The following is a 115343-nucleotide window of genomic DNA, read 5'->3' on the forward strand; positions in this document are numbered from 1 at the left end:
ATTCGACGGCCCGGGCGGGACCGAAATACATCTTGAGACTGACACCGACGAGGGGCGGACGCGGGCCACCGCTCACTGCAGGCGCGGGATCAGCCGCGCGCGTGCAGCGAACCGTCTCATGCCCGTTCCTCGGGGTGAGCGGTGCTGCTCTCGTAGCGGTCGAGCACGGCGACCTTCTCGGCCGAGGACGAGGCGTCGTCGAACTCGTAGGTCAACCACTCGCGCGCCAGCCGCCGCGCCAGCTCCAGACCGACGACCCGCTGGCCGAAGGTCAGCACCTGTGCGTTGTTGCTGAGCACGGAGCGCTCGACGGACAGGCTGTCGTGGGCGGTGACGGCGCGGACGCCTGGCACCTTGTTGGCCGAGATCGCGACCCCGAGGCCGGTGCCGCAGACCAGCAGAGCGCGGTCGGCCTGCCCTGTGCGGATCAGCTCCGCAGCGGCGATCGCGACGGTCGGGTACGGCGTGTGGCTCTCGGCGTCGACGCCCACGTCCTGCACCGACGCCACATCCGAGCTGGCCTCGAAGTCGGCCTTGAGGGCCTCCTTGTACTGGAACCCCGCGTCGTCGGAGCCGACGACGATCCGCAGCTTGGGACTCATGGTGTCTCGGCTTTCGTGGAGGTGAGCGTGTCAGCGATCGCTGTCACTGCGAGGGCGAGCGAGAACGCGCCCGGGTCCGGTGTCCCCACGCTCTTCTCTGCGTGCGGTCGGGCCCGGCCGATCTTCGGCACCAGGTCTGCGGTGGCGGCCGCCGCGTCCGTGCACACCGCGGCCGCGGCCGACCAGCTCTCGGGCAACGACCGGCCGGCATCGGCGTTTCTGCGCAACGCCTCGGCGAAGGGGAAGAGGGAGTCCAGCATCGTCTTGTCGCCGCGCTCGGCCTTGCCGAAGCGCCCGAGTGCATCGGCGGCGTCCTGCACTCCGGAGGCGATGACGTCGGCGTCCGGTCGCTCCTGGTTGCCGAGCCGTGCCGCGAGCGTGCGCAGCGCCACCCCCCACAACGCGCCGGAGGTGCCGCCCGCCTTGTCGGCCCACGCATCGCCGGCCGCTTCCAGCGCGGACTGCGCGCCGGCTCCGAAGCCGAGAGTCGCGTCGATCGCATCGACGGCGGCCCGCGCACCCCTTTGCATGCCGATCCCGTGGTCGCCGTCGCCGGCGACCGCGTCGAGCCTGCCCAGCTCTTCGACATGCTCCTCGACCGTGGCCCGGACGGCGTGCAGTGCAGCCGCGGCCCGGCGCGCCACGCGCCGGGACTCCTCGCTGGCCGCCGGGTAGCCGCGTTCGCTCGCACCCGTCTCGTCGGGCAGTCGGGCCGCCTGCCCGGCGGCGTCCACGCTTCCGCGCCGGTACGCGGGCGCCGCGGCGGGCGAGGTCCAGGCCGCCTCGATGTCGTCGGTGAGCCACGTGACGGTCAGGGACACTCCCGCCATCTCGAAGCTGGTGACCATCTCACCCACCTCGGGCGCGACGATCGTGAGACCGGCGCCCTCCAGGTCCGCGGCCACGGTGCGGTAGGTGACGAAGAGCTCCTCGGTCTTGACCGAGCCCAGGCCGTTGAGGATGACTGCTACCCGGGTCTCGTCGTGGCGCCCGGCGGCCTCGAGAACCCGGCTGACCAGCAGGTGGGCCAGTTCGTCGGCTGTCGGCAGGGCGGCCTCATCGATCCCGGGCTCGCCGTGAATGCCCATCCCCACGGCCATCCGACCCTGCGGGACGGAGAAGAGGGGCGCATCTGCTCCGGGCAGGGTGCACCCGGAGAACGCGACTCCGAGGGTGCGGGTGCGGTCGTTGGTCTCACGGGCCAGGTCGTGCACCTCGTCCAGGGTGCGGCCCTGCTCGGCGGCCCACGCCGCGGCGCGGAACACCACCAGGTCTCCCGCGACCCCCCGGCGCTTGTCCCGCTCGGCGTCCGAGGCGCTGGAGATGTCGTCGGTGACCACCACCGTTCGGCACGGGATCCCCTCGGCGATCAGCCGTTCCTGTGCCTGGTCGAAGTTGAGGACGTCGCCTGCGTAGTTGCCGTAGGTAAAGAGCACTCCGGCCCCGGTGGCGACGGACTTGGCCACCGAACAGGCCTGCTGCGCCGACGGTGAGGCGAACACGTTGCCCAGTGCGGCCGCGTGCGCCAGGCCCGGGCCGACCAGCCCCGCGAATGCCGGGTAGTGCCCGGATCCGCCGCCGATGACGACCGCCACCTGGCCCTGCGGGGTGGCCGTGGCGCGCGCGACCCCGCCGTCGACGCGGCGTACCAACTCGTGGTTGGCGAGCACGAAGCCGTCGACCATCTCATCGGCGAACGAGCTGGGGTCGTTCAGGAGATAACTCATACCTGGTCCTTTCTGCTCAGCAGGTGCCGGAACCGCGAGACCGTCGGTCCCGGCACCTGACGACCATCGTCACGGGGTATAAGTGAATGGCCCGGTCATCTTGCTGACATTCGCCTTCGTGATCAGAATGCAGTTGAACGACTGCTTCTCGACGGCAGAACCGGTTTTGCCGGTCTTCAGGTATTCGTCCGCTTCCTCGACAGCCTTCTGAGCGAAGGTCGCCACCGGCTGCAAGACGGTGTACTGCAATTCCCCGCTCTTGATCGCAGCGACGGCATCGGGTGAACCGTCGAATCCACCCACCTTGATGGAGTTGAGCTTGCCTGCTTCCTTGAGCGCCGCGATCGCGCCGAGGGCCATCTCATCGTTACCAGAGATGACGCCGATGATGTTCGGGTGCGCCTGCAGCATCGATTGCATCTTGTCGTGACCCTGGGTGCGGATCCAGTTCGCCGTCTGCTGGGCCACCTTCTTGAGCCCCGGGTACTGACCGAGCACAGCCGCGTACCCATCGGACCGGATAGCCGCGTTGTTGTCGGTGGGCAGACCGTACAACTCGACATAATTGCCCTTCTGCCCCACGTCCTTCACCCATTGTTGTGCGCCGAGCGCCGCACCTTGGGCGTTGTTGGAGATCAACTGCGCTTTGGCAACGCCGGGCGTGTCGATCTCGGCGTTCACCAGGAAGACCGGGATCCCTGCCGCCTCGGCCTTCTTGACATTGCCGACCGAACCGGTCGCGTTCGCAGGATCGAGGATCAGGGCCCTGGACTTGTTGGCGATCGCCGTGTCGACCAGATTGCTCTCGGTGTTCAGGTCCCCCTTCGACGCCGACACGTTCGCGGTGTAGCCGAGCTTGACGGCCTCAGCTTTCGCCACGTTCCCCTCAGTCAGCCAGAACGGGTTCGACGGGTCGTTCACGATGATGGATATCAGGCCGCCCTTCTTGGTCGAACCCGTCGCCGACGACGAGGACCCCGAAGAGGCCGAGCTTGCTGACCCCTTGCCGCTCGACGTGGCGGCAGAACTGCTGGAGCCGCAACCTGCGATCGTCAATGCGACGATCGCTCCGGTCGCAAGAACCCCGATCTTCTTCTGGGACATGCGAGATTTCCTTTCATCGGTTACATCAGAGGGCACATCAGGACTTTCAGGTGAGCACTACGTCTGCGGTGAGCCGACGGTGCCGCCCAGGGACTCGGTGCCCGAGAGCCCTGCACCCGTCGGGGCCTTGGGTTCGCGTGGTGACTGCGTCTTCCTCGGTCGCCGAGAGCGGTACTCGATTCCGTTCAGGAGAACCGCCAGGACGATGACCGCGCCTGTGAAGACCGTCTGCCAGTAGGCGGATACGCCGACGATCGTCAATCCGTCGGACAGGAAGCCGATGACGAATGCGCCCAGGAGCGTGCCCCTGATGTTGCCGCGGCCGCCCATCAGGGACGCCCCGCCGATGACAACGGCAGCAATGGCCGTCAATTCATACGATGTGCCGTTCACGGGGCTCGCTGCCGTCAACTCCGACGACAGAACGAGTCCGGAGATGGCCGCGCAGACACCGGAGATGACGTACACCGACGTCTTCACCCGGCGCACCGGCACTCCCGACAGCTCCGCGGCCCGCTCGTTGCCGCCGGATGCGTACAGCCATCGACCGAAGACTGCTCGACTGAGGGTGAGAGAGATGACGAGGGCCACGACCACCATCACCCAGACTCCGACCGGGATGCCGAGGATGTCGTTGAACCCCAACCAGTTGAACCCCGTGTTGCCGAGTGACGGGTCGCCCGACAGGTTGTTGTACGGCTGGCCGTTCGTCATCAGCTCGGCGAATCCGCGGACGACGTACAACGTCCCCAAGGTGGCGACGAAGGCCGCGACCTTCAGTCGGCCGACCAGCACGCCATTGATGAGGCCGACCAGAGCGCCCACCAGGCAGCACACGATCACGACCACCCAGACCGATGGGAATGCCGTCGTCGATGTGCCCGGTATCTTCACCCCCTGCATCATGTATCCGGCCACCATTCCGGACAGACCGAGCGTCGACCCGACGGATAAGTCGATTCCACCGTTGAGGACAACGAGCAACTGGCCGATCGCAAGGAGCGCATAGATCGCGACGTGCGATGACATGGTGATGAGGTTGCCGGTGGTGAAGTAATTCCCTGACAACGACGCGAAAACCACGATGATCACGATCAATGCGAGGAACGCACGCCCCTCGAGGAGGACCTTGCCGACGCTGAGGTCTTTCGGCATGAACGATGGAGCCTTCCTGTCCGACCCGATCTTGTCGGTCGTGGGAGCACTCATGAGATTCTTCCCATTCCCTGTGATATCAGGCGACCACGGTCTCGCCGGCGGCGGCCATGATCGCTTCTTTGTTGATGTCAGGTCCGAATTCACTGACTATCCTGCCCCTGCGCATCACGATGATCCGATGCGGAATACTCAGGCATTCATTGACCTCGGAGGTCGAATAGATCACTCCCAGGCCGGATCGAGCACGCTCCGCGAGCAGCTTGAAGACTTCTGCCTTCGCACCGATGTCGATTCCGCGGCTGGGCTCATCGAGCAGGATCACCTCAGGCTCGGTCGCCAGCATCTTTCCGATGACGACTTTCTGCTGATTCCCGCCGGAGAGCGATCCGATCATCGCCCCTCCCCCCGAGGTCTTGACATGTACCGCACGAATACCGGCGGACACCAGGCTGGCCTCACCGGATCGGGACATGAGCAGGTTCTTCGCGAACGACCTGAGGCTGGCGAGGGAGAGATTTCGACCGACGGTCATCGTCTGCACCAGACCATCGCGTTGGCGATCCTCCGGTACGAGACCGAGGCCGGCCGATATTCGCTCGGCGATCGACAGATCCGCGATATCGCGGCCCTTCAACACGACCCGCCCGTCGACGATGGGCTCCTTGCCTGCCACCGCTTCCAGGAGCTCGGTCCTGCCGGCCCCCATGAGGCCGTAGATGCACACGATCTCGCCCTCGTGGATCGTCAGCGACAGGTTGTCCACCAAGGCGCGACCCGGATTCTGCGGATCGTCGACCGTGACGTTCTCGATGGCAAGAGCGACGGCTCCGAACGTGTAGCCCTCCGGCGGCGACCCGAGGTCGAAGTGCTCCCCCACCATGTTGCGCACGATCCATCTCAGGTCGATCTCCGCGGCCGATCCGGTGGCTGTGATCGACCCATCGCGGAGCACGACCGCGAAATCGGTGATCTGGAGCGCTTCTTCCAGATGATGGGAGATGTAGACGATGGACACCCCGCGGGCGGTCAGGTCATGAATGACCTTGAAGAGCACTTCGACCTCGGTTGCGCTGAGCGCTGACGTCGGCTCGTCCATGATCAGGATCCGCGCATCGACCGAGAGCGCTCGGGCGATCTCGACGATCTGCTGCTGACCCAGTCGCAGGGACGACACGAGGACGGACGGGTCGATGTCCTCTTCCAGTTCTCGCAACAGCGCTGCGGCCTGGCGCGTCTCTTCCGCGTAATCGATTCCGGTCGCGGATCGGATCTCACGACCCATGAAGATGTTGTCGCGCACGCTCAGGTTCGGCGCCAGGCTCAATTCCTGGTGGATGATCGAGATCCCCAGATCCCGAGCCTCGACCGTCGAGGAGAACGCGACGTCTCTCCCGTACAACTCGATGGTGCCGGACGTCGGTTTCTCCACGCCCGACAAGATCTTCATCAGTGTCGACTTCCCGGCGCCGTTCTCGCCGAACAGTGTCGTGACGGTGCCACGATGAATGTCGAAATTGACACCTTTGAGAGCCTGCGTACCGCCGTAGCTCTTGACGATGTCCCGTGCTCGCACGACGACGCTGTCCTGACCGGCAGGCTTGTCCGGCTGTTCACTGGCGCCCGGGTTGTCGCTCACGACACCGTCAGCTTCGAGGGGGTGATGGTCCACAGGGCCGGGTTGATCAATCCGAAGGCACCCTCGACCGTCACGGTCTTACCCGTGAGGTCGGAGACGCCGGCCTTGGCGAGAACCTGTGCCTTCATCACGTTGTTCAACGCCAGCGCGGCGTTCAGGAAATCGGTCTGGTTGTTGATTCCCGGCGTGTTCTGGGTGTACTGGCCAGACACATCGCGCAGATCCGTGCTCAAGATCGCGGGTCCTGTGACGAGATGGATGACCTGTGTCGTCGGTACGCCCGAAACCGCGATGTTGTAAATGCCGCCACCGGTGTTGCTCTTGACGACGCCGGTGAACTTCACGGGGATCTCCGGACCGATCGCTCCGTTGGGAGTGATGCCGACCTTCGCGCCGGTCGGGTCCTTCTTCAGATCGGCCACCAGAGTCGACGCCGCGATGGCATGCGTCGAGATGTACTTCTGCACGGCTGGGAAGTTCTTCTGGGCCCACTCCGCAGGACTGAAGGCGACCACTCCGCCGTTGGCGCCCGCGCTCGCGGTCTTACCGCCCGCGTAGGTGGTGCCGACGGTGAGCATCAGCACCAGGACCACGACGAGCACGGCCGGCGGCGCGAAACGCCTGAGCGCCAGCGCACCCGGCCCTCGCCGCACGCCGCGACCACCGCCCTGCGTGGGCGCGACGCCGGTGGCGGTGCTCATCAGAGGAGCACCTTCGACTCGCTGTCGTTGGGCCGGATCTGCAGCTTGCGGCCGGTGCCGGCGCGGAACATCGTGAGCGCGTCGGAGTAGTCGTCGAGGCTGAAGGAGTGGCTGACCATCGGCGCGGCCTTGATGGCGCCGGCCTCGAACATCTCCACCGCGCGACCGAAGGAGTTCAGGACCGCCATCGATCCGCCGATCGACAGTTCGTCGCGGTAGACCCGGAACGGCGCGTACTGGGCGACCGCGTCGGTCGCGGCCACGCCGAAGTGCTGGAACGACGCGCCGGGCTTCAGCCGCTTGAGACCGTCCTCGATGGCCTTGACGTTGCCGGTGCAGTCGATCACCACGTCCCACAGGTCGCGATCCGCGTCGTCGGCGTTGGTGTGCCGGTGCTGGATGCCGACGTCCGCAGCGACCTGCAGGCGCCCTTCGTTGACGTCGACCACGGTGACCGAAGCGGCACCGGCGTAGGGCGCGAGCTGCGCCATGAGCAGGCCCATGGTGCCGGCGCCGTAGACCAGCACGTGGTCGCCCATCCGACGCGGCAGCTGGTCCCACCCGCGGATCGAGCACGCCAACGGCTCGATCAGAGCGGCAAGATGCAGGTCGGTGTCGGGCTTGAGCTTGAAGACGTTGGCGAGCGGCGCCACGAACCGCTCCTGCGACGCGCCGTCCGAGGCCACCACGCCGAGGCCGTTCCAGGACCGGCACAGGTTGTTCTTGCCGTTGAGACAGAACTCGCACTCGCCGCAGACCGTGCTCGGGTTGATAGCGACGTGGTCGCCGACCGCGAGCTTGTTGATGCTGGTGTCGCATCCCTCGCCGAGCGCCACCACGGTTCCGGTGGCCTCGTGGCCCGGGACCAGCGGGAAGACGGTCCCCTCGAACTCGCCGTCGAAGACGTGGGCGTCGGTACCGCAGATACCCACCGCGGCGGTCTCGATGAGCACCTCCTTGAAGCCGGGCTTGGGCTCGGGCCGATCTTCGAGGACCAACGTGCCCTCACTGGCGAAAACGACTGCACGCATGCCTGGCTCTCCTTGTATCGACGTCCGGCCCGCCGTCCGCGTCCGACGGGTCGCTACCCACGTTCGTGTGAGAATTGTGTGATCTTGTGCTGCTTTCGGGTGATGTTTAAAGTAATCTGGGTCACAGCAGCCTGTCAACAGATCCCGCCACCACGATGGTCACGGTCGCGTAACGCCGCGCTGGAGCTCACGTGTGCCGCCGGGTAAACCCTGCCATCATTGGCGATAGAGCGATCTGACCCGGCTGGCCGACCTGGTGCGACCCGTCATTCGGGGCACCGTCACCGGGGCGGCGGACGCGCTCTCACGGCCTCATTCTTCACACAGCTAGCACACAGCAAGCGGGCGCGACACTGCTTCATTCGGCAGGGAAGATGTCCACGATGTCGAGGGATGCGCGAAACCCCCACCGAGCCGCGGCTCGATGGGGGTCCGACGTGATTCCTTGTGGCGGAGGCGGAGGGATTTGAACCCTCGATGGGGTTGTAGCCCCAAACCCGCTTAGCAGGCGGGCGCCATAGACCTGACTAGGCGACGCCTCCAATGCAAGCGACGGCAAGGTTACCGGCGCGACAGCGAAGGGCCAAACCGATGCTGATCTGCTATTCCGGCACCTGCGATGTGCACAGGTGATGGATGATGTGGTGGGCTTGGTTGATTTTCGACACAACTTACGAGAGCAGACATGACTGAACGCGGCGAACCCGGTGCGCCTCACCGCCGGGCGCAGCTTCCGCGCGCGTCGCGTCCGTCGACGACCGACGATGCGGTGGGCTCCTCCGAGGCCGAGGACGACGCCGGTTCGCGGCGCGGCCGCCTGGCCGGGGCCACCGCCACGGGCCCACGCGCGCATCTGAGGTCGCGCTCCGCGGTTCGTGAGACGCGCGCGCACGAGCTGCGCCGCGCGCTGCTACTGACCACGATGAGCGCGATCGTGCCGGGGCTGGGCCTGACCCTCACCCGCAGGCGCAAGCTCGGCGCCATACTGCTCGGCTTCTCCGTGATCCTCTTCGTGGTGCTCGCCTGGCTGCTGACCCGCGGCGGCATCATGCACGGCGCGGCGCGGCTGCTGTCCACCCGTGGCTTGCTCTTCATGCTGTTCGTGTGCGTCGTCGGCGGGTTGATCTGGCTGGGGGGCATCCTCGCGACGTACGCCGAGACCTCCGGCCGTCGGTGGCCGAACCAGACCAAGTGGATGCACCGGCTCTTCACCGCCGTGCTCTGCATGGTGATCGCTGTGCCCGCTGCCGTCGCCACCAACTACGTGTGGGTCACCAAGGGCACCCTCGGCCATGTCTTCGTCCCCCGGTACAAGGGACGCGACGCCGTACAGCACGCCCCGGTGGCGGGCTCGGACCCGTGGAAGTCGGTCCCCCGCGTCAACATGCTGTTCCTGGGCTCGGACGCGGGCGCGGACCGCACGGGCGTCCGCACCGACTCGATCATGGTGGCGAGCATCGACACCCACACCGGCGATACGACGCTGGTCAGCATCCCGCGCAACCTGGAGCACGTACCGATCCCGACCAGCAACCCGTTGCACAAGATCTACCCCAACGGCTTCTACTGCCCCAACCGCGGCACCGGCCACGAATGCCTGATGGACGCACTGTGGACCGAGGCTGGCACCAACTATCCGACCCTGTTCCCCAAGGACGAGAAGAACCCCGGCCTGGACACCACTCGCGAGGTGGTCAGCGACATCGTCGGCATGCCGATCGACTACACCGTTGTGATCGACCTGGCCGGTTTCCAGAAGCTGGTCGACGCGATGGGGGGCGTCTACGTCAACGTGCCGGCCGGCGGCATCGCCATCGGCGGACGCATCGTCAACGGCGAGATCGTGCCGGGCAGCATCACCGGTCGAGTGCCCGGCGGCTATCGCAAGCTGAACGGCTACCAGGCGCTGTGGTACTCCCGCAGCCGCGTGGAGAACAGCGACGACGACCGCACGCGCCGCCAGCGGTGCATGGTCAACAGCCTGATCAACCAGGCGAACCCGTTCACCATGATCACCAAGTTCACCGACGTGATGAGCGTTGCTCGTCAGAGCATCACGATGGACATCCCCCAGGACCACCTGGACGCGTTCGCGACGCTGGTCAACCGCATGAAGAAGGGCGACATGCGCAGCGTCAACCTGAGCTACCCGACCATCGCGAGCGGCAACCCCGACTTCGCGAAGATCCGGGCGCTGATCAAGGCCGCCATCGACCGTCCGCACACCACCAAGAAGCCGAAGTCGGCGACGACCTCCACCTCGCCCACGGCGCCCGGCACGTCGACTCCGTCGTCGACCGCGCCGGCCAACCCCATCTCGGACACCGCGAGCTCCTGCTGACGCAGGCTCGGCCCGGCACTCCGAAGGTTTCGGGCCGAGCGGGCCACCCTGCACCGGCTGACATGACAAAACACCCCGCCACCGTTCGGTAGCGGGGTGCTTGGCAGGAGTTAATGCGGCGAGCCGCGGACTCCTTAAGTCTGTCGAAAGATCAGACCGCGACGACGTTGGTCGCCTGCGGGCCCTTGTCGCCCTGGGTGATCTCGAACTCGACGCGCTGCGCCTCGTCGAGGCTCTTGTATCCATTGGTCTGGATGGCGGAGTAGTGGACGAAAACGTCCGGGCCCCCACCGTCCTGCGCAATGAAGCCGAAGCCCTTTTCAGCGTTGAACCACTTGACGGTGCCCTGTGCCATTCGGGGTAACTCTCTATCTATTTCCGGCGTGGAGCTTCGCGGATGCAAAGCTCCGGCTGCCTCGGCCGAACCCACAAGTCATGAACCGTGGCCCACATGCAAAATGCCCGCCTACCTGCTGCGGGCACTCCATCGTCCTGCGAGAAACTCCAACTGCAACCACGACTGACGCTAGCACGGATCGGGGTGCCTGTCCCACCCCTCTTCGGTGGGATCCTGTAGCGCGATCACCCGCGTCAACTCAGGGAGATGAACCATGCGCCTGTCCACCCGTAATCAGCTTGCCGGCACGGTCACCGAGGTCACCGTCGGCGCCGTGATGGCGACCGTCAAACTTCGGCTCGACGGCGGCGGTCAGCAGGTCACCGCCAGCATCACCAAGGAGGCCGTGGAGGAGCTCGGACTGACGGTCGGGAGCAAGGCCATCGCCCTAGTGAAGTCCACCGAGGTGATGATCGGCGTCGAATGAGCGACGCCGATCATCCGGCGGTGGCGGGACGGTCACCGGGGCCGGGCGAGCCCGGACTCGTAGGCGTAGATGACGACCTGCACGCGATCCCGCAGACCGAGTTTGCGCAGGATCCGCGCGACGTGCGTCTTCACGGTCGCCTCGGACAGGGTGAGACGGGTGGATATCTCCCCGTTGGACAGGCCCGCGGCGACCTGGTCGAACACGTCACGCTCGCGTGCCGTCAGTTCGGCGATGGCGTCGTCCTGCACCCGCGAGGGCCGCAACGCGGTGAACGCGCCGGCATAGCTCTGCAGCAGGCGGCGCGTCGTACTGGGCGCGATCACGGCATCGCCCCTGGACACCGCGCGCACGGCGCGCACGAACTCGTCGGTCTGTGCGTTCTTGAGCAGGAATCCGCTCGCACCGGCCCGCAGCCCCTCGAAGGCGTACTCGTCCAGGTCGAACGTGGTCAGGATGATGACCCGCACGTCCGGCCAGTTCGTCGCGATCGCCCGGGTGGCGTCGATGCCGTTCATCCCGGGCATGCGCACGTCCATCAGGACCACATCGGGCGCGGCCCGTCCGATGTCCACCAGCGCCTGGGCACCGTCGCTCGCCTCCCCCACGACCTCCATGTCGTCCTGCGCCCCGAGGATCATCGAGAACCCCTGCCGCAGCAACGGCTGGTCGTCGACGAGGAACACCCGGATCGTCACTGCGGGTCCGCCATCGGGTCGGTGTGCAGTACGGCGCGCACCGTCCAGCCTCGCGGGGCGCTCGGGCCTGCCACCGCCGTACCGCCGAAGAGCGCCGCCCGCTCCGACATCCCCTGCAGCCCGTGGCCCATCCGCCCGCGGCCGTGTTCATCGATACGGGCCCCGTCGTCCTCGATCTGCACGCGCAGTTCGTCCTCCCCCACGGTGAGTGCCACGTCGACATGCTGCACCGACCGGGCGTGCTTGAGCACGTTCGTCAGACTCTCCTGCACGATGCGGTACGCCGCCAGCTGGGCGGTCGCAGGCAGCACGCGGACGTCGCCGGTGATGCTGAGCCGCACGTCGAGGCCGGCGTCGCGCACCATCGCGACCAGATCCCCCAGCTGCGCCAGGCCGGGTTGGGGAAAGAGATCGGCCTGGGCATCCTCGCGCAGGACGCGCAGCATGCGGTGCATCTCGCTGAGCGCCTGACGGCCGACGTCGGATGCCTGCACGACCGTCGTGCGCATCGCCTCCGGCGACGCGACGGCCGCGGCGGCGTCGTTGAGGGTGATCATCACCGACAGGCTGTGCGCGATGACGTCGTGCATCTCGCGCGCCATCTGTGCGCGGTCCGCTGCGATGGCGATCTGGGCCTGCCGGTCCCGGTCGCGCTCGGCGGTCTCCGCCCGCTCGAGGGTGGCGCGAAGGTAGGCCCGCCGGGTTCGTGCGTAGACACCTGCGATCCAGGCCGCGGCGACCACCGCGGTGAACATCAGGGTGTGCAGCGGGCGCTGGCTCGAGGGCGCCCAACGGATCATGACCAAGGCGACGCCCAGCCCGGCGACGACCACGGCGGCGGCCATCGTCGCGCGGCGTACCTCGCTGCTGCTGAAGGTGTAGAGCGCGATGAGGAACGCCAGCGGCCCCGAGGCGCGTACGTCCTGCAGCCACTGTCCGAAACACAGCACCGAGACCAGCGCCAGGCACACCGTCGGGTAGCGACGGCGGACGATCAGTGGCGCGGCGAGGGCGAGGTCCCACCACACCGCCGCGGACACCCGGGCATCCGGCCCCTGGGTGTCCATCAGCACCGTGGCGGCACCGACCGCGACCGCGATGCCCACGTCCATCACCTGGGGTGTACGCAGCGCCTGCGGTAGACGTCCGAACCCGGACCGCCGGGCGTCCGGGGTCCGCGTCGGCCGCGCCACCGGGGCTGCCGGTGGCACCGTCGCGGACGCCGGAGTCATGGCACCGAGTGTGGCATCACGCGTCGCGGCGCCTCAGCTGCGCGGCCGCTACGGCTACGGCGACCACGGCCCAGACACCCAGCACGACGAGGCCGACCCAGGGCGTGAGCGTCTGGGGCTCCCGCAGACTGGAGACGAAGCTCGCACCGGCCGTGCTCGGGAGGTACTTGCCCACGTCCTTCCCCCAGGTGCCGAGGACCGAGTTGAAGAGCACCGGCACCACCAGGACGGTCGCGAAGTAGGCGACGAGCGCGCCCGGGGTGCTGCGCACGATCCACCCGAGGGCACCGCCGATCACGCCGACCAGGGTGAGGTAGACACCCGTGCCGAGTGCCACCCGCAGCGCGGTCGGATCGCCGAGTCCGTACGACGCTCGGAAATGACCGATCACGCCCTCCCCGAGCAGGAAGGCGATCACCGAGGCGGTCGTCATTGACACCAGGACGATCGAGGTGAAGACCAGCAGCTTGGCCCACAGGACCGGCAGGCGCTTGGGTACGGCGGCCATCGTCGAGGCGATCATGCCGGTGGAGAACTCCCCGGAGACGAAGAGCACGCCGAGGGCGCCGATGAGCAACTGGCCGAGGTAGTACCCCTGCAGCGGCGAGGAGGCCACGACATCGTCCGGTTGCAGGTTCTTCGTGAGGTGGCGGGTGTTGTATCCGACGATGAGGGCCACCACCAGCATACCGAGCACGGCGCCGCCGAGGACCGCCCAGGACGACCGCAGCGACCGGAACTTGATGAACTCCGACCTCACGACCCGTGGCAACGAGACCGGTTCACTGCGGATCGATGTGGTCTCGTCGGATGCGGGGCGGTCTGTGTCGATCGCGGGGCTGCTCATGCTGCGTCCACCGTTTCGTCGTCGTGCTGAGGGGAGGTGCGCGAGCGGAAGGCGACCGAGTCCTCGGTGAGCGCCATGTATGCGTCCTCCAGCGACGCGTCCCGACTCGCCAGCTCGAACAGGGTCAGGGACGCCTCCGCGGCGATGGTGCCGATCCGGTCGGTGGACAGGCCCTCGACCTCGAGGGTGTCCCGCGCGACGTCGCGCACGGTGACGCCGTCCGAAGCCAACAGGCCTGCCAGCACTGTCGATTGGGGGCTGCGCACCCGCACCGATGCGACGGAGGCGTCGGCGATGAAGTCGGCCATCGACTGGTCGCGCAACAGCCTGCCTCGACCCACGACGATCACATGGTCCGCCGTCAGGGCCATCTCGCTCATCAGGTGGGAGGACAGGAAGACGGTGCGGCCTTCGGCGGCGAGCTGTTTGAGCAGGGTGCGGATCCACCGCACCCCGTCCGGATCCAGACCGTTGACCGGTTCGTCCAGGATCAGAGTGCGTGGATCGGCCAGCAGGGCCGTGGCGACTCCGAGGCGCTGACCCATCCCCAGTGAGAACGATCCCGCCCGGCGGGTCGCCACGTCGCTCAGCCCGACCAGATCGAGGACCTCGTCGACGCGGGACCGACCGATGCCCGCGGTGGCGCCGATCGCCAGCAGGTGGTTGCGCGCGGACCGGCCCGGGTGGATCGAGCGGGCCTCCAGCAGCGCGCCCACCTCGTGCAGGGGCCGGGCGTGCTGCGCGAACGGCTTGCCGTTGACCCGCACCGAACCCGTCGTCGGCGCGTCCAGTCCGATGATCATCCGCATGGTCGTGGACTTGCCCGCACCGTTCGGGCCGAGGAAACCGGTCACGATGCCGGGGCGCACGGTGAAGGTCAGGTCGTCGACCGCCGTCTTGTCGCCGTACTGCTTGCTCAGGTTCCGTACCTCGATCACTGCACGCCACTCATCCGCTTCATGGGTATGACGCTAGGTGGGCCAGCGTCGGCGCGCGTCGCCCGTCAGGACGGTCTTTCGAGGGGGCGACTCATCCCTCGGGTGGATGCCGCCGGGCTGCGGAGGGCGTGGGATTCGAACCCACGATGCCGTTGCCGACATAGCGGTTTTCAAGACCGCCGCACTAGGCCACTATGCGAGCCCTCCAGGCCGGCGTACGCCGAGCTGCCGCCATCGTAGTGGCGCTCGCCGGTCGTCGATGGATGGCCCGCGTGACCGACCAGGTGGTCGGTTTGCGTCGGTGGCCAGTGCTGCAGCCCTGGCCATGGACGCAGAACCTCCACGTGGTGGGCACGCCGACGTACGTCGCGCGCGCCACTCAGCCCCCCGCGCGACCAGTCACTCCGACGGGCGGGCACCCGCTTCTATGCTGGCGAGGTGACCCTCACGCTCCGGCTGCTCGACGCGGTCGCCTGGGGTGGGCAGGACATCGCGGGCGACCGGGTCCGCACCCTGCTGGCCGCCCTGGTCGCGGCCGGCAGTGAGGGCGTCGGCACGCACCGGCTCGCTGAGCTCATCTGGCCGGAGGATCCGCCGGCCGATCCGCGAAAGGCGTTGCAGGTCATCGTCTCCCGCACCCGTAAGCAGACCGCGCCCGAGGTGGTCGAGCTCCTCGGCACGCGCTATCGCTGCGGCCTGGAGGTCGACCGGGTCGATGCGTGGCGCCTGCAGCACTCGGTCCGCTCCGCGCGCCGCGCTGCCGCCGCCCAGGACTGGACGGCGGCCCGCAGCACTGCCGAGGAGGTCCTCGCCACGCCCGTCGGCGGCGCCGAACCCGGCGCGCTGGGAGATCTGCGTCAGGGCGCCCGCGACGACATCGACTCGACCCGCGCGGTGCTCGGTGAGGCGGCCAGCCGGCTGGGTGATCACGCACGCGCCGTACCGATCCTCCGGCCGCTGATCGCCGGCCCGACTCCCGCCGAACCCTTGCTGGAGGCCTATCTGCGCAGTGTGTCCGAGACGGCAGGCACCGCCGAGGCGCTGGCCGGGTACGACGCGTACCGGCGAACGCTGGCCGACCAGCTCGGCACCACGCCGGGCGAGCGCCTGCGGGCGCTGCACGCCGAGCTGCTCGCCCTGGAGGATCCCGAGCGCACGGGAGTGCGCTACGACGAGACCGATCTCATCGGTCGCGCCGCCGACGTGACCGCGGTGCGCGAACTGACCCGCACCACCCGGGTCGTGACCATCCTCGGGCCGGGTGGCCTCGGCAAGACCCGGTTGGCACATGTCATCGGGCGGGGGGCCGCACAGCCCGCGGTGCACTTCGTCGAACTCGCCGGAGTCGTCTCCGGTGACGGCGTTCTGCCCACCCTGGCCAGCGCTATCGGGGTCCGGGAGAGTACGACGAACAGGCCGGCGCGCTCGCGACCTGCGGACCTGCGGACGCGGTTGGTGGACCGCCTCGGGTCGGCGCCGACCCTGCTCATCCTGGACAACTGCGAGCAGGTGGTGGACGCCGTCGCCGACCTCGTAGCGGCGCTGATCACCCAGGTGCAGGCGCTGACCGTCCTCACCACCTCGCGGACGGCGCTCGGCATCCGCGCGGAGCGGGTCTACGCACTCCCCCAGCTGAGCCACGACGACGCCGCGACGCTGTTCCGCGACCGGGCGCAGGCGGCCCGACCCGGCGTCGAGCTGCGTGACGAGGACGTGGGGCCGCTCGTCGACCGGCTCGACGGGCTGCCGCTCGCGATCGAGCTTGCCGCGGCCCGGGTGCGTGCGATGTCGGTCTCCGCCATCGCGCAGCGCCTCGACCAGCGCTTCGCGCTCCTGCGAGGCGCCACTCGTGGTGTGCCCGAGCGCCATCAGACCCTGCAGGCCGTCATCGACTGGTCCTGGAATTTGCTCGACGCCGACGACCGCGACGCCCTGACCGCATTGTCGGCGTTCCACGACGGGTTCGACCTCGAAGGCGCCGAATGGGTCGTGGGTGCAACGGCATTCATCCACGTCGAGAGCCTGGTCTCGCAGTCGTTGCTCACGGTGGTCGAGGACGAGACTGTGCGCTACCGGATGTTGGAGACGGTGCGCGAGTTCGGCCGCGACGCGCTTGCCCGCACCGACCGTAGCGAGCAGGTGCGGCAGGCCCTGCGCGGATGGGCCCTGCACGTCAGCGGGACCGCTGCCGCCCGGTTCTTCGGCCCGGATCAGATCGAGACCATCGACGCGCTGAGCCGCGATGAGGGGAATCTGGCCGTCGAGCTGGACAGGGCCATCGCGGCCGAGGACGCCGAGGCGACCGCCGTGATCGGCGCGACCCTGGTCACCCTCTGGCAGGTGAGCGGCAACTTCCTGCGGGCCATCGATGCGTGCGACAGTGCCGCACAGGTGATCATGCAACACCCGATCAGGCCACAGGAGGCCGATGCCGCGCGCGGCATCCTCGCGTGGGCCGCCATGTTCCACAGCCTGTTCCGGGGCGCCGCCGAAGAGAATCTGCGCGACGCGCTGGACCTGCTCGGCCACGGCTCGGACCCGCGCACCTCCGCGCTGGTGCAGACCTCGGCCGTGCTCGCCCAGATCGCCGACCGCGACTCCACCGTCGCCGTGGACCGGCTCATCGCGATGTCGACGTCGCCGGACCGGCACGTGGCGGGGCTCGCGGCACGGTGGTGGATGCACATCGCGGAGAATGCCGGTGACCTGGACTCGGCACTGCATGCCGTGGACCTGGCCCTGGCCAACAGCGCCGACGAGGACGGGCCCTGGCAGTCGCACGCGCTGCGCGCCGAGCGGGCCGGGCTGCTGGTACAGGGCGGCCGCCGGATCGAAGCGGCGCGCGAGGCGGAGAAAGCGGTCGACGTCCTCGCACGGTTGCACGCGATCGAGGACGCCGCGCAGCAGCGGATGATCATCGCCTTCGGCGACATCGATGCCGGCGATCTGCCCGCAGCCCGGGCGCAGCTGCGGTACCTCGAGGAGGACGACACCAACAGCGCGCTGCCCGGGTGGAGTTCACTCGACCCGTTGCGAGCCGAACTGGCGCTGGCGGAGGGTGACTCGCAGCGGGGCGCAGGCCTGCACGCGGATGGGTGGACCCTCATGCAGCGGGTGACGATGCCGTTGATCGCGTCCTTCGACCGAACGGCACCATGGCTGCTCTTCGGCCGTGCGGCGTACCTGCACAGCATCATGCTGGCCGACGGACCCGGCAGAGCCGGTGTCCTCAGCTGCACGGCGTACGCCGAGGCGCTCGCAGCGCTGCACGACGCCCTCGCCGGGACGCTGGCCGACCTGGACCACCCCTCAGCCGGAGCCCTGGCGTTCGCGGTCGGTCGCTGGGCCGTGACGTACGAGCCGGACGCCGCGAACGGCGGCGCCCGGCTGATGGTGCTCGCGCATGCCTCCGGTTACAACCAGGTCTATCCCTCGATGGACTGGGACCGCGCGGTTCACGACGTGCAGCAGGTCGCGCCCGGTCTCATCGACCGGGCACGACCTGGCATCGGCGCCGACCCCGCCGCACGGTTCGAGCAACTGCGGGAGACGGTGCGGGATCTGCGGGATTCTCAGAGCTTGCGGCGGTAGGACCGCACCGACAACGGCGCGAAGATCGCGATGACGGCGGCGCAGCCGAGCAGGGCCCAGCCGACCTCGGGGGTGACGCTGCCGTCGTTCATCAGATCGCGCGCCGCGGTGACCACGTGCGAGACCGGGTTGACGTCGACGAACGCGCGCAGCCACCCGGGCATGGACCCGGCCGGCACGAAGGCGTTGGACAGGAACGTCAGCGGGAACATGATCATCATCGAGGTGCCCTGCACGCTCTGTGCGGACTTCATCACGGTGCCGACCCAGGTGAAGACCCAGGCCATCGACCATCCCGTGATGACCAGCAGCAGGACCGCGGCGAGCACCCCGAAGACGCCGCCGCCGGGCCGGTAGCCCATGACCAGACCGACCAGCACGGTGAGCGTGGAGGCGATCAGGTAGCGCACCAGGTCGGCCACCATCGGGCCGGCGAGCGGTGCGATTCGCGCGATCGGCAAGGACCGGAAGCGGTCGAAGACTCCCTTGTCCATGTCCTCGCGCAGCTGGGTGCCGGTCGCCACGCAGGCGGTGAGGACGGTCTGCGCCAGGATGCCGGGGATGATCAGCGGCAGATAGCGCCCGACGCTGCCGGAGACGGCGCCGCCGAACACGTAGGTGAACATCACCGTGAAGACGATCGGCAGCACCATCACGTCGACGAGTTGCTCGGGGTTGCGGCGCATCTTCATCAGGGCTCGCCACGCCATGCTGAAGGTCTGCTCAACCGTCGCGCGGGTGCCGACGTGCGGACGCGGCTGCACGACTTTCGTTGCGAGTGGTGTTGCCGTCGTTGAGGTTTCGAGCTGTGCGGTGGTCATCAGGCAACTCCCTGGTCGGTGGAACGGGATGAGTCGTGCTGGGTGTCCTCGCCGGTGAGCGCGAGGAAGACCTCGTCGAGGGTCGGCTTCTGCACCGAGAGCGACTCGACGGCGATGCCGGCCTCGCGCAGCGCGATCAGCACCCCACCGGCGCGGTCGGCGTCGGCGAGCGGGATCGTGAAGCCGGCGCGGTCAGGGGTGCGTACGGCGGTGTCGCCGATGAGGCGCTCGGCGATCCGGGCCGCCTCGGCGACCTGGCCGACGTCGCGGACGCCGAGCTGCAGGCTGGATCCGCCGACCTTCGCCTTGAGCTGGTCCGGGGTGCCTTCGGCGACCATCCGACCGTGGTCGATGACGGCGATGCGGTCGGCCAGCTGGTCGGCCTCGTCCAGGTACTGGGTGGTGAGCAGGACGGTGCACCCGTCGGCCACCAGGCCACGGATCGTCTCCCACATCTGGCCGCGGGTGCGCGGATCCAGACCGGTGGTCGGTTCGTCGAGGAAGATGACCGGCGGGCTGGTGATGAGGCTCGCCGCCAGGTCGAGCCGACGGCGCATGCCGCCGGAGAACTGCGCGATCTGCCGGTCGGCCGCCTCCGACAACCCGAACTGCTCGAGCAGTCGGGCGGCCCGCGCCCGTGCGTCCCGCAGCGAGAGTCCCTGCAGCCGGCCGAACAGCCGCAGATTCTCTGCAGCCGTGAGGTTCTCGTCCACCGAGGCGTACTGCCCGGTGACGCCGATCAGCTGCCGGATGATGTGCGGTGAGGCCTGCACGTCGTGCCCGAGGATGCGCGCCGTACCGGCATCGATGGGCAGCAGCGTGGCGAGCATCTTCAGCATGGTCGTCTTGCCGGCACCGTTGGGTCCGAGTACGCCGTAGATCTCACCCGGCCGCACCTGCAGGTCGATGCCGTCGACCGCGCGAGCCGCGCCGAACTGTTTGACCAGACCGGTCGCTTCGACGGCGAGCGGGCCGGTCGGCGCGGTGGAAAGGTGGGTGATCTGTGTGGTCATGGGGACACCGTGCGGCCATCCGGTTTCACGCCGGTGTCACGGCGCTTTCACCCGGTGTCACGAACGAGCGCAAGCTGACCGGTACGCCGCCGGTAGGGTCGAGCGCGACAACACACGCTAGGAGACCAGACATGGGCAAGCTGTCGTTTCTCGTCGGATTCGGCGCCGGGTACGTCTTCGGCGCCAAGGCGGGCGAGCGCCGCTACGAGCAGATCAAACTGCAGGCGGCCAAGGCCTGGGAGCACCCGGCGGTGCAGGAGCAGGTGACCAAGGCGAGCGAGCAGATCCGCGAGCGCGGTCCCGAGGTGGCCGCCGCGGCCGGCCAGGCAGCCGCCGCGGGTGCGGGGCAGGCCGTCAAGAACGCCGCCACCGCCGCGCTGCACGCAGCCACCGGCAAGAAGGAGGGGCCCGTCGTGCAGGGGACCATCGCCGAAGGCGCCTCGGCCGACGCTCCGGGCGGCGTACCGGTCGACGCGGACACGGTCGACGCACCGCCGGTGTCGTCGGAGCCCAATGCCGCGCGCGCCGCGGCCGAGACCGCCGAGGCGCACCCGGTCGACGCCGACACCGACAGCGGCGAGTCGAAACTGGACTGAGGACGCGTTTTCCGACGCGCCCGGCGGTGTGGGCTTTTGACACCGGGCCGCAGGCGTCTACGGTGAAGAACGATCGCGTGCCGCGGAATACCGCTGAATTGTGGGTATGCCGTGCACCATCAGTACCGTCAGCTCCGCCGGTCACGCGCCGGCGGGCGGATCCGGCCAGCGCCGGATCCGATCCCTCTTCAAGCGAACGAACAGAACAGGACTTCCATGAACCGCACTGACCTTGCGAGCACCATTGCGCAGCGCACCGGCGTCAGCGTCAAGGACGCCACCTCGGTGATCACCGGCCTGAACGACGTCATCCTCGAGGCCATCGGCCGCGGCGAGAAGGTGCAGCTGCCCGGTCTGCTGACCGTCGAGCGCGTCGAGCGTGCGGCTCGCACCGGACGTAACCCGCAGACCGGCGCCGAGATCCAGATCCCCGCGTCGCACGCGGCGAAGGTCACCGCCGGCAGCAAGCTGAAGGCCGCCGCGAAGGGCTGACCGCTCCACACACCTGCAAAAGGCCCCTCACCAGTGATGGTGAGGGGCCTTTCGTTGCCTCCCCCGGATGGCAGGCACGTGTCCTGGTGTCAGGCACGAACCGAGCTGCGGCGGTTGCCGACGCGAGTCCAGATCAGGAGCGCGATGACGGCGCCGATGATCGATCCGATGATGCCGGACGGCTGCAGGAAGCCGCCTCCGGCGTCCTTGTGGAAGATCACGTAGCCGAGGAATCCGCCGATGAACGAGCCGACGATGCCGAGCACGATGGTCATGAGGATGGAGATGTCCTGCTTGCCCGGGACGATGAGGCGGGCGATCGCGCCCGCGATCAGTCCGACGACGACGATGGTGATGATGAGACCCAACATGGCGAGCCTTCCGATAGAGGAACTGTGTACTGCTAGAGATTTTCACCCCTAGGGCTGCTGCAACACACCCCTAGGGAGGTTTAACGTGGAGGAGTGCCCCAAGCCCCCATCACCGTCGCCCTGGTGGACGACTACGACGTCGTCCTGCTCGGCGTCGCGAAGATCATCGACCAGTACCGCGACCGGGTGATCATCGCCGAGATCGATACCAACCAACCACTGAAGGACACCGTCGATGTCGTGCTCTACGACGCGTTCGCTCAGCCGGAGTCCGACCGCGAGGAGATCGGGGTTCTCATCCGCAGCCCCTGCGCGCGCAAGGTGATCGTCTACACCTGGAACTTCCACCCCGAGCTGGTCGAGAGCGCGCAGCGGCAGGGTGTGCACGGCTACCTGTCCAAGGCGCTTCCCGCCCGGGAGTTCATCGCGGCCATCGAGGCGGTGCACGCGGGCGAGATCGTCGTCAGCAATCCGCCGGGCCGCGCCCGCCCGGTGACCGGGCTGGACTGGCCCGGCCGCGAAGAGGGGCTCACCGAGCGCGAGTCGGAGATCCTGGCCCTGATCACCCAGGGCCACAGCAACGCGGAGGTGTCCTCACGCACCTTCCTCAGCCCCAACACCGTCAAGTCCTACATCCGCGCGATCTATCGCAAGATCGATGTGTCCAGCCGCACCCAGGCCGTGCTGTGGGGCGTCGACAACGGCTTCTCACCCGACCATCGACGGATCGATCACTGGCGTGGAGGTCCGTGACCGGTAGGTCTCCCGCGATCCGGTGCGGGTTCGATACCGTCCGAAGATGACGCAGGACGGCGCTCCACCCAAGGTCGTGATCGTGGTCGGTGTCGACGGGTCGGAGTCGGCGACGCATGCGGGCGCGTACGCCGTCGGCATGGCCCGCCGGATGAACGCCACCCTCGTCGCCGTCTACGTGCACACCCTCGGCGTGTACGCCGCCGCCGCACCCGCCGCCATCCCGCTGCTGCGGGAGACCCAGGCCGGAGTGGTCGCCGACATGCGCCGCCAGATCGCCCAGTCCGGGGTCGTCGACGACCTCGACTTCGAGATGGTCGAGCGGCACGGCAATCCCTACAAGGAGATCGTGGCGGTCGCCATCGAGCGCCGCGCCGATGCAGTGGTGGTCGGTGCCTCCAGCCAGGCCGGCCACCGTCTCGTGGGCTCGCTCGCGGTCCACCTGGTGCGCGACGCCAAGTGGCCGGTCACCGTCGTCCCCTAGCTCACCCTCGTCAGCCGCCCGTCGACACTGCGTCGCGACGGTCGTGCGTATTCGTGTCTCGATGATCCCCCAGAGATCTGTCCTCAGTGACGCTGCACGTAGGAGATCTGCGCTCGGTCGTGATCAGCCGACGTCCTGCGACCGAAGTCCGGCGAGCAGCAGCCGCACCATCCGCTCCGCGCGTCCGCCACCTCGGCTCGGGGTCGGGCCGCCGTCGTGGCACAGGTTCGCCACGGCGCCCAGGAACTCCCCCGCGACCACACGCTGGCTGATGTCCCCGGACTCGGTCGCTGCGTCGAGCAGACGCTCGAGAGTCGGAGCCAGGCGCGTCGAGAAGTACTCCGCGAGCGGCTCGTATGCGGGATCCCCCGAGTGCAGAGCTCCCGCGAGTCCACGCTTGGTGGCGACGAACTGGGTGTAGCGCATGACCCAACGGTCCAACGCTTCGCCGGGAGGGTACGCGGCCTCGAGGTCGGTGGCCGCCGCGACGCAGGCGTCCATCTCGCGTCGGAAGACCGCCGAGATGAGGTCGGAACGCAGCGGGAAGTGGCGATAGAGCGTTCCCACACCCACGCCGGCCCGCTCGGCGATGGACCGCACCGGCGCGTCGACACCCGACTCGGCGAAGACCGCCTTGGCCGCCTCCACCAGCGCGTCGACGTTCAACCGGGCGTCCGCGCGCTGGCGGCGCGGCTCCCCGCCGTCCCCGTCCGTGGTGCGAGGCACGCGATATCTCCTCGGTAAAAGGAACATGATTCCGGATAGGCTGCTATCTTAGAGGAACGACGTTCCGCTAAGCCGCAGCATTCGTGAGAACTGCAGTGTCCACGATGCGCGACGGCCAGTACATGCCCGCCCACGCCTGACGACTCACCTCCAGGAGCACTCGGATGAAGTACCGCACACTCGGCCGCACCGGCATCAAGGTCACTCCCTACGCCCTCGGCGCGATGATGCTCGGCTCGCTCGGAAACCCCGACCGCCAGGACGGGATCCGCATCATCCACCGAGCGCTGGACGCCGGCATCAACTTCGTCGACACCGCCGACCGCTACGGGGACTCCGAGGAAGTGGTCGGCGAGGCACTGAAGGGCCGGCGCGACGAGGTCGTTCTCGCCACGAAGTTCTGGGGACCCGTCGACGACGACGTCAACCATCGGGGCGCCTCCCGTCGGTGGATCATGCAGGCCGTCGAGCGTTCGCTGCGCCGCCTGCAGACCGACCACATCGACCTCTACCAGCTGCACCGGCCCGACCCGGACACGGACATCGACGAGACCCTCTCAGCGCTCACCGACCTCGTGCGTCAGGGAAAGGTCCGCGCGATCGGCACGTCGTCGATGCGTGGGTCGGAGATCGTCGAGGCCCAATGGATGTCCGAGCGGCGGGGATTCGAACGGTTCCGCACCGAGCAGCCGAACTACTCGATCCTGGACCGCGAGATCGAGAGGGAGATCCTCCCGGTTGCCGAACGCTACGGAATGGGCACGCTCGTCTACAGCCCGCTCGCCGGCGGCACCCTCACCGGCCGCTACCGGGCGAACCAGGACAACGACAACTTCCGCTCGGCGCGTACCAGCATGCGCCACTTCCGGGACGAACGGCGCCTCGCTGCCGTCGAGCAGCTCATCGCGCTGTCCGACGACCTCGGCGTGAAGATCACGCACCTCGCGATGGCGTTCGCCATCGCCCACCCGGGCGTCACGTCCGCCATCGCCGGGCCACGCACGATGGAGCAGCTCGAGGACACCCTCGCCGGGGTGGACCTGGAGCTCTTGGACGACGTGCTCGACCGTATCGACGCGATCGTCCCGCCCGGGGAGAGCATCGGCGCGATGGACATGGTCTACCGCGGGCCTGCGGTCGGCGACCAGACCATGCGCCGACGCCCCGCCGCAGAGCGCTCAGCCGCCTGATCGTGACGTTCCCGACGCGACGGCGGTCGATGCCGACAGCTGATCGGCGCGACTCTGCTCCGCAGCTGCTCGGATCTGGGTCAGATATGGATGGCCGGATCCGCCCACACGTCGTACGGGTCGTCGCCCGCGTGCACGAACCGCACCTTGGCCGGTATGCCGGTCGCGACCGCCCGCGGCGGAACGTCCTTGACCACCACGGCGTTCGCGCCGATCTGCGCCTCCGGACCGACCCGGATCGGGCCGAGCACCCGGGCGCCCGCACCGATGGTGACGCGGTCCCCGACGGTCGGGTGGCGCTTGACACGATTCAGCGAACGACCGCCCAGCGTCACGCCGTGGTAGAGCAGCACGTCATCGCCCACCTCGGCGGTCTCCCCGATGACCACACCCATCCCGTGGTCGATGAAGAGACGCTTGCCGATCGTCGCGCCCGGGTGGATCTCCACCCCGGTCGCCGCCCGGGCAGCCTGCGAGACCAACCGGGCCGGCAGCCGCCAGCGACCGCCGCGGGACCACATCCGGTGGGCCGCGCGGTGCATCCAGACCGCCTGCAGGCCCGGCGACGTCAGCACCATCTCTACCCGGGAGGTGGCGGCCGGGTCCCGGGCGATCGCCGCGTCCACGTCCTGCAGGAACGCGGCGTACGTGCCGCGCAGCCCGCGGGACAGCTGGCCGTCGGTGAGGGTGGGCACCGTCAGTCGACCAGACCCTCGAAGAGGATGGTGGACAGGTAGCGCTCGCCGAAGCTCGGGATGATGACCACGATGGTCTTGCCGGCGTTCTCCGGCCGGGCGGCCACCTGGGCGGCGGCGGCCAGCGCCGTGCCGGAGGACAGCCCGACGAGCAGGCCCTCCTCGCGGGCGGCCTTGCGAGCCCACTCCACGGAGGTCTGCGCGTTGATGTCGATGACCTCGTCGTAGATCTCGCGGTCGAGGATCTCCGGCACGAAGTTGGCACCGAGGCCCTGGATCTTGTGGGGGCCGGGCTGGCCGCCGTTCAGGATCGGGGACTCCTCGGGCTCCACGGCGATCATCTGCACGCTCGGCTTACGCTCCTTCAGCACCTGACCGACGCCGGTGATGGTGCCACCGGTGCCGATGCCGGCGACGACGATGTCGACCTTGCCGTCGGTGTCGCGCCAGATCTCCTCGGCGGTCGTACGACGGTGCACCTCGGGGTTGGCCTTGTTGGCGAACTGGCGGGCCAGGACCCCGCCGCGCTCCTGGGCGATCTGCTCGGCGCGGGCGACGGCGCCCTTCATGCCCTCGGCCGCGGGGGTGAGAATCAGCTCCGCGCCGAAGCCGCGCAGCAGCGCGCGGCGCTCCTTGCTCATGCTCTCCGGCATGGCCAGGACCACGTCGTACCCCTTGGCGGCGCCGACCATGGCGAGCGCGATGCCGGTGTTGCCGGAGGTGGCCTCGACGATCGTGCCGCCCGGCTTCAGCTCGCCGCTGTCCTCGGCCGCCTTGATGATGGCCGCGCCGATACGGTCCTTCACGGAGGCACCGGGGTTCTGGAACTCCAGCTTCGCCGCGACGACGGTGCCGCTGTCGGCCGTGTCGATGATCCGGTTGATCCGGACCAGCGGCGTGTTGCCGATCGCCTGGGTGACGTCGTCGAGAATGGGCATGCGATCCGCCTTCGGGTCGTGGCCCCGTCACGGGGCGTTTGAGGCCTGCATCTGCGGCAACCGCCGCGTGGTTATGCCTATTCCAACAGGCCGTTATCACCCTCGCAAGCTGGGGGCTCGCGGGGGCGGGTTACTGCCGGGTCCATCTGCCCACCAGCCCGGTGCCCGGCGTACCGCTCAGTAGCTCGTCAGTAGGATCGCGACCATGTCAGCACTGCAGATCGTGGCCGGCGTGATCGTGACCGCCATCTCGCTGGCGGGCCTGGTGCTGCTGGTGCGCGCCGTACGCCGGATGCTCACGACGTTCCGCGTCGGACGGCCCGTCACCCGCACCGACCGGCCGGGCGCGCGCACGGTCACGCTGCTGCGGGAGTTCCTCGGGCACACCCGGATGTCGCGGCTGCCCGTGGTCGCCGCGGCCCACTGGTTCACGATGATCTCCTTCGGGCTGCTCTTCTTCACGCTGCTCACCGCGTACGGCCAGATCTTCGACCCGACCTGGACGATCCCGGTGCTCGGCCACTTCTTCCTCTACGAGTGGTTCGCGGAGTTCTTCTCCTGGGGCGGCCTGATCGGCATCTGCTACCTCATCTACAACCGCCGCAAGCTGCACCCGGCGCGCGCCACCGGCCGCGACGGGCGCTGGTCGCGCTTCTTCGGGTCGACGTTCTGGCAGGCCTATTACGTCGAGCTCACGATCCTCGGCGTCGTGCTCTGCGTGCTCGCGCTGCGCGGCCTGGAGTACAAGGTCGACGCGGGTGCCAGCGCGTTCCACTACCCGTTGACGTTCTTCATCGGCGACGCGTTCGGCGGTCTGCCGCACCACACCATCAAGGCGCTGATCGTGGTCATCGCGACCATCAAGATCGTGATCTCGATGGCCTGGATGATCACCATCTCGCTCAACACGACGATGGGTGTCGCCTGGCACCGCTTCCTGGCGTTCCCGAACATCTGGTTCAAGCGCGAGGCCACCGGCCGCACCGCGCTGGGCGGGCTGCAGCCGATGGTGGTCGACGGTGAGCCGGTCACGATGGAGTCCCTCGAGGACCTCGACGAGGACGCCGTGCTCGGCGTCGGCAAGGTCGAGGACTTCACCTGGAAGGGCCTGCTCGACTTCTCCACCTGCACCGAGTGCGGCCGCTGCCAGAGCCAGTGCCCGGCCTGGAACACCGAGAAGCCGCTGTCGCCCAAACTGCTGATGATGACGCTGCGCGACCACTCGGCCGCCAAGGCGCCGTACCTGCTGGCGGCGGAGTCGGCGCGCGCCGACCTCCCCGCGGCGACCGCTGCGCTGGCCGACCTGCCGCTCATCGGCGAGACCGGGTACGACGTGGCGAACCCGCTGACGGCGTACAACCCGCACGGACCGGATGCCGTCATTGACCAGGACGTGCTCTGGTCGTGCACCACCTGCGGCGCCTGCGTAGAGCAGTGCCCCGTCGACATCGAGCACGTCGACCACATCGTCGACATGCGGCGCAACCAGGTGCTCATCGAGTCGGCGTTCCCGAACGAGCTGTCCGGCCTCTTCAAGAACCTGGAGAACAAGGCCAACCCGTGGGGTATGTCGGCCCGCGCGCGGCTGGACTGGGCCAAAGGTCTGCCGTTCGAGGTCAAGGTCTTCGGCCAGGACGTCGAGTCGCTGTCCGAGGTCGACTACCTCTTCTGGGTGGGGTGCGCAGGCGCGTACGAGGACCGCGCCAAGAAGACGACGCGCGCGGTCGCGGAGCTGCTCGACACGGCGGGCGTGTCCTTCGCCGTCCTCGGTGACGGCGAGTCCTGCACCGGTGACCCCGCACGCCGCGCGGGCAACGAGATGCTCTTCCAGGCCCTCGCCAGTCAGAACGTCGAGGTGCTGAACGAGGCGGGCGCGACCAAGATCGTGGTCACCTGCGCGCACTGCTTCAACACCCTCAAGAACGAGTACCCGCAGATGGGCGGCAACTACGAGGTCGTACACCACACCCAGCTGCTGAACCGGCTGGTGCGCGACAAGCAGCTGGTGCCGGTGGCCCGCCCGGACCAGGCCGACACCTCGGGTGTGGCCTCGACGGCGTCGACCGTCACCTACCACGACCCGTGCTACCTCGGTCGGCACAACAACGTGTACGCCGCGCCGCGCGAGCTGATCGGCGCGCTGCCCGGTGTCGAGCTCAAGGAGATGGAGCGCTCCGGTATCACCTCCTTCTGCTGCGGCGCCGGCGGCGCACGCATGTGGATGGAGGAGAAGCTCGGCACTCGCATCAACCTCAACCGCACCAAGGAGGCCGTCGCGACGGGGGCGGACCGCATCGCGATCGGCTGCCCGTTCTGCCGGGTGATGATGACCGACGGTCTGACCGCGGAACAAGCCAACGGCGACGCCCGCGAAGAGGTCGAGGTGGTGGACGTGGCGAACATGCTGCTGGCGGCTGTGCGCCGCGGGGGCGACGGTCAGCAGGAGCGCCCGGAGCGCAGCGAGGATGCACCGCAACCCGCTTGAGCGGTCCCTGAGGGGCGAAGGTTCGTGCACATCCCCGGCACGGCAGATCGGTCGTCCACACCCGCGGAGTTGGTGACTGCGCGGGCCGGGCACCCGGGGCGAGGCTCTCGGCCATGTCAACGGATCCGGAGCAGATCAGGGCCGCGGCCCGCATCGTGAGCGGCCTGGCCGCCCGTGCCCGGGCGGCATCGGTCGCCGTGACCGGAGCCGGGCACGCGCGGTGGGAGAGCCTGGGCGCGCAGCGCTTCCGGACCCAGCTGGGGGTGCAGCACGGCGCGTTCCTGCGGTGTGCCGGCGCACTCGAGGACCTCGGCACCCTGCTGCTCAACCACGCCCTCCACGTCGAGTCGCATGAAGCGGCACTGGCCAGAGCCGCTCTCGCGGTGACGAACACGGCCGTGACCGTCGTGGACGACGCGCGTAGGACGGTGCACGATGCCGCAACGGTGGCCAGCGACGCGAGACACGTGTGGGACGACACGGGTGGCTGGGTGCTGCATGCGGTGAGCCCGCCGTGGTGAGTGTCGAGGCCGTCGAACTGCCGGCAGCCGGCGACGAGGCCGCCCGGGTGATCGCGTTCCTGGGGTCCGCGGTCCCGCAGGTGCGTGCTATCGCGGCGACGCAGACCCGGGTGATCACGATGAACGCGGCGTACGACGGCGACGACTTCGTGATGGCCGGCGGCGTGATCGGCGGTGACACGGTCACCGCCATGATCGGGCCGGCACACGAACTACCGGAGGAACTGTCCGCGATACTGGCAGCGCTCGGCCGGGCGACCTCGGTGCCGCCCACACCGCGCTTCGTGGGCCGCCCGGTACCGGTGCCGGACGCCCTCGTGCTCGTCGACGACATCCGGGCGGGTGGCGTCGACGGCGTGCTCGATGCCCTGCAGGTGGCGCGGCTCGATCGCGTACCCCCGTGGCTGGGGGACCTGGCCCACGGGGTGTCCGCCGCATTCCTGGTGCTGGTCAGCGACGAGGACCGGACCCGGTTGGGCGTCCACCTGGTCGGCCTGACGTGCGGCTGGGGTCACCTGGAAGAGACCCACGACGGACTGTCGATGCGACCGGCCGGGCTGATCGAGGTCGGGACGCACCTGCGGGACGTCTGTCTGGCGGCAGCCGCGCTGGCGAACTCGACACGGTGATGTCGGCATCCGGGGACGGGGCATACCGCTCCGGCGGCGGTGCGGCGTCCACCCATGCCCACTACGACGACATGCTCACCAGCGCCCGACTGCTCGACACCGCCGGCGACCACGCCCGGGCGCTGTCGACCGATCTGACGATGACGATCGCCCGCCTGCCGGTCACCGGGACGCTGATGTCGCCGGGCACCGCCGTCCAAATCGGCGAGCGCACGGTGGCCCTGACGATCGGCCCGCACGGGCTCGTCGTGCTCTGCGCCGATCTGGAGCTGATGGCGCGAGGGGTGCGCCTGTCGGTCGACTACTACCGGACGCGGGACGCCGCGGTCGCCGATGCCCTCACCGCCTACCACTTCGGGGTCGCCCTACCGCACGTTGTGTCCGCCGTCGGGAGCGCGGCAGGTGCGGCGGCGGCGTTGACCTACCGCGACTACAGCCTCGCAACGCTGCGGGACCCGGCACATCCGCGCATCGACCCGGTGACGGCGTACGAGCGCTGCTTCACCTCCGCGATCTCCCGTGCCGCCTATGACGATCCGTCCCTGACCGATGACGCGGTGCGGTCGGCACGCCTCGTGGCCTACGTGCTGGGCGACCGGGGCGACTTCGACCACCAGGTCGCCGCGATCCTGGGCATCGCGACCGCTCACGGATACCTGCTCGATTCCACGAAGCTGACGGTGACGGCGGCGGGCACCCACACGAGTGCCGGTCCCCGCACCAAGGGCAGCATCGGCACGCTGGTCGCCGACGATGCATGGGCGGAGCGAGCCGGAAACGCGCGCCGGTCTCTCCTCAGCGTGCACTGTCGGATCGACGCGCAGGGCAGGGGCCACTGGGTGGTCGACCTCCCCGGCACTCAGAACTGGGGCGTCAAGATGCCGCGCGACCCGTCGGACGCCACGGCGAACGTACGCAGCCTGGCCGATGTGCCGAGCAGCCTCTATCCGGCGATCAGCGCTGCCCTCGCGGCCGCGATGAGAGCCCAAGGCGTCACGCCCGGCTCGGAACCGGTCATGCTGGTGGGCCACAGCCAGGGCGGCATCGTGGCCGCGCGCCTCGCACAGAATTCGCAGTTCCGGACCAGGTTCCGGGTCACCCGACTGATCACCGTCGCGGCGCCGACGTCCCGGATCGCCGTGCCGGGATCGGTCCGGGCGCTGTCCATCGAGCACACCTCCGACCTGGTCCCCCGCCTCGATGCGGCGGGGGAACCGGACGCCGTCAACCGCACGTACATCCGGATCGACCCCAGGTCGCGGATGCGTCCGGGCGACCACGACCCCATCGTCCAGCACGACCCGGACCTCTACGCCGACAGCGCCCGCCGCGATCTGGGCCGCGACAGCACCGATCCCCTGGTGAAGCGGTGGTACGCCGAGACCGAGGGATTCATGGACGGCACCGATGTCCGCTACGACTACAAACTGCACCGATGACGCGGGAAGATCGATGCGGACCGCAGGTCTCACACGCCGGCCGGCTCGCTCTCCTGCTCGATGACCGCGCCCTCGAACTGCGACATGTAGAGCCGGTAGTAGGCGCCCCGCGCCTTCATCAGCTCATCGTGGCTGCCCTGCTCCACGATCGAGCCGTGCTCCATCACCAGGATGGTGTCAGCGTCCCGGATGGTCGAGAGACGGTGGGCGATCACGAAACTCGTGCGCTCGGAGCGGAGCGCCGCCATGGCCTGCTGCAGCATCACCTCGGTGCGGGTGTCGACAGAGGAGGTCGCTTCGTCGAGGATCAGCAACGCCGGATCGGCCAGGAATGCCCGTGCGATGGTGATCAGCTGCCGCTCGCCGGAGGACAGGTTCGAAGCCTCCTCGTCGATGACCGTGTCGTAGCCGTCCGGCAGCGCGCGGGCGAAACGGTCCACGAACGTCGCCTGCGCCGCCGCCAGGATCTCCTCATCGCTCGCACCGAGCCGGCCGTACGCGATGTTGTCCCAGATGGTGCCGTGAAAGAGCCAGGTGTCCTGCAGCACCATGCCGATCCGGGAACGCAGCTCCGCTCGCGGGACCGTCGCGATGTCGACGTCGTCCAGCAGGATGCGCCCGGAGGTCAACTCGTAGAACCGCATGACCAGGTTGACGAGGGTGGTCTTGCCCGCACCGGTCGGGCCGACGATCGCGACCGTGCTGCCCGGGGTGACCTGCAGCGACAGGTGCTCGATGAGCGGCCGCGCGGGCTCGTACCCGAACGACACGTCGTCGAACTCGACTCGGCCCTGGGTGGTGCCCAGCGAAGCCGACCCGTCGTCGGTCTCCTCGGGTGCGTCCAGCACCTCGAAGACCCGCTCCGCACTGGCCACCCCCGACTGCATCAGGTTGACCATCGACGCCAACTGGGTGAGCGGTTGGGTGAACTGGCGGGTGTACTGCACGAACGCCGTGACCTCACCGAGCGTCATCGTCCCGGACGCGACGCGCAGTCCGCCGAGGACGCACACCACGACGTACTGCAGGTTGCCCACGAACATCATGATCGGCATGACCAGGCTGCTCACGAACTGAGCCCGCTGGCTCACCCGCATCAGTTCGCCGTTCTTCTCATCGAAACGCGCGCGCACCTGCGGGGTCCGCCCGAAGACCTTGACCAACTCGTGCCCGCTGTAGGTCTCCTCGATCTGCCCGTTCAGCTCGCCCGTGTGCTTCCACTGCGCCACGAAGAAGCGTTGCGAGCGCTTCATCACCTGGCGGGTCACGAGCAGCACCAACGGGATCGCGATCATCGCGATGAGCGTGAGCCACCACGAGATGGTCAGCATCATCACGATCACGCCGATGATGGTGAGCCCGTTGACCAGCAGTTGGCTGAGCGTCTGCTGCATCGACTGGCCGATGTTGTCGATGTCGTTGGTGACCCGTGAGAGCAGCTCCCCGCGCGGCTGACCGTCCAGGTGCCGCAACGGCACCCGGCCGACCTTGTCCTCGACGTCGTGGCGCAGCCGGTTCATCGTGAGCTGGATGGCCCGGTTCAGCATCCGCGCCTGGATCAGCTGGGTGCCCGCCGACACCACGTAGCACGCGAGGACCAGCAGCAGGATGCGTGCCACGTGTCCGAAGTCGATGCCCACGCCCGGCACCAGGTGCAGTCGCTCGATCATGTCGGCGTACGTCGACTGGCCCCTCGCCCGCAGGCCCGCGACCACGGCCGCCTTGCTCGACCCCGCCGGCAGGTGCCGCGCGATGGCGCCGGAGTTGATCGCGTCCACGGCCTTCCCGAGGATCCGCGGTCCGATCACGCTGAGGGTGACGGTGCAGACGGTGAGCACCAGGACGAGATACATGGTGCGGCGCTCGGGTCTGAGGAGTCCGAGCAGGCGGCGACCCGACCCGGTGAAGTCCTGCGTCTTCTCCCCGGCGCCCACTCCCATGGACGGTCCCCGCGGCCGACGCATCGGTGCGTCCTTCGGCTGTGCGCTCACGCGACGCTCCCCACTTCCTCGGCTCGCTGCGACTCGACGATCTCCTGGTAGGTCGGGCAGTTCCGCGCCAGCTCCTCGTGGGTGCCGATCCCCACCATTCGTCCACCGTCCAGCACCACGATCTGATCGGCATCGGCGATCGTGGAGATCCGCTGTGCCACGACGAAGACCGTGGCGTCCCGCACGTGCGGCGCGAGCGCGGTGCGCAGCCGGCGGTCCGTGGCCAGATCGAGCGCGGAGAACGCGTCGTCGAACAGGTAGATCCGCGGATGCGCGACCAGCGCCCGCGCGATGCACAGTCGTTGGCGCTGACCACCGGACAGGTTGGTGCCGCCCTGGTTCACCGACGCCTCGAGCTGCCCGTCGAGCCCACGGACGAAGCCGGTGGCCTGGGCGATGGCGAGCGCGTCCCAGATCTGCTCGTCGGTGGCGTCGGGGTTGCCGTAGCGCATGTTGGAGGCCACGGTCCCGCTGAAGAGGTAGGGCCGCTGCGGCACGATGCCGAGGTGTCCCCACAGCTTGTCGGGTCCATGTCGCGCACGTCGACGCCGTCGATGCTCACCGTGCCGTGGGTGGTGTCGAACAACCGCGCCACCAGGGAGATCAGAGTGGACTTGCCCGAGCCGGTCGAGCCGATGATCGCGACGGTCTGACCCGGGCGGGCCACGAGATCGACGCCGCAGAGCACCGGCTTGTCGGCGCCCGGATACTGCATCTCGACGTCCTCGAAGCGCACCACCCCACGGATCTGCTCCGGCTCCACCACGTGAACGGGCGGGTGCACGGACGGTTCCGTCTGCAGCACCCCCTCGATCCGCTCCGCGGCGACCGCCGCCCGCGGCACCATCATGACCATGAAGGTCGCCATCATCACCGACATCAGGATCTGGATCAGATAGGTCATGTACGCGGTGAGCGAGCCGATCTGGATCGTGCCCGCGTCGACCTGGTGCCCGCCGAACCACCACACGCCGACCGTCGACACGTTCATCACCATGAACACGGTCGGGAACAGTGCGGCCATCAGCCGGCCGACGCGGATGGAGGCCTGCGTCAGCTCATCGTTCGCGACAGCGAAGCGCTCCTTCTCGTACGGCTCCCGCACGAAGGCCCGGATGACCCGAACTCCCGAGAGGTGTTCTCGGATCACGCGGTTGACCCCGTCGACGCGCTTCTGCATCAGCCGGAACCCGGGGATCATCCGGCGCACGATCAGCCCGACCGCGATGCCGAGGACCACCATGGCGGCCACCATCAGGGGCGCCAGCGGAGCATCCTCGCGCAACGCCATGAAGATGCCGCCGACCATCATGATGGGCGCCGACACCATCAGCGTGCACGCCATCAACACCACCAGCTGCACCTGCTGCACGTCGTTGGTGTTGCGGGTGATCAGGGTGGGAGCACCGAACTGGTTGACCTCGCGCGCGGAGAACCGTGAGACCTGGGCGAAGATCGCGCCTCGTACGTCGCGGCCGAACGACATGGCGATCGTGGACCCGAAGAACGCGGCGGTGATCGCCGCGCCCACCTGGACCACGGTGATCGCCAGCATCCATCCACCGAGATGCCAGATGTAGGTGGTGTCGCCGCGGGCGACGCCCTTGTCCAGGATGTCGGCGTTCAGGCTCGGCAGGTACAGCTGGCAGACGACACTCGCCAGCTGTGCGGCGGCGAGGGCACCCAGCAGGCCGAGGAACGGCCGCAGATGGCGACGGACGAGACCGAGCAGCATGGATCAGGTCCCCTTCCTGGGGCGTGCGTGCGGTGAGCTCATGCCGGGGGCGGGGCACTGGGGACGCCGCAGCGCCCCGTACAGGAGCACGTCCACCGTCTCCTCGGCCGTCAGCATCCGGCCGTGCGTGATGTCGCGGTGGCTTCCCGCGAACGCGAGCATGCGCAGGATGTGCCCGAAATGCTCGGCGGACATGGTGAGTTCGGCCTGATGGGGCTCGAGTAGACGACGGAGCAGCTGCGCGGTGTCGGCACGGACCTTCTCGGCCGAGGTGCCGATCGCCTCCGCGGGTGGTGCGCTCAGGCCGAGCGCTCGCATGACCGTGAACGTGCTGGTCAGACGTTCGTGCAGCAGCTCGACGATGTCGATGAGGATCGGGCGCAACGACCGTGCGGCGTCGATCTCCCCCAGCCTCTCGAAGAGCGGAGTCGGGTCGAACGTGCGCTGCAGGACCGCCGTGCGCAGGTCGTCCTTGGTGTCGAACACCCGGAAGATGGTGCCCTCCGCCACCCCGGCGGCGTGGGCGATCTGTCGGGTCGTCGGCATCGTCTCGCACTCACGGATCGCTGCCACCGTCGCGACGACGATGGCGTCTCGGCGTTCCTGCGGGCTCATCGCCGGTGCGCGGCGCGCTCGCACGGTGTCGGTCATCTCGAGCACGCTAGCATGAGTGAGCACTCACTCACACCCGGTTTTCAGCCGCCCTCAGCGTCGTGGACAAGAAGGTGCGGGCCATCGAGTGGATCCGTCCAGACCTCCACAGCAGCGGGTGCGATCCGGGCACCGACTCGAACCGCGCGTCGCCCCCCAGACTTCGGATGCGACGTACGAGGTCCTGCGACGCATCGGCGTTGGTCATCGTGTCGATCTTGCCGTGCACGATCAGCGTGGGCGTACCGAGGAAGTCGTGCGCGTCGTACGCGTCGGACATCCAGGGAGCAAGTGCGACCAGGCTGCGGACCTCGGGACGGTGCACCAGGGCGAACGCGGTCCGCCCGCCGAGCGAATGTCCGAGCAGCCCGATCGGGAGGCCGGGGTAGGTCGCCGCCAGCCGGTCCAGAGCCCAGTCGGCGTCGAGCACCGGTGATCCCATGGCGCCGTTCCAGCCTCGAACCGCGTTGCGCAACAACACAACTGCGAGCCGCCCTCGACTACGGGCGGTGATGGACCGGGCAGCGAGCACCAACCGCAGGTAGCCCGGGTCCAACGACGGCGTGGCGACCGTGCTGCGTGGTGCACCACCGTGCAGCGCGAGCACCACACCCTGCGCACGACGCCCGGCGGGCAGGACCAGGTGCGGCTGCGCACCCTCGTGCTCGGGTCCGACCTCGGTGCGCGCCACCTAGACCTGCGTGCGGTGGAAGTTGCTGAAGGAGCGGCTGGCGGTAGGGCCTCGCTGGCCCTGGTAGTGCGACCCGTACTTCGCGCTGCCGTAAGGATTCTCGGCCGGCGAGGACAGCTGGAAGAAGCAGAGCTGGCCGATCTTCATGCCCGGCCACAGCTTGATCGGAAGCGTGGCGACGTTCGACAACTCCAGGGTGACGTGGCCGTTGAAGCCGGGGTCGACGAAACCGGCCGTGGCGTGGGTCAGCAGGCCGAGCCGTCCGAGGCTGGACTTGCCCTCCACCCGTGCGGCGATGTCGTCGGGCAGGGTGACCCGCTCGTACGTCGACCCGAGCACGAACTCGCCCGGGTGGAGCACGAAGGGCTCACCGGACTCCACCTCCACCAGCCGCGTCAAGTCCTCCTGGTCGGCGGCCGGGTCGATGAAGGGGTACTTGTGGTTGTCGAAGAGCCGGAAGAAGCGATCCATCCGGATGTCGATGCTGGACGGCTGGATCATCGCGGCGTCGTAGGGGTCGAGCTGGACCCGTCCCGCGTCGATCTGGGCGCGGATGTCGCGGTCTGAAAGGAGCACGGGGTGAGGCTACCCGTGCCCGGCGCCGACGAGCCGGCCCACGGTCATCGGGCCGCGGCGAGCGTCGCCAGGACGGCGACGCCCACCCTGTTGCGCACCCCCAACTTGAGTTGGGCGCTGGACAGGTGGCTCTTGACGGTGGCATCGCTGAGGTAGAGCTCCCGGGCGATCTCGGCGTTGCTGAGCTCGCGCGCCACCAGCCGGGCGACGGCGGCCTCACGTTCGGTCAGCTGCGCGAACGCGGCCCGGGCGACCTCCCGGTCGTGGGCCGCCGGCGCCGACAGCTCGCCGAACACCGCACGCACGCTGGCCGCCGACAGGGCTCCGCGGCCGGCGTCCACGTCGCGCACCGCGGTGACGATCTGGGTCGGCGAGGCCGTCTTCAGGAGGAACCCCGCCGCACCCGCACGCACCGACCGCACCACCACGTCGTCCAGATCGAAGGTGGTCAGCATGATGACCGGCGGCGGGGAGGGCAGCTGCTGAATCGCCGCGCAGGCACCGATCCCGTCCAGTCGGGGCATCCGGACGTCGAGCATCACCAGGTCCGGGGTCGACCGCTGGATCGCGGCGACGGCCTGGTCGCCGTCGTGCACGACACCGATCACGTCGATGTCCCCTGACACCTCCAGGATCATCTGCAACCCCTGACAGACGAGGGGGTCGTCGTCGACGAGCAGCACGCGTACGTGCCGGCCGTCGGGTGTCGGCGGCACGTAGGTCACAGCCCGGTCACTCGCGGTCATGCGCGTCGCTCCGAGGTGGGAGCACGGGTCGCCGACAGGGCGTCCGTTCGCTCGCCGGACCACGTCCAGGGCAGCAGCAGGGCCACCCGGAAGGCACCCTGCGGATCGATGAACGCCCGGAACTGACCGCCGTACTGCTCGACGCGTTCGCGGATACCGGTCAAGCCGTTGCCGACGACCAGAGCCCGTGGCGGGTGCTGGCGGCACCAGTTGGTGGTCACGACCTCGACGCCGGTCTGCGGACCACCGCGGACCTCCAGCCGGACGGGTGTGCCCGGCGCGTGCCGACGCGCGTTGGTGAGCAGCTCCTGCACGATGCGGTAGGCGCTGTGGCTGATGTGCGGATCGAGGGTGGCCGCCTGGTCCACGAAGATCGAGGAGAGCACCGGGTTGCCGGCATCCAGGGACTCGGTGACCAGCGTCGGCAGGTCGGCGACCGTGCGCACCTGCCGGGTGACGTCCGGAGCGTCGGGTGTCCGCAGCACGTTGAGCAGCGAGCGCAGATCGGCCATCGACTGCTGGGCGCCCTCGCGCACGAGTGCCGCGCTCTGCGCCATCCGCGGGTCGCTGCCCGCCGACACCTCGAGGGCACCTGCGTGCAGGGAGAGCAGGGAGAGGCGGTGGCCGAGCACGTCGTGCACCTCTCGTGCGATGCGCTCGCGTTCGGCCTGCCGGGCGACCTCGGTGCCGAGGATGTCCAGCTTGAGCTGAGAGGCGTTGCCGGTCTCGGCGGCCGCGTCGAGCTGCCGCCGCGCGGTGATACCGACGGCGGTCGCGACGGAGACGGACACCAGCACCACCACGATGAGAAGCACCAGCCACCAGGGGAATCCGCGGTTCGGGCCATAGGTGAAGATGCTCCGCCAGAACGACTGCACCGGGTACCGACCACGGGTGTCCCGGGCGACCCACACCACCGTGGCAGCACCCACCGCGAGTGCGGTCACCGGCACCCGCCAGTCGCGGACCAGCACGAGCACCGAGACCAGACCGACCAGCGGCAGAAACCCGTCGAGCGGCAGCGCGATGGTCGCCGCGCAGGCGGCGAGGGTCACCGGCACGGGCCACCGTCGGCGCCATACGAAGAGCACCAGCAGTGCGAGGTCGACGACGAAGGACATGCCCTCGACCGCGTTCGTGGGCACCGTGGCGCCCTGTTGGGTGATGCCGGTCCGTCGGGCACCGGTCGCCGACAGCGAGAGCACACCGGTGATGAGGGCGGTGAAGAGCACGAGGGTGGTGCGCAGCACGCTCCAGCGCAGCCGGGCGCGCCACCACGACATGGACTCCCCCGATGCGATCACGCGCTCAATCTAGGTGGCGCCGCCGACACCTGTGGCCAACCGATCGGATGGTCTTCGCGCGGACGAGTCACCCGATCGGCTGGTGGGTCGTGCCCGGTCGGGCGATGTGCGGTGCCCCCTGCCGGCAGTGGACTGGCGTCATCCAGTCACCGACTCCACAGGGGAGACCACCATGTCGCAGAACTACCCACCGCCGCACGACGACCGTTCGGGCGCAGGCCGATCGGGCTACCCCGGCCAGGGAGGGCAGGGAGGCCAGGGCGGACCGCCCGGAAGCTGGAACCCGCCCGCGCCGCCACCGCCCCCGAACGCGAAACGCAACTGGTTCGTGCGCCACAAGGTGATCACCGTCATCGGCGCGGTGGTCGTGATCGGGACCATCGCCGGTGTCGCGAACGGAGGCGGGTCGAGCTCGGCGTCGGATCCCTCGGCGACCGGCACCGCCGCGTCGTCCGCCGCCACCAGTGCGCAGTCGTCGGCCTCCGCATCGAGTTCGAGTTCGTCCAGCTCCCCGAAGTCCTCGGCGAGGAAGAGCACCTCGACCAAGAAGTCACCGGGCCTCAACACCCCCGTGAAGGACGGCAAGCTGCAGTTCGTCGTGACCAGGGTCCGCACCGGCGTGTCCAGCGTGGGTAACCAGTACCTGGGTCAGAAGGCGCAGGGCCAGTACGTGCTCGTATCCGTCACGGTCACCAACCTGGGCAAGGACTCCCAGACGCTGTCCGACTCCGACCAGGAGGTGAAGGACTCCCAGGGCCGCACGTTCAAGGCCGACAGCACCGCCGACCTCCACATCACCGGCAACCAGGTGCTCTTCTCCCAGATCAACCCGGGCAACAGCACGCACGGTGTCTTCGCCTTCGACATGCCCATCGGAGCGACACCGGTGTCGATCGAGTTGCACGACACGTCGTTCTTCTCCGACGGTGCGACGGTCTCGCTGCGGTGAGAGTCGCGCGAAGGTCACGAGCGGGGCGCCGCGAGGCGCCCCAGGGGGTGTTCGTGGGAGGGCCCTGAACGGGCCGGTGGCCGCCGACGTGTATCGTCTGGGGCCGCGCGAGTGTAGTTCAATGGTAGAACATCAGCTTCCCAAGCTGAATACGCGAGTTCGATTCTCGTCACTCGCTCCAGACGTGGAAAAGGCCCGCCCGAGAATGCATTTCGGGCGGGCCTTTCGTCGTGTTCAAGCCTGGTGGGTGCCCATCACGATCGCGCGCGCCAGGGTCTTGAAGGCGAGGTTGAAGGACACCACGGCGGGCGACACGGAGTCGTCCACGCCGAGGCTGTCCTCGCCGACGGCGTGCACCACGAAGTAGTAGCGGTGCGGCATGTCGCCCTCGGGCGGCGCGGCGCCGGTGAACGCGAGCGTTCCGCCGTCGTTGCGCACGTGGAACGACGATCCGGGCGTCGATCCGCCCTCGGCGCCCGCACCGGCGTCCAGGGACGTCACGGACGCAGGGAGGTCCACGAGCACCCAGTGCCAGAAGCCGGACGGGGTGGGCGCGTCCGGGTCGAAGCAGGTGACCACGAAGGACTTGGTGCCCTCGGGGGCACCGGACCAGGACAGCTGGGGTGAGTTGTCGCCCGAGGCCGCGACCTGGTCGGCCTTCAGCGGTTGCCCTTCGGTGACGTCGTCGCTCGTGACGGTGAACGACGGCACCGACGGGAGCAGTTCGTACGGATTGGGGGACGCGGGACGTTCGAGACTAGACATACCCGCGACACTAGCGAGTCAGTGCGCGGGTGCGCCGCCGTCTGCCGCGACCCCGGACTGCCGACAGCTCGCGCACACGCCGAGCAGCGCGGCATGATCCGGCGCGATCTCGAAACCCATTGCGTCGAGGGTCTTCTCGCGCACCTGATCGAGCCAGGCGGCGGGCATGTCGAAGAACCGCAGGCACCTGGTGCACTGCAGATGCGCGTGGCCGTGACGGCCGGGCTGGCCGTGCTCTCCCTGCTCGCCGTCGGTGCGGGTCGACGCCGTCAGGTGATAGATCGTCGGGCCGCCCGGTACGTGGGTGTGCGCCACGACCCCGAGCGTCACCAGCGACTGCAGCGAGCGGTAGACGGTCGCGCGGTGCACCCCCGGCTCCCGGGCGTCGACACGGGCCGCCACCGTCTCCGCGTCGAGATGGTCGCGACTCTCGTCGAGCACCTCCAGCACCGCGCGACGAGCCGGCGTGACCCGCTCCCCGGACTCCCGCAGTCGCTTCACCGCACCATTGACCGCCGCCGATTCGCGCATCACGAGGACGTCCGGTCCATCAGGTCGCCCATCGCCGCTCGCAGTTTGGACGCGATGCTCGCCTGGTGCACGCCGTGCGCCTCCAGGTAGGCCGTGACGTCCTCGAGGAAATCGGTGTCGCCCTGCACGAGCTCCACCTCCATCTCGTGCCACTCACGGTCCAGACCGGCGTCGATGAGGTTGTGGGTGGTCACGTAGTCGTCGCAGGTGGTCGCGAGGTGGAGGCCGCCGGCCCGCAGGTCCCATTCGGTACGCCGGGTCTCGACCACGCAGACCGGCTGCGCCACCCGCTCCCCCAGCACCTCGGTCAGTTGTGACGTGAACACGGAGGGCACCGTCGTGTCGTCCTTCGTGGCGTCCAGCGGCAGCCAGATCTCCTCGCGGGCGTCCTCGCTGCGTGGCAGCTTCAGGTGCCACCCCGCGTCGGTGCCACCGACCCGGCGGCGCATGGTGATCCCGCGCGAGGCGAGGGCCACGTCGACGGTGTCGAAATATGTTGCCACCAGATGGAACCGGCGCTCGCCCGCGACGGTGCCGACGCCCGGCCAGTCGGCCGGATCCGGCGGGAGCGTCGCGTTCGCCAAGGAGAACTTGCGCTCGATCTCCAGGTGCGACGTCGGCCGGTCGTCGACCGCGGCGCGCAACCACTCGGCGTAGTCCGGGTCGACCTTCTCCAGCGGCAGGGCCACGATCTGCGGGACGTCGTAGGAGTGCAGCGCGCGCACCCGCGCCGCCAGCGTCTCGAACGCCGCAGCGGTGGTCTTGATGATGAGCAGCACCTCGGTCGCGTGCTGCACCCGCCCGTCCCACAGGTAGGTGGAGCCGATGCCCGGGATCTGCTGCACGCACGCGGCGAGTCGCTCTCCCACCACGGCATCGGCGATCAGGGTCGCCTCGGTCTCATCGGCGACCGTCGTCTGCACCTGCACGAACGGCGATGTCACCCCGTCATCCTTGCGCATCCTCCTGGGTCGCACGGCAGTGCACATCGCGATAGGACCGCATGCCGGCCGTGGTGTCCGCGGCCAGCACTGCGTGGCCGACCGCCCGCGTCACGCAGTCGGCAGCCCCCTCCATCAGCTGGTGGTACGCCACCGCGTCGGGCGCCGCGCGCTGACCGGTCGCGAGCGCGAAGATCGAGTCGCCGTCGAGCATCGTGTGGACCGGACGAACCGCTCGGGCCAGGCCGTCGTGTCCGATGCCGGCGGTCTTCTGGCACTGGGCCTTGGTCAGCGAGAGGTCGGTCGCGATGACGACGAGGGTGGTGGCCCTCCCGGGGCGGACGTCGTCCGCGCCGGGCCATCTGGGCGCGTTGCCGGACTCGGCGTCGCTCGGTGCGGGGCGGGGGTCCAGCCCGTCGAACTCACCGGGCAGACCGAAGCGAGCGGCGTACAGCTCCCCGGTGGCCTGGTCGACGGCGGAGCCGAACGCGTTGGCCACCACCAGTGCCGCGACGACACCCCCGCCGGGCAGGAGCTGGCTGGCCGAGCCGATGCCGCCCTTGAGGCCGCCGATGCGCGCTCCGGTACCGGCGCCGACACACCCCGAAAAGGCGGTCGCGCGTCCGGCCAGGGCATCGGCGTACGCCGCCCGCCCGAACCCGGCGTCCGGACGTGCCCGGTAGTCGCCGCCGCGCAGCAGGTCGAAGACGACGGCCGCCGGCACGATGGGCACGACCTGGTCGGGCTCGCCGATCCGGAAACCGACGCCGTCCTCCGCGAGGGCGTCCATCACGCCGGTCGCCGCCGCCAGCCCGAACGCCGATCCGCCCGAGAGGACGACGGCGTGCACCTGCTCGATGACGTTGCGCGGGTCGAGCAGGTCGGTCTCCCGGGTGCCGGGCGCACCGCCGCGGATGTCCACGCCACCCGTGGCGCCGTCCGGTGGGGCGAGGACGCACGTCGTACCGGTCAGCCATCCGTCACCGACGCGTTGGTGATGGCCCACCCGGACGCCGGCGACATCGCCGATCGAGTTCGTCGGGCCGGGCGCGAGCGTCATCGCGGCATCGTCGCATGCGGCCGGGAACGCGCTCTGACCTGCTGCGACACCAAGGAGCTTGCATAGCGCTACTCGTCGGTAGCACAATATGTTACCGACGAGTAAACCCCCGAGCACCATCATGCGAGGAGCCGGCCGATGAGCCACTACAAGAGCAACGTGCGAGACCTGGAGTTCAACCTCTTCGAGGTGTTCGGCCGGGGTGAGGTGCTCGGCTCGGGCCCCTACCAGGACGTCGACACCGACACCGCCAAGGCGATGCTGGCGGAGATGGCGACGCTCGCCGAGGGCGACCTCGCAGCGTCGCTGGTCGACAGCGACCGCAACCCGCCGGTCTTCGACCCCGCGACCAACTCGGTGAAGATCCCCGAGAGCTTCAAGAAGAGCTACGCCGCCTACCAGGCGTCCGGCTTCTGGGGCGTCGACGTGCCGGCCGAGCTGGGCGGCACCGTCGTACCCCCGTCCCTCAAGTGGGCGCTCGGCGAGCTGGTGCTCGGCGCCAACCCGGCGATCTTCATGTACGCCGCGGGCTACTCCTTCGCCAAGATCCTGTACATGCTCGGCACCGACGAGCAGAAGAAGCTGGCCGAGTACCTGGTCGAGAACCACTGGGGCGGCACGATGGTGCTGACCGAGCCGGACGCCGGCTCCGACGTGGGCGCGGGCCGCGCCAAGGCGGTCCAGCAGCCCGACGGCACCTGGCACATCACCGGCGTGAAGCGCTTCATCACCTCCGCCGAGCACGACATGTCCTCGAACATCCTGCACTTCGTGCTCGCCCGTCCCGAGGGAGCGGGCGCCGGCACCAAGGGTCTGTCGCTCTTCGTGGTGCCGAAGTACCACGTCGACCTCGCCACGGGCGAGCTCGGCGAGCGCAACGGCGCGTACGTCACCAACGTCGAGCACAAGATGGGCATCAAGGTGTCCACGACCTGCGAGGTCACCTTCGGGGACAGGGAGCCGGCCGTCGGCACTCTGCTCGGCGACGTGCACAACGGCATCGCGCAGATGTTCCGCGTCATCGAGCACGCACGGATGCTGGTCGGCACCAAGGCGATCGCCACCCTGTCGACGGGTTACCTGAACGCGCTGGAGTACGCCAAGGCGCGCGTGCAGGGCGCCGACATGACCGACGGCGCCAAGGACGCGCCGCGCGTCACCATCACCCACCACCCCGACGTACGCCGCTCGCTGATGCTGCAGAAGTCCTACGCCGAGGGCCTGCGCGCGCTGGTGATCTTCGCGGCGACCCAGCAGGACATCGTCGACCAGGAGGTGCTGCGCACCGGATCCGAGGAGTTCGACGAGAGCTCCCCCGCGATCATGGCCAGCAAGCTCAACGACCTGCTGCTGCCGATCGTCAAGGGTGTCGGCTCCGAGCGCGCGTGGACGCTGCTCGGCACCGAGTCGCTGCAGACGTTCGGCGGGTCCGGCTTCCTGCAGGACTACCCGGTCGAGCAGTACGTGCGCGACGCGAAGATCGACACGCTGTACGAGGGCACCACCGCGATCCAGGGCCTGGACTTCTTCTTCCGCAAGATCGTCAAGGACCAGTTCGCCGCGCTCGGTGCGCTGGCCGAGCAGATCCTGCAGACCGTGAAGGGCGGGGCCGGCGACGACACACTCGGCCGTGAGCGCGAGCTCCTCGGCCAGGCGGTCGACAACGTGCAGGGCATGGTCGAGCACATGGGCATGACCGCGATGAAGGCGATCCAGGGAGAGCCGCAGGCGGCGTACACCGTGGGTCAGAACACCACCCGCCTGCTGCTCGCTGCCGGCGACCTGACGATCGGCTGGCTGCTCGTGCGGCAGGCCGAGGTCGCGCAGGCCCGACTCGACGCGGGGGATGCCGGCAAGGACCAGGCGTTCTACCAGGGCAAGGTCGCGGCCGCGCACTTCTTCACCACGACGGTGCTGCCCCGGCTCGCCGCCGACCGCGCCGTCGTCGAGGCCACCGACAACGCGCTCATGGAGTTGCCCGAAGCCGCGTTTTGATCGACCCGTCGAGCGGAGGGGTCCGGCGTCGGACGGAGGGGACATGCCCCTCCGATCGGTGTCGGACCCCTCCGTTCGTCGCTGGGGGTACGTTCGGTGACGGGACCGGTCGGACCGTCAGCAGGAGGAACCCGTGCGCATCGCCTTGTTCGCCACCTGCCTGGTCGACGGGCTCTTCCCCGAGGTGGGCAAGGCGACGGTGACCGTCCTGCGCAGGCTCGGCCACGAGGTGGTCTTCCCGATGGAGCAGACCTGCTGCGGGCAGATGCACGTCAACACCGGCTACCCGCGCGAGGCCCTGCCGCTCGTTCGGCGGTACGCCGGCACCTTCGAGCCGTACGACGCGATCGTCACCCCCAGCGGGAGTTGCGCGGGCGCCATACGTCACCAACACGCACAGGTGGCAAGGCAATTCGGTGACGACGCTTTGGTGGAGCGGGTCGAGGCCGTCGCCGCCCGCAGCTACGAGCTGTCCGAGCTGCTCGTCGACGTCCTGGGGGTGACCGATGTCGGCGCGAGCTACCCGCACCGGGTGACCTACCACCCGACGTGCCACTCGCTGCGGATACTGCGCGTCGGCGACCGGCCGCTGCGCCTGCTGCGCGCCGTCGACGGGATCGACCTGGTGGAGCTGCCCCAGGCACAGACGTGCTGCGGCTTCGGTGGCACCTTCGCGCTGAAGAACTCCGAGACGTCGACCGCGATGCTCGCCGACAAGATGCGCGCGATCCAGTCCACCGGCGCGCAGATGTGCGCCGCCACCGACGCGTCCTGTCTCATGCACATCGGGGGCGGCATGTCGCGCCTCGACGTCGGCACCGAGACCGTCCACCTGGCGCAGATCCTCGCCTCGACCAAGGATGCGCGATGACGACGTTCCTCGGTATGCCGACCGCATCGCCGACCGCGCACCTGCGCACCGGGGAGTCCTTCCCCGACGCGGCGCGTACCGGCCTGACGGACAGCCAGCAGCGGCACAACCTGCGGGTCGCGACCACGACCATCCGCGAGAAGCGCGCCGGTGTCGTGGCCGAGCTCGACGACTGGGAGCAGCTGCGCGCGGCCGGGGCCGCCATCAAGGACGCGACCCTCGCCGAGCTCCCCGACCACCTCGAGCGTTTCGAGGCCGCGGTCACCGAGCGCGGCGGCACGGTGCACTGGGCGCGGGACGGCGACGAGGCCAACGCCATCGTGACCCGGCTGATCCAGGCCACCGGCGAGACCGACGTGGTCAAGGTGAAGTCGATGGCGACCGAGGAGATCGGCCTCAACGAGGCGCTGGCGACGGCGGGCATCACCGCCACCGAGACCGACCTCGCCGAGCTCATCGTGCAGCTCGGCGACGACCGGCCCAGCCACATCCTGGTGCCCGCGATCCATCGCAACCGCAGCGAGATCCGCGATATCTTCCGCGACCACATGGACGACGTCGACCCGGGTCTGACGAACGACCCGGAGGCGCTGGCGGGGGCTGCCCGGCTGTACCTGCGACGCAGGTTCCTGTCCGCGAAGGTGGCGATCAGCGGAGCGAATTTCGGCGTCGCCGAGACCGGCACGCTGTGTGTCGTGGAGTCCGAGGGCAATGGACGGATGTGCCTGACGCTGCCGCGCACCCTCATCACCGTGATGGGCATCGAGAAGCTGGTGCCGACGTGGCGCGACCTCGAGGTCTTCCTGCAACTGCTGCCCCGGTCCTCGACCGGTGAGCGGATGAATCCCTACACCTCGATGTGGACCGGCGCGACCGAGGGCCAGGACTTCCACGTCGTCCTGCTCGACAACGGACGCACCGCGACCCTGGCCGATCCGCACGGCCGGTCGGCACTGCGCTGCATCCGCTGCTCCGCCTGCCTCAACGTCTGCCCGGTCTACGAGCGCGCCGGCGGGCACGCGTACGGATCGGTCTATCCCGGCCCGATCGGGGCGGTGCTTTCGCCCCAGCTGACCGGGGTGAAGGACAACCCGTCGCTGCCGTTCGCGTCGTCGCTGTGCGGAGCGTGCTACGACGTGTGCCCGGTGGCCATCGACATCCCCACGATGCTGGTGCACCTGCGCGCCGAGGTCGTCGCGGCCAAGCGCGAGGAGCACCGGGTGCCCACCGCCGAGGCTGCCTCGATGACCGCTGCGGCGTGGACGATGACTTCACGGCGTCGGTGGACCGCGGCACTGCGCAGCCTGTCGCTGGGCCGGGTCGCCCGGCGGATGCCGGCGCTTCCCCCACCGCTGTCGTCCTGGGCGCGCTCACGCGACCTGCCGCAGATGCCCCGCGAGACGTTGCGCGACTGGTGGGTGAGGGAAGGCGGCGACGTCCCGCCCGCAGCGCCGGAGGAGAACGCGTGATGGACGCGCGCGAGACGATCCTGCAGAGAGTGCGGACGGCGCTGGCGGACCGCCCCGCCGCGCCACCCGTCGTTCGCGACTATCACCAGGCCGGCTCGCGGCTGGCGGACGTCGACGTCTTCGTCGAGCGGGTCGCCGATTACCGCGCGACAGTGCACCGGTGTGGCGCGTCCGTCGTGCAGGAGCGCCTGTCCGACATCCTGCGGGCCCGCTCGATCATGGAAATCGCCGTACCGCGAGGGTTTCCGACGGAGTGGGTGCCGACGGTGCGGACCGCAGACGAACCCGTGAGCGTCGAAGAGCTGGATCGGATCTCGGCGGTGCTCACCACCTGTTGCCTCGGCATCGAGCAGACGGGCACCATCGTGCTGGATGCCGGCCCCGGGCAGGGTCCGCGCGTGCTGACCCTGGTGCCCGACTACCACCTGGTCGTCGTGCGCGAGGACCAGGTGGTCGCGGCTGTCCCGGATGCCGTCGCGGCATTGGACGCGACCCGTCCGCAGACCTGGATCAGCGGGCCGAGCGCCACCAGCGACATCGAGCTGCAGCGTGTCGAAGGGGTGCACGGTCCGCGCACCCTCGACGTGCTGCTCGTCGCGTCCGCCTGACCCTTCTCATCGAGCGGCGGGTGATCTCAGACGCCGCGCAGGTCGAGGTGCAGCTCGGTCGGCCCACCCGACTCGAGCACCACGGGGATGCCCCAATCCTGTTGGTAGAGATGACAGGCGGCGTACTCCGGCACTTCGCCGGTATCCGGGTCGCCGTCGCACGCTGCCGCGCGCACCGAGATGTGCAGGGTGCCGTCGCCGACCGCCGGGTCGAGCTGCAGAGTGCGGGTCAGCCCGGTCGAGGTGCCGTCGCCGTCCCGGATCAAGGCACCGGGGGTGGCCATCACCATGAGCTGGGTGGGGTCGCCGTAGCGGTGGTCGAGTTTCTGACCGGTCGGCGGTTCGAACGCGATGCGCAGCTCCACCGCCCCCGGCGCCAACGGTGTCACCGGTCGCTGAGTCTGGTGCGCGATGCCCGCGACACGCTGCGCCCGCGCCGGCACGGCGACGCGGGTGACCTGGTGTGCTGCCGACTCGACCACGAGCAATCGCACCGTGTCGCCGTCGGATTCGACGAGTACGTCACTCGGTTCGGCCAGGTCGGCGGCGAGGGTCGAGACCTCGTCGACCACGGGGTCGTACCGGCGGATCGCGCCGTTGTAGGTGTCGGCGATCGCCACGCTGCCGTCCGGCAGCTCCGCGACGCCCAGCGGGTGCTGCAGCAGCGCGTCCGCGGCCGGGCCGTCGATATGGCCGAATTCGAAGAGGCCCTGCCCGATGTGGGTCTGCACCTCGAAGCCACTGTCCTGCAACGTGATCGAACGAAGTGCAGACGACTCAGAATCAGCGACCCAGACCCGCGAGCCGTCGGCCGACGTGCTGAGGCCGGACGGTTGCGCGAACCATGCGTCGTGCGCAGCCCCGTCGCGGATGCCCTCGGAGCTCGTGCCGGCGTGCACCGCGATCGTGTTGTCAGCGGGATCGGTCGCCAGGTGCAGGACCCACAGCTGGTGGACCCCGGCCATCGCGATCACCGCGCGGTCGATCCACCAGGTGATGTCCCACGGGGTCGACAGATCCTGCCTCAGCGCGAGCCCGCTCCCCGACCGCTCGCGCAGCTGGTCACCAGTTCCCGCGACAACACGGATCTGCCCGTCCGACAATCGGATCGAGGCGATCTGATGGTGCACGCTGTCGGCGACCAGCACGTCGTACCCCACCCGCGCGGCGACGTCGGGGGGCAGCACGCACAGACCCTGCGGCTCCTCGAAGACACCCGGACCGCCGTACCTCGCGCGCTCGGTGGTCAGATCCGGGTCCAGGTGCACGACCTGGTGGTGGGCGGTGTCCGACAGCAGGTAGCTGCCGTCGGGGGCCGCTGCAAGCTTGTCGGGGAATCGCAACGCAGTCTGCGGCGGAGGTGGCGCGACGTACGGCGAATCCCCCCGCCGCAGGGTACCTTTCGCCTCGTGTTCGGCGACGAGCTCACGGACGAGGACGCCGAGACCGTGCGCGTGGCCCTCCCCCGACAGCTGAGCCACGATGTAGCCCTCGGGATCGATCACCACGAGCGTCGGCCACGCCCGCGCGGCGTACGCCTGCCATGTGGTCAGCTCCGGGTCGTCCAGGACCGGGTGGCCCACGGCGTAACGCTCGACCGCCGCCTCGACCGCGGCGGGCTCGCCCTCGTGCTCGAACTTGGGCGAGTGCACGCCGAGCAGCACCAGCTCGTCGGCGAACTCCTGCTCCAGCGGCCGCAACTCGTCCAGCACATGCAGGCAGTTGACGCAGCAGAGGGTCCAGAAATCCAGGACCACGATCTTGCCGCGCAGGCCCTTCAGGGTGACGTCGGCGCCGCCGGTGTTGAGCCACCGCCGTCCTGCCAACTCCGGCGCGCGTACCCGCACCTTCGCCCTCACTGACCCGTTCACCGTCTCGCTCACGCAGAGGCCAACGACACCACCCGTGCGGTCATTCCACGAGCGCGGCCCCGACAGCCCGGTGGGGGTTTTGCGTTCGTGGCCAGGGCTGCAGCACTGGCCACGAACGCAAAACCCCCACCTCCACTCGACTGTCCACATCCCCTACCCGCTCTCCACACACCTCCCGCGGCGACCAGACACCCGTCGGCGCAGCCGCCACGATCACCCGATGGACGTCGCCACCACCCCGTATCAGGCCTTTCCCGCCGCCATGAGCTACCCGCTGCGGATCCGGGTCCGCCAGCAGGGATACGCGTTCACCCGCCGCGACGCCCTGGAGTTCGGCGCCTCGGACGAGCAGCTCCGGGCGTGGTGCCGGGCAGAGGACGTTCTGAGCGGCGCGCAGGGCAGCTACTTCCTGCCGCCCGGCGACCTCGACACGATCACCAGCGCCGCCGAGACCCAGAGACGACGGATCCGCGCTCTGCTGCTCGTTCTGGGCGAGGGGTACCTCGTCACCCACCAGTCGGCGCTCCTCGCCTGGGACCTGCCCACAGACCCTTCCTGCGACACCACGGAGATCCACCTGGGCCATCGGGAGGGGCATCGATGGTCGCGCCGGCCAGGTGTCCGGCTGCACCGGGTGCCGGAACCGATCCCGATCGCGACCGCGTCCGGTATGCCGACCGTCTCCACGGCGTACGCGATCGTCCAGGTGGGCGCCGGCATCGGAGTGGAAGCCGCGGTCATTCCCGCCGACGCCGCGCTGCGCAACTACCTCGCCTCACCCACCGATCTGGCGGAGGCGATCCGACAGTCACGGAGAACGCCCGGCTGCACACGACTGGCCACCCTGCTCGACCTCGTCGATCCCCGGTCGGAGTCACCGGGCGAGAGCCGACTGCGTCTGCTCCTGCGTGCCGCCGGTGTGGCGGTCACTCCGCAGGTCGTCATCCGCGACGGGGACGGCCACTTCGTCGCCCGGGTCGACCTGCTCGTCGACGGCACGCACACGATCGTGGAGTTCGACGGGCTCCTGAAGTACCGCGGCGCAGGTAACAGCGAAGCCCTCGTCAACGAGAAACGGCGCGAACTGGCGCTCCAGCGGCTCGGCTACCGGGTGGTGCGCGTCGTGTGGGACGACCTGGCCGACCCCGGCCGCGTCCTGTCGCTGCTCGCCCCGCCCGCACTGCAGACCGGGGCGTGACGGCCTCCCCACGACACCGCTGGTTTGCGTTCGCGGTCAGTGCTGCAGCCCTGGCCGCAAACGCAAACCGGCAGCGTCGTCCGGTCGTGCCGGCCTTTGCAGGTTTGCGCCGGTCAGAGGCGGCGGTCAGCGAGGACCGGGAACGCCTCGCGGACGTCCCGGACGGCCGACGGGTCGATCTCCACCGACAGCACCTGCTGCTCTTCGCCCGCCTCGGCGAGCACCCCACCACCCGGCGCGATGACGGCTGAGTGGCCGCCCATCTGCGTCTTCGCGTGGGTGCCGGCGGTGTTGCAGGCCAGCACGAAGCACTGGTCCTCGACGGCCCGTGCCCGCAGCAGCAGCCGCCACGCGTCCACCCGCGCCATCGGCCACGCGGCCGGGACGACGAACGCCTCAGCTCCCCGGTCCAGCAGCGCGCGGTACATCTCCGGGAAGCGGATGTCATAACAAGTCGACAGGCCGACGGCGAGAGAAGACGATCCGGCCGGCACGTCGACCCGCACCAGCTCCGTCCCCGCGTCCATCAGCTTCGGCTCGCCGCCGGCGAAACCGAACCGGTGGATCTTGCGGTACGTCGCCACGAGGGTCCCGCTCGCGTCGTAGACGACCGAGGTGTTCCACAGGTCGTGGCCCTCCTCGCCGGTCTCACCGGACGCCGGTCGCTCCACGATCGACCCGCCGTGCAGGAAGACCCCCGCGTCACGCGCCGCGGCCGACAGTGCCGTGCCGATCGACCCGGTCACGTCCTGGGCGCGTGAGCTCCACTCCCGGTAGGAGAATCCGCCGGCACCCCACAGCTCCGGCAGCACCACCAGGTCGTGCCCGGCCTGCTCCCGGACCAGCGCGACCACCCGCTCGACGCGTGTATCGAGGGTCTCGGCGTCGTCGTACGCCAGCTGGATCAGCGCGACCCGCATCAGGCCTGCTTCCCGCGGCCGGATCGCGCCGCCAGATAGTCGTTGTACGCGCGCAGCTCGGCATCGTCGTCGCGGTCGGCCTGCCGCGCCTGCCGCTCGCCCTCGGCGGTGTCCTTGCGGTACCACTCACCCGCGATCAGCATGGCCAGCATGAACGTCGGCACCTCGCCCGAGCCCCACGCGATGGTGCCGCCGCGTTGCTGGTCGGTGATGGGACTGGGCACGTAGGACAGGTGCAGCAGCTGGAAGAAGTCGCCGCCCAGCAGGTCGTTGCCGGTCATCAGCGCCACTCCGAAGAACGCGTGGAACGCGATGGCGATCAGCAGGATGCCCAGTCGGATCGGCGGCGCCCAGCGTCGCGGGCCGGGGTCGATCCCGACGAGAGCCCACGCGTAGAGATACCCCGACGCCATGAAGTGCACCATCATCAGCAGGTGCCCGGTGTGGGTGGTGAGCGCCAGGTGGAAGAGCGGCGAGTAGTAGAAGACGATCAGCGACACGAAGACGAAGATGGCCGCGATGGCCGGATTCGCGACCACGGCGACCACGCGGGAGTGCACGACGGAGAGGATGACCTCGCGCGGCCCGAGCGTCAGGTCGTGCCTCTTGGGTAGCGCCCGCAGCGCGAGGGTGACCACGCCGCCGCGGACCAGCAGGATCGGCACCAGCATCGAGACCGTCATGTGCTCGAGCATGTGCACGGAGAACATCACCCGGCCGTAGACCGCCGGGGCGCCGTCGACCATGTAGAGGAAGATCAACCAGCCGAGGCACCAGGAGATGGTGCGCAGCACCGGCCAGCGGTCGCCGCGTCGGGCCAGTCGCACGACCCAGCTCAGGTAGACGGCGATGGCGATCACCGAGACCGCGCTCAGCAGCCATTCGACGCGCCACACGGTGAACCACGTCGCGACGTGCGGCGCCGCGGGCGCGAGATAGCCGGTGAGGCTGTACGCCGTGTCGACTCGCCCGTGCACCTCGGCGACGGGCGGGGCCGATCGCGCGAGCGCCACCCCGACGGCGACGGCTGCGCCCATCACGAGCGACTCGACGCCGGCCAGCCGCGCGAAGAGCGCGCGCCCGGGCGCATCGGCGCCGTCCAGGTGACCGAGGACCCGCTGCCGGTGCAGCGCACCGAACGTGCCGAGCGCGAGCAGCAGCACGACCTTGATCAGCACGAGCACGCCGTAGCGGGACGCCAGACCCGAGAAGGAGCCGACCCGGATGACGGCGTTGAGCACGCCGGACACGGCGACCGCGCCGAAGCACCACAACGCGACCGTGGAGTAGCGGCGCACGACGTCGGCGGTGCCCTTGCCGAGCCGCCCCCACATCACCAGCAGCGCGAGCAGGCCGCCGACCCAGACCGTCACCGCCAGCAGGTGCACGAGCAGGGAGTCGACCGATGCCTCGTGGTCGTCCGATCCGGCGGCATGGCCGATCAGGGCCAGGGGGTACAGAGCGACCAGCGCCATCCCGAAGAGCCACGCCATCCCGCGAGCGCCCGGCCCGGTGAACGCGAGCAGCGCGACGGCCGCCGCGATCAGCGCCGTGATCGCCGGCGCGCGCAGGATCTCCAGCTGCCAGATCGACGCCCACGCCTCGGATGCGAAGCCGGTGGCGCCGAGCCGGGTGCCGGAGACGTCGGCGAAGTTGAGGACGACGCTCGCCGCGCCGACGACCGCCCAGCCGGTCGCGGCCCACGCGGCATAGCGGGCCAGGGACTCCCGCCGGCGGGTGGTCGCGCCCTCCGGCACCAGGAACCCGCCGAGCAGGAGCGCCCCCACCGTGAGCGCGGCGGTCAGATCGCGTACGACGTTGAGCAGCGGGATGCCCCAGCGCACGACCGCGCCGGGGTCGCCGAGCTCCAACGGGGACGCGGCGTGCGAGAAGAGCACGGCGAGCACGACGACCACGAGGGCGAAGGGCACGACGGCCCGGATCCACGTCGACCGGCGCGCACGCACGGGTGCCGCTGCGGTCGCAGGACTCGTGCCGGTGTCGCTCGCCATGCACCCAGGGTAGGCAGACATCATGGGCAGCGCCCCCGCGCACCGTCCGCGCTCCAAGTAGGTTGGTCGCCATGCAGACCCATCCCCAGCCTCCGGTAGAGCTTCCCGAGTTGGTCGATGCGTTCGCCGCCACCGGTCAGTCGATCCTCGACCTGGGGCTGACGTGTCACCCCGAGGACTTCGACAAGCCGACCGCTCTCCCGGGGTGGACCGTCAAGGACGTCTTCGCCCACGTCGCCGGCACCGAGCACCTGATGAACGGCGGTCAGGACCGCGAAATCGAGGTGCCCGACTACGAGTGGATCCGCAACGACGCCGGCCGGTTCATGGAGCGGGCCGTCGAGGTGCGCCGCGGTCGCTCCGGCGGGGAGATCGTCAACGAGTGGCGCGACCTGCTGCCCAAGCGGATCGCGTCCTACCGCGACCCGACGCTGAACCCCGAGACCGTCATCCAGGGCCCGTTCGGGCCCATGGAGCTGACCGCCATGCTCCACCTGCGGCTGATCGACCTCTGGTGCCACGAGCAGGACCTGCGCGACGCGTTGCACTCGATGGGCAACCTGGACTCCGCGGGCGCCGCCGCCTTCACCAGCGACGTCCTCGCCGCCTTCCCCGCGCGGGCCGCTCGCCGAGCCGATCTCGAGGTCGGCAGCGTGGTCATCATCGAGTGCACCGGCCCGGTCATGGCGCGTCAGGGCATCCGCATCGTGGAGGGGTCCGACGGTCGGCCGTACGCCGAGTCGCTCTTCTCCGGCACCGCGCACGTGGACAAGGTCGATGACGAGACCGGCGAGATCATCCCCCTGCCGCTGGGCAAGATCACCACGATCCGGCTCAGCACCGAGTCACTGACCCGGCGCGGTGCCGGACGCATCTCGACCGCGGATCTGCGCTACAGCGTCGAGGGCGACGAGGCCGCTGCGGCCCGCGTCCTCGACGTACTCACCATCACGCCCTGACAGGACGTCCCCGCCGATTTGATAGATCGCGTGGCTATCCATATAGTTGTATGAGTCAAGCAACTATGGAGGGGATATGGCCGTCAGTCTCGAGGTGGCATCGCGGGTCGGTGAGGACCTGGTGCACCTGATGAAGGCGATGAGCGCACTGCGACACCACGTGCCGCGTCTGCATCCCGACGTCGAGACCTCCGCCTACCCGGTGATCTTCGCCGTGTCGACGGGGCCCCTGCGGGTGTCGTCGATCGCCGAACGGGTGCACTCCGATGTATCGACCGTCAGTCGCCAGGTCAGTCACCTGGTGCAGGCGGGGATCCTGGAGAAGGTGACCGACCCCGGCGACGGGCGTGCCTTCAACATCGCCCTCGCACCCGACGGCAAGCAGCTCCTGGAGGACATCCACGAGAGCAGGGGGCAGATGTTCGCCACCTTGATGGCCGACTGGTCCAGCCGTGAGGCCAAGGACTTCGACCTCGCGCTGCGCCGCCTGCACGACGACCTCACCCGCACCTTCGTTAGCTCGAGCACCTGCACCACGACAGCCCCGTCACACCCGTCAACCACCGGAAAGGAGTCGATGTGACTGCCCAGACCAGCGCGGCCAACGCGCCCGCAGCATCCGGCGGCCAGTATTCGCACGCACAGATCCTGCGGATCCTCGGCGGCCTGATGCTCGGCATGTTCCTGGCCGCACTCGACCAGACCATCGTCAGCACCGCCATCCGTACCATCGGCGACGACCTGCACGGCCTGTCCGTACAGGCCTGGGTCACCACCGCCTACCTGATCACCTCGACGATCACCACGCCGATCTACGGCAAGCTCGGCGACATGTACGGCCGTAAGAAGCTGTTCATGTTCGCGATCACCGTCTTCGTGATCGGTTCCGCCGCCTGTTCGTTCGCGACGTCGATGTACATGCTCGCCGCGTTCCGCGCGTTCCAGGGCCTGGGCGCCGGTGGCCTCTTCACCCTGGTGCTCGCGATCATCGGTGACCTCGTGCCGCCGCGTGAGCGCGCGAAGTACACCGGTTACTTCATGGCGACCTTCGCCACCTCCAGCGTCCTCGGCCCGGTCATCGGCGGTCTGTTCGCCGAGACCAGCTCGATCCTGTTCATCTCCGGCTGGCGCTGGGTCTTCCTGGTCAACGTGCCGATCGGCATCATCGCCCTCTTCGTCGTATGGCGCACGCTGCACCTGGACCACGTCCAGCGCAAGGCGCGCATCGACTGGTGGGGCGCGGTGGCGCTGGTCATCGGTCTGGTGCCCACGCTGACCGTCGCCGAGCAGGGCCGCACCTGGGGCTGGACCTCGGGGCGCTCCATCGCGGCATACGTCATCGCGGTCCTCGGCCTGGCGATGTTCATCCTCGTCGAGCGCGCGATGGCCGACGACGCGCTGATCCCGCTGCGCATCTTCAAGCTGCGCGCGGCCTCGGTCACGATCGTCGCCAGCATCATCGTCGGTATGGGCATGTTCGGCGGCATCACCGTGCTGCCGCTCTACTTCCAGATCGTGCACGGCGCATCGCCGATGACGTCCGGCTTCCTCATGCTGCCGATGGTGGCGGGCCTGATGATCGCCGCCATCATCTCCGGTCAGATCACTGCACGCACCGGGCGCATCCGGGAGTTCCCGATCTTCGGTACGGCGATCGCCACCGTGGGCCTGCTCCTGCTGTTCCTGTTCGTCGACGCGGACACCCCGGTCTGGCAGGTCATGGCCTTCATGTTCGTCTTCGGCTACGGCCTCGGTAACTGCATGCAGCCGCTGACGATCATCGTGCAGAACGCCGTGCCGGCGAAGGAGATCGGCGTCGCGACGTCCTCGGCGACGTTCTTCCGCCAGATGGGCGGCACGCTCGGAGTCGCGATCTTCCTGTCGATCCTCTTCAGCACGGTCGGCGACAAGATCACCTCGGCCATCTCGGCGGCACCTGCAGGCGTCCAGGCGCAGATCGCCCAGAACCGCAGTGTCGTGTCGCAGATCCAGAACGACTCCTCGGTCATCAACAAGCTGCCCGTGGACGCGCGGCACCCGTTCAAGGTCGGCTTCGCGGACTCCATCCACATCATCTTCATCGTGGCTGCTGCGGTGATGGTGCTGGGCTTCCTGGTCCTGCTGCTGATGCCGAAGGTGGAGTTGCGCGGTCAGTCGGCCGCCGATGCCGCCAAGGCCGAGGCGAGCGGCGCACAGCCGGCGCAGAAGCCGGAGCCGTCGGTGGCCGACCTGGTCGGCCCGCCGGCCCACGGGGCCACCGAGGACGAGCCGCCGCGTCACCGCGCGCCGGACGAGGCGCTGGCGACCGTGCCGGCTCACCCGGGCGACGAGCTACCCAAGCACGCGTCCGTCGACGCGGACTACCACCCGAGGCACGTGCACGACTGATCCGCCTCGTACGTCACCTTCCGAGTGCGCGTTCCGCAGAGCTTCGGCTCCGCGGAACGCGCACTCGGCGTTTGTGGGCGAGGTGCGGTGAGGGACGATGTGCCCGTGGACGAACTGGTGAGGCGACTGACGGCGGGCGGCATCGAGGCGCACGCGGACCCGCTCACCCGCTCGCTCTACACCACCGACGCGTCGCTCTACCGGATCGCACCGACCGCCGTCGCGTTCCCCCGGTCGACCGAACAGGTCGAGCAGGCGTACGCCGTCGCGCGCGACCTCGGCGTACCCCTCACCACCCGTGGCGCCGGCACGTCGATCGCCGGCAACTCGATCGGCGCGGGGCTGGTGCTCGACTTCTCCCGGCACCTCGACCAGGTGCTGCACCTCGACCCCGAGGCTCGCACGGCTGTCGTCCAACCCGGGGTCGTGCAGGCCCGTCTGCAGGCCGCAGCGGCGACGCACGGATTGCGATTCGGACCCGACCCGTCGACGTCCACGCGGTGCACGATCGGCGGCATGCTCGGCAACAACGCCTGCGGCTCGCGAACCTTGGGCTACGGCCGCACGGTCGACAATGTCGTTGCTCTGAAAGGCTTCTGGGGCACCGGTGACCGTTTCGACCTCGCCTCGGGCACCCGCGCTTCGGGGCCGGTGGCGAAGCAGCTGACCGGGCTGGGGGCGGACAACCTCGAGCTGATCCGCACGTCGTTCGCGCGCTTCGGCCGTCAGGTGTCCGGCTACTCCATGGAGCACCTTCTGCCCGAGCGGGACGTCGACCTCGCGCGCTTCCTGGTGGGCTCCGAGGGCACCCTCGCGGTGCTGACCGAGGCCACCCTGCGGCTGGTGCGCGACCCGGCTGTGCGCGTGATGATCGTGCTCGGCTACCCCGACATCACGGTCGCCGGCGATGCCACCCCGTCCGTGCTCCTTCACCGGCCGACGGCCTGCGAGGGCTTCGATCAACGACTGCTCGACGTGCTGCACAGCCGGGGCGGCACCTCACCGCCGCTGCCGCCCGGGCCCGCATGGCTCTTCACCGAGGTGTCCGGGGAGGATCGCGGCGAGGTCCTTGCCCGCGCCGAGGCCATGGTCGACGACGCCGGTCTCGGCGCGCACTCCAGCCTGATCGTCACGGACCCGGCGCAGGCCGCCGCGCTGTGGCGGATCCGCGCGGACGGCGCGGGGCTCGCGGGCCGCTCCCCCGCAGGGAAGCCGGCCTGGCCGGGGTGGGAGGACGCCGCCGTACCCCCGACGTCCCTCGGCGCTTATCTGCGCGACTTCGACGAGCTGGTCGTCGCGCATGGGCTCAGCAGCGCGCCGTACGGCCACTTCGGCGACGGCTGCATGCACGTGCGCCTCGACATCCCCCTCGATGCTCCCGACGGGCCAGCTCAATTGCGGGAGTTCGTGGTGGACGCCGCGAAGCTCGTCGCGACGTACGGCGGTTCGCTCTCCGGCGAACACGGGGACGGGCGCGCGCGCAGTGAGCTGCTGCCGCTGATGTACTCCCCTGAGGTCATCGATCTGTTCGCCGCGGCCAAGCACGCGTGCGACCCGGACAACCTGCTGAACCCCGGTGTCCTGGTCGAACCCGCACCGCTCGACGCCGACCTGCGCTTCCCCGCGCGGCGGACCCCGACACCACTGGCGTTCTCCTGGACCGCCGACGGCGGCGATTTCAGCCAGGCCGTCCACCGCTGCACGGGCGTCGGCAAGTGTCGCGCGGACAACACCGCGAGCGGCGGGGTGATGTGCCCGTCCTACCTCGCCACCCGCGAGGAGAAGGACTCGACCCGCGGCCGCGCGAGGGTGCTGCAGGAGATGCTCAACGGCTCCGTCGTCACCGGCGGCTGGCGCGCGCCCGAGGTGCACGACGCGCTCGACCTGTGCCTCTCGTGCAAGGGCTGCGCCTCGGACTGCCCGACCGGCATCGACATGGCGTCGTACAAGGCCGAGGTGCTGCACCAGTCCTACAAGGGGCGGCTGCGGCCCATCTCGCACTACGTGCTCGGCCAGCTACCGCGCTGGGTGCGCGCCGGCGCACGGGCACCGAAGCTTGCGAACGCCGTTCTGCGCGCTGGCGATCGGATGCCCTTCGCGAAGTCCGCGGTGGGCGTCGACGCTCGGCGGAGCATTCCGCAGGTCGCCGCCGACCCGTTCCGCAGCTGGGCACGCGAGCACGGGCTGCGACCGTACGACGCCGCTCACGCCAGCGGCGACGAGGTCGTCCTTCTCGTCGACACCTTCACCGACAACTTCTCTCCGGCCATCGGCGCCGCCATGGTCGCGGTGCTGCGGGACGCCGGCTTCAGTCCGGCGCTGCCGACCGCAGCCGGATGTTGCGGTCTGACCTGGATCTCCACGGGTCAGCTCGACGGCGCCCGCCGGCAGCTCGAACGCACCATCGCGGGCCTGGCTCCCGCCGCCAACGCAGGAGTGCCGATCGTCGGCATCGAGCCGTCCTGCACCGCGGTCCTGCGACACGACGCAGCCGAGCTGGTGCCCACGGACGACGCCCGCGCCGTGCGCGACGTGACCGTCACGCTGGCCGAGCTGCTCGCGCGTACGCCGGGCTGGTCACCGCCGTCACTCGACGGGGTGCGGATCATCGCGCAGCCGCACTGCCACCACCACGCGGTGATGAGCTGGGCGGCCGACGCGGCGCTGCTGGCGAAGGCCGGCGCGCACGTGCAGCGGCTCGGCGGATGCTGCGGGCTGGCGGGCAACTTCGGCGTCGAGAAGGGTCACTACGACGTGTCGGTTGCGGTCGCCGAGCAGCAGCTGCTGCCCGCCGTACGCGCCGCGCAGCCCGGTGACGTCGTGCTCGCCGACGGTTTCTCCTGCCGCACCCAGCTCGACGATCTCCTCGGCACGCTCCCCGGCGGCGCGTCGCGGGGCACGCACCTCGCGCAACTCCTCGCCGCCCACCTGTCCTGACGACGAGCGTCAGCCCCAGACGAGTGCCCGCGAGGGGTCCTGCAGCAGGGCCGCGACGTCGGACAGGAAACGTGAACCGAGGTCGCCGTCGACCATCCGGTGGTCGAAGGACAGCGACAACTGGGTGACGTGCCGGGGCATGATCGTGTCGTTGCCGTCGGAGTCGGTGACCACCCAGGGCATCTTGCGGACGGCGCCGAAGCACAGGATCGCCGCCTCGCCCGGGTTGATGATCGGCGTACCGGTGTCGACGCCGAAGACACCGACGTTCGTGATCGTGATCGTGCCGCCCGACATGTCGCCGGGAGGCGTACGCCCCTCGCGTGCCGTGGCGGTCAGTTCGCCGAGCGCCTGCGCGAGGTCGCGCATGGACATGGCGTCGGCGTCCTTGATGTTCGGCACCACCAGTCCGCGCGGGGTCGCCGCGGCGATACCGAGGTTGACGTAGCGCTTCTGGACGATCTCGGCCGAGCCGTCCGGCTTCTGCGCCCACGAGGAGTTGATGCCCGGATTGCGTTTGACCGCAACACAGAGCGCCTTGGCGAGCACCGTGAGCGGGGTGACCTTCAGACCGGTGAACTCCCGGTCCGAGCGCAACCGGTCGACCAGCTCCATCGTCGCGGTCATGTCGATCGTGACGAACTCGGTGACGTGCGGGGCGGTGAACGCCGACGCCACCATCGCGTCGGCGGTGAACTTGCGCACGCCCTTCACCGGGATGCGCGTCTCACGCTCCTGCGAACTCGCGGACGCAGCGACCGGCGCCGAATCACTCGCCGGCGCAGCGCCGTTCGCCAGGTGACGCTCGACGTCGGCGCGCGAGACGATGCCCGACTCGGCCGACGGGGCGACGGTCGACAGGTCCACGCCGTGGTCCTTCGCGAACTTGCGGACCGGCGGTTTCGCCAGCACCTTGCCGCCGGCAGCCGGTGGGGTCGCCGCGCGCTCCATAGGGCGCGCCGCGACCTCAGGCGCGGCGGAAGCGGGAGCAGGCTCGGGCGGCGCGGCCACCGCTGCAGGAGCGGGCGGTGCCGGGGCAGCCCCCGGTACGGCGCTCGCCCCCTTGCGGGCCCGCCGCGCGGTCTGCGCGGGCGCAGCGCCGTACCCGACCAGGTGCGGGGTGCGCTCCTCGGGCTCCTCGGCCGACGGCGTCGTCACCTCGGACGGCTCGGTGCTGGCGGCGCCGGCCACGTCGACGGTGATGATCGGGCTGCCGACCTCGACGGTCGCACCCTCGTCGACCAACAGCTGAGTGACCTTGCCGGCCCACGGGATCGGCAACTCCACCAACGATTTCGCCGTCTCGATCTCTACGACGATGTCGTTGGTCGACACCTCGTCGCCGACCTGCACCTTCCACGAGACGATGTCGGCCTCGACCAATCCCTCACCCGGATCGGGGAGGTTGAACGTCTGCACAGCCACGAAGGCCCCTTCCAGCGGATCAGTAAGCGAGAGAACGGTCGACGGCCTCGAGGATGCGGTCGAGTCCCGGCAGGAACTCCTCCTCGAAGCGGCTCGGCGGATAGGGGATGTTGTACCCGCCGACCCGCAGGACGGGAGCCTCCAGGTGGTGGAAGCACTCCTCCTGGATGTGCGCCGCGATCTCCGAACCGAGGCCCAGGAAGGTGCTGGCCTCGTGCACCACGATGGCGCGGCCGGTGCTCTTGACGGCCCGGTCGATGGTCTCGGTGTCGAGCGGTGACAGCGAGCGCAGGTCGACGACCTGCAGCGAGATCCCTTCCTGCGCAGCAGCATCCGCCACCTGCAGGCAGGTCTTGACGGTCGGGCCGTAGGCCAGGAGCGTGAGCTGAGTGCCGTCGCGCACGACACGCGCGTCGTGCAGCCCGAGTCGCGACCCGGACTGCGGGTCGAGGTCGACCTCGGCACGCTCGTGGTAACGCCGCTTGGGCTCGTAGAAGATCACCGGGTCATCGCTGGAGATGGCCTGCTGGATCATCCAGTAGGCGTCCGCCGGGTCCGAGCACGCGACGACCCGCAGGCCCGCGGTGTGCGCGAAGTAGGCCTCGTTGGACTCGCTGTGGTGCTCGACCGCGCCGATCCCACCGCCGAACGGCACGCGGATGACAATGGGCAGCCGCAGCGCGCCGCGCGAGCGGGCGTGCATCTTGGCGAGCTGGCTGACGATCTGGTCGAACGCCGGGTAGATGAAGCCGTCGAACTGGATCTCCACGACCGGACGGTAGCCGCGCATGGCCAGCCCGATCGCCGTACCGACGATGCCGGACTCGGCGAGCGGGGTGTCGACGACGCGGTCCTCACCGAAGTCCTTCTGCAGGCCCTCGGTGATGCGGAAGACGCCGCCGAGCTTGCCGACGTCCTCACCCATGAGCAGCACCTTGGGGTCGGCCTCCATGGCCGCCCGCAACCCGGCGTTGATGCCCTTGGCCAGAGTCATCTTCTGCGCGGCCATCAGCGCGCCCCCTCCGTCTCGAAACCGGCCTGGTATTCCAGGAACTGAGCCTTCTCCCGCTCGACCACCGGATGCGGATCGACGTAGATCTCGTCGAACATCCGCTCCTGGCTCGGCTCGGGCATGTTCTGGCAGGCGGTCCGCACGCGGACGGCGAGCTCGTCGGCCTCCCGGTCGACCGACTCGTAGAACGCGTCGTCGGCGTAGCCCTTCTGGCTGAGGAAGCCGCGCATCCGCTTGATCGGGTCCTTCTCGCGCCAGATGTCGACCTCCGCGGCCGAGCGGTACTTGGTCGGGTCGTCGGAGGTGGTGTGCGCGCCGAGGCGGTAGGTGAACGCCTCGATCAGCGTCGGGCCCTGTCCGGACCGGGCGTTGTCGAGCGCGGCCTTCGTCACGGCGTACACCGCGAGGACGTCGTTGCCGTCCACCCGGATGCCGGGGAAGCCGAACCCCTGCGCGCGCTGGTACGGCGGCACGCGGAACTGCTTGTAGTTCGGCTCGGAGATGGCCCACTGGTTGTTCTGCACGAAGATCACGAGGGGCGCGTTCGCGACGCCGGCGAAGACCAGCGACTCGTTGAAGTCGCCCTGCGCGGTGCCACCGTCCCCGGTGAACGCCATGACCGCGGCGTCGCGCTCCTCGTCGCCGGTGCCGACGACTCCGTCGCGCTGCATGCCCATGGCGTAGCCGGTCGCGTGCAGCATCTGGTTGCCGATGACGATCGTGTAGAGGTGGTAGTTCAGTTCGGAAGGCGACCACCCGCCGTTGTCCACTCCGCGGAAGAGCGCGAGCAGCTGCTCCGGCTCGATCCCGCGGCACCAGGCGACGCCGTGCTCGCGGTAGCCCGGGAAGGCGAAGTCCTGCGAGCGCATCGCGCGGCCGGCTCCGACCTGGGCGGCCTCCTGGCCGAGAAGCGAGGGCCACAGGCCGAGCTCGCCCTGGCGCTGCAGCGCGTGGCCTTCGGCGTCCAGGCGTCGTACGAGCACCAGATCGCGGTACATCGAGCGACCGTCCTCGGGCGTGAGCGCCTCGACGATGTCTGCGTACGGGGTGTTGGCGGGCGTCCGCTCGAGGCGGGTCCCCTCGCCGTCGACGAACTGGACCATGTCGGGTCCGCCGTCGGTGATGTCCTGCTGGGCCTGTGGCACCACGGTCTCGTGGTGCACGGCGACGTCCGGGATCTGGGTCACGCTCGCTCCTCTTCGCTCCGGCACGGTGGTGTCGGTGGTCGGTCGGCTCGTCACCACCGTCCAGGGTCGCCGTCCGGTGATGACGGCGCCACGCCGTTGTGGCGCCGGTCACAGGTGGAAGGCTACCCCCGGGTTCGACGCTCGCTCGCCACGGGCTGCGGGTCAGCGCAGCCGGCGGTTGAAGACGAATCCGAGCGCCGCGCCCAGCCCCGCTGCCACGACCGGGACGACGTACCCCGCGTGTCCGCCGGCGCTCTGCACGACGATCCCGCCGAGGGAGGATCCGGCGGCGATGCCGATGATCATGGCGGTGAAGACCATCCCCATCGACTCGGTCACCTGGTTGCCCGGCACGAGCGATCCGGCGAGTTTCATCGTCACGATCAGGGTGGGCGCGGTGGCCATCCCGGCCAGGGTGAGGCCCACGGCCAGTAGCGGGATGCTGTCGACCAAGAGCACCGGTGCCTCCAGCACACACATCGCCAGGGCCCCGATCCAGAGCGCGCGATGCGCGGGTACGGCGTCCTCGCGAGCCCCGTAGACGACGCCGGCCAGCGCCGAGGCCAATGCGTAGAGCGCGAGGATCAGGCCCGAGGCGCCCTTGTGGCCGAGCTCGGCGGCGGTGGCGATGGTGACGATCTCGTTGGCGCCGAAGATGCCGCCGATCATGAACGACACCGCGCAGACCACCAGCACGCCCGGGATGCGCAGCACCGACCTCGTGCTCTTGTGGGTGACGTGGTCGACCGGGGGCTCGGTATCGGTGCGGGCCAGGAAGACGAGTGCACCGACAGCGAAGAAGAACGCGGCCGCGATGTAGCCGGCCTCGGGCAGCACGGTCGTTGCGAGCACCACCGCGATCGCCGGCCCTCCGACGAACGCCAGCTCGTCGATGACCTGCTCCAGTGACATCGCCGTGTGCAGCATGCCCGGCTGGTCGCCGAGCAGGTGCGACCAGCGCGCCCTGCTGAGGGTGCCCGTGGTGCCGACGACGGCGGACATCGCGTAAGTGACGAACAAGGTCCAGGCGGGCGCACCGGTGATCGAGACGGCGACCACTGCGACCGACCAGAGCGTCGACCACACCACCAGAGGCAGGGTCACCCGCCGCTGGCCGTAGCGGTCCACCAGACGGCCGATGATCGCCGCCGTGATCGCGAGCACCGCCAGCGCACCCGCGGAGACCGCGCCGGCGAGCGAGTAGGACCCGGTCCGCGCGGACACCATCGCGACGACGGCGACGCCGAACATCGCGCCGCCCAGTCGCTCGATCGCCGAGCCGAAGAGGAACTGACGCGCGCCGGTCACCCGCAGCACGGCGGCGTACCCGAGGCGGGGCTGATCGGACTGGTCGAGCACGGCCATCGTCCTACCCCTCTCGAGTGGCATACATATATTTCGGGTGCACCCGGTACAGGTGCGCCACTCGGCACATTTCTATGCCACTCGGCGGAGCGGGCTCAGCGGTTGCGGAACGCCGCCGCGACCTCGATCAGCCGGTCGTTCGCCGCACGCTCGGCGATCGTGGCGCGGACGCCGTCGCCGGCGAACGGTCGCACGGTCAGCCCGGCCTCGTCCGCCGCGGCGGCGAAGTCGAGAGTGTCCTCGCCGAGCGGCAGCCACACGAAGTTGGCCTGCGAGTCCGGGATCGTCCAGCCCTGCTCGGCGAGTGCGGCCACGACGCGGTCGCGTTCGGCGACGAGGTCGTCCACCCGCTCCTGCAGCTCGTGGCGCACGTCGAGGCTCGCGATCGCCGCGCGCTGGGCGATGTCGCTGACCCCGAACGGCGTCGCCGCCTTGCGCAGCGCCTCGGCGACGCGGGGCTGCGCCACGGCGTACCCGACCCGCAGTCCGGCGAGCCCGTACGCCTTGGAGAAGGTCCGCAGCACCGCGACGTTGGAGTGCCGGGCGAGGACGTCCAGCCCGCGCACCGCCGACTCGTCGCGGCCGAACTCCAGGTATGCCTCGTCGACGACGACCAGGACGTCACGCGGCACCCGCGCCAGGAACTCCTCCAGCTCGGCGGCGCCGACCGCCGGCCCGGTGGGGTTGTTGGGCGTGCAGACCAGCACCAGCCGGGTGCGGTCGGTGATCGCGTCGGCCATCGCGCGCAGATCGTGCCGGGCGTCGGCGTCGAGCGGCACCTGCACCGACGCGGCGCCCGCGAGCGCGACCACGATCGGGTACGCCTCGAAGCTGCGCCAGGCGTAGACGACCTCGTCACCCGGGTCGCAGGTGATCTGCAGCAGCTGGGCGAGCACACCGACGCTCCCGGTGCCGGTGGCGATCTGGTCGGCCGAGACGTTCAGTTCCTGCGCGAGCCGGTCGGTGAGCGCGGTGACCGCCATGTCCGGGTAGCGGTTCATCTGGGTCGCCGCCTCCTGCACGACCTTCAGCACGGACGGCAGCGGCGGGTAGGGGTTCTCGTTGGAGCTGACCTTGTACGACGTCACATCGGCCCGTGCCGCCGCGGGCTTCCCGGGCCGGTACGCCGGGACCGCGTCGAGCGCCCGGCGCAGCGCGACGGTGTCGGACGCGCGCTCCTGCTCGACGGTCATGCCTGGGGCCGCTGCAGGCCGGCGTCGAGCTGGGACAGGAGGTCGCGTCCCTGCTCGGCGAACTTGTGCTCGACCAGCACCTCGTAGCGGGTGGCCACGATGGTGCTGACGGAGGTGAAGTCGCGCCGTCCCTGCGACATCGAGTAACCGACCGCGGCGTACACCAGACCGAAGAACGCACCGAAGAGGATGCCGCCGATGATCACGCCGAGCTTGTTGCTGCCGGCGTCGAAGAGGGAGAGCAGCAGACCGAAGAGCAGGCCGATCCAGGCGCCGGACGCGAGTCCGCTGGCGATGACCCGGCCCCAGGTGAGGCGGGCGGTCACCCGCTCGACCTGCTTCAGGTCGGTGCCGACGATCATGCAGTTCTCGACCGGGAACTCCCGGTCGGACAGGAAGTCCACCGCGCGCTGGGCGCCGAGGTAGTCGTCGTACACCCCGAGCGACTGCGGATACTCCAGGGCCAGGAGCGACGCACGGGCTGCCTGCATCGGATTCTGATTGCTCATGCCGTCAGTCTCTCATCGAGTCCCGCGCCTGCCCACCCGCATTGGGCCCGCGAAGACTGCGCTCACCAGGACGGGTCGTGGGCGTTCTCCAGGTAGACGGCGCCGGTCCCGTCGTCGATCGCGCGCACCGACCGCTCGATCAGACGCGCGGTGTAGTCGGCGGTGTGCGCCCCGACGTCGGCGACGGCGCGCCAGTGCACGGCCTTGATCTCCCGCGGCTGCAGCGCCCCCGGCTCGGAGGTGACGCGCACGTCGAAGACGAAGAGCGTCGCGTCGTCCCATCCGCGCCACGGAGGCAGCCAGGTGACCGCGGCGAGCGAGCGCACGGTGCCGTCGAGCGACAACTCCTCGCGGACCTCGCGCAGCACGGCCGTGGCCGGGGACTCCGCCGGGTCGACCACGCCGCCGGGCAGATCCCAGAAGCGCTTGTAGGTCGGCTGGCACAGCAGCACCTCGCCCGCGTCGTTGCGGATCAAGGCCTGCGCGATCGCCCGCTTCGTCGGCAGCGTCGTGTTGAGCACCCGCGCGAATGATCCCCATTCGCTCACGCTGGGGTCGGTGGCGAGCCGCGCGAAGATCACCTGATCGACCCGGCCGTCGGCGGTCGCCGCGGCCGCCCGGGCGGTGCCCTCCTTGAGCATCCCCGCGCGCGCCGCGATCCGCCCGGAGCCCAGGTCGTCCGCGGCGATCCGCGTCTCGATGCGCACCACGCCGAGATCGTCGAAGGCATGCCGCAGGAAGACCTGCACCGCCTGCGCGCCGAGCAGTTGGGCATCGGATTTGAAGAGCTGCCAGGACAACTCGGCGGTGTCGGCCCCGGTGGAGCGCAGCAGCATCCCGCCGACGACGTTGCCATCGACTTCGATGAGCACGCTGTTGAGCGACCGGTCGTCGTCGTAGCCCGCCTGCCAGCGGACGAGAGCCTCGGCCGCACCTGCGTCAGCGCTGCCACCGGCGTCCGAATCCGTCTCGAACCAGCCCGAGTCCAGTGCACCTCGGCGCAGCCCGGAGAGGTCGGCGTCGGTCCACGGGCGCAGCACCAGGGATCCGTCGCGCAGCGTCGGTTGGGGTGGGGGTGTCGGCATGGCAGCACTCTACGGCGGGCGCCGGCGACCCATCCGGGTACGACGAAGCCCCCGCCGCGCGATGCGTGCGGGGGCCTCGCCCGGGGCCGAAGCCTCAGGTGCGGTGCGTCAGCCGGTGACGGGCAGCGTGGTGGTGGTGGCCGTCGGGGTCGGCGGCTGAGTGGCCGTCGAGGTGCCGGTCGACGTCGGCGTGGAGGTGCCGGTCGACGTGCTCGTCGAGGTGGAGGTCGACGTGCCCGTCGACGTGGACGTCGGTGACGTGCTCGTCGAGGTCGAGGTCGAGGTCGAGGTGCTGGTGCTCGTCGACGTGGTGGTGGCAGCCGCACAGCCGCTCACACCGCCGATCTCGACGTACTGACCCGGCTGGTTCGGGCTGTAGTAGGCACCGACGGTGATGCTGCCCGCACTCGCGAGGAAGGTGACCGTGCCGACCGCGTTCGCGTTGCCCGTGAACTTGGCGGCCGAGACGGTGGTCTTCGCGGTGTAGGTGCCGGCGGCGCCCCCGCCCCTGACGACGACAGCCGGCTTGCCGTTGGTGCATCCGGTCGCGACACCGATGGTCGGGGTGTTGAGCAACGGCATCGAATACGCGACGACCGAGACGCCGTCCTGCTCCTTCGCGGAGGCGACGAACTGCCCGTCAGGATCAGCGATGTTGCCGAATGCGAAGCCGTGCGAGGCGGTGTCGGTCGCGTACGCCACGCCGTAAACGGTCGCGGTCGCGGCGGAACTGGTCGCGCTGGTGATGATGAGACCGGCTGCGGCCGTGATGCCCACGGCAGCTGAGGCTCCAAAGAGCGCGGTATTGCGCTTCATCGAGTTTCCCTTCTCGGTGCTGAAAGTGCTTCTGAGTGTTAGGAGGCAGTGATGTCCACGGGTGTCCCCGTAGGCAACTTAGCGAACATTGAGAGCGCAGCGGCTGGAACGCGGACACAACCGTGAGAGATTTTCCCGATCCGACCCGCCGCTGTCGGCCACCCGTGTACGGCGACGGTCCCCGGACCTCCTCCGAAGGTGTCCAACGAGTCCGAATGCGCGCCCAACGCATAGATGACCGGCGAGAAGATCTCGCTCGGATCCACGAATCCGGCCAGCAGGAACGTCTGTCCCACGGGCGTCGGGGTCGCGTCCTTCCCGTGGCCGACGGTCCACTCCCCCATCTGCGACGTGCCCTTCATGACGGTCATGCGTCCTGCGGCCAATGAGATGTGCACCCGCCAGTCGGTCTGCGCCGTCCGCATGCCGGCCGCCGGGATCCACGCGAGTGAACCGTTCGGGCGCGACGGCAGCCGCACCTGGTACCAACCCGACCTGCGGTCGACGATCGGCAGCCAGGTGTCCAGACCGAGCTGCGTTGCCGGTATGACGACCTTCGGGCTGCCACCGGGAGCATCGAATCCCACCTGGGCGTGCGCGATCCGGACGACGTTCCCGTCGCTGGTCGCCCCCGATGAGCTCGGCAGTCCGTGCACGGTGGTGAAGGTGGTGGATCGCGGCAGCGCGGCGAGTTGCGCGGCGCTCACCGGCGGCACCGGCACCACGGCGGACGAGGTGGCACCGGAGCTGGAGCCGCCCGAACCCGACGGCGAGCCGGCGGAGGGTGGCGTGGACGTCGCGGCATCCGGTCCGGAGCCACCCCTCAGAGCGTGCACCCCGAGTACGACGAGTGCGAGCACCACGAATCCTGCGATCACCCCTGCGACGCGCACACCCATGCGCTGGGCCGCCCCGCTGTCACGACCGAACCTGCCTGCCATCTGCCCCTCATCACGCCGCGGTCGCGGGAGCCCGCGACGCTGGGAATCCTAACCGCCGAACCTCCGGGGATCCGGTGTCGTCACTTGGTCCTGACAGAGTCGATCTGCGCCGAGGTCACGGAGAAGACGGTCGCGCTGCAGGTGCTCATCGCACCCTCGACCGGATGACCGACGATCGTCACCGTGGCGATCTGCGCGGCGCCGGGTGCGGAGCTGAGCGATGTACGACGGCCGAAGGAGTGCGCGACCGAGACCAGCTTGGCCGGCAGCCCCGGCCCGGCGAGCGCGTACCTCTTGCCGTCCGTCGTCCTGAATCCCACGCAGGTCAGACCGTCGCCGCTGACAGTGCCCCGCAACGTGACGTCGCCGGGCGAACTGTCGCGCGGTGAGGACCGCGGGGTGCTCGGGCGGGCGGGCGACGTGGTGGCACCCGAGGTCGGTGCGTTCGAGGTCGGAACGCCCGATGTGGAGGGGCTTCCCACGGACGCCGAGCCGCAGCCAGCCAGCAGGACGACGCCGAACGCGCCCAGTGCGATCGCGCGGGTCGTCGGCGTTGTCATCGCGCTCAACCGGTGGTGATCGAGTGGATGGTCGCCGAACTGACCACGAACGTGGTGCCCCCGCACGTGTTCATCAGCCCCGATGCGGTGTGGCCGACAACCGTGACCGTCGCTGTCTGCGGGGGCGAGGGCTGCGCGGTGATCGAGGTGCGGGATCCGCCCGAGTGCGCCACGGTGTAGAGCTTCCCCGGCACAGCACCGGTGATCACGTACTGGTGCCCGTCGGTCGTATGCAGCCGCACGCACGGCAACCGGTCGCCGCTGACCGTGCCGGTGAGGGTGACGTCCTTGGCCGTCGGTGATCCGCCGGCCGTGGGCGAGGACGTCGCACTCGACGATGTCGAGGATGGTGCCGACGAGGATGTGGTCGTCGTGGAGCCGCCCGGTGCGTTCGCGGATCCGCACCCCGCGAGGACGCCGGCGGTCAGGGCGATGGCAGCTGCGCAGGGCAGTGCGCGGAACGAATTCATGAAGCTCCTTCGTGGACGGCCCACCCGTGACCTGTCGGCCACCACTCGCCGTCCTCACTCCTATGACGCACCGCCCCCAACCAGGGTTGGGTGGGATGCGGAAAGGGCCCGCGAGCGGCTTCCTCGCGGGCCCTTCCCTGGTCGATCAGTGGGTCACTTGAAGGCCTTGATGAAGTTCAGGCCGTTCAACTCACCAACGCCGGTGACATTGTCCCAACCCTTGGCCGTCACCAGGTTCTCCTGGCGACCGAGAGAGTTGATCGGGTGACCGTCCAGGCTGATGATCACGCCTGCCGGGTACTTGGTGCTGGGGACGAAGGCGCCGGCGGTGTTGACGCCGTTCAGGTCCCGCAGTGCCGACGTGCCGAGCAGGGCGTACAGCCGCGGCGCGGCGTTGCCGATCGAGACCTTGTTGTAGGCCTTGGCGAGTGCGACCGTCGCAGCCACCATCGGCGAGGCCAGGCTGGTGCCTCCGTAGGTGTCGTACTCCTGGACGCCGGGGCCCGTGGGGACACCGTTCGACTCCGGGTACGCCGTGTCGCGCACCGTGAAGCCGGTGTACGGGTTGGCGAGCCCGGCGACGTCGGGCACGGCGCGCATCGTGGTGGAGGTCGTGACCTTGCCCTTCTGCCACGTCGGGATCGTCGAGACCTGGCTGACGCCGCCACCGGCACCGTCGACCGGGAAGTTGATACGGGTCTTGGCCGTCGAGCTCAGGCTCTTCTGCTGGTAGTAGGCGTCCTCCCAGCCGACGTCGGCGACCAGCGAACCCGCAGCGGACAGGCCGACCGATGAACCACCGACCGCGGTCGTGTAGGTGCTCGAGGCGGGGTAGCCGATGTGCGGCTTGTTGTCCGGGTTGCCGCCCGTACCGAGGTCGTTGCCGGCAGCGTCGGAGTTGTCGCCGCTGTCACCACTGGAGGCGAAGGTGCTGATGCCGGTCAGGTTGGCCTGCTGCAGCGGACGGTCCCAGGCGGCCTTGTCGGCGGCGGTCAGACCCTGGTCGTAGGCCTCACCGAACGACATCGAGATCGTGGAGACCTTGTGGTCGTTGACCATCTTCGACAGCTCGGAGGTGAGGTCCGCGTCCTGGCAGCTCTTGGCGCCGTAGTAGTAGATGGGCGAGTTCGGCGACACCGAGTGCGAGGACTGCACGTCGATCGACTGCTCGGATCCGGCGCCGTACGGGTCGCACCCGGGCTGGGTGGCCAGGATCTGCGCATTGGTCGCTGCCGGGTATGCGGTGTAACTCTTCAGCGCCGGGTACTTGGCCGCTGCCATGTAGGTGTTGGTCTCCGACAGCATGTTGGGGTCGTTGCCCCAGAGCAGCAGCCCGATGGACGGAGCATTCGTCTGCACGGCGGTCGTCATGCCCTGGATCTTGGCCAGGTCCTGCGGCACGTAACCACAGATGAGGTTGGACTCCTTGGCGTAGACCTGCGCCGACGGCTGCAGGTGGTCGCCCCAGTGCGTGGCGCAGTCGGTGCTGCCATCGGTGGCGGTCGCCGAGATGCGCCCGCGGGGGCCGCCCGACACCTTGCTGCTGGGAGTGCGGTTGATGGTCTTCCGCGACGACCCGGCCAGGTGGGCGTTGTCGACCTTCGCCCTGCGCAGGGTGCTCAGACCGGCGACGCCGCTCAGACCGATCGACCGGTCGACGACCGGCGTACCGATCGCGGCGACCCCGGACACGCCGTGGGCGCTGGCCCGACGGACGGTGACGCCGAAGGCACTGCTCACGTGCGAAGCGGTGGTGTGGACCATGACCTGGCCGCCTGCGGCATCGACCTGGTCCACGACCATGCCATGCGACTTGGCGAACGACGTGACGTGTGCGAGCTGCGCCGCGGTGGGTGCGAAGAGCGCGCGATAACGAGCGGTGCTGACCACGGCGCCGGCGGCGGTCATCCGTGCCATCAGGGCCGCGTTGCGCTGCGGCAGCTGCAAGGTCAGTGACATCGCGGTCGCACCAGGGGCGTTCGCGCCGAGGCGAAGTCCGCTGGTCGAAACCGAGGAGTTGGAGAGCGTGGTCTTCGCTCCGTTGGGTGTGGCGGCCAGAGCTGCCGCGGCGGGCACCACGGAGGCTGTCGTGAGGACTGCGGTGACCGCGGCCAGACTGCGACGTTTCATTTGCCTGTCACTTCTCCTAATCGGGACTGTTATGACGGAAAGCAGCGAGCTCGTGCGGCCGAACACCTAAGGCCTACCCGACCCCTACCCCTCACTCGCGGCTGCGCGAGTCACACAATAACCACGGAAGTGGGCTCGCGGTGGGCGTCGCTCCTAACCCATCCGAGAAGATCTCCCATTCAGCGGAACGCGGCGATGAAGCTCATCCCGTTCGGCTCTCCGACCCCGGTGACCGGATCCCAGCCCGCCTTGGTGACCAGATTCTGCGGCTTGCCGTCGAGGACGACGAGTTCCTTGCCGTAAGAGGGGGACTCGTAGTAGACCCCCGCCGAGCTCGGAGCGTTGACGTCCAGCAGCGCCGAGGTGCCGAGCATCGCGTAGAGCCTCGGTGTTGCGAGGCCGACGGCAACGTTGTTGTACGCCTTGGCGAGCGCCACGATCGCCGCGACGATCGGCGTCGCGAGGCTTGTGCCGCCGTACGTGTCGTACTCCTCCACGCCCGCGCCGGTGGGCACGCCGTTCGCGTTCTCGGTGTAGTAGGTGTCGCGGATCTGGTAGCCGGTGTAGGGGTCGGCGAGAGCCGCGACGTCGGGGACCACGCGATGCGTCGTCGAACCGGAGACCACGCCTTTCTGCCACGTCGGGATGGTCGACACCGAGCTCACGCCCCCTCCCGCGCCGTAGATCTCGTGGTTCGGAACCACGGAGGTGGGTACGGCGGTGGGGCTCGGCTGCGCGAGGAACTGATCCTCCCACCCGGCTGTCACCGCACGAGTTCCGTTCTGGTAGTAGCCGATCGAGGTACCGCCGACTGCCGTGACGTAGGCGCTGCTCGCCGGGTAGCCGACGTGCGGGGCGGCATCGGTGGTCTGCGTGGAGTTGTCGCCGTCGTCGCCGCTGGCAGCGAAGGTGCTGATGCCGGTGAGGGATGCCTGCTGGAGCGCGCGGTCGTACGCCGCACGGTCGGCGGGCATCAGGCTGCCCGCGTCGTCCTGGTACCCGCCGAACGACATCGAGATGGTCGAGACCTTGTGCTGGTCGACCATGAGCTGCAGCTCCGTCGACAGGTCGTTGTCGTAGCAGCTCTTCGCGCCGTAGTAGTAGATGGGCGAGTTGGGCGAGATCGCGTGCGATGACTGCACGTCCAGTGCGGTCTCACCGCCGGCGTTGTAGGGATCGCAGTCGGCGTGGCGGGCCTGGACCTGGGCGTTGCTGGCCGCGACGTTCGTGACGTAGGTCTTCAGCTGCGGGTATCCGTACGCGCTCATGTACCGGTTGGTCTGCGCGAGCATGGCCGGTTCGTTGCCCCACAGCAGCAGCCCGATGGCCGGCGCCTTGGACTGCGCGGCCTGCACGCCGTACATAGTGGACAGGTCGGCGGGCAGGTAGCCGCACAGGTAGTTGGACTCAAGAGCGAACTTCTGGCCCGACGCGCTCGGATAGAGGTGGCTGCCCCAGTACGTCGCACACGCCTTGGATCCGTCCGAGACGGCCTTCGGCGCGACCCGCCCGCTCGTGGAAGCGGCCGATCGGGCGTGGGTCGGCAGCTTGATGTGGGTCGTGTGCGCCCGGCTGAGAGCGTTCAGGCCCGCTATCCCGCTCAGGCCCAGCGAATTCGGCACGGTCGGATTGCTGGTGACCGCGAGCCCGCGGCGCGTGCCGAGGGATGCGGAGTGCACGCGCACGCCGAACGCCGAGTCGATCCGTCCGACGCTCGCCTCGACGCTGACCTGGCCGGAGTTGCGGCTGACGGACGTGACGGTGAAGCCACGGCCGGTCGCCCATGACCGCACCCGGGCGATCGAGGCGGCGGACGGCGCCACCAGGGCCGCGTACCGCGCCTGGCTCAGCACGGTGCCGCGGGCGATGAGGCGGTCTGCCAGCGCCTGGTTGCGCAGGGGCAGCTGCAGCGTGAGCGACATCGGCGTCGCATCGGGCGCCGGACTGCCGTAGTGCACACGGGCACCGGATGCGCCACCGATAACACCGGAGTCGACCAGCATCGTGCGGCCGGCGGACGGAGCGCTCGCAGCTGCGGTGACGCCGGGCGTCAGGGACACCGCGGTGACGAAGGCGGTGGCGGCGGCGAGGTGCACACGATTCACGGCGGTACTGCCCTTCACGAGGGGTGCGGAAACGGCGGGCGGGTCTGAGAACCAACGGCACCCACCGCGCGTGACTCTAGTTCGGGCACCTACCTCGACAGCGGATGAGAACCCACCCGATTCCCCTTCCTGTGCGGGGTCAGGCTCCCTGCGAAGGCGCCGAGGAGCGCCGCCGCCGGGCGGACCGGCTCGCGCTCAGCGGCAACATGACCCACAACCCGATGAAGCTGAGCACGGCCACTCCCGCGGCGACGAGGCCGGCGACCTGGCCCACGAGCAGGCTGAAGACCAGGAGCACTGCCAGCACGATGGTGGCGGCGAGAGCGGCCAGCCCGGCCTTCGCCAGGCGACTCGCGAGCGCCACGAGCACGTCCTTCTCATGTCGGCGGAAGAGCAGTCGGTGCGAGCTGACCGGCGCGATCAAAAAGATGGTGGCGCTCACCGCGCAGACGACGGCGCCGGCGTACTCACCGCGTTCGAGGCGATCGAGCGTGCCGAAACGCTGCTGGAAGGGCAGCGTCAGCAGGAATCCGGCCAGGATCTGCACGCCCGTCTGGGTGACGCGCAGCTCCTGCAGCAACTCCTCCCAGTTGCGGTCCATCCGCTCGGTGGGGGTCTCACCCCTGTCGGGGGACGTGTGATCGGTCATGGCCCAGTCTGTCCCCGACGGCGGACGCGGCGGGGTGAAGCGGCAGTGCGAGCAGACCCGTGACGACGGCCAGGACTGCGGCGACCACCAGCGAGAACCGCAGACCGTGCACGACGGAGTGCGCGGCGAACGCGCCGAAGAGGGCCACCCCGATAAGGCTGCCCGCCTGCCGAGCGGTGTTCAACGCACCGGACGCGATGCCCGACCGATCCCGGTCCACCGACCCGAGCAGCGCCGACGTCATGGCGGGCACGATGACACCGAGCGACGCGCCGAGGAGCGTGAGCTGCACGACGAGCGCGAGGTACGGCGTGCTGCGGCCGGCGACGAGCATCGCCACGAGCGCCACGGCGAAGACCGACGCCGCGGCGGCGATCACCATGCGGGTGCCGAAGCTGGAAACCAACCGGCTCGCAGCGATATTGGCGATGAGCACGATCGCCGTGGTGGGTGCGAACGCCAGACCGGTGGCCAGCGGGGAGTAGCCGCGGACGGTCTGGAAGTAGATGCCGAGCACGAAGATCAAGCCGTAGAAGGCGATGTTGATGACCAGCCCGATGGCGGTCGTGGCGGCGAACGTCGGCGACCGGAAGAGACTGAGCGGCAACAGCGGTGCGGCGCGGCGTCGTTCGACCAGGACGAAGGTGATCGCCGCGACGATCGCGACCGCCAGACCGGCCAGCACGACGGGATCGGCGAAGCCGCGTGACCCGCCCTCGACGACGGCGGCCGCGAGCGCTCCCAGCGTGACCACTCCCAGCAGTTGGCCCGGCGGGTCGATCGAGGCGCGTGGCGATCGCGAGGTCTCTTCTGCGTACCGGGCGATGAGCACTGCGCCCAAGATCCCGAGAGGAAGGTTGATCAGGAAGATCAGCCGCCAACTCGACGCCGCGATCAGCGCACCGCCGAGCAGCGGCCCTCCGGAGAGTCCGACGCTCGCACCGGCCGCCCATAGTCCGACCGCGCGCGCCCGGCCCGCGTCGTCGGGGTAGGCGTGGTTGAGGACCGTCAGCGAACACGGCACCAGGGCGGCCGCACCGATGCCCTGCACGGCGCGGAACAGGATGAGCCAGCCCAGACTCGGAGCAAGGCCGCAGGCGACGGATGCCGCTGTGAATAAAGCGAATCCGACGATGAGCAGCCGTTTGGCGCCGATCCGGTCGGCCAGCGAACCCGCGGACAGGATCAGTGCGGCGAAGGTGACCGTGTAGGCGTCGACCACCCACTGGGCCGCGCTGATGCTGCCGCCGAGGTCGTTGCGGATCGAGGACACCGCGACGTTCACGACGGTCACATCCAGTTGGACGACGCCGTACCCCAGGCTCGTCCCAGCGAGGGCCAGGGCGGCGGATCCGGTACGACGGCTCGAGGCGGTCATGTGCCCGACGCTAGGCACGGATCCCTTCGATCGCCGTCGAAGCGATCCGGTCCTACCGTGAAGGGATGAGCGAACTGGGCGACGTGGATCTTTCCGCGGTAGGCGCGGTGCTGGCCGACCCCGGGCGGTGCCGGATGCTGTTGGCACTGGACGACGGCCGGTCGCTCCCGGCCTCCCGTCTGGCGGCCGAGGCGGGCGTCAGCCCGGCCACCGCCAGCAGTCACCTGCGTCGCCTGGTCGACGCCGGGATGCTCGTCGTGGAACCGCACGGCCGGTACCGCTACTACCGTCTCGCCGGTCCCGAGGTCGGCCGACTCATCGAGACCCTGCAGCCCTTCGCGCCGCGCCGCCCCGTGCGGTCGCTGCGCCAGGGCACCCGCGCGGCCCAGCTGCGGACGGCGCGGACCTGTTACGACCACCTGGCCGGGCGTCTGGGCGTGGCGCTGATGACATCGATGCTCGAGCAGCACCACCTCACCGGAGGAGACGGACAGCGCACCCCCAAGGAAGGGCCGCAGGGCGCCGGCAGCGAGATCGACTACGAGCTGACCGACGCGGGTCGTGCCTTCCTCGACGACTTCCGCGTCACACTCGCACCGAGGCGCCGCGCGATCCGCTACTGCATCGACTGGACCGAGCAGCAGCACCACCTGGGCGGTGCGCTCGGGCGCGGGCTGTTCGACCGGATGGTCGCCCTCGACTGGGTACGCCGATCGCCCGCGCACCGCGCCGTCGACCTGACGCCGGCCGGACGCGAAGGCCTGGCAGCGACGTTCGCAATTCGGGCCCTCTGAGCAGCAGTCATCGGCGCAGGCTCCACGGGACCCAACCTTTTCGTCCTGCCGTGCGTCTTCGTGACATCACTCGCCGCAACGCCCGATCCCGGTCGCCGCAGCGAATCAGGGAGCGCGAGAGCGCACATCACCAGGGGGTAGGAAACGCATGAAGATTCACAAGGTCGCGCTGTCAGCAGGGGTCCTCCTCGCCGCCTCGGCAGGAATGGTCGGCATGGGCGCACCGGCACACGCGGCAGGCACCACGATCCTGGCTCTGCACACGGGTGACACGTTCACGACAGGCCAGAAGGGCGTGCTGTGCGAGGTGCACACCGGCGGCGTCGAGTGCATGTTCAACACGGCGCGGCCGTACGGCGTGACGAGCACGCAGGCCAAGAAGATCTGCGGCAACGCTGCGCTGGAGGACATCCAGCTGTCCAGCCGGTCCTGGACCTGGGGATGCGCCACGGACGTGCAGGTCATCCCGACCAAGGCCTCCAACGCCTGGGCCACGCCCCACCGTCTCCCGATCGACAGCAGCCTGCACGCACCGGTGATCCCGGCGAACTGGACCTTCACGGTCTCGGGCCTGCCGTGCCACGTGTCGTACAACGGAGCGGCGGGCTGCGCCGCGACGGGTTCGAGCAACACCGGATTCACCGCCGACGCGCATCACGTGGTGCCGCGCGGGACGCACGCCTGACCCACTCCGCAGCATCGATATGGCCGCCTCCGTACGACGCGTCGTACGGAGGCGGCCGTTCGCCGCTCGGCCGACGTCCAGCAATAACCCACCGGACATTGCGACAGCTTGCAGCTTCCGCTGCGATGATCAGTGCGTGCCAGACGCGGGTGGGGGACGGATTCATCATGTCCGCAGGGCGTCGGGGGTCGCCGCCGGTGTCGTTGCGGTCGCGGCGAGCTGGGTCGTCGCGGCGCTGTACGGCGTCTCGTCCGCAGACATCGCGCGCTATCTCCTGGCCTCCCTCTGGTCGATCCTGCTGCCGGGAGCGCTCGTCCACCGTGCACTGCGGGGCCGGTCACGCGACCTGCTGAGCGAGGTCACCTGGGCGTTCGTGGTCGGCCTGGTCGTGCAGCTGGTGGCCTGGGCCATCTTCGTGGGCCTCGGGGTGGGCGGTTGGCTCGCGGCGTACCCGTTGATCGTGCTCGCCGTCTTCGCCGCCGTTCCCGCCCTGCGGGTGCACCTGCGACCCGGGCGCTACGAGAGCAGCACCCCAGTGCCCGTGGCCTGGGGACTGACCGCGGCGTACGTCGTGTCGATCGGGCTGCTCGCGTACGGCACGTTCCGCGTCAGCCCGCTGCCTCCGAGCACTCGCCGCTGGTACCAGGACCTCTACTGGCACGCCGCGATCAGCGCCGATGCCCGGCACTCCGTGCCGCCGGTCGTGCCGCAGCTGGGCGACCAGACCTTGAAGTACCACTGGTTCTCCAACGCGCACATGGCTGCGGACTCGCTGGTGTCCGGTGTCGACGTGCTCACCGTCACCGCGCGGCTCTGGTACCTGCCCATCTACGCGGCGCTCACCGCCACGACCTACCTGCTGGCCGCGCACCTGACCCGGCGCGCCTGGGCGGGGCTGCTCGCGGCCGTGCTCATCCTCGTACCGCCGGGTTTCCTTCTCCTTCAGTGGCTGCCCGGGATCGCGCAGGACTCCTACATTCCGCTGTCCCCGTCGCAGATGTTCTCGCTGCCGCTCATCGCGCTCACCGTCTGGCTGCTGATCGACGTATGTCGAGCGCGCGCGTCCGCCGGCACCTGGGTCCTGTTCGTATTCCTCGCTATCGGACTCTCCGGAGCCAAGTCGTCGTCATTGCCGACGGTGCTCGGCGGGGCGGGGCTGGCGCTGCTGCTCTCCCTCGTACGCCGCACAGGACGGACCGCGGCCGCGTGCGCCACGGCTGCGGTGGCAGTGGTGATCGCGGTCAGTTCCCGCTTCGTCGCCGGAGGCACCAGCGGATCGACCTTCCGACCGGACTCGACGGTGCGCTCCCTGAAGGTGTTCCAGCAGTTCTCCTCCCACTCCCACCTGCAGCACCGGGCCCTGGCGATGCTGCTGCTCGTGCTGATCGTGCTGCAGGTCGGCTACGGCCTGGTCGGCCTCTTCCTCCTCCGGCGGCCGCACATCGCCGATCCCGGAGTGTGGATCCTGATCGGGGTCGAGGTCGCGGCGCAGATCGCGCTGTCGGTCATCGACCACCCGCAGGGATCCCAGTTCTACTTCGTGCGCGGGACCGATCCGCTGTGGACCGTCTTCGGCGTGTGGGGTTTCGCTGCCGTCGTGGCGCGCGCCCGGCCGGCTGCCCGATGGCGGATCGTGACGGCCGCCGCCGGCTTCGGCGTGCTCGGCACGCTGCTCGTGGCGGTCGCCCGGATCCTCGGCGGTGAGCACCAGCCCACCGCCTCGGCGAAGAGGACGGCCGCCGTCGTACTACTCGTCGGGCTTGTCGTGGTGGGAATCGCGTTCCTGCTGAGACTGATACGCCGCCGACCCGTGCTGCACCGAGTGCTCATCGCGGGCGTCGCGGGAGGTGTGCTGATCGCCTCCACGCTCCCGACGCTGCTCACCGTCGGCCACTACGCCCAGTCCACCCGCTCCCGCACCCCGCCGTACGACGGGCACCTCGCGACAGCGCAGGTCGCCGGGGCGCGTTGGGTCGCGGCCCACACGCCGCAGGACGACCTGATCGCGACGAACATCTACTGTGTCGGCACCGTGACCGTGCCGCACTGCGACGACCGCGCGTACTGGGTGCAGGGCCTCACCGAGCGCAACAGCTACCTCGGCGGCTGGGCCTACGAGGACCAGAACCAGGCGAACGTGCTCCACGACCCGCACACCGCGTACCGACGGAGCTTCTGGGACCCGGCACGGTTGCGCCTCAACGCCGCCGCGTTCAGCGCACCGACGCCCGAGGTGCTCGACACCCTGTACGGCAAGGGTGTGCGGTACCTCTTCGCCGACACCACGGCCAGCCAGGTGTCCTCGCGGCTGCGCACGCTGGCCGACCTGGTGTGGAGCAGCGGCCAGGTGCAGGTCTACAAGCTGCACGCTCCGGCCTGAGACGGACCCGCTCAGGGCTGTCTCGTGCCGTGCACCTGCAGCGCGCGGCGAGCGTAGAACCGCGGCGCGATACGCGGGATCACCATCCGCGGGAGCGCCGGCGCTGCCTTCAACATGTCCTGCAGGACGACCGGATCGCCCTCGTAGGCGAACATCCCGAAGACCAGCGGCAGTGTCGATTTCGGCAGTCCGGCTGCTCCCGCCTCGCCGATCGCCGCCCACTCGGCCTCGGTGAGTACGGCTGCCGCAAGCGGCAGCACGCTGCGCTCCTCGAGCTCCAGGTGCGCCTTCAACAGGTCGTACAACGTGCGCAACCTGGCGACCAGTTCGTCGCGGTGCACGGCGTCGACATGGCTGCGCCACCCCGCGCGGGCCGCCGCGACATCGTCCAACGCCGCATCCAGACCGACGTGCTGGCTCTCGACCTCGTCGATCAGCCTGGCCGCCTGCTCGGGCACTCGCTCCCGCATCGTCGGCCAGAGCAGGGCGTCCTCGCCGGCGTGATGGTGGTGCAGCATGTCGCACAGGAAGCCGAGGTGCCTGTCGACCACCACGGCCCGCTTCAGCGCGCCCGGCTCGACCCGGGCGACAGCCGCGGGCAGCAGGCGGAACTCGCGCAGCATCGCGGTATGCACCACGATCATGTCCCGCACGTCGACGAGTGGCGCTTCGTCGTCGGCCATGATGTCGACCGTGTCGACGACGGACTCCGCCGTGTCGGTCACGGGCCGGCAGACCCATCGGGCCTGCTCCGCATTCCACCAGCATCGGGTGGTGTGGCTGTGTGTGTCGGTGTTCATGCCTCCAGAATCGGGACGCCGCTTCGTCCGCACCATCCCAGAAATGTGGGGACTTTCGCCGCAACGCTGTCGCGCTCCGGGGAGCTGGGTCACCATGGTCCGGTGACCACGCAGCGGCACCGGTCGCTGGCGGACGAGCTGACCGTCGGCGCCCGAGGTGACACAGATCTGAGCGCGCTCGCCGCGCGGATCTGCGCCGCCGTACGCCGCCATGTGCCCTTCGATTTCGGCTGCCTGGCCACCACCGACCCGTCCACCGGGTTGATCAGCTGGACCTACAAGACCAGGCCCCTGGCGGTCGGCGACGAGGAGTTCGCCGCAGCGGAGTACGGCGGCCCGGACATCAACCAGTTCAGTCAGATCGCGACGCGGCCCGACCCGGTCGGGGTGCTGTCGATCGACACCGGCGGGGCACCTGAGAAATGCCGCCGGTTCCGCGAATTCCTCGCTCCCAGTTTCGGGTTCACCGATGAACTGCGCGTGACGTTCCGTGCGCAGGGATTGATCTGGGGGGCCCTCGCGATCTACCGCGGCACCGCCGAGCCGCCATTCACGGCGGCCGACGCCCGGGTGGTGTCGGCCGTGCAGTCCCAGATCGCCGACCTGATCCGCGGTGCGGCCTTCAGCCCCCGCCGCACTGGCTCCGACCCGGCGGGCGGGCCGTCCGTCATCATCGTCGACGGCGCCGACCGCGTTGCCAACATCACCGCCGCGGCCGAAGCGCGGATCGAGGACCTCGGCGGCTGGGACAACGGATCCCTTCCCGCGACCGTGCTGGCTGCAACGGCAGCCGCGCGCAGCACGCCGGAGCTCGCGATGACCCGGGCCATGGGCCGCTCGGGCTCCTGGCTGACGGTGCGAGCGACCAGGTTCGCCGCGGGCCCCGCGAACGAGGCGGCTCCACCACCCGATGACGTGGTGGTGACCATCGACGACACCACCGCCGCCGAGATCTGCGCGATGACGCTCGCCGCACGCGGACTCAGCCGTCGCGAGCAGGACGTCGCCGCAATGGTGTTGCAGGGCGCCGCGACGTCGGCCATCGCCGCCGCGCTGCACCTGTCGCCGCACACCGTGCAGGACCACCTGAAGTCGATCTTCGCCAAACTCGGCGTCAACAGCAGGCGCGAGATGGTCAGCAGCCTCGTCGTGCGCTGACCTCTCGGCGGCAACGCACCTCGACGAGGAGAGGCACCATGGCAACGTTCACCAGCTCCGACCTCCTGCACGGTGCCGAGTTCACCGATGTGGACCTCGGCGGCGCCCGCTTCGTCCGGACGGACTTCTCCGGTGTCACGATGCGCGCGGTCGACGTGCAAGGCACGGACATCGACGCTCCGTGGCTGTCGGCAGCGGACGGCGGGTTGCTGATCAACGGAGTCGACGTCGTCGCATTCGTCGAGGCCGAGCTCGACCGCCGCTTCCCGGGGCGGGCGCAACGGCGGGCTGCCACTCCCGACGGCCTGCGCGCGGCATGGGGTGCGCTGGAGGCGACCTGGGCCGCCACGGGCCAGCGGGTCGCGTCGATGCCGAGGGGCACTGTCGACGTCTCGGTGGCGGGCGAATGGTCGTACGCGCAGACCCTTCGGCATCTGATCATGGCGACCGACACCTGGCTGGGTCGCGCGATCCTGGGCTTGGAGCGGCCCTACCACCCGATCGGTCTACCGAACGCCGAATACGAGACCGACGGCTACGACGTGTCCGTTTTCACCGATGCGACCCCGCCGTACGACGAGATCCTCGCCGTGCGGGCGGAGCATGTTGCGATGGTGCGCGATTTCATCGCAGCCCTCACGGCGCAGGATCTTGCCCGGCCGTGCAGGCACCCGTGGGCCCCTGACCGCCCCGTGTCGACGCTCGCCTGTCTGCACACCATCCTCGAAGAGGAATGGGCGCATCATCGCTACGCCGTGCGCGATCTCACGTCGATCACTGGACAGCCGGAAACCGGAATCCCGGCAGACGATTAACCGGGTCGGGGCATTCGATATGAAGGGCGAAGAATACCTGTGGAAATGTCGCGCTGAGATGCGAACAGGTGTATGATCTATGAATGAGGCAGCTTCTCGAAACCACGGCTTATCGGGGCCGGGGCGTGCCGCAGGAATTCGATTCTCCTGGCGCCATGGGAATGCCTCCGGTTGTCGGTGATCTCGACGTCACCCAAGCGTTGAGATGGTGTCGCGAAGTGCTCGCCGCGGCATATTCGCAGGCGAAGATCGACCGCCACCGACTCGATCTCGGCGACCTGGAATCGCAGGCAGCCGAATGTGCGGCCATCGCCAATGCCGCCACCGCGGTACAGACTCTGCGGGTCGCCCAGTACGCAGCAACCGAACGGACGAGTGACTCAGACGGGACCGACATCGAGATCGACCGTGGCATCGGCCACGTCGAGGAGTTCGCCGACACCGACCTCGCACCCGCCATGTGCTGGAGCGAACGGCAGGCCACCGCACGTGTCGGCGACGCGGTCGACGCTGTCACCGTGGCGCCGGCCCTGCTCGATCTGATGGGCGCGGGCGCGATCGACTCCTGGCGGCTGCGCCGGGTCACCGAGATCCTGGCCTACGCGCCCGACCACATCGCGAGCCATGTCGTGGACACCCTCATTGCCCGCGGCGTCACCGGGTGGACCCCGACGCAGATCAGCCGGCGCACCCGCACCCTCCTGACCCGCCTCGACCCGATCGCCGCGGAGACCCAGCACAGCGCTGCCGCGCGTGACGCGGTCGGGGTGTTCGTATCTCCCTCCGCACACACCGGATACACCGATCTGCGCGCGACGCTGGCCACCGAACGCGCGCATACGGCGTACGCCGCGGTCGATGCCCTCGCCCGTGAACTGCACGCAGAGACCACGACCGGTAAGACCCTCGCGCAATGCCGCGCCGACGCCCTCACCGACCTCATCCTCGCCAATGCGCACATCGAGACGACCGTCGTCTTCCAGGTGCCGGTCGACCGCACGCTGGGGAACGGCGAGCTGAGCGCGGTCAGCGCGATCGGGAGTGTCGACGTCGCCGGCGTCGGGACGATCTGCGGCGACACCGTCCGGCGCCTCACGGCCGAGCTCGGCACCCGGATCGCCCGGGTGCTGACCGACCCGACCGCCGGCACGCACCTGGACACCACCACTCGCACCTACTCCCCCACGGTCGCGATCCGCAGGTTCGTCGAGACCAGGGACGAGCACTGCCGCTTCCCCGGCTGCACCGCGCCACCGAAGAACTGCGACACCGACCACGTCATCCCCTGGCCGCGCGGTGAGACGACGCCCTCCAACCTGCAATTGCTGTGCCGCCACCACCATCGTGCAAAACACGAGACGGGTTGGCGGGTGCGCATGAATGACAATGGGGAATGCACCTGGATAAGCCCTACGGGCCGAATCCACGAAACCAAGCCCGAGGCGATGATCGGGGCAGAATCAACTCAGCTGACTGCCTGAATCGAATTTCAGGAATCGACAGCAAACCTCTCATGCGCCTGAATCAACGCAAGATCGGGCGGATGGTGCCGAGCTGGTCCAGGAAGACGTCGACCGCGATGGCGTCGTAACCACCCCGGCCACGCTTGGGCGGGTAGAAGCGCACCGTCTCGATCCGCGGCAGCTCCTCGCCCTTGGCCATCGCGAGCAGCACCTGATCCAGGAACGCGTCCACCTCACCCTCGTCGTACGCGCGGGTGCCGGTGCGTCGGGCGAAGCAGATCTCCCGCACCCAGTCCTGCTGCTTGCCGGTCCACTCGCGGCGACCGCTCCGATTGTCCGTCGACGTGGGTTGCTGTGGGTTCGGCGGAGGCGAGGCCAGGTCGAAGTCGTGCTGCCAGGCCGCGACGTGCGCGAGCAGCGCCTCGACCGCTTCCGGGGTGTAGCCCTCACGCAGCCGGGAGCGGCGCAGCGCGAGCGTCGACACCTGCGGCACGGGCCGCTGTTGGCGCATCAGGATGGCGATCCGGGCGAGCTGCCGGTCGACGTCCTCGACGCTGTATCCACCCCGCTGGCGTGGCAATCGCGCGGCACGGACGGTGTCCACGTGCGTGGACGTCCACGGTGTGTTCATGCTCCCCTCTCCGGCTGTGCTGTGCTCCTCGAGAGCTTCCGACACCCTCGCATGGTGCCCGTAGGATCCCTTGCCATGCGAGTTCTCGTCTCCGGCGGGGCCGGCTACATCGGCTCACACACCGCGGTCAACCTGCTCGCCCACGGCCATGATGTCGTGCTCGCCGACGATTTTGCCAACAGCAAGCCGTCGGCCGTCGACCGCATTGAGCAGGTGAGCGGCCAGCACGTCCCCCTCCACGCGATCGACCTGTGCGACGCCGACAAGACCGACCAGGTGTTCGCCGAGCAGCCGATCGACGCCGTCATCCACTTCGCGGGCCTGAAGGCGGTCGGCGAGAGCGTCGGCAAGCCGTTGGAGTACTACCGCAACAACCTCGACAGCACCTTCTCGCTGCTGGCCGCCATGCACCGCCACGGCGTGCGCAGATTCGTCTTCTCCTCCTCTGCGACGGTGTACGGCGACCACGCGCCCGTCCCGTACAACGAGGACTACCAGCCCCTTTCGGCCGCGTCGCCCTACGGCCGCACGAAGGTCATGATCGAGCAGGTCCTCACCGACACCGCTGCGGCCACCCCCGACCTGTCGGTCGCGCTGCTGCGCTACTTCAACCCGGTCGGCGCGCACCCCTCCGGCCGAATGGGCGAGGATCCCTCGGGCATCCCCAACAACCTGATGCCGTTCATCGCCCAGGTGGCCGTGGGACGGCGCGAGAAATTGAGCATCTTCGGCGGCGACTACCCGACGGCCGACGGCACCTGCGAGCGCGACTACATCCACGTCGAGGATCTCGCCGCCGGGCATGTCGCGGCGCTCGAACACCTGGACTCGATGTCCGAACCGGTGCGCGCCTTCAACCTCGGCACCGGCACCGGCACCTCGGTGCTGCAACTGCTGCACGCCTTCGAGCGTGCGGTCGGACACGAGCTGGCCCACGAGATCGTCGGACGGCGCCCCGGCGACCTCCCGGCGTACTGGGCCGACCCGACGCGCGCGCACGAGGAGCTGGGTTGGAGCGCCCACCGCAGCATCGACGACATGTGCGCCGACACCTGGCGCTGGCAGTCGGAGAATCCGCAGGGCTATCCGGCGAGCTGACCACCGCCCGACAGGCAGGGTCGTCGCGCGCTCTCTACGGCGCGCGACGACCCCAGCCGTCGGCCGCTGCGGCTACATCTGGTCCGGCGCGGTGATGCCGAGCAGTCCCAGCCCGTCGACCAGCACCGCCCGGGTCAGATGGCATAGGGCGAGGCGCGACTCGCGTACCTCGTCGTCCTCGGCCTTGACCACCGGGCACTGCTCGTAGAACGTCGAGAAGGTCTGCGCGAGCTCGGACAGGTAGGTGCACACTCGGTGGGGCTCCAGCGTCTCGCCGACCTGCACGACGACAGCGCCGAAGTCCAGCAGCCGCAACGCCAGAGCGCGCTCGGCCAGCTTACGGACGACGATGGGTCCGACCGGCTCGACCACCCCGGCGCGGGCCAGGATCGAGCGGATCCGGGCCGTTGCGTACTGCAGATAGGGGCCCGTGTCGCCCGTCAGCGCCACCATCCGGTCCAGGTCGAACGTGTAGCCGCTGTCGTGCGCGACCGAGAGGTCGGCGTACTTCAGCGCCGCGACGCCGACCTGGTGGGAGATGACGTCGCGGGTCTGTGCATCCAACTCGGGGCGTGAGTCGGCGATGACCTCAGCTGCCTTCGCGAACGCGGCGTCCACGAGATGCTGCAGGTCCGCGACCTCTCCCGAGCGGGTGCGCAGGATCTTGCCGTCCGTGCCCACCACGTTGCCGATCTGCACGTGGATCGGCTCGGTGTCCTTGATCCACCCCGCGAGTCGCGCTGTCTCCCACACCATCTGGAAGTGCAGGTGCTGCGGCGCCCCGACGACGTAGAGTGCCCGGTCGGCGTGCAGATCGAGCGAGCGGTGCCGGATGGTGGCCAGATCCGTTGCGGGGTAGCCGTATCCGCCGTCGGACTTGCGCACGATCAGCGGCAGCGGCTTGTCGTCCCGGCCGCGGTAGCCGTCGAGGAAGACGCACAGCGCGCCCTCGCTGATGACGGCCAGGCCCTTCTCCTGCAGCGCGTCGCAGATCCCGGGCAGTTCGTCGTTGTACGACGACTCGCCGGCGATGTCGTCGTCGGTCAGCGTGATGTCGAGCTCGCCGTAGACCCGGTTGAGGTAGACCCGCGACAGCTCGAGGATCTCCCGCCACAGCCGCAGCGTGTCCTCCTCACCGGCCTGCAACAGGGTGACCCTGCGACGGGACCGCACGTCGAAATCACCGACGCTGCCTGCGGGTTCGGCGTTCTCGGCGGTCGTGAACTTGCCCCGCGCCGCGCGGTAGAACGCGTTGGGATCGCTCTGCAGCAGGCGGGCGTCGTCGCTGTCCTCCCCCACCTCGAGCAGGTGCTCGATGAGCATCCCGAACGGCGTGCCCCAGTCGCCGAGGTGGTTCTGGCGGATCACGTCGTGACCGAGGTACTCCAGGGTGCGCACGAGGGAGTCGCCGACGACGGCGCTGCGCAGGTGGGCGACGTGCATCTCCTTGGCCGCGTTGACCGAGGAGTAGTCGACCACGACGGTCTGCCGGGGCGGGCGTACGACGCCGAAGTGGTCGTCCTCGCGCAGTGCGGTGGCCGCCCGGCCGATCCAGGCGGAGGAGAAGGTGACGTTGAGGAACCCCGGCCCGGCGATCTCGACATGCTCGACCAGGTCCCCGTGATCGAGGTGGTCCACGATCGCCTGCGCGACCTCGTGCGGCGGACGACCCAGACGCTTGCCGGCTGCCATCGCGGCGTTGACCTGCACGTCGGCATCGGTCTGCCGCTTGTTCGCCGGGCGGATCACCGGGTCGGCCTCGGCCCAGTCGGCACCGAACGCGGCAGCCATCGCCTCCTGGACGCGCGGAGTGAGGGCGGCAATCGGGTCAGTCATGCCCGCAAGGATAGGGACCGGGCGCCCGGCTCATTCCGGTCGGTGCTGCTCCAGCCAGGCCCGTTGCCGCGCCGCCGAGGCGCAGGACAGCCAGGCGTCCGCGACGATCTCGGCCAGCTCCTCGACTGCCACCTCGCCGATGCGACTCGCACGCACCAGCACCGAGGAGTGACCCTCTAAGTGCGGGATGGTGAAGAACGGCGAGCCCGCGTTGCGCTGCGCGTGCGGCATCGCCGTCGCGAGACGGTGGACATCGGCGACGGTCGCCCTCCGACCCATCTCTGAGAGGCTAGTCGCCGAGCGGCCCGGCGGGCGGGTCACAGGCAGTCTTCAGGGGAGCCCGGCTACCGTCCGCCGTCGCATGTCACATCCCTCTCCACACCGGAGAAACCAACGAAACCGATGAGAGTCGAGCCGTGAATCACCTCAGCTACCTGCAGGCCGTCGTCATGGGCCTGCTGCAAGGCGTCACCGAGCTGTTCCCGGTCTCGAGCCTCGGGCACTCCCTGCTGGTCCCCGCGTGGATCGGCGGCTCCTGGTCGGACCTGGTGACGCAGCAGGGATCCAAGAGCGCGACGCCGTTCCTGGCCTTCATCGTCGCGCTGCACGTGGCGACGGCGTTCGCCCTGATCGCCTTCCAGTGGCGGGACTGGCTGCAGGTGCTCGGTGGTGTCGGTGACCTGGCGCGCGACCGCCGGATGCGTACGCCGCGCTCGCGTCTGTTGGTCCTCCTGGTCGCCGCCACCATCCCGATCGGCATCATCGGACTGGTCCTGGACAAGCCGCTGCGGCACCTGTTCTCCCACCCGCTGGCCGCCGCGATCTTCCTGACGCTGAACGGCCTGGTGCTGCTCGCCGTGGAGCTGCTGACCCGCCGTGCGCGGCGTACGCCGGTCCGCGCTCACGCCGCCGACGCCGGCGGCGCGGAACTCGACTTCTCGGGCACCGGTTTCGGCGAGGCGATCGCGATCGGCACCAGCCAGGCGCTCGCACTCCTGCCCGGCATCTCCCGCTCCGGCGTGACGATCTCCGCGGGCCTGCTGCGCGGCTGGAGCCACGAGCGAGCGGTGCACTTCGCGTTCCTGCTCGCGACCCCGGTCATTCTGGCCGCCGGCGTGCTGAAGGTGCCGGAGCTGTTCGGACCCGAGGGCGACGGCATCCGCGGCCAGGTGATCGTGGGCTTCGTGGTCGCCTTCGTCGCGGCGTACGCCGCCGCCCGCTGGCTCACCCGTTTCCTGCGCACCCGCACGCTCTACCCGTTCGTGATCTACTGCCTGATCGCCGGGATCGTCAGCATCATCCGCTTCGCCTGACGACGATTTTCGGGCCAGCGAACGGGCCGTACGGGGTCGGCGATTCGCGGCTCGACAGCCCGCCTGCGGTCGAAGACCACCCCACGCTGGCGCGCACCACCCCTTTGGGCGGTCACACTAGGGGTATGGCTTCCTCTGGAAACAACCGGCCGCGTCACGCCAACAGCCCCTTCGCGGCTCACGTCGAGCCGGACGTCGAGGACTTCGCGCTCGCCGACCGGGTCTGCCACGACACCTATGGCGTGGGCCGCGTCGTCGGCGTCGACAAGAGCGGCCTGACGGTCGACTTCGGCAGCTCGACGCGCCGTATCGAGACGCCGTTCCGCAAGATGACCAAGCTCTAGAGCCACGCGGGTGGCACACCCGGGTCTCGGCTACGACAACCGCACCGGGCGCGGGCCCGGGCGGGTCGTGCGCACGATGAGCGCCCTCGTGCCCGGCGTACGGCGGGTGTGGCGCCAGGCGACCCCGTACGCGGACGCCTGGCATGCCCGGAACGTCGAGACGATCGACCGACCGGGCCGCCGCTGGATCGTGCTGGGCGACTCGATGTCGCAGGGCATCGGCGCCTCGGCGTACGACGCCGGGTGGGTCGGACAGCTCGCGGGCCGCCTCGCCGCCGACGGCCACGACCTGCAGATCATCAACCTCTCGGCGACCGGGGCCTGCGTGACCGACGTCCTCGAGCAGCAGCTCCCGGCACTGGAACGGCTCGGCGTACGGGACGACGACCTCGTCACGGTGATGGTGGGTTCGAACGATCTCTTCGGAGGGCGGATGCGGCGCGCGGCCCTCCCCGGTGCGTACTCCAGGTTGGTCGAGAGCGTGCCGGCGAGATCCCTGGTCGCCACCCTCCCCCAGCCGAGCGGGCCCGCGCGCGCCGCGAACGTCTTCGTCGAGGCGGCCGACTCCTCCGGTCGGATCGTGATGGTCGACCTGCGCGTCACCGGGCCCTCGTCCTGGCGCGGGCGGCTCGCGGCGGACTACTTCCACCCCAACGACGCTGGGTACGCCGCGATCGCGGCGGCGTTCGAGCCGACCGTCCGCCAGGTGCTCGACCGCCTCACCGATGGGTAGCAGACGCACTGAGCGCGCTACCGTCGCTGCCGCTGAACCCTCGAGGACCGCTGGCGCACATCGGCACCGCGCGCTCGACCGCCATGCTTCCGCTTCAATCACGCGTTGGTGGAAGAAGGTGACAGGGTGGCCTCTGAGGAAGCTGGCGAACTGCGCGAGATGGTGGCAGGCGGCCCCGATCTCCGTGCCCTCGCAGCGTTCTTGACGAGCCGGAGGTACGAGCAGCATGTCGAGTTGTCGTGAGTGAGGCGTCCACGTCCGCGCGCGCGGACGTATTGCAGCATTTGCGTCGGGCCCGCGACCTCGCCGACCAGTCGTACGCAAGCAACCTCGATCTCGCCGACCTCGCCTCCGCGGCCGGGCTGTCCAAGTTTCACTTCATACGCCTCTTCGCAGCGACCTACGGGTTGACTCCAGGGGCGTACCTGTCCACTCGGCGGATCGAACGCGCCCAAGACCTGCTGCGCTGCACCGGTCTGACGGTCACTGAGGTATGCCATGAAGTCGGGTTCTCCTCTCTGGGATCCTTCAGCAGCCGGTTCCGGGCACTGGTCGGTGAGACACCGCGACAGTTTCAAGCCCGCCACGCACATCGCGAAGCACACAGAATTCCTGGTTGCGTCGTGTTGATGTGGGGTCTGACCGACCACACCGGCCTCAACTCCGCAATCGGCGAGAAGCCCCACGTCGACGTGTGACCATAGCCTTGGCTCGTGATCACCAACATCAGCATCGTGAACGTTTTCGTCATAGACCAGGACGAGGCCAGACAGTTCTATACAGAAGTCCTCGGCTTTCTACCGCGGGACGACGTCACCTTGGCACCCGGATATCGTTGGTGCACTGTTGCCCACCCGAATCAGCCCGAATTGCTGGTCAGCCTGACCATACCGGGGCCACCACTAACCCCTGAACTCATCCAGGAAATGAAAAGAGCCCAACTCGCCGGGGGAATGAGCGGCCTCGGGTTCAATGTGGACGACTGTCAGAGGACCTACGAAGATCTCACGTCCAAGGGCGTTGAGTTCGTCCAACCCCCGACGGCACGCTCCTACGGCGTTGAAGCTGTTTGTCGTGACAACTCGGGTAATTGGATGGTCCTGATTCAACTCGCCCAGCAGTAGCCCGACCATGCCAGGTCCTGTGCGCACGGGCATCGACGCCGGCCCCGGCATTCGCGTTATGAGCGTTGCCCAGACCGCCGTTCGCGATCATAATGACCCTATGCGCCGGCGGGCTCATCTCCGACTAGCGGTAGTCACCAGCGCTGCCGCACTTGTCGTGGCAGGCTGTACCGCCGGTGGTCATTCATCGCTGAGAACCACGCAGACGGTGCGCTCCAGCCAATCGCCCGTGGTGACCTCACACGAAGAAGCGACGAACACAGGAAAGCGGCTCGGGGCGGCCGGATGCGCCCCCGCGTCCCCGGTCACTGCTGGACCCGAGATTCAAGGCACCGGTCGGGGCGCGACACTGTATGGCCTCATCATGACGACTAAACCTCTGCCCATCAGAACTGCTGAACAGGTCAAGATTGTCTGGCGCATGACCGGAAGTGGGCCACTCAAACTTTCCATCGCTGACCCCCAAGGAAATCCAGTCGCGCTCCAATGGGGACCAGATATTCACAGTGGTAGTAATTACAACCGGCCAGGTGGCGAGTGGGGCTCCGGTTATCTTTTCACCAAGGCCGGCTGCTGGCACCTGCACGCACAAAGGACGAGCGGTTCGGCAGACGTGTGGATCCGTGTCCGATCGTCCTAGCCCTTGACCCTTGCCGAGCACGTTGTCGAACCGTCCCGTGATCAAGGCGACCTCCCGGCGACTCCCCGCGATGGTCAGGAGCCGGTCAGGCAGGCGCGCAGGTACGGCGCCGTCGCACTGCCGGTGGCTGCGGCGACCGCCTCCGGCGTGCCCGTCGCCACCACGCGGCCACCCGCGTCGCCGCCGCCCGGCCCGAGGTCGATCACCCAGTCCGCGCTGGCGATGGTGTCCAGGTCGTGCTCGACCAGCACCACGGTGTTGCCGGCGTCGACGAGCCGGTGCAGCTGCCGCACCAGCAGCGCGATGTCGGCGGGGTGCAACCCGGCAGTGGGCTCGTCGAGCAGGTAGAGCGCGTGCCCGCGGCGGGCGCGCTGCAACTCGGTCGCCAGCTTGATCCGCTGGGCCTCCCCACCGCTGAGCTCGGTCGCCGGCTGCCCCAGTCGCAGGTAGCCCAGCCCGACCTCGCGCAGCGTGGTCAGGCTGCGAGCGGCCGAAGGCACGTCGGCCAGGAAGTCGGCGGCCTCCTCGACGGACAGGGCCAGCACGTCGGCGATGTTCGTGCCGCGGTACTCGATCTCCAGGGTCTCCGCGTTGTAGCGCGCGCCGTGGCAGGTGGGGCACGGCGCGTACGTGCCGGGCAGGAAGAGCAGCTCGACGGACACGAACCCCTCACCCTGGCAGGTCTCGCACCGTCCCTCGGCGACGTTGAAGGAGAACCGGCCCACGCCGTACCCGCGCTCGCGGGCCTCCGGAGTGGCGGCGTACAGCTTGCGCACCGCATCGAAGAGCCCTGTGTACGTCGCGAGGTTCGAACGCGGAGTGCGCCCGATCGGGCGTTGGTCGACCCGCACGAGCCGGTCGAACGACTCCAGCCCGGTCGCATCGTCGACGTCCACCGCGAACGCCGTCTCCTCCTCCTCGTCGCTCGCCTGCCCGAGGTGCTGACGCACCAGCTCCGACAGCACCTGGGTGACCAGCGTCGACTTGCCCGACCCGGACACGCCGGTGACGGCCGTCAGCACGCACAGCGGCACGTCGACGCTGAGGTCGGACAGGTTGTGCCGGGTGATCCCCTGCAGGTGCAGCCATCCGTGCGGCGTGCGACCCGGGCGCTCGAGCGGTTCCGCGCGACCGAAGAGGTAGTCGCCGGTGACCGACTCCTCGACCTGCTCGAGGCCGTCGACCGGGCCGGAGTAGAGCACCTGTCCCCCGTGCTCGCCGGCCCCAGGGCCGATGTCGATGATCCAGTCGGCGCGGCGTACGACGTCCAGGTCGTGCTCGACGACGAAGAGGGAGTTGCCCGAGCTCTTCAGCCGGTCCAGCACATCGAGCAGAGGCGCGGCGTCTGCGGGGTGCAGCCCCGCGGACGGCTCGTCGAGGACGTAGACCACCCCGAAGAGACCCGACCGCAGTTGGGTGGCGATGCGCAGCCGCTGCGCCTCGCCGGGCGACAGCGTCGTGGAGCTGCGCCCCAGCGACAGGTAGCCCAGCCCGAGGTCGAGCAGCACCTGCACCCGGCTCACCAGGTCGCCGGCGAGGCGCACCGCCACCTCGGTCGCTTCCCCGGAGTCGGCGTACGACGTCGCGGCGCCCGCGTGCGTCAGCTCGGCGACCGGCCGCAGGAGCGCGGTCAGCTCGACGAACGAGAGCGCGTTCATCGCCGCGATGTTCAGGCCGCGGATGGTGACCGCCAGCGAGTCGGGCTGCAAACCGGTGCCACCGCACGCGGTGCAGGTGTCACTGCGGACGAAGCGCATCGCCTTGTCACGCATCATCTGGCTCTTGGTGTCGGCCAGCGTATGTCGCACGTACTTGCGCGCGCTCCAGAAGGTGCCGTAGTAGTCGCGGCCGGTGGAGTCGTCGGCCTCGCCGCGGCGGTCGATGAGCACCCGCGGCTGCTCGTCGGTGTAGAGCAGCCAGTCGCGGTCCTTGCGGGCGAGGTCGCGCCACGGGACGTTGACGTCGATGCCGACGGTCTTGGTGATGCGCAGCAGGTTCTTGCCCTGCCAGGCTCCCGGCCACGCAGCGATCGCGCCGTCACGGATGCTGAGCGACGGGTCCGGCACGAGCAGGTCCTCAGCCACGTCGTGCACCTCGCCGAGTCCGTGGCACACCGGACATGCGCCGGCCGCTGTGTTCGGCGAGAACGCTTCCGCTCCCAGCCGTTTCGCGCCCTGCGGGTAGGTGCCGGCGCGCGAGTAGAGCATCCGCAACAGGTTCGACAGCGTGGTCAGCGTGCCGACCGTCGAGCGGGAGCTCGGGGCGCCGCGTCGCTGCTGAAGGGCCACTGCCGGGGGCAGCCCGGTGATCTCCTGCACGTGCGGCGCGCCCACCTGCTGCAGCAGTCGGCGCGCGTACGGCGCCACCGACTCGAAGTAGCGCCGCTGAGCCTCGGCGTAGAGCGTGCCGAAGGCGAGCGAGGACTTGCCGGATCCGGAGACTCCGGTGAAGGCGACCATCGCGTCGCGCGGGAGGTCGACGTCGATGTGCTTGAGGTTGTGCTCGCTGGCTCCGCGGACGTGAACGAAATGGTCGATCGGGTCATCGGGCACGTGTCCATCTAACCGCCCGCGGCGCTCCTCACAGCATTCGCTCGAATGCTGCGTCGTCCACGCTCGGCGCCGACCCGAGCAGGGCTCCCCCCGCGGCACATAGCGTGGCGTCATGACGCACCCATCACGCCGGCCGCGGCCGCGCGTGAACGAAGACTCCGGCGGTTCCCGGAGCATCACCTCGGCCAAGGGCTCGCGTGACGAGCCGGAGCTGGAGGAGGCCTATGAACGACTGGTCGACGAGGGTCACGACCGGCTGGACCGGCCGCTACTCCCGTTGCTGTCGACCGGTTTCCTGGGCGGTGTCGTCGTCGGGGTGGGGGTGCTGATTTACCTGGTCGTGGAGGCCAAGACGGGCAACCCCCTGCTGGCCTCGCTGGCGTTCACCATCGGCTTCGTGGCGCTGCTCTTGGCCAGCAGCGAGCTGTTCACCGAGAACTTCCTCGTGCCGGTCATCTCCGTGGTCGCCAAGGTGGGCACCCTCACGCAACTGGTGCGGCTGTGGGTCGTGACGCTGGCCGCCAACCTGGTTGCCGGTTTCGCCATGGCGGGGATGATCGTGGTGGCCCTGCCCGACGTGCACGACGCCGCAATCAAGGCGGGCTCCCACTACGCCCACCTCGGCGTCTCCTTCCGCTCGTTCTTCCTTGCGGTGCTCGCCGGAGCGGTCATCACGCTGCTGACCCGGATGCAGCACGCGACGGAGAACCTCGGCGTCCGCGCGATGGCCGCGGTGATGATGTCGTTCGTGCTCGTCGGAGCCCAGCTCTTCCACTCCGTGCTGGACTCGATCCTGATGTTCGCCGGGCTGCTGACCGGTCGAGCGGATTACGGCTACCTCGACTGGCTGGGCGCTCTCGGCTGGTCGGCGTTCGGCAACCTGGTCGGCGGGCTGGTGCTCGTCACCGGCCTGCGCCTGCTGCGTACGTCGCACCGCATCGCCGAGAGCCGCGACGAGGGCCAGACCGGCTGAGTCGAGGCCGCATCCGACGGTCGACGAGGGCACTCGCGCCGGTGTCAGCGCTGCATGAACTGCGCGATGACCTGGCCCAGTTCCGGACCCGCGTCCTCCTGCAGGAAGTGACCGGCGCGCTCGATCGTGGGGTGGCTCCGATCCCGGGCGCCCGGGACGTGCCGGCGCAGGATGGGTGCCATCGCCGCGGTGATCGGATCGGCGTCACTGAACGGCAGCAGGAAGGGCAGTTCGCAGGTCGAGAGCATCAGCCACGCGGCACGATTCGCGTCACTGGCCGGGTCGTCGGGTCGGGTCGGCACGAGGCCGGGCATTGCGCGCGGACCCGCCTTGGCGCGTTCGTCCGGGAACGGCGCGTCGTACGCGGCGCGCACCTGCGGGGTCATCGGGCGCGCGCACCCACCGTCGACCAGCCGACCGATGTCGAGCACCTGCGCCTTCTCCACGGCGCGGCGGAATCGCCACCAGACCTCCGGCATGTCGACGTCGCCGGTCGGCAGTCCGGTGTTGGCCGCGACCACGCGGACGAAGCGGTCGGGGTGCTCGGCGAGCAGCCTCAGCCCGATCAGTCCGCCCCAGTCCTGGCCGACCAGGGTGATCTCGCGCAGCTGCAGGTGCTCCAGCACCAGCTCGCGGGTCCACTCGACGAGCCGGGCGTAGGAGTAGTCGGATGTGTGCAGCGGCTTGTCCGACCGCCCGAATCCGATCAGATCGGGCGCCACACATCGGATCCCGTGGTCCGCGAGCACGCGAATCACCTGGCGGTAGAGGAAGGACCAGGACGGCTCGCCGTGCAGCAGCAGAGCCACCGGTCCGTCGACGGGTCCGACGTCGACGTACGCCATCCGCATCGTCCCGCCGTCCGGATCCGCGACCTGGGCGTACGCCGGGTCCCATGGAAAGTCCGGCAGTTGCGCGAAGGTGGCGTCGGGGGTGCGGTAGACCTCCATGCCCGTCACCCTCCCAGCACGACGCGGTTCATCGGGCGCGGCACCGTCACCGGCGTCGGTTGAGGATCGCGTCGGCGAGATGCGTCCCCGACAGCCATGCCGCCTCGACGCGCGGCTTGTCCGACCACGAGTCGCCGCAGAAGCCGATCCCGTCCTCGCCGAGGTGGAAGGCGTCCTCGCGGGTGCTCGCGGGGTGCGCGAACGACCAGCGCTGCACCCGTGACCAGATCGGTCGGCCGCGAATGTCGAGCAGGGCCGCGAGCGCGTCGAGCATCGCCGGCCCGGCCGCGTCCGGGTCGGCGAGGTGCTGCCTGGCCAGTTCCTCGGTCGCATGAGCGACCAGCACCGAGGCACCGTCGCCACGGCGGGCGCCGTCGTCGGCGATCCACGTCAGGTGCTGGTCGCCGTTGACGAAGGCGCCGTCGAATCCTTCGTGCCACGAACGGCGTTCCCACCCGGCGAGCAGCGCCAGGGTCGGGGCGTAGTCGTCGGTGAGCCGCGTCCGCGACGGCACCGACGGGTCGAGCAGGCGCCGCGCCTGCGGGTCGGGCATCGCCAGCACCACGGTGCCGGCCGGTCGCCCGTCCACCGCGAGCGCGCCGGTCTGCTCGTCCCGCGTCACGGCCTGCACCGCGCTCTGTTCCGTGCGCAGACCCGCCGCCAGGTCCTCGACGAGCGCACGCAACCCGCTCGGCGACGCCCAGCGCATCGACCCTTGCTTGGAGTCGCCACGTTCGCCGTCGTCGTACACCTCGAAGGTGTCGGTCCACTCGCGGGCGAGCCCGCGCGCCTGCCATTCGGCGACGACGGCGGCGAACCGGTCGTCGCTCACCGTGAAGTACGACGCGCCGGTGTCGACCGCGTGACCGTCGACCGTGCGCACGGCCATCCGCCCGCCGAGGCGACGGCCCTGGTCGAGCAGCGTCACGTCGACACCGCCCTCGGTCAACGCCCGCGCGCACGCGACCCCCGAGATGCCTCCACCGACGACGACCACGGGATCCATGCGTCCATCCTGCACAGCCGGTCGGCGCGCGGCGCGTCAGCCCGGCTACAGGGCCGTGACCGAGCCGTCCCGAACCTGCCAGCGGTGGTCGAGCCGGACGTTGTCCAGCAGTCGCCGGTCGTGCGAGACGAGCAGCAGGGCTCCGTCGTAGGACTCGAGAGCCTGCTCGAGCTGCTCGATGGCCGGCAGGTCGAGGTGGTTGGTGGGCTCGTCCAGGACCAGGAGGTTGACCCCGCGTGCCTGCAGCAGCGCCATCGCGGCGCGTGTGCGCTCCCCGGGTGAGAGCCGACTGACCAGGCTGGTGACCTGGTCGGCCTTGAGACCGAACTTCGCGAGCAGCGTGCGGATGTCGGCGGGATTCATCTGAGGCATCGCGGCCTCGAAGGCGTCGCCCAGAGACAGGTCCTCGGCCAGTCCCGTGCGGGCCTGGTCGATCTCGCCCACGGCGACCGAGGCGCCGAGGCCCGCTCGACCGGTCGTGGGAGTGAGCCGTCCGAGCAGCAGCCGTAGCAGGGTGGACTTGCCCGCACCGTTGGGACCGGTGACGCCGATCCGGTCGCCCGCGCTGATCTGAAGAGTGACGGGTCCGAGAGCGAAATCGCCGAGCGTCGCGGTGGCGTCGTCGAGCGTTGCGACCACGGAGCTGGACCGCGGCGCTCCGGCGATCGAGAACTGCAGCGCCCACTCCTTGCGCGGCTCCGCCACCTCCTCCAGACGCGCGATGCGCGACTCCATCTGGCGGACCTTCTGCCCCTGCTTCTCCGCGGACTCCGACTGCGCCTTGCGGCGGATCTTGTCGTTGTCCGGCGACTTCTTCATCGCGTTGCGGACGCCTTGGGAGCTCCACTCCCGCTGGGTGCGAGCGCGGCTCACGAGGTCTGCCTTCTTGTCGGCGAACTCCTCGTAGGCCTCGCGGGCGTGCCGCCGTGCGATGGCCCGCTCCTCCAGGAACGCGTCGTACCCGCCGTCGTAGACCGCGACCTGACGCTGAGCCAGGTCGAGCTCGACCACCCGGGTCACCACCCGGGAGAGGAACTCTCGGTCATGGGAGACGAGCACGACGCCGGCGCGCAGCTCTCGGACGAACCCCTCGAGCCGGTCCAGCCCGGCGAGGTCCAGGTCGTTGGTGGGCTCGTCGAGCATCACCAGGTCGAAACGGCTGAGCATCAGTGAGGCCAACGCCGCGCGGGCAGCCTGCCCACCCGAGAGTGACGTCATCAGAGCGTCCGGGCCCACGTCGAGACCGAGGTCGGCCAGGACCGCCGGAAGCCGGTCGTCCAGATCCGGCGCACCGCTGGCCATCCAACGATCGAAGCTCACCGCGTACGCGTCATCGGCCCCGCGCGGCGGCTGGTCGGCACCGAGGGCGGCCGCCGCCTGCTCCATGGCCGACGTCGCCTCCTCGGCGCCGGTACGCCGGGCCACGAACCGACCCAGCGTCTCGCCCGGGATTCGTTCGTGCTCCTGGGGGAGCCACCCCACGAACGCGTCGCTGGTCGAGGTGGACACCGTGCCGTCCAGCGGCTCCAGATCACCGGCGAGGATCCGCAGCAGCGTGGTCTTGCCCGCGCCGTTGGCACCGACCACACCGACCACGTCACCGGGCGCGACGGTCAGGTCCAGGGCGCTGAAGAGGGTGCGGTGCGCGTGCCCGCCGGCGAGATTCTTGGTCACCAGGCTCGCGCTCACCCGGCGATCGTAGTTGCGCGCCGGCCGGCCTCTAACGATCACGAACCCTGGCCTCCGCCATACGACCGGCAGTAGCGTGACGACATGGTGCTGCGAGCTCGACTCCTGGTCATGCTGTCCGCCGTGTTCGCCGTGCTGGGACTCGTCGTCGCGTCCCCCGCGCACGCAACCGTCGATCAAAAACGACCGCAAGGGTTTTCGTGGCGTCTGGTGCCCACCGGGTCCACGAGCCACTTCCGCGGCCTGGCTGCGGTCAGCCGCCAGGTAGCGTGGCTGGGCGGGTACGACGGCACAGTGCTGCGGACCGTGGACGGCGGCCGCACCTGGGAGAACCGGTCACCGGCAGGCGCCTCCACGCTGCAGTTCCGTGACATCTCGGCCACCGACGCGACCCACGCGGTCGCCATGGCGGCCGGCACCGGCACCGACTCGCGGCTGTACGCGACCTCGGACGGCGGACGCAGCTGGCAGCTCTCCTACACGAACACCGACCCGGCCGCGTTCTTCGACTGCATGTCCTTCTCCGACCCGCGCCACGGCCTGGTGCTCAGCGACCCGGTCGACGGACGCTTCCGCATCCTGTCCACCCGCGACGGCGGCCACACCTGGCAGGTGCTGCCGAACGCGGGGATGCCGCTGGCGCAGACCGGCGAGGCCGGGTTCGCCGCGAGCGGCGAGTGCATCACGACCCTCGGCCGCGACGCGTGGTTCGGCTCCGGCGGCGGCGCCGTCTCGCGGATCTACCACTCCCGCGACGGCGGCCTCACGTGGTCGGCGCAGTCCACCCCGATCGTCAGCTCCGCGAGCGGCGGCGTCTTCGGCCTCGCGTTCCGTACGCCGTTCCTCGGCGTCGCGGTGGGCGGCGACTTCAACGCACCGGCAGCGAACACCAACGTCGCGGCGTACTCCCTGTTCGGTTCGCCGTGGATCGGCGCCGCCCACCAGCCGTCGGGATACCGCTCCGGTGTCACGTTCGTGTCGCGTACCTTCGCCACAGTGATCTCGGTCGGGCTGACCGGCTCGGACGTGTCGTACGACGCGGGCCGCGACTGGCACACCTTCGACACCGGCCAGTTCGACACGGTCAGCTGCGCTCACGACGGAGCATGCTGGGCGTCCGGCGATCTGGGCCGGGTAGCGGTGCTGCAGCGCTGACCGCCGCCTCCCCCTGATCGGCCGGCGCCGCCGGCCGCGGCGATCCGGCCGGTCGCAGGAGGGCCGACCCGGCCAGCACGACTGCCGCCGCGGCGAGCAGACCGGCCGCGGTGAGCAGACCGTGCTGCAGTCCCGTCGTGTACGCCGTCAGCGCGGCCGACCGCACCCCGGCCACCGGCGCGTGCGTACCTGCCGCCGCCGACTCGAGCACGAGCTGACGCAGCTGCGGCGGGATCGCCCGCAGGTCGAGGTGGTCGCGGTAGACCGAGGTCGCCACGCTGGACAGCGCCGCGATCCCGACCGCTCCGCCGAGCTCGCGCGACAGGTCGTTGACGGCGGACGCCACGCCCTGCTCCGCCTTCGGAAGAGCCTTCGTGATCGCGGTGGTGGCCGCCGGCATGGCGAGCCCCCCGCCGATCCCCAGCACGAACAGCCCGAGCGCGACGACCCAGTACGACGTGCTGCCGTCCGCGCGGGACAGCCACACCAGCGCGACCGCCATGGTGCCGAGCCCCAGCGCGCTCTGCAGCCACTGGCCGATGCGCCCGTCCAGGCGTGGGGCGAGCCCGCGGGCGGCCGGCATCAGTCCGAGCGGCAGCGGCAGCATCGCGCAGGCCGCCTCCAGCGGGCTGTCACCGCGCACCAGCTGCAGATACTGCAGGAAGAGCAGGATGAAGCCGAAGAACCCGAAGAACATGGCCGCCAGGGACAGCGACCCGGTGGAGAAGCCGACGTTGCGGAAGTGGCGCAGCGCGAACAGCGGTCGCGATGCGCGGGCCTCCCAGGCGAGGAAGAGCACGCCCACCAGCACCGAGGCGCCGATGATGGCGAGGGTCGACGCGGAGGTCCACCCCGTCGTGGGCGCCTCGACGATCGCGTAGACGAAGAGCACGAGAGCGCTCACCGACAGCAGTGCGCCGAGCGGGTCGTTGGACGCCTCGTCGGGCGCAGCCGACTCCGGGACGGCGACGACGACGCCGATCAACGCCACCACCGCCATGACGGCGCTCGCCAGGAAGACGGAGTGCCACTGCCACCACCGCAGGACGAACCCGGCGATGAACAAACCGAGGACGGCGCCCACGGCTGCGACACCGGCCCAGGTCGCCACGGCCACCTCACGGCGTTCGCGGGGGAACGACGAGGTGATCGTCGAGAGGGTGGCGGGCATGACGAGCGCCGCTGCCACACCCATCGCGGCGCGGACGACGATGAGGGTCGACGTGTCGTCCTGAATCAGCGGGACCGCGCCGGCCACGGCGAAGATGGCCAGCCCGACCATCAGCGTGCGCCGGCGGCCGAACCGGTCGCCTAGCGCGCCCGCGGGCAGCAGCAGCGAGGCGAACGCCAGCGCGTACGCGTCGACGATCCAGGTCAGCTGCGTCTGCGACGCGTGGGTGTCGACGGCGATCGAGGGCAACGCCGACAGCAACGACGACACGGCCGAGACGACGGTCGCCAGCGCCAGCAGGATGACCGGCAGCGTGGCTCTGGTGCTCGTGTGGGAGGTGGTGGAGGTTGGATGCGACATGAGGGTTCCTGCCCGATGTGGGAGTGCGTGCGATGCGTTGCACTCTGCGACCGGGCGGCGCAGGATGTCATCCGTGGTGAATAACCGCGCCGGACGCCCACGCGGCGGCAGCGACGCCAGAGAACGCATCATCGCCGCAGCTCGTACGCGGTTCGAGCATGACGGGTACGCCGCGGTCTCGGTCCGCGCGATTGCCCGAGATGCGGGTGTGGACCACTCCCTGGTGAATTACCACTTCGGCACCAAGGAAGCGCTCTTCGGACATGTGCTCGCGATCGCCATGACCCCCGGCGAGGTCATGGACAAGGTCTTCGCGGCCGGGTCCGACCACGTCGCCGAGCGGCTGGTGGGGACCGCCGTCACTCTGTGGGATCAGCCGGTCTTCAGCGGCCCGCTGCTCGCCGTGCTGCGCTCCGCCGACGACGACTCCGGCCTGCGGCGGACGCTGGGCACTTTCATCAGCACGGAGGTGCACGGTCGGTTACGCGACCACATCGGCGGGCCGGACGCGTCGCTGCACGCGACCGCCGTGGTCACCGTGATGGGCGGGCTGATCTTCTCCCGCTACGTGATGGGGGCCGAGCCGATGGCGTCGATGAGCCGCGAACAGATCGTCGCCACCCTGGCACCCATGCTGGCGCCGCATCTGGAGCGCCGCGGTCGCCCCCGGTAGATCGGCCGCGACGACGGAACGCGCCGTCCGACTCACCGGGCACGAGACCGGATCCGGCACGCCCTACGGTGACCAGATGGACGCAGGCTCGGAGCGGCACGACACGTTGGTCACCGGTTCTGCGCTCGAGCGCTGGGGAGCGTTGGCACTCCTCGTCCGGCCGGCGTACATCGGCACGGAGTTCGTGGTCGCGGCGGCGACCAAGGGCGGGTACAGCTTCCTGGGCGACTCGGTCAGCCGGCTCGGTGAGGTCGGGTGCTCGGTGGCGTACTGCTCGCCGCGCCACGGGGTGATGAACGGCTCCTTCATGACGTTCGGGGTGCTGCTGGCCGGCGGCTCGGCGCTGCTACTCCGCCCGTTGGGGCCGTGGGCAGCCGGCCTGCTGGTGGTCTCCGGGCTGAGCTCGGTCGCCACCGGCCTCGCGCCGCTGGACCAGGACGGCACGCTGCACGCGATCGCCGCGACACCGCTCTTCGTAGCCCAGCCGATCGCCCTGATCGTCCTGGGCGTCCGGCTGCGCGACGAGCAGCCGCGCCTCGCCCGCGTACTCCTGGCGACGGGGGCCGTCACCGCAGCCGCGGCAGTGGCGTTCGTGGCCTCCGGAGACAGTCCCGTCTCCGGAGGCCTCGAACGTCTCGCGCTCTGGCCGGTGCTGCTCGGCACGGCGGCGTTCGCGTGGACGCGGCTGTCGCGTCGCGGTCGCTAGCGCCCGTCCGCCGGGAGCGCCGTCCTGTTGGCCGACGTACGACGCCCAGTCAGACCAGGGACGCGCACTGACCCGTCGCCTTGTGGCCGACGACGTTGACGCTGCCGGGGACAAACCCGCCGGACACTCCAGGGGTCAGCCCGCTGCAGCGCAGATCCCACCCGATGGTGTTGCGGACGATGAAGACGCCGGGGGCGCCCGGGTCGGGGTCGCTCAGCGCGATGTCGGTCAGCGTCACGCTGCCGCCCACCTTGTTGAAGAGCACGCCAAGCCAGTCGGTCTTCTGCCCGCTCGCGGTGAGATTGCCGCGGATGGTGTTGTTCTTGATCGCCCACGGGATCTGCGAACCTCCGCCGCGGAGCGTCACGTGACCGAAGATCGTGGTGCCGTTCAGCAGCACGGCGGCGGCGTCGGTAGCCCGGACGTTGCCGCGGACGGTGATGGTGGAGTGGGCGTCCGGCTCGACGGTGCACGGGTGCGCCGAATTGCCCGTGTACGACATGGGCTCACAGCCCAGGCCGACCAACGAACCCTCGTCACCGACGACGTTCCCGCGAATGGTGATCGTCGACGGCGCGCTCTGCGCGTCGAACTCCGCGCCGGCGGCGACGTGGACGTTGCCGAGGACGCGGATCTTGGCGTCGGGCACCACATTGCACGCGCCCTCGACCTTGAGTTTCGAATAAGTGCCCGACGGGATCGAACCGCCGGTGCAGGTGTACGACTGCGGCCCGTGCGGCCAGCACGCGGCCGATGCGGATCCTCCGGAGAGCGCGAGTGCTCCCGCAGCAGCGAGGGAGCCTGCGACCCTCAGCTTCAATGCTGCACTCATAGTCCTTGCCTTTCTTGCACAGCCCCCTTTCAGGGCCGGATAGATCGTTTTATACCGTCGGCACCGACATACGAAAGATATGGATTTCGTTGAGCTGATTTCGGGGTCGCCACTGCTTCCGCGGCGCAGCCCGCGACGTGGATGCCGCCGCGAGGGTGTCGGCGTCCGTTCAGGTGATGCGGTCGAGCCATTCGATCAGCAGCTGACGCTCGGATTCACTGAGCTCGTGGAGCTGCGGGGCGAAGGCCCGGAGCGCGACCGCCGTCGCGATCGGACCGCTGGGGGTCTCAGCGCATGCGTCGGTGAGGATGCGAGCCAGCACGGCATCGAGCATGGCGTCGGCGAGTTCTGGATCCCGCTCTTCCGGCGGAGTCGCGAGCAACGTCTGGATGGTGCCGATCCCGGCCGCCTGGATGAGACCGACGGCGCGCTGCTCGGTGACGCGCAGTCGCGCGGTGGTCGCCAGTCGGCGTACGCGGGCGGCCAGGATGTGCCTGCCCGCCTGCGCCGCCGGGGAAACGATGACCCGGTCGGGGTCGCTGAGGAGGCGGAAGACGGCGGGGTTCGCGAGCCCGAAGTCGATCTGCTGGCGCCAGCTCGTCCGTAGGTCCTCGAGCGGGTCCACGTCGGCTGCCGTGGCCTCTTCGACGGCGGTGGCCTTGGCAGAGACGAAGGTGGCCATGACGTGTTCGACGACGGCCTCGAGGAGACCGTCCTTGTCGCCGAACAGCCGATAGATCGTGGGAGCCTGGACGCCGGCCTGCTCGGCGACCCCCCGGGTGGTGACCGCCGCGGGGCCGCCCTCGTGCAGCAGCCCCGCGGCCGCTTCGACGATGGCGGTGCGGGTGCTGGCTCTGGTGGCGGCGACCTCGGACACGGATCAACGATAACAGCGACTTGTTATCGGCTGCTTCCATTGCTACCGTCGATGTTTCCATCGATAGCGCGGAAGGCATATCAATGATCATCATCACCGGGGCGGCCGGAGCCCTCAACGGCGCGACCCTCGACCACCTGCTCGAACGGATGCCCGCGAACGAGGTGGTCGCCACTATGCGCGACACCGCCAAGGCGCAGCCTTTCACCAACCGCGGTATCGAGGTCCGGCGCGCCGACTACGCCGACCCGGCGTCGCTGCCCGCCGCGTTCGAGGGGGCCGACCAACTGCTCCTCGTCTCCTCCAGCGATCCGACGGCCGACGGTGTCGCGTTGCACCGAGCCGCCCTCGACGCCGCTGTCGCTGCCGGCGTGGGGCGGATCCTCTACACGAGTCACCAGGCCGCGGCGCGCGACAACCCGTTCTTCCCGGGCCGAGACCACTTCGCCACCGAGCAGATGCTGGCGGCGACCGGGGTCCCGTGGACGTCGCTGCGCAACGGGTTCTACGCCCACAGCCTCGCGTGGCTCGCCGGCCCGTGGCGCGAGACCGGGGTTATCGCCGTACCGGGTGACGGACCCGTCTCCTGGACGGCGCGGGAGGACGCCGCGGAGGCAGCGGCGATCATCCTCGCCTCCGACGGCGCGTACGACGGGCCGACCACCATCACCGCGACCGACGCGCCCACCTTCGCCGAGCTGGCCGAGGTGGCGTCCGAGGTGTCGGGTCGGGCCATCCGTTTCGAGTTGATGGACGAGCAGGACTGGGTCGACGCGCAGGCCGCAGCCGGACGGCCCGCACAGATGGCCACCTTCCTGCTCGGCTTCTACCAAGCAGCGCGCGACGGCTATTTCGTCGGCACCGACCCGCTGCTTCGCGAGCTCCTGGGTCACGAGCCCCGCACTGCTCGTGACGCCCTTGCCTGAGGCGCGTCGCCCGGCCGGCGCGCCGTCTTCTCAACCGGCTCGCTCGACCACGATCGTCGGAGGCTCGGCGAGGCTCTGTCCGACGACGCAGTAGCGCTCGGCCATCTCTCCCAGCTTCTTCAGCGCCTCGTCGTCGGCGTCGGTGTCGAGGCGGGCGGTGATCACCAACCCCTGGACACCGACCGGGGCCTCGCGGGACACGCCGAGGGTGCCACGCGCGTCGTAGTTCGCGATCGCGCTGAGCCGGGCCCGCCGCACCTCGATGCCGAGCACGGTCGCGACGCTGCGCAGAGTGACCCCGGCGCAGGCGAGCACCGCTTGCAGCAGCATGTCGCCGGAGCAGGCGTCCGACCCGTCGCCGCCAGTCGCCTCGTGCAGGCCGGCGCGCACCGGACCGGCCCAGCCGCTCACCGTCGCGGTGATGCCCCCGTCGGACCAGTCTCCCTCGGCGTGCAGTGGCGTTTTTGCCGCGGCGGGATCATCCCGGTACTTCTTCTTCAGCGGCGACTGGAGCTCTCGCAGAGCATCGGCATTCATGGGCCCAGCATGGCGGCGAGGGCGGAGCGCCGCTGGCACCGCCGGTCACGAAGCCCTCCGGCGAGCGCGGGTGGGAGGCGTCCGATCGTGACCAGCCGGGGGGCAGGCCTGGACCTGCGCCGGCTGGGTGCGCGAGCCCTGCACCACCATCCGAGCGATACGACCGGGCGTCGGTCGACCCGGCCACGTCGAGGCGCGCACGCCCAGGGGGCAGGATGCAGTGATGGCAGACGATCAGTGGCCCGCCGGCTTCTTCGACCGGCAGGACGACGGCGACGACGCCGACTTCTACGGTCCGCCGCGCCTGGTCACCCACATCGATGACGGCGCGATCGCAGCGGTCTCCGAGCTGTACGACCAGCTGGGGGTGCCCGACGGCAGAGTCCTGGACCTGATGTCGTCCTGGGTGTCCCATTTGTCCAGGAAGCCGACCGGCGGGCTGGTCGCACTGGGGATGAACAGCACAGAACTGCAGGCGAACCCGATGGCTGACCAGGTCGTCGTCCAGGACCTCAACGTCGACCCGCAGTTGCCGTTCGAGGACGCGTCCTTCGACGCGGTGGTCTGCTGCGTCTCGATCGACTACCTCATCCACCCGGTGGGTGTGCTGCGCGAAGCGGCGCGGGTGTTGCACCCAGGCGGGGTCGTCGTGCTTACCTTCAGCAACCGGTGCTTCCCGACCAAGGCGATCCGCGGGTGGCTGGCCACCGATGAGGACGGGCGGGTGGCGATCGTCCGGGCGTACTTGGAGGAGGCGGGCTTCGGGTCCGTCTCGACGGCGCTCCGGACCAAGCCGCGATGGGGCCACGACCCGTTGTACGGCGCGTGGGCTCGGAAGGACTGACACCGGCACGGAAGGGCCTCCAGACGCAACGCGCATCTGACCGACCTCACGGGCACGAAGTGCATTAATCTCAGAGCAGACTAACCGCCCCAGTGCACTCAACTGTGGCCGACGGTCCCGCGGCGGAAGGACGCAGATCTGTCCGAGAATTGGAATGAAGTCCGATCGCAAATCTTTAGCATCGCTGCAGATTTGGTAGTCAATTCTTGTTGAGTCCCAATGACCGAGCATGCAGTACGTCTTTCCAATATGACTCGCGCTCCAGGACGTGCTCGTCATCGGTGCGCATGGACCAGTATTCGAGAAGGGCGAACCGCATGTTCGCCCGGTAGTTCTCGCTGCCCTTCTGCTCAAGGAGTTCCTTCAGTCCGACGTTGCCACCGTGCAGCGTGGTGGCGTATGTCGCCCAGCGTTGCCAGATGCCGGTGTCGCCGTACGCGGACCCGACGTACCGCTGTCCAGTCTCCTTGTCGTGGATGACGTACACCCCCTTCATGCTCTCCAACGCGATCCGCCAGTCGGCCCGAGCCTGACTGACGACTGCTTGAAGATCCGCCAGGCTGTGGTTGATCCGGTCGTGTCCTGGGAACGGGTCCCCGATGAACGGCTCCTTGAGGATCGATGAGACCGTCATCGCGGGCAGCACGGACTCCATCTTCTGGCGACTGTTCCGACCGACCCTCCTGTGGCGGACCCAGAGGCGGCGGATGAACGGCCCCATCAAGTCCTCGCGGAGCGCAACGGTGTACGAATGTGCCTGCGGTTCGGGCCTGCGTGCTAGCACCTCCCAGATTCCACCGAAAAGCCAGAGCGTTGCGTCCGTCTTGTCCTGGGCCATCGAGAAGATGAACTTGCGATTGAAGTCGTCGTGCACGCTGCGCCACGAGTTCCACTTATGCCATTCCTCGTCGTTGGTCGCGAGAACGTCAACCGGATGTTTGATCTGGTTCCACACAGCGAAGTGGATCTTGTGCAGCTTCGAGTCAAAGCCCTCAGGCAGCACGCTGGTCAGCGGGATAGCCTCCATGCTCGGACCGTACCCGACATCACATCGCAGTAGGCGCAGCTGCGATCCCGCTCGCACTCGTCGCGGGCAAGGCGACGTTTCGGTTACGACCCTGTTGCACTCCTGGCACGGCCTCGTCAGGATTCCGCAGTCGTGACTCCCAGCAACGGCGCGATACGTCGCATCGCCGCCGATTCAGCTCAGAAGGTGGTCGCTCCGGGACCATCCGCACCGCCCGAGACTTCAACTCGGCCAGATACCGCTTCGTGTTCCCTGGCATGACTCAGCTTCCTCAACGATCAGAGCCTTCGGACACACCGGGGCGATTCACTTTTCGATCCTGACCTGCGTTTGTGCGCCTTGATGAGGTCGGGTTGGTCAACCACTGGAACTCGGTCGCGAGGTGCTTGTGTGCCGGGCGGTCGCTACGGACGGCTGGGGTGGCGGGTGACGATTCCGCTGGTGAGCGCACCCGGCCGCGGTGCACCGTGTGCGGGCTCGTGTGACACCACGAGGCCAGCGGCGTCGCTGCGGGCGAAGCTGCCCCGGCGGGCGGTGGGATGGACGTCGGAGGGAATCGCGTGCCAGCACTGGACCGTGGCGAGGGTCGCGGAAAGCGTCGGGTGTAGCGAACACGACCGTGTTGACCGAAGGACAGCGGGCGGTCCTGCGGACAAGGTGCGTTCGACCAGCAGATGCACCGAGGGATCGGTGAGACAGGGGCGACATGGCAGACGACGGGGCAGAAAAGCGTTCATACCCCTACCTTTCAGCGTCGGTCTGGTGGGAACTGCGCAAACGGTTTCAGCGAAGCCTTCCGGGCACGGTTAGCCTGAACTACCTGCAATCGGTTTTCGGGGTTTCGGAAAAGAGTGCACGGAACTACCTTCCACAATTACGTCTTCTTGGTCTCGTGGACGCGGACAGCAAACCGACCCCGTTGGCCAACAAGTGGCGTAACGACGACACCTACGCAGAGGCATGTGCCGAGATTGGCCAGAAGGTCTATCCGGCGGAGTTGCGTGAGGCCTTCTCCGATGCGGACGAGGAGCAAGAGGGCGTCGCCAGGTGGTTCATGAGCCAGGGGGCAGGCCAGGCGTCGGCCGGAGTTCAGGCACGCTTCGCTGCTCTGCTCGGCAGGGCTGACCCAGCCGAGGGCGCGAATCAGACAAGCGCACCGGCTAGGAAGACGACGAAGACTTCGCCCCCCGACGCAGACAAAACGACAAAAGCTGCTGTTCCCGAAGGGGCCGCGACCGTGCAGAAGTCTTCTGAGAGTGGATCGGACGCGGAGCAGCAGAACGCACCAGCACTGCCGACGGTCCACATCGACCTGCAGGTTCACATCGCCGCCGATGCTGGGCCAAACCAGATAGATGCAGTGTTCGCCAGTATGGCCAAACACCTCTATGGGCGCGGATAGCCGCGGCTGGCTGGCGTTAGAGCTGGCACGCAGGGCGGCCAATGCTCAGACATCGGCGCGAGCGCTTGCTTCTGTCGACCCGCGAATGGATGAGCCTCAGTCTTATACCCGCACGCCAGGCGAGGACGTGATTGCGCCCGCAATGCAGGCCATCATGGGGGCTTCCGATACTCGACCATCCGATGGCTTGGCGTCTCCCCAAGTATTTGTGTCGTGGGCACACGCCAACGAGGACTGGGATGCGACGGAGAGTGGCGAATGGCAGCGGCAGGTCATTGAATTCACGACACAGTTGCGCCAGCTCGGCATTGACGCGGACGTGGACCTTTATCACCTGAATGACGATGACGTGGATTGGACGCGATTCGGACCTTCATCGGTCGAGAAATGCGACTACGTCATCGTGGTTGTTTCCCGCGGTTGGTCCGAACGCTGGACCGGCACGAACAGTCCAACCTTGGGAGCAGGTGCGGCGGCCGAGGCAGATGTCATGCACGGCGAGTTCTCGGCGAATCAGCAGGCGTGGCAGCGGAAGATAAAGCTAGTGGTGCTTCAAGGCGCTGAAGGTGCGGACATCCCTCCTGGTCTCCAGCGCGTATCGCGATTCAACGTCGACCCAAGCGACCCAGATTCATTCGAGGATTTGATTCGGACCCTAACTGGTCAGCCTGTCCACCTGAAGCCTGAGATGGGCCAGATCCCTGTTCTGCCAGCCAAAACGGTGGATTACCTTCGATCGTCGCGCACTCGCGCGCGGAAAGATAATTCTCAGCAGCGCCTTCTGGAGCTCAGACTCGAGAATCTCCAACGGCGGCTCGAAGCAGCCGTCCGCACCTCCAAAGACGTCGGTCCGTTGCGTCAGGAGCAGGCCGCCGTACAGGGGATGCTGGATGCTCTTTCGCAGTGGTCAGCTGATGGATAGCTTGCAACGAGGCTCTTGAGCGGGCACGCGCCCCCGCGGGCTGGCCCGCAGAGGCCCGGCGCGTCAGAAGAGTTCGCCGGTGGTGGGTTGTGAATTCTGACCGCGCGCCTATCTGGGCGGAAGGCCACAGGTAGCACTACGCGAGTGCAAAAGACATCTCGGAGTGTCGCCTTCGATGCGGCGCCTGAAGTCGCCCGCCCGTCAGCGGGAGGCCAGGCTCTATCCGCAATTTGGCCGGATGCTTGGCCGGGCAGCGGCGCACCGGCGAGGAACGCTTTGTACTGATCGCGGACGACACCGACCGTTGACTGCTGCGCGGAGTAACGGCCGTCGTGCGGTCACGCTTCGGACCTGAGACCCAGAAGCCCTCCCCGTTGTCCACGTCGTAGAAGTCAGCGTCGAGCTCGGGAGCGCGGGAGCCTCGGGCGCGCCAGCGTCCGACTGTGGACGTACGCGGTCCGCCAGGTGCGGTGAAGCCAACGCGGGTGGTCCACGCGGGGCCGCGATCGGCGTAGCAGCACCTTCAGCTGAACGCAAGTGATGCGGTCGGCCATCCCGGCACCGTCGGTGCGCCCGGCGCGCTCCAGGACCCGGGTTTCAACCACTAGGCCCGACAGACCTACAACGGTGTGCGTAGTACTACGTTGAGTAGTACTGTGGGAATCAACCACAGACCGCACGCCGAGAGGGCACCCCCGTGAGCAACCTGGACCTCGCGAGATGGCAGTTCGCGATCACGACCGTCTATCACTTCCTCTTCGTCCCGATCACGATCGGTCTGTCGGCGATGGTGGCCGGCTTCGAGACCCAGTGGCTGCGGAAGCGCAACCCGCAGATGCTGCGGCTGGCGAAGTTCTTCGGCAAGCTGCTGCTGATCAACTTCGCGCTCGGGCTGGTGACCGGCATCGTGCAGGAGTTCCAGTTCGGGATGAACTGGTCGGCCTACAGCCGTTTTTTCGGTGACATCTTCGGCGCACCGCTGGCGTTCGAGGCGCTGCTCGCGTTCTTCTTGGAGTCCACCTTCCTCGGCGTCTGGATCTTCGGCTGGGGCCGGATCCCGGAGAAGGCGCACGCCGCGTGCATGTGGCTGGTGCACATCGGCACCCTGCTGTCCGCGTACTTCATCCTCGCTGCGAACTCCTTCATGCAGCACCCGGTCGGCTGGAAGTACAACCCCACCACCGGCCGCGCCGAGCTCACCGACTTCGTCGCCGTCTTGACCAACAAGGTGCAGCTGGTCACCTTCCCGCACGTCGTCGCGAGCGCCTACCTCGTCGGCGGCGGGGTCGTGATGGGCGTCGGGCTGTGGCTGCTGCACAAGCACCGCGGCACGAAGGACTCCCTCATGTATCGCAAGGCCGCTCGTATCGGTGCGGTTGTCACGCTGCTGGCCGGCGCGGGCGTGGCCGTCACCGGCGACACCCAGGGCAAGATCATGACCGAGGTGCAGCCGATGAAGATGGCCGCCGCTGAAGCGCTCTACACCACCCAGGACCACTGCGCCTCGTTCTCCCTCTTCACGATCGGCTCCCTCAACGGGCAGTCGCAGAAGGCCGCGGTCAAGGTGCCGTGCGTGCTGTCCTTCCTCGCCACCGGCAGCTTCGAGGGCAAGGTCGACGGGATCGACGACCTCAAGGCGAGCCTGCCCGCGCAGCTGCAGAAGCAGGCACGCGCCGAGGGCGTCCCCGCGACGTACAGCCAGCCCGCCGACTCGGTCTACACCCCCAACATCCCGCTCGCCTACTGGTCCTTCCGGCTCATGATCGGCGTCGGTATGACGTCCACGATCGTCGCGCTCGGCGTCCTGTGGGTCACCCGCAAGGGCCGCACCGCCCTGGCGAAACCGTGGGTCTGGGCGGGCATCGCCGTGCCGCTGCTGCCGGTCCTCGGCAACAGCTTCGGCTGGATCTTCACCGAGACCGGGCGCCAGCCGTGGCTGGTCTACGGCGTGATGAGCACCAAGACAGGCGTCTCCGGCAACGGGGCGGGCACGGTGCTGACCTCGATGGTCGTCTTCACCCTCCTCTACGCCGCCCTCGCCGTCGTCGAGGTGCGCCTCTTCCTCGACTACACCCGCCGAGGCGCCGACCCCGCGCCGCCCGAGCTCGACCCGGACGCGGCCTCCACCGACGAGCACGACACGCCCGCGCCCGTGTCGTTCGTCTACTGACCACCACGAAAAGGACTGCAGAGCAATGACTCTCGAGACGTTCTGGTTCATCCTCATCGCGGTGCTGTGGACCGCCTACCTCATGCTCGAAGGCTTCGACTTCGGCGTCGGGATGCTGCTCGGCACCTTCGGCCGCGACGCCGAGGGTGAGGATGGCGCCACTCGCAGACGCGTGCTGCTCAACGCCATCGGCCCGTTCTGGGACGGCAACGAGGTGTGGCTGCTGACCGCGGGCGGCGCGACGTTCGCGGCGTTCCCCGCCTGGTACGCCTCGATGTTCAGCGGTTTCTACCTGGCGTTTCTGCTCGTGCTGGTCGCGCTCATCCTGCGCAACATGGGGCTGGAATACCGCCACAAGCGCCACGGCGAGACCTGGCAACGCCGTTGGGACGCGATCATCGTGACCTGTTCGGTCATCGCCCCGCTGCTGGTCGGCACCGCCCTGACCAACCTCGTACGCGGAGTCCCGCTGAACAAAGCCGGCGACTTCACCGGCACCCTGCTCACGCTGCTCAACCCGTGGAGCCTGCTCGGCGGCCTCACCGTCCTCGCCCTCAGCCTCACCCACGGCTGCTTCTTCATCGCGCTGAAGACCGACGGTCAGGTGCGACGCGACGCGCGCGCCCTTGGCACGAAGGCGGGCCTGGTCTCCGCCGTCCTCGCGGTGGTGCTGCTCAGCTGGGTCGACCTGCACACCGGCACCACCTGGTCCTGGATCACGTCGGCAGTGGCCGCGGTGGCCCTGCTCGGCGCGCTTACCGCAAACCTGCGCGGGCGTGAGGGATTCGCGTTCTCCGGCACCATGCTCACCATCGGGATGGCGGTCGCGACCTACTTCGTCGCGCTCTTCCCCGACGTGATGCCGAGCACGACGAACGCCGCCTACTCCCTCACCGTCGACAACGCCTCCAGCTCCCACCTCACCCTGCAGATCATGACCGGCGCCGCCGTCGTCATGACACCCGTCGTGATCGGCTACTCGGCCTGGAACTACTGGGTCTTCCGCAAACGCATCTCGACCAGCACCCTCCCGACCAAGCACGACCCGCTGGCGCCGCTGCCTCCGTCGGAGTCGCTGCAAGAGGCAGGTCGCTGATGGCCGCGCCGTTCGACCCGCGCCTGTTGCGGGAGGTGCCGCAGACCCGCGGCCCGGTCGCAGCCCTCGGCATGCTCGGCGTCGC

General features: G+C 69.2%; 106 protein-coding genes, 3 tRNA genes and 1 pseudogene (2 of these 110 only partly in view). 47 read left to right on the top strand and 63 right to left on the bottom strand.

Annotated features, from left to right (window positions below; all coding sequences use genetic code 11):
- From JOB34_RS00775 to JOB34_RS00815, 9 genes are all read right to left on the bottom strand, one after another.
- A protein-coding gene (locus JOB34_RS00775; RefSeq protein WP_347813676.1) for a triose-phosphate isomerase family protein crosses the window boundary here: on the bottom strand, positions 1-76 show its beginning. Its footprint begins 713 nt before the window's first position; 76 of the gene's 789 nt are visible here — the first part of the coding sequence; it begins with the start codon at positions 74-76; its stop codon lies beyond the left edge, outside the window.
- A gap of 40 nt (positions 77-116) precedes the next feature.
- The gene (locus JOB34_RS00780; protein ID WP_208050939.1) at positions 117-602 is read right to left on the bottom strand and encodes a ribose-5-phosphate isomerase; all 486 of its coding nucleotides are present in this window, start codon (positions 600-602) and stop codon (positions 117-119) included.
- Positions 599-2329: a dihydroxyacetone kinase family protein gene (locus JOB34_RS00785; protein WP_208050940.1), complete on the bottom strand. Its 1731-nt coding sequence runs from the start codon at positions 2327-2329 to the stop codon at positions 599-601. Before JOB34_RS00785 ends, JOB34_RS00780 begins: the two co-directional genes overlap by 4 nt.
- Before the next feature lie 69 nt (positions 2330-2398).
- The gene (locus JOB34_RS00790) at positions 2399-3433 is read right to left on the bottom strand and encodes a D-ribose ABC transporter substrate-binding protein (protein WP_208050941.1); all 1035 of its coding nucleotides are present in this window, start codon (positions 3431-3433) and stop codon (positions 2399-2401) included.
- 57 nt (positions 3434-3490) lie between these two features.
- The gene (locus JOB34_RS00795; RefSeq protein WP_233764240.1) at positions 3491-4642 is read right to left on the bottom strand and encodes an ABC transporter permease; all 1152 of its coding nucleotides are present in this window, start codon (positions 4640-4642) and stop codon (positions 3491-3493) included.
- A 25-nt stretch (positions 4643-4667) separates the two neighbouring features.
- A complete protein-coding gene (locus JOB34_RS17975) occupies positions 4668-6227 on the bottom strand; it encodes a sugar ABC transporter ATP-binding protein (protein ID WP_208050942.1) in 1560 nt (519 codons plus the stop codon).
- Positions 6224-6928 (bottom strand): DUF2291 family protein, encoded by a 705-nt coding sequence (locus JOB34_RS00805; RefSeq protein WP_208050943.1) that lies wholly within the window; start codon positions 6926-6928, stop codon positions 6224-6226. Before JOB34_RS00805 ends, JOB34_RS17975 begins: the two co-directional genes overlap by 4 nt.
- Entirely contained in the window at positions 6928-7959 is a 1032-nt protein-coding gene (locus JOB34_RS00810) for an alcohol dehydrogenase catalytic domain-containing protein (protein ID WP_208050944.1), read from the bottom strand. Before JOB34_RS00810 ends, JOB34_RS00805 begins: the two co-directional genes overlap by 1 nt.
- A 448-nt stretch (positions 7960-8407) precedes the next feature.
- Positions 8408-8501 (bottom strand) — tRNA-Ser (locus tag JOB34_RS00815).
- Positions 8502-8644: 143 nt separating this feature from the next.
- On the opposite strand from JOB34_RS00815, the gene JOB34_RS00820 reads away from it, so the two are divergent.
- Positions 8645-10300, top strand: coding sequence for an LCP family protein (locus tag JOB34_RS00820; RefSeq protein ID WP_208050945.1), 1656 nt, complete (start codon positions 8645-8647; stop codon positions 10298-10300).
- A 151-nt stretch (positions 10301-10451) separates the two neighbouring features.
- On the opposite strand, the gene JOB34_RS00825 is transcribed toward JOB34_RS00820, so the two are convergent.
- Positions 10452-10655, bottom strand: a complete 204-nt coding sequence (locus tag JOB34_RS00825; RefSeq protein ID WP_179478439.1) for a cold-shock protein — start codon at positions 10653-10655, stop codon at positions 10452-10454.
- Positions 10656-10911: 256 nt separating this feature from the next.
- Between JOB34_RS00825 and JOB34_RS00830 the strand changes: the two genes are divergently transcribed.
- Positions 10912-11124 (top strand): TOBE domain-containing protein, encoded by a 213-nt coding sequence (locus tag JOB34_RS00830; RefSeq protein WP_179478437.1) that lies wholly within the window; start codon positions 10912-10914, stop codon positions 11122-11124.
- Positions 11125-11156: 32 nt separating this feature from the next.
- Here the strand turns inward: JOB34_RS00830 and JOB34_RS00835 are convergent, their stop codons facing one another.
- The 5 genes from JOB34_RS00835 to JOB34_RS00855 all read right to left on the bottom strand — a co-directional run bounded on the left by JOB34_RS00835 (position 11157) and on the right by JOB34_RS00855 (position 15046).
- Positions 11157-11822, bottom strand: coding sequence for a response regulator transcription factor (locus JOB34_RS00835; protein ID WP_208050946.1), 666 nt, complete (start codon positions 11820-11822; stop codon positions 11157-11159).
- On the bottom strand, positions 11819-13054 hold the full coding sequence (locus JOB34_RS00840; RefSeq protein WP_208050947.1) for a histidine kinase: 1236 nt from the start codon (positions 13052-13054) through the stop codon (positions 11819-11821). Before JOB34_RS00840 ends, JOB34_RS00835 begins: the two co-directional genes overlap by 4 nt.
- A gap of 16 nt (positions 13055-13070) precedes the next feature.
- Complete coding sequence (locus tag JOB34_RS00845) at positions 13071-13901, bottom strand: hypothetical protein (protein WP_208050948.1); 831 nt, start codon at positions 13899-13901, stop codon at positions 13071-13073.
- Positions 13898-14839 (bottom strand): ATP-binding cassette domain-containing protein, encoded by a 942-nt coding sequence (locus tag JOB34_RS00850; protein ID WP_208050949.1) that lies wholly within the window; start codon positions 14837-14839, stop codon positions 13898-13900. Before JOB34_RS00850 ends, JOB34_RS00845 begins: the two co-directional genes overlap by 4 nt.
- A gap of 120 nt (positions 14840-14959) precedes the next feature.
- Positions 14960-15046: transfer RNA gene (locus JOB34_RS00855), tRNA-Ser, on the bottom strand.
- 231 nt (positions 15047-15277) lie between these two features.
- Here JOB34_RS00855 and JOB34_RS00860 point away from each other — a divergent pair.
- On the top strand, positions 15278-18430 hold the full coding sequence (locus JOB34_RS00860; RefSeq protein WP_208050950.1) for a BTAD domain-containing putative transcriptional regulator: 3153 nt from the start codon (positions 15278-15280) through the stop codon (positions 18428-18430).
- Here the strand turns inward: JOB34_RS00860 and JOB34_RS00865 are convergent.
- The gene (locus JOB34_RS00865) at positions 18412-19251 is read right to left on the bottom strand and encodes an ABC transporter permease (RefSeq protein ID WP_208050951.1); all 840 of its coding nucleotides are present in this window, start codon (positions 19249-19251) and stop codon (positions 18412-18414) included. The two genes, JOB34_RS00860 and JOB34_RS00865, sit on opposite strands and share 19 nt — an antisense overlap.
- Entirely contained in the window at positions 19251-20264 is a 1014-nt protein-coding gene (locus tag JOB34_RS00870; protein WP_208050952.1) for an ATP-binding cassette domain-containing protein, read from the bottom strand. Before JOB34_RS00870 ends, JOB34_RS00865 begins: the two co-directional genes overlap by 1 nt.
- A 131-nt stretch (positions 20265-20395) precedes the next feature.
- Here JOB34_RS00870 and JOB34_RS00875 point away from each other — a divergent pair, with 131 nt between their 5' ends.
- Positions 20396-20860 carry a hypothetical protein gene (locus tag JOB34_RS00875; protein WP_208050953.1) on the top strand — a complete coding sequence of 155 codons (465 nt, stop codon included), beginning with the start codon at positions 20396-20398 and terminating at the stop codon, positions 20858-20860.
- 216 nt (positions 20861-21076) lie between these two features.
- On the top strand, positions 21077-21352 hold the full coding sequence (locus tag JOB34_RS00880; RefSeq protein ID WP_179478420.1) for an HU family DNA-binding protein: 276 nt from the start codon (positions 21077-21079) through the stop codon (positions 21350-21352).
- Positions 21353-21441: 89 nt separating this feature from the next.
- On the opposite strand, the gene JOB34_RS00885 is transcribed toward JOB34_RS00880, so the two are convergent.
- Complete coding sequence (locus JOB34_RS00885) at positions 21442-21723, bottom strand: GlsB/YeaQ/YmgE family stress response membrane protein (protein WP_179478419.1); 282 nt, start codon at positions 21721-21723, stop codon at positions 21442-21444.
- Positions 21724-21816: 93 nt separating this feature from the next.
- On the opposite strand from JOB34_RS00885, the gene JOB34_RS00890 reads away from it, so the two are divergent.
- Positions 21817-22476, top strand: a complete 660-nt coding sequence (locus tag JOB34_RS00890; protein ID WP_347813677.1) for a response regulator transcription factor — start codon at positions 21817-21819, stop codon at positions 22474-22476.
- A gap of 46 nt (positions 22477-22522) precedes the next feature.
- A complete protein-coding gene (locus JOB34_RS00895; protein ID WP_208050954.1) occupies positions 22523-22960 on the top strand; it encodes a universal stress protein in 438 nt (145 codons plus the stop codon).
- A 123-nt stretch (positions 22961-23083) separates the two neighbouring features.
- Here JOB34_RS00895 and JOB34_RS00900 read toward each other — a convergent pair whose 3' ends face one another.
- Complete coding sequence (locus JOB34_RS00900) at positions 23084-23686, bottom strand: TetR/AcrR family transcriptional regulator (RefSeq protein ID WP_347813678.1); 603 nt, start codon at positions 23684-23686, stop codon at positions 23084-23086.
- A 164-nt stretch (positions 23687-23850) separates the two neighbouring features.
- Between JOB34_RS00900 and JOB34_RS00905 the strand changes: the two genes are divergently transcribed.
- Positions 23851-24876, top strand: a complete 1026-nt coding sequence (locus tag JOB34_RS00905; protein WP_208050956.1) for an aldo/keto reductase — start codon at positions 23851-23853, stop codon at positions 24874-24876.
- An 80-nt stretch (positions 24877-24956) separates the two neighbouring features.
- Here the strand turns inward: JOB34_RS00905 and epsC are convergent, their stop codons facing one another.
- Together epsC and cysK are read right to left on the bottom strand one after the other, a co-directional pair.
- A complete protein-coding gene (epsC, locus tag JOB34_RS00910) occupies positions 24957-25547 on the bottom strand; it encodes a serine O-acetyltransferase EpsC (protein WP_218883839.1) in 591 nt (196 codons plus the stop codon).
- A 26-nt stretch (positions 25548-25573) separates the two neighbouring features.
- Entirely contained in the window at positions 25574-26509 is a 936-nt protein-coding gene (gene cysK, locus JOB34_RS00915) for a cysteine synthase A (RefSeq protein WP_208050957.1), read from the bottom strand.
- 205 nt (positions 26510-26714) lie between these two features.
- On the opposite strand from cysK, the gene JOB34_RS00920 reads away from it, so the two are divergent.
- The 4 genes from JOB34_RS00920 (at position 26715) to JOB34_RS00935 (ending at position 31583) form a co-directional block, all read left to right on the top strand.
- Positions 26715-28994 (top strand): (Fe-S)-binding protein, encoded by a 2280-nt coding sequence (locus JOB34_RS00920; protein ID WP_208050958.1) that lies wholly within the window; start codon positions 26715-26717, stop codon positions 28992-28994.
- Between the two features lie 113 nt (positions 28995-29107).
- Positions 29108-29515, top strand: a complete 408-nt coding sequence (locus JOB34_RS00925; protein ID WP_208050959.1) for a hypothetical protein — start codon at positions 29108-29110, stop codon at positions 29513-29515.
- Positions 29509-30144, top strand: coding sequence for a hypothetical protein (locus tag JOB34_RS00930; RefSeq protein WP_208050960.1), 636 nt, complete (start codon positions 29509-29511; stop codon positions 30142-30144). Before JOB34_RS00925 ends, JOB34_RS00930 begins: the two co-directional genes overlap by 7 nt.
- Complete coding sequence (locus JOB34_RS00935; protein WP_208050961.1) at positions 30144-31583, top strand: alpha/beta fold hydrolase; 1440 nt, start codon at positions 30144-30146, stop codon at positions 31581-31583. Before JOB34_RS00930 ends, JOB34_RS00935 begins: the two co-directional genes overlap by 1 nt.
- Positions 31584-31612: 29 nt before the next feature.
- On the opposite strand, the gene JOB34_RS00940 is transcribed toward JOB34_RS00935, so the two are convergent.
- The 7 genes and pseudogenes from JOB34_RS00940 to JOB34_RS00970 form a co-directional block, all read right to left on the bottom strand.
- On the bottom strand, positions 31613-33547 hold the full coding sequence (locus JOB34_RS00940; RefSeq protein WP_208051130.1) for an ABC transporter ATP-binding protein: 1935 nt from the start codon (positions 33545-33547) through the stop codon (positions 31613-31615).
- Positions 33548-33570: 23 nt separating this feature from the next.
- A pseudogene (locus tag JOB34_RS00945) lies at positions 33571-35309 on the bottom strand (ABC transporter ATP-binding protein).
- A gap of 3 nt (positions 35310-35312) precedes the next feature.
- Positions 35313-35960: a TetR/AcrR family transcriptional regulator gene (locus tag JOB34_RS00950; RefSeq protein ID WP_208050962.1), complete on the bottom strand. Its 648-nt coding sequence runs from the start codon at positions 35958-35960 to the stop codon at positions 35313-35315.
- 31 nt (positions 35961-35991) lie between these two features.
- Positions 35992-36651 carry an alpha/beta hydrolase gene (locus JOB34_RS00955; RefSeq protein WP_208050963.1) on the bottom strand — a complete coding sequence of 220 codons (660 nt, stop codon included), beginning with the start codon at positions 36649-36651 and terminating at the stop codon, positions 35992-35994.
- Positions 36652-37227, bottom strand: a complete 576-nt coding sequence (dcd, locus tag JOB34_RS00960) for a dCTP deaminase (protein WP_179478394.1) — start codon at positions 37225-37227, stop codon at positions 36652-36654.
- A 44-nt stretch (positions 37228-37271) separates the two neighbouring features.
- Positions 37272-37973 (bottom strand): response regulator transcription factor, encoded by a 702-nt coding sequence (locus JOB34_RS00965; RefSeq protein WP_208050964.1) that lies wholly within the window; start codon positions 37971-37973, stop codon positions 37272-37274.
- Positions 37970-39277 (bottom strand): histidine kinase, encoded by a 1308-nt coding sequence (locus JOB34_RS00970; RefSeq protein WP_208050965.1) that lies wholly within the window; start codon positions 39275-39277, stop codon positions 37970-37972. The genes JOB34_RS00965 and JOB34_RS00970 overlap by 4 nt, the downstream gene beginning before the upstream one ends.
- Before the next feature lie 172 nt (positions 39278-39449).
- Here JOB34_RS00970 and JOB34_RS00975 point away from each other — a divergent pair, with 172 nt between their 5' ends.
- Both JOB34_RS00975 and JOB34_RS00980 read left to right on the top strand, forming a co-directional pair.
- Positions 39450-40226 carry a DUF4352 domain-containing protein gene (locus tag JOB34_RS00975; RefSeq protein WP_208050966.1) on the top strand — a complete coding sequence of 259 codons (777 nt, stop codon included), beginning with the start codon at positions 39450-39452 and terminating at the stop codon, positions 40224-40226.
- Between the two features lie 107 nt (positions 40227-40333).
- A tRNA-Gly gene (locus JOB34_RS00980) sits at positions 40334-40407 on the top strand.
- Between the two features lie 53 nt (positions 40408-40460).
- On the opposite strand, the gene JOB34_RS00985 is transcribed toward JOB34_RS00980, so the two are convergent.
- The 4 genes from JOB34_RS00985 to JOB34_RS01000 are packed head-to-tail and all read right to left on the bottom strand — an operon-like array spanning position 40461 to position 43523.
- On the bottom strand, positions 40461-40991 hold the full coding sequence (locus tag JOB34_RS00985; RefSeq protein WP_208050967.1) for a YbhB/YbcL family Raf kinase inhibitor-like protein: 531 nt from the start codon (positions 40989-40991) through the stop codon (positions 40461-40463).
- Between the two features lie 18 nt (positions 40992-41009).
- The gene (locus JOB34_RS00990; RefSeq protein ID WP_243757481.1) at positions 41010-41522 is read right to left on the bottom strand and encodes a Fur family transcriptional regulator; all 513 of its coding nucleotides are present in this window, start codon (positions 41520-41522) and stop codon (positions 41010-41012) included.
- Complete coding sequence (gene cutA / locus JOB34_RS00995) at positions 41522-42466, bottom strand: divalent cation tolerance protein CutA (protein WP_208050969.1); 945 nt, start codon at positions 42464-42466, stop codon at positions 41522-41524. The genes JOB34_RS00990 and cutA overlap by 1 nt, the downstream gene beginning before the upstream one ends.
- Positions 42467-42470: 4 nt before the next feature.
- A complete protein-coding gene (locus JOB34_RS01000) occupies positions 42471-43523 on the bottom strand; it encodes a P1 family peptidase (RefSeq protein ID WP_208050970.1) in 1053 nt (350 codons plus the stop codon).
- A gap of 138 nt (positions 43524-43661) precedes the next feature.
- Here JOB34_RS01000 and JOB34_RS01005 point away from each other — a divergent pair, with 138 nt between their 5' ends.
- The 4 genes from JOB34_RS01005 to JOB34_RS01020 all read left to right on the top strand — a co-directional run bounded on the left by JOB34_RS01005 (position 43662) and on the right by JOB34_RS01020 (position 48466).
- Positions 43662-45518, top strand: a complete 1857-nt coding sequence (locus tag JOB34_RS01005) for an acyl-CoA dehydrogenase (protein ID WP_208050971.1) — start codon at positions 43662-43664, stop codon at positions 45516-45518.
- A gap of 133 nt (positions 45519-45651) precedes the next feature.
- Positions 45652-46389 carry a (Fe-S)-binding protein gene (locus tag JOB34_RS01010; protein WP_208050972.1) on the top strand — a complete coding sequence of 246 codons (738 nt, stop codon included), beginning with the start codon at positions 45652-45654 and terminating at the stop codon, positions 46387-46389.
- Entirely contained in the window at positions 46386-47858 is a 1473-nt protein-coding gene (locus JOB34_RS01015) for a lactate utilization protein B (RefSeq protein ID WP_208050973.1), read from the top strand. Before JOB34_RS01010 ends, JOB34_RS01015 begins: the two co-directional genes overlap by 4 nt.
- The gene (locus JOB34_RS01020; RefSeq protein WP_208050974.1) at positions 47858-48466 is read left to right on the top strand and encodes an LUD domain-containing protein; all 609 of its coding nucleotides are present in this window, start codon (positions 47858-47860) and stop codon (positions 48464-48466) included. Before JOB34_RS01015 ends, JOB34_RS01020 begins: the two co-directional genes overlap by 1 nt.
- A 26-nt stretch (positions 48467-48492) precedes the next feature.
- Here JOB34_RS01020 and JOB34_RS01025 read toward each other — a convergent pair whose 3' ends face one another.
- Entirely contained in the window at positions 48493-50337 is a 1845-nt protein-coding gene (locus tag JOB34_RS01025; protein ID WP_208051131.1) for an NHL domain-containing thioredoxin family protein, read from the bottom strand.
- A 220-nt stretch (positions 50338-50557) separates the two neighbouring features.
- Between JOB34_RS01025 and JOB34_RS01030 the strand changes: the two genes are divergently transcribed.
- Positions 50558-51535: a hypothetical protein gene (locus tag JOB34_RS01030; RefSeq protein ID WP_208050975.1), complete on the top strand. Its 978-nt coding sequence runs from the start codon at positions 50558-50560 to the stop codon at positions 51533-51535.
- A gap of 113 nt (positions 51536-51648) precedes the next feature.
- Here JOB34_RS01030 and JOB34_RS01035 read toward each other — a convergent pair whose 3' ends face one another.
- Complete coding sequence (locus tag JOB34_RS01035) at positions 51649-52455, bottom strand: carbon-nitrogen family hydrolase (RefSeq protein ID WP_208050976.1); 807 nt, start codon at positions 52453-52455, stop codon at positions 51649-51651.
- A complete protein-coding gene (locus JOB34_RS01040) occupies positions 52455-54467 on the bottom strand; it encodes a cytochrome c oxidase assembly protein (protein ID WP_208050977.1) in 2013 nt (670 codons plus the stop codon). Before JOB34_RS01040 ends, JOB34_RS01035 begins: the two co-directional genes overlap by 1 nt.
- Before the next feature lie 71 nt (positions 54468-54538).
- Between JOB34_RS01040 and JOB34_RS01045 the strand changes: the two genes are divergently transcribed.
- From JOB34_RS01045 to JOB34_RS01060, 4 genes are all read left to right on the top strand, one after another.
- A complete protein-coding gene (locus tag JOB34_RS01045; protein ID WP_208050978.1) occupies positions 54539-55426 on the top strand; it encodes a maleylpyruvate isomerase family mycothiol-dependent enzyme in 888 nt (295 codons plus the stop codon).
- Positions 55427-55502: 76 nt separating this feature from the next.
- Positions 55503-56009 (top strand): MarR family transcriptional regulator, encoded by a 507-nt coding sequence (locus tag JOB34_RS01050; protein ID WP_208050979.1) that lies wholly within the window; start codon positions 55503-55505, stop codon positions 56007-56009.
- Positions 56006-57814 carry an MDR family MFS transporter gene (locus tag JOB34_RS01055; RefSeq protein WP_208050980.1) on the top strand — a complete coding sequence of 603 codons (1809 nt, stop codon included), beginning with the start codon at positions 56006-56008 and terminating at the stop codon, positions 57812-57814. Before JOB34_RS01050 ends, JOB34_RS01055 begins: the two co-directional genes overlap by 4 nt.
- A 105-nt stretch (positions 57815-57919) precedes the next feature.
- A complete protein-coding gene (locus JOB34_RS01060; protein ID WP_347813679.1) occupies positions 57920-60751 on the top strand; it encodes an FAD-binding and (Fe-S)-binding domain-containing protein in 2832 nt (943 codons plus the stop codon).
- 9 nt (positions 60752-60760) lie between these two features.
- Here the strand turns inward: JOB34_RS01060 and JOB34_RS01065 are convergent, their stop codons facing one another.
- The 10 genes from JOB34_RS01065 to JOB34_RS01110 all read right to left on the bottom strand — a co-directional run bounded on the left by JOB34_RS01065 (position 60761) and on the right by JOB34_RS01110 (position 70604).
- Positions 60761-62176 (bottom strand): dihydrolipoamide acetyltransferase family protein, encoded by a 1416-nt coding sequence (locus JOB34_RS01065; protein ID WP_208050982.1) that lies wholly within the window; start codon positions 62174-62176, stop codon positions 60761-60763.
- 19 nt (positions 62177-62195) lie between these two features.
- Positions 62196-63185 carry an alpha-ketoacid dehydrogenase subunit beta gene (locus JOB34_RS01070; protein WP_208050983.1) on the bottom strand — a complete coding sequence of 330 codons (990 nt, stop codon included), beginning with the start codon at positions 63183-63185 and terminating at the stop codon, positions 62196-62198.
- Positions 63185-64366, bottom strand: a complete 1182-nt coding sequence (gene pdhA, locus JOB34_RS01075) for a pyruvate dehydrogenase (acetyl-transferring) E1 component subunit alpha (RefSeq protein ID WP_233767621.1) — start codon at positions 64364-64366, stop codon at positions 63185-63187. Before pdhA ends, JOB34_RS01070 begins: the two co-directional genes overlap by 1 nt.
- Before the next feature lie 171 nt (positions 64367-64537).
- A complete protein-coding gene (locus JOB34_RS01080; RefSeq protein WP_208050984.1) occupies positions 64538-65740 on the bottom strand; it encodes an MFS transporter in 1203 nt (400 codons plus the stop codon).
- A 95-nt stretch (positions 65741-65835) separates the two neighbouring features.
- Positions 65836-66933 carry a histidinol-phosphate transaminase gene (hisC, locus tag JOB34_RS01085; protein ID WP_208050985.1) on the bottom strand — a complete coding sequence of 366 codons (1098 nt, stop codon included), beginning with the start codon at positions 66931-66933 and terminating at the stop codon, positions 65836-65838.
- The gene (locus tag JOB34_RS01090; protein WP_208050986.1) at positions 66930-67442 is read right to left on the bottom strand and encodes a general stress protein; all 513 of its coding nucleotides are present in this window, start codon (positions 67440-67442) and stop codon (positions 66930-66932) included. The genes hisC and JOB34_RS01090 overlap by 4 nt, the downstream gene beginning before the upstream one ends.
- Positions 67443-67504: 62 nt before the next feature.
- On the bottom strand, positions 67505-68527 hold the full coding sequence (locus tag JOB34_RS01095; protein WP_208050987.1) for an NUDIX hydrolase: 1023 nt from the start codon (positions 68525-68527) through the stop codon (positions 67505-67507).
- A gap of 108 nt (positions 68528-68635) precedes the next feature.
- On the bottom strand, positions 68636-69343 hold the full coding sequence (locus tag JOB34_RS01100; protein ID WP_179478350.1) for a hypothetical protein: 708 nt from the start codon (positions 69341-69343) through the stop codon (positions 68636-68638).
- A 38-nt stretch (positions 69344-69381) separates the two neighbouring features.
- Complete coding sequence (locus JOB34_RS01105; protein WP_208050988.1) at positions 69382-70284, bottom strand: L,D-transpeptidase; 903 nt, start codon at positions 70282-70284, stop codon at positions 69382-69384.
- 80 nt (positions 70285-70364) lie between these two features.
- On the bottom strand, positions 70365-70604 hold the full coding sequence (locus tag JOB34_RS01110) for a hypothetical protein (RefSeq protein WP_208050989.1): 240 nt from the start codon (positions 70602-70604) through the stop codon (positions 70365-70367).
- Between the two features lie 37 nt (positions 70605-70641).
- Here JOB34_RS01110 and JOB34_RS01115 point away from each other — a divergent pair, with 37 nt between their 5' ends.
- A complete protein-coding gene (locus JOB34_RS01115; protein ID WP_208050990.1) occupies positions 70642-70863 on the top strand; it encodes a hypothetical protein in 222 nt (73 codons plus the stop codon).
- Here the strand turns inward: JOB34_RS01115 and JOB34_RS01120 are convergent.
- From JOB34_RS01120 to JOB34_RS01140, 5 genes are all read right to left on the bottom strand, one after another.
- Positions 70850-71314, bottom strand: coding sequence for a hypothetical protein (locus tag JOB34_RS01120; RefSeq protein ID WP_208050991.1), 465 nt, complete (start codon positions 71312-71314; stop codon positions 70850-70852). The two genes, JOB34_RS01115 and JOB34_RS01120, sit on opposite strands and share 14 nt — an antisense overlap.
- Positions 71315-71467: 153 nt before the next feature.
- Entirely contained in the window at positions 71468-73444 is a 1977-nt protein-coding gene (locus JOB34_RS01125) for a S53 family peptidase (RefSeq protein ID WP_208050992.1), read from the bottom strand.
- Between the two features lie 179 nt (positions 73445-73623).
- Entirely contained in the window at positions 73624-75549 is a 1926-nt protein-coding gene (locus tag JOB34_RS01130; protein WP_208050993.1) for a S53 family peptidase, read from the bottom strand.
- A gap of 139 nt (positions 75550-75688) precedes the next feature.
- On the bottom strand, positions 75689-76198 hold the full coding sequence (locus tag JOB34_RS01135; protein WP_208050994.1) for a DUF6328 family protein: 510 nt from the start codon (positions 76196-76198) through the stop codon (positions 75689-75691).
- Entirely contained in the window at positions 76167-77576 is a 1410-nt protein-coding gene (locus tag JOB34_RS01140) for an MFS transporter (RefSeq protein WP_208050995.1), read from the bottom strand. The genes JOB34_RS01135 and JOB34_RS01140 overlap by 32 nt, the downstream gene beginning before the upstream one ends.
- Positions 77577-77641: 65 nt before the next feature.
- Between JOB34_RS01140 and JOB34_RS01145 the strand changes: the two genes are divergently transcribed.
- From JOB34_RS01145 to JOB34_RS01155, 3 genes are all read left to right on the top strand, one after another.
- A complete protein-coding gene (locus JOB34_RS01145; protein ID WP_208050996.1) occupies positions 77642-78370 on the top strand; it encodes a metalloregulator ArsR/SmtB family transcription factor in 729 nt (242 codons plus the stop codon).
- A 148-nt stretch (positions 78371-78518) separates the two neighbouring features.
- Positions 78519-79055, top strand: a complete 537-nt coding sequence (locus tag JOB34_RS01150; RefSeq protein WP_208050997.1) for a hypothetical protein — start codon at positions 78519-78521, stop codon at positions 79053-79055.
- A 136-nt stretch (positions 79056-79191) separates the two neighbouring features.
- Positions 79192-81435, top strand: coding sequence for a hypothetical protein (locus JOB34_RS01155; protein ID WP_208050998.1), 2244 nt, complete (start codon positions 79192-79194; stop codon positions 81433-81435).
- A gap of 11 nt (positions 81436-81446) precedes the next feature.
- On the opposite strand, the gene JOB34_RS01160 is transcribed toward JOB34_RS01155, so the two are convergent.
- Positions 81447-82235 carry a hemerythrin domain-containing protein gene (locus tag JOB34_RS01160; RefSeq protein ID WP_208050999.1) on the bottom strand — a complete coding sequence of 263 codons (789 nt, stop codon included), beginning with the start codon at positions 82233-82235 and terminating at the stop codon, positions 81447-81449.
- 102 nt (positions 82236-82337) lie between these two features.
- On the opposite strand from JOB34_RS01160, the gene JOB34_RS17980 reads away from it, so the two are divergent.
- From JOB34_RS17980 to JOB34_RS01175, 3 genes are all read left to right on the top strand, one after another.
- On the top strand, positions 82338-83393 hold the full coding sequence (locus tag JOB34_RS17980; protein WP_208051000.1) for a LuxR C-terminal-related transcriptional regulator: 1056 nt from the start codon (positions 82338-82340) through the stop codon (positions 83391-83393).
- Between the two features lie 38 nt (positions 83394-83431).
- A complete protein-coding gene (locus tag JOB34_RS01170) occupies positions 83432-84208 on the top strand; it encodes a DinB family protein (protein WP_208051001.1) in 777 nt (258 codons plus the stop codon).
- Between the two features lie 218 nt (positions 84209-84426).
- Positions 84427-85689, top strand: coding sequence for an HNH endonuclease signature motif containing protein (locus JOB34_RS01175; protein WP_208051002.1), 1263 nt, complete (start codon positions 84427-84429; stop codon positions 85687-85689).
- A 43-nt stretch (positions 85690-85732) separates the two neighbouring features.
- Here JOB34_RS01175 and JOB34_RS01180 read toward each other — a convergent pair whose 3' ends face one another.
- Positions 85733-86302, bottom strand: coding sequence for a DivIVA domain-containing protein (locus JOB34_RS01180; protein WP_208051003.1), 570 nt, complete (start codon positions 86300-86302; stop codon positions 85733-85735).
- Positions 86303-86377: 75 nt separating this feature from the next.
- Here JOB34_RS01180 and galE point away from each other — a divergent pair, with 75 nt between their 5' ends.
- Entirely contained in the window at positions 86378-87400 is a 1023-nt protein-coding gene (gene galE, locus JOB34_RS01185) for a UDP-glucose 4-epimerase GalE (RefSeq protein ID WP_208051004.1), read from the top strand.
- Positions 87401-87472: 72 nt separating this feature from the next.
- Here galE and argS read toward each other — a convergent pair whose 3' ends face one another.
- Together argS and JOB34_RS01195 are read right to left on the bottom strand one after the other, a co-directional pair.
- Positions 87473-89236, bottom strand: coding sequence for an arginine--tRNA ligase (gene argS / locus JOB34_RS01190; RefSeq protein ID WP_208051005.1), 1764 nt, complete (start codon positions 89234-89236; stop codon positions 87473-87475).
- Positions 89237-89266: 30 nt separating this feature from the next.
- Positions 89267-89515 (bottom strand): hypothetical protein, encoded by a 249-nt coding sequence (locus tag JOB34_RS01195; protein WP_208051006.1) that lies wholly within the window; start codon positions 89513-89515, stop codon positions 89267-89269.
- A 137-nt stretch (positions 89516-89652) separates the two neighbouring features.
- Here JOB34_RS01195 and JOB34_RS01200 point away from each other — a divergent pair, with 137 nt between their 5' ends.
- From JOB34_RS01200 to JOB34_RS01220, 5 genes are all read left to right on the top strand, one after another.
- The gene (locus tag JOB34_RS01200) at positions 89653-90549 is read left to right on the top strand and encodes an undecaprenyl-diphosphate phosphatase (RefSeq protein ID WP_208051007.1); all 897 of its coding nucleotides are present in this window, start codon (positions 89653-89655) and stop codon (positions 90547-90549) included.
- 125 nt (positions 90550-90674) lie between these two features.
- On the top strand, positions 90675-90893 hold the full coding sequence (locus JOB34_RS01205; protein ID WP_208051137.1) for a hypothetical protein: 219 nt from the start codon (positions 90675-90677) through the stop codon (positions 90891-90893).
- Positions 90894-90903: 10 nt separating this feature from the next.
- A complete protein-coding gene (locus JOB34_RS01210) occupies positions 90904-91626 on the top strand; it encodes an SGNH/GDSL hydrolase family protein (protein ID WP_208051008.1) in 723 nt (240 codons plus the stop codon).
- 239 nt (positions 91627-91865) lie between these two features.
- Positions 91866-92324: an AraC family transcriptional regulator gene (locus tag JOB34_RS01215; protein ID WP_208051009.1), complete on the top strand. Its 459-nt coding sequence runs from the start codon at positions 91866-91868 to the stop codon at positions 92322-92324.
- A gap of 15 nt (positions 92325-92339) precedes the next feature.
- Positions 92340-92750 (top strand): VOC family protein, encoded by a 411-nt coding sequence (locus JOB34_RS01220; protein WP_208051010.1) that lies wholly within the window; start codon positions 92340-92342, stop codon positions 92748-92750.
- Positions 92751-93464: 714 nt separating this feature from the next.
- Here the strand turns inward: JOB34_RS01220 and uvrA are convergent.
- Positions 93465-95942, bottom strand: coding sequence for an excinuclease ABC subunit UvrA (gene uvrA, locus JOB34_RS01225; protein ID WP_347813680.1), 2478 nt, complete (start codon positions 95940-95942; stop codon positions 93465-93467).
- Between the two features lie 112 nt (positions 95943-96054).
- On the opposite strand from uvrA, the gene JOB34_RS01230 reads away from it, so the two are divergent.
- Complete coding sequence (locus JOB34_RS01230) at positions 96055-96915, top strand: formate/nitrite transporter family protein (RefSeq protein ID WP_208051012.1); 861 nt, start codon at positions 96055-96057, stop codon at positions 96913-96915.
- Positions 96916-96959: 44 nt separating this feature from the next.
- Here the strand turns inward: JOB34_RS01230 and JOB34_RS01235 are convergent, their stop codons facing one another.
- From JOB34_RS01235 to JOB34_RS01245, 3 genes are read right to left on the bottom strand one after another with little or no spacing between them, the layout of a single operon-like run.
- Positions 96960-97865, bottom strand: coding sequence for a haloalkane dehalogenase (locus JOB34_RS01235; protein WP_243757451.1), 906 nt, complete (start codon positions 97863-97865; stop codon positions 96960-96962).
- Positions 97866-97911: 46 nt separating this feature from the next.
- Positions 97912-98871, bottom strand: a complete 960-nt coding sequence (locus JOB34_RS01240; RefSeq protein WP_208051014.1) for an FAD-dependent oxidoreductase — start codon at positions 98869-98871, stop codon at positions 97912-97914.
- A 45-nt stretch (positions 98872-98916) separates the two neighbouring features.
- Positions 98917-100560 carry an ABC-F family ATP-binding cassette domain-containing protein gene (locus JOB34_RS01245; protein ID WP_208051015.1) on the bottom strand — a complete coding sequence of 548 codons (1644 nt, stop codon included), beginning with the start codon at positions 100558-100560 and terminating at the stop codon, positions 98917-98919.
- A gap of 84 nt (positions 100561-100644) precedes the next feature.
- Here JOB34_RS01245 and JOB34_RS01250 point away from each other — a divergent pair, with 84 nt between their 5' ends.
- Positions 100645-101715 (top strand): oxidoreductase, encoded by a 1071-nt coding sequence (locus JOB34_RS01250; RefSeq protein WP_208051016.1) that lies wholly within the window; start codon positions 100645-100647, stop codon positions 101713-101715.
- Here the strand turns inward: JOB34_RS01250 and JOB34_RS01255 are convergent.
- On the bottom strand, positions 101645-103246 hold the full coding sequence (locus JOB34_RS01255; protein ID WP_208051017.1) for an MFS transporter: 1602 nt from the start codon (positions 103244-103246) through the stop codon (positions 101645-101647). The genes JOB34_RS01250 and JOB34_RS01255 overlap by 71 nt on opposite strands.
- 73 nt (positions 103247-103319) lie before the next feature.
- Between JOB34_RS01255 and JOB34_RS01260 the strand changes: the two genes are divergently transcribed.
- Both JOB34_RS01260 and JOB34_RS01265 read left to right on the top strand, forming a co-directional pair.
- Positions 103320-103919: a TetR family transcriptional regulator gene (locus JOB34_RS01260; RefSeq protein ID WP_208051018.1), complete on the top strand. Its 600-nt coding sequence runs from the start codon at positions 103320-103322 to the stop codon at positions 103917-103919.
- A 76-nt stretch (positions 103920-103995) separates the two neighbouring features.
- Positions 103996-104625 carry a DUF998 domain-containing protein gene (locus JOB34_RS01265; RefSeq protein ID WP_208051019.1) on the top strand — a complete coding sequence of 210 codons (630 nt, stop codon included), beginning with the start codon at positions 103996-103998 and terminating at the stop codon, positions 104623-104625.
- A gap of 49 nt (positions 104626-104674) precedes the next feature.
- On the opposite strand, the gene JOB34_RS01270 is transcribed toward JOB34_RS01265, so the two are convergent.
- Together JOB34_RS01270 and JOB34_RS01275 are read right to left on the bottom strand one after the other, a co-directional pair.
- Positions 104675-105457, bottom strand: coding sequence for a hypothetical protein (locus JOB34_RS01270; RefSeq protein ID WP_208051020.1), 783 nt, complete (start codon positions 105455-105457; stop codon positions 104675-104677).
- A 169-nt stretch (positions 105458-105626) separates the two neighbouring features.
- Entirely contained in the window at positions 105627-106334 is a 708-nt protein-coding gene (locus JOB34_RS01275; protein WP_208051021.1) for a TetR/AcrR family transcriptional regulator, read from the bottom strand.
- Between the two features lie 83 nt (positions 106335-106417).
- On the opposite strand from JOB34_RS01275, the gene JOB34_RS01280 reads away from it, so the two are divergent.
- Entirely contained in the window at positions 106418-107260 is an 843-nt protein-coding gene (locus JOB34_RS01280) for an NmrA family NAD(P)-binding protein (protein WP_208051022.1), read from the top strand.
- A 30-nt stretch (positions 107261-107290) separates the two neighbouring features.
- Here JOB34_RS01280 and JOB34_RS01285 read toward each other — a convergent pair whose 3' ends face one another.
- On the bottom strand, positions 107291-107797 hold the full coding sequence (locus JOB34_RS01285; RefSeq protein ID WP_208051023.1) for an OsmC family protein: 507 nt from the start codon (positions 107795-107797) through the stop codon (positions 107291-107293).
- A 223-nt stretch (positions 107798-108020) separates the two neighbouring features.
- On the opposite strand from JOB34_RS01285, the gene JOB34_RS01290 reads away from it, so the two are divergent.
- Positions 108021-108641, top strand: coding sequence for a class I SAM-dependent methyltransferase (locus tag JOB34_RS01290; protein ID WP_208051024.1), 621 nt, complete (start codon positions 108021-108023; stop codon positions 108639-108641).
- Between the two features lie 199 nt (positions 108642-108840).
- Here the strand turns inward: JOB34_RS01290 and JOB34_RS01295 are convergent, their stop codons facing one another.
- Positions 108841-109668: a GIY-YIG nuclease family protein gene (locus JOB34_RS01295; protein ID WP_208051025.1), complete on the bottom strand. Its 828-nt coding sequence runs from the start codon at positions 109666-109668 to the stop codon at positions 108841-108843.
- A gap of 706 nt (positions 109669-110374) precedes the next feature.
- Here JOB34_RS01295 and JOB34_RS01300 point away from each other — a divergent pair.
- From JOB34_RS01300 to cydC, 5 genes are all read left to right on the top strand, one after another.
- The gene (locus tag JOB34_RS01300) at positions 110375-111070 is read left to right on the top strand and encodes a DUF5343 domain-containing protein (RefSeq protein ID WP_208051026.1); all 696 of its coding nucleotides are present in this window, start codon (positions 110375-110377) and stop codon (positions 111068-111070) included.
- An 85-nt stretch (positions 111071-111155) separates the two neighbouring features.
- On the top strand, positions 111156-111992 hold the full coding sequence (locus JOB34_RS01305) for a toll/interleukin-1 receptor domain-containing protein (protein WP_208051027.1): 837 nt from the start codon (positions 111156-111158) through the stop codon (positions 111990-111992).
- Positions 111993-112689: 697 nt separating this feature from the next.
- A complete protein-coding gene (locus tag JOB34_RS01310) occupies positions 112690-114162 on the top strand; it encodes a cytochrome ubiquinol oxidase subunit I (RefSeq protein WP_208051028.1) in 1473 nt (490 codons plus the stop codon).
- 25 nt (positions 114163-114187) lie between these two features.
- Positions 114188-115258 (top strand): cytochrome d ubiquinol oxidase subunit II, encoded by a 1071-nt coding sequence (gene cydB / locus JOB34_RS01315; protein WP_208051029.1) that lies wholly within the window; start codon positions 114188-114190, stop codon positions 115256-115258.
- Positions 115258-115343: the 5' portion of a thiol reductant ABC exporter subunit CydC gene (cydC, locus tag JOB34_RS01320; protein WP_208051030.1), read on the top strand. Its footprint extends 3247 nt past the window's final position; 86 of the gene's 3333 nt are visible here — the first part of the coding sequence; the start codon lies at positions 115258-115260; the stop codon falls past the right edge of the window. Before cydB ends, cydC begins: the two co-directional genes overlap by 1 nt.

The organism is Allobranchiibius sp. GilTou38, assembly GCF_017565325.1.
Taxonomy (GTDB): Bacteria; Actinomycetota; Actinomycetes; order Actinomycetales; family Dermatophilaceae; genus Allobranchiibius; species Allobranchiibius huperziae.

Excerpts from the sequence above, each read along its gene's own strand:
- JOB34_RS00780 (WP_208050939.1), bottom strand. The coding sequence starts at position 602 with ATGAGTCCCAAGCTGCGGATCGTCGTCGGCTCCGACGACGCGGGGTTC.
- JOB34_RS00785 (WP_208050940.1), bottom strand. The coding sequence starts at position 2,329 with ATGAGTTATCTCCTGAACGACCCCAGCTCGTTCGCCGATGAGATGGTC.
- JOB34_RS00790 (WP_208050941.1), bottom strand. The coding sequence starts at position 3,433 with ATGTCCCAGAAGAAGATCGGGGTTCTTGCGACCGGAGCGATCGTCGCA.
- JOB34_RS00795 (WP_233764240.1), bottom strand. The coding sequence starts at position 4,642 with ATGAGTGCTCCCACGACCGACAAGATCGGGTCGGACAGGAAGGCTCCA.
- JOB34_RS00805 (WP_208050943.1), bottom strand. The coding sequence starts at position 6,928 with ATGAGCACCGCCACCGGCGTCGCGCCCACGCAGGGCGGTGGTCGCGGC.
- JOB34_RS00810 (WP_208050944.1), bottom strand. The coding sequence starts at position 7,959 with ATGCGTGCAGTCGTTTTCGCCAGTGAGGGCACGTTGGTCCTCGAAGAT.
- JOB34_RS00820 (WP_208050945.1), top strand. The coding sequence starts at position 8,645 with ATGACTGAACGCGGCGAACCCGGTGCGCCTCACCGCCGGGCGCAGCTT.
- JOB34_RS00825 (WP_179478439.1), bottom strand. The coding sequence starts at position 10,655 with ATGGCACAGGGCACCGTCAAGTGGTTCAACGCTGAAAAGGGCTTCGGC.
- JOB34_RS00830 (WP_179478437.1), top strand. The coding sequence starts at position 10,912 with ATGCGCCTGTCCACCCGTAATCAGCTTGCCGGCACGGTCACCGAGGTC.
- JOB34_RS00840 (WP_208050947.1), bottom strand. The coding sequence starts at position 13,054 with ATGACTCCGGCGTCCGCGACGGTGCCACCGGCAGCCCCGGTGGCGCGG.
- JOB34_RS00845 (WP_208050948.1), bottom strand. The coding sequence starts at position 13,901 with ATGAGCAGCCCCGCGATCGACACAGACCGCCCCGCATCCGACGAGACC.
- JOB34_RS00865 (WP_208050951.1), bottom strand. The coding sequence starts at position 19,251 with ATGACCACCGCACAGCTCGAAACCTCAACGACGGCAACACCACTCGCA.
- JOB34_RS00870 (WP_208050952.1), bottom strand. The coding sequence starts at position 20,264 with ATGACCACACAGATCACCCACCTTTCCACCGCGCCGACCGGCCCGCTC.
- JOB34_RS00875 (WP_208050953.1), top strand. The coding sequence starts at position 20,396 with ATGGGCAAGCTGTCGTTTCTCGTCGGATTCGGCGCCGGGTACGTCTTC.
- JOB34_RS00880 (WP_179478420.1), top strand. The coding sequence starts at position 21,077 with ATGAACCGCACTGACCTTGCGAGCACCATTGCGCAGCGCACCGGCGTC.
- JOB34_RS00885 (WP_179478419.1), bottom strand. The coding sequence starts at position 21,723 with ATGTTGGGTCTCATCATCACCATCGTCGTCGTCGGACTGATCGCGGGC.
- JOB34_RS00895 (WP_208050954.1), top strand. The coding sequence starts at position 22,523 with ATGACGCAGGACGGCGCTCCACCCAAGGTCGTGATCGTGGTCGGTGTC.
- JOB34_RS00905 (WP_208050956.1), top strand. The coding sequence starts at position 23,851 with ATGAAGTACCGCACACTCGGCCGCACCGGCATCAAGGTCACTCCCTAC.
- cysK (WP_208050957.1), bottom strand. The coding sequence starts at position 26,509 with ATGCCCATTCTCGACGACGTCACCCAGGCGATCGGCAACACGCCGCTG.
- JOB34_RS00920 (WP_208050958.1), top strand. The coding sequence starts at position 26,715 with ATGTCAGCACTGCAGATCGTGGCCGGCGTGATCGTGACCGCCATCTCG.
- JOB34_RS00925 (WP_208050959.1), top strand. The coding sequence starts at position 29,108 with ATGTCAACGGATCCGGAGCAGATCAGGGCCGCGGCCCGCATCGTGAGC.
- JOB34_RS00935 (WP_208050961.1), top strand. The coding sequence starts at position 30,144 with ATGTCGGCATCCGGGGACGGGGCATACCGCTCCGGCGGCGGTGCGGCG.
- JOB34_RS00940 (WP_208051130.1), bottom strand. The coding sequence starts at position 33,547 with ATGCGTCGGCCGCGGGGACCGTCCATGGGAGTGGGCGCCGGGGAGAAG.
- JOB34_RS00950 (WP_208050962.1), bottom strand. The coding sequence starts at position 35,960 with ATGACCGACACCGTGCGAGCGCGCCGCGCACCGGCGATGAGCCCGCAG.
- JOB34_RS00965 (WP_208050964.1), bottom strand. The coding sequence starts at position 37,973 with ATGACCGCGAGTGACCGGGCTGTGACCTACGTGCCGCCGACACCCGAC.
- JOB34_RS00975 (WP_208050966.1), top strand. The coding sequence starts at position 39,450 with ATGTCGCAGAACTACCCACCGCCGCACGACGACCGTTCGGGCGCAGGC.
- JOB34_RS00985 (WP_208050967.1), bottom strand. The coding sequence starts at position 40,991 with ATGTCTAGTCTCGAACGTCCCGCGTCCCCCAATCCGTACGAACTGCTC.
- JOB34_RS00990 (WP_243757481.1), bottom strand. The coding sequence starts at position 41,522 with ATGCGCGAATCGGCGGCGGTCAATGGTGCGGTGAAGCGACTGCGGGAG.
- JOB34_RS01000 (WP_208050970.1), bottom strand. The coding sequence starts at position 43,523 with ATGACGCTCGCGCCCGGCCCGACGAACTCGATCGGCGATGTCGCCGGC.
- JOB34_RS01005 (WP_208050971.1), top strand. The coding sequence starts at position 43,662 with ATGAGCCACTACAAGAGCAACGTGCGAGACCTGGAGTTCAACCTCTTC.
- JOB34_RS01015 (WP_208050973.1), top strand. The coding sequence starts at position 46,386 with ATGACGACGTTCCTCGGTATGCCGACCGCATCGCCGACCGCGCACCTG.
- JOB34_RS01020 (WP_208050974.1), top strand. The coding sequence starts at position 47,858 with ATGGACGCGCGCGAGACGATCCTGCAGAGAGTGCGGACGGCGCTGGCG.
- JOB34_RS01030 (WP_208050975.1), top strand. The coding sequence starts at position 50,558 with ATGGACGTCGCCACCACCCCGTATCAGGCCTTTCCCGCCGCCATGAGC.
- JOB34_RS01035 (WP_208050976.1), bottom strand. The coding sequence starts at position 52,455 with ATGCGGGTCGCGCTGATCCAGCTGGCGTACGACGACGCCGAGACCCTC.
- JOB34_RS01040 (WP_208050977.1), bottom strand. The coding sequence starts at position 54,467 with ATGGCGAGCGACACCGGCACGAGTCCTGCGACCGCAGCGGCACCCGTG.
- JOB34_RS01045 (WP_208050978.1), top strand. The coding sequence starts at position 54,539 with ATGCAGACCCATCCCCAGCCTCCGGTAGAGCTTCCCGAGTTGGTCGAT.
- JOB34_RS01050 (WP_208050979.1), top strand. The coding sequence starts at position 55,503 with ATGGCCGTCAGTCTCGAGGTGGCATCGCGGGTCGGTGAGGACCTGGTG.
- JOB34_RS01070 (WP_208050983.1), bottom strand. The coding sequence starts at position 63,185 with ATGGCCGCGCAGAAGATGACTCTGGCCAAGGGCATCAACGCCGGGTTG.
- JOB34_RS01080 (WP_208050984.1), bottom strand. The coding sequence starts at position 65,740 with ATGGCCGTGCTCGACCAGTCCGATCAGCCCCGCCTCGGGTACGCCGCC.
- hisC (WP_208050985.1), bottom strand. The coding sequence starts at position 66,933 with ATGACCGTCGAGCAGGAGCGCGCGTCCGACACCGTCGCGCTGCGCCGG.
- JOB34_RS01090 (WP_208050986.1), bottom strand. The coding sequence starts at position 67,442 with ATGAGCAATCAGAATCCGATGCAGGCAGCCCGTGCGTCGCTCCTGGCC.
- JOB34_RS01095 (WP_208050987.1), bottom strand. The coding sequence starts at position 68,527 with ATGCCGACACCCCCACCCCAACCGACGCTGCGCGACGGATCCCTGGTG.
- JOB34_RS01100 (WP_179478350.1), bottom strand. The coding sequence starts at position 69,343 with ATGAAGCGCAATACCGCGCTCTTTGGAGCCTCAGCTGCCGTGGGCATC.
- JOB34_RS01105 (WP_208050988.1), bottom strand. The coding sequence starts at position 70,284 with ATGGCAGGCAGGTTCGGTCGTGACAGCGGGGCGGCCCAGCGCATGGGT.
- JOB34_RS01120 (WP_208050991.1), bottom strand. The coding sequence starts at position 71,314 with ATGAATTCGTTCCGCGCACTGCCCTGCGCAGCTGCCATCGCCCTGACC.
- JOB34_RS01125 (WP_208050992.1), bottom strand. The coding sequence starts at position 73,444 with ATGAAACGTCGCAGTCTGGCCGCGGTCACCGCAGTCCTCACGACAGCC.
- JOB34_RS01135 (WP_208050994.1), bottom strand. The coding sequence starts at position 76,198 with ATGACCGATCACACGTCCCCCGACAGGGGTGAGACCCCCACCGAGCGG.
- JOB34_RS01140 (WP_208050995.1), bottom strand. The coding sequence starts at position 77,576 with ATGACCGCCTCGAGCCGTCGTACCGGATCCGCCGCCCTGGCCCTCGCT.
- JOB34_RS01145 (WP_208050996.1), top strand. The coding sequence starts at position 77,642 with ATGAGCGAACTGGGCGACGTGGATCTTTCCGCGGTAGGCGCGGTGCTG.
- JOB34_RS01150 (WP_208050997.1), top strand. The coding sequence starts at position 78,519 with ATGAAGATTCACAAGGTCGCGCTGTCAGCAGGGGTCCTCCTCGCCGCC.
- JOB34_RS01160 (WP_208050999.1), bottom strand. The coding sequence starts at position 82,235 with ATGAACACCGACACACACAGCCACACCACCCGATGCTGGTGGAATGCG.
- JOB34_RS01170 (WP_208051001.1), top strand. The coding sequence starts at position 83,432 with ATGGCAACGTTCACCAGCTCCGACCTCCTGCACGGTGCCGAGTTCACC.
- JOB34_RS01180 (WP_208051003.1), bottom strand. The coding sequence starts at position 86,302 with ATGAACACACCGTGGACGTCCACGCACGTGGACACCGTCCGTGCCGCG.
- galE (WP_208051004.1), top strand. The coding sequence starts at position 86,378 with ATGCGAGTTCTCGTCTCCGGCGGGGCCGGCTACATCGGCTCACACACC.
- argS (WP_208051005.1), bottom strand. The coding sequence starts at position 89,236 with ATGACTGACCCGATTGCCGCCCTCACTCCGCGCGTCCAGGAGGCGATG.
- JOB34_RS01195 (WP_208051006.1), bottom strand. The coding sequence starts at position 89,515 with ATGGGTCGGAGGGCGACCGTCGCCGATGTCCACCGTCTCGCGACGGCG.
- JOB34_RS01205 (WP_208051137.1), top strand. The coding sequence starts at position 90,675 with ATGGCTTCCTCTGGAAACAACCGGCCGCGTCACGCCAACAGCCCCTTC.
- JOB34_RS01230 (WP_208051012.1), top strand. The coding sequence starts at position 96,055 with ATGACGCACCCATCACGCCGGCCGCGGCCGCGCGTGAACGAAGACTCC.
- JOB34_RS01235 (WP_243757451.1), bottom strand. The coding sequence starts at position 97,865 with ATGGAGGTCTACCGCACCCCCGACGCCACCTTCGCGCAACTGCCGGAC.
- JOB34_RS01240 (WP_208051014.1), bottom strand. The coding sequence starts at position 98,871 with ATGGATCCCGTGGTCGTCGTCGGTGGAGGCATCTCGGGGGTCGCGTGC.
- JOB34_RS01250 (WP_208051016.1), top strand. The coding sequence starts at position 100,645 with ATGGTGCTGCGAGCTCGACTCCTGGTCATGCTGTCCGCCGTGTTCGCC.
- JOB34_RS01255 (WP_208051017.1), bottom strand. The coding sequence starts at position 103,246 with ATGTCGCATCCAACCTCCACCACCTCCCACACGAGCACCAGAGCCACG.
- JOB34_RS01265 (WP_208051019.1), top strand. The coding sequence starts at position 103,996 with ATGGACGCAGGCTCGGAGCGGCACGACACGTTGGTCACCGGTTCTGCG.
- JOB34_RS01270 (WP_208051020.1), bottom strand. The coding sequence starts at position 105,457 with ATGAGTGCAGCATTGAAGCTGAGGGTCGCAGGCTCCCTCGCTGCTGCG.
- JOB34_RS01280 (WP_208051022.1), top strand. The coding sequence starts at position 106,418 with ATGATCATCATCACCGGGGCGGCCGGAGCCCTCAACGGCGCGACCCTC.
- JOB34_RS01285 (WP_208051023.1), bottom strand. The coding sequence starts at position 107,797 with ATGAATGCCGATGCTCTGCGAGAGCTCCAGTCGCCGCTGAAGAAGAAG.
- JOB34_RS01290 (WP_208051024.1), top strand. The coding sequence starts at position 108,021 with ATGGCAGACGATCAGTGGCCCGCCGGCTTCTTCGACCGGCAGGACGAC.
- JOB34_RS01295 (WP_208051025.1), bottom strand. The coding sequence starts at position 109,668 with ATGGAGGCTATCCCGCTGACCAGCGTGCTGCCTGAGGGCTTTGACTCG.
- JOB34_RS01300 (WP_208051026.1), top strand. The coding sequence starts at position 110,375 with ATGGCAGACGACGGGGCAGAAAAGCGTTCATACCCCTACCTTTCAGCG.
- JOB34_RS01305 (WP_208051027.1), top strand. The coding sequence starts at position 111,156 with ATGGATGAGCCTCAGTCTTATACCCGCACGCCAGGCGAGGACGTGATT.
- cydB (WP_208051029.1), top strand. The coding sequence starts at position 114,188 with ATGACTCTCGAGACGTTCTGGTTCATCCTCATCGCGGTGCTGTGGACC.